At 50.6% G+C, this 115,343-nt stretch carries 104 protein-coding genes, 1 tRNA gene and 3 pseudogenes (2 of these 108 running past the window's edge); 76 read left to right on the forward strand and 32 right to left on the reverse strand.

Annotated features, from left to right (window positions below; all coding sequences use genetic code 11):
- From C8275_RS07090 to C8275_RS07125, 8 genes are all read left to right on the forward strand, one after another.
- On the forward strand, positions 1–1,798 hold the 3' portion of the coding sequence (locus C8275_RS07090) for a SusC/RagA family TonB-linked outer membrane protein (RefSeq protein WP_106484619.1). The gene continues 1,556 nt to the left of window position 1, outside the view; 1,798 of the gene's 3,354 nt are visible here — the last part of the coding sequence; the start codon falls outside the window, past its left edge; it ends in the stop codon at positions 1,796–1,798.
- A gap of 23 nt (positions 1,799–1,821) precedes the next feature.
- Entirely contained in the window at positions 1,822–3,336 is a 1,515-nt protein-coding gene (locus C8275_RS07095) for a RagB/SusD family nutrient uptake outer membrane protein (RefSeq protein WP_106484620.1), read from the forward strand.
- Positions 3,337–3,355: 19 nt separating this feature from the next.
- Positions 3,356–4,120 carry a DUF4843 domain-containing protein gene (locus C8275_RS07100; RefSeq protein ID WP_022384244.1) on the forward strand — a complete coding sequence of 255 codons (765 nt, stop codon included), beginning with the start codon at positions 3,356–3,358 and terminating at the stop codon, positions 4,118–4,120.
- Positions 4,121–4,142: 22 nt separating this feature from the next.
- Positions 4,143–5,702 (forward strand): PKD-like family lipoprotein, encoded by a 1,560-nt coding sequence (locus C8275_RS07105; protein WP_106484622.1) that lies wholly within the window; start codon positions 4,143–4,145, stop codon positions 5,700–5,702.
- 515 nt (positions 5,703–6,217) lie between these two features.
- Positions 6,218–9,568, forward strand: coding sequence for a SusC/RagA family TonB-linked outer membrane protein (locus tag C8275_RS07110; RefSeq protein ID WP_106484623.1), 3,351 nt, complete (start codon positions 6,218–6,220; stop codon positions 9,566–9,568).
- Between the two features lie 22 nt (positions 9,569–9,590).
- Positions 9,591–11,126, forward strand: a complete 1,536-nt coding sequence (locus C8275_RS07115) for a RagB/SusD family nutrient uptake outer membrane protein (protein WP_106484624.1) — start codon at positions 9,591–9,593, stop codon at positions 11,124–11,126.
- Positions 11,127–11,139: 13 nt separating this feature from the next.
- Positions 11,140–11,919 (forward strand): DUF4843 domain-containing protein, encoded by a 780-nt coding sequence (locus C8275_RS07120; protein WP_106484625.1) that lies wholly within the window; start codon positions 11,140–11,142, stop codon positions 11,917–11,919.
- Positions 11,920–11,935: 16 nt separating this feature from the next.
- Positions 11,936–13,489 carry a PKD-like family lipoprotein gene (locus tag C8275_RS07125; RefSeq protein ID WP_106484626.1) on the forward strand — a complete coding sequence of 518 codons (1,554 nt, stop codon included), beginning with the start codon at positions 11,936–11,938 and terminating at the stop codon, positions 13,487–13,489.
- Positions 13,490–13,658: 169 nt separating this feature from the next.
- Here C8275_RS07125 and rho read toward each other — a convergent pair whose 3' ends face one another.
- Positions 13,659–15,854: a transcription termination factor Rho gene (rho, locus tag C8275_RS07130; protein WP_106484627.1), complete on the reverse strand. Its 2,196-nt coding sequence runs from the start codon at positions 15,852–15,854 to the stop codon at positions 13,659–13,661.
- Between the two features lie 1,087 nt (positions 15,855–16,941).
- Here rho and C8275_RS07135 point away from each other — a divergent pair.
- The 7 genes from C8275_RS07135 (at position 16,942) to C8275_RS07175 (ending at position 24,581) form a co-directional block, all read left to right on the forward strand.
- A complete protein-coding gene (locus tag C8275_RS07135; protein WP_022384251.1) occupies positions 16,942–17,319 on the forward strand; it encodes a RidA family protein in 378 nt (125 codons plus the stop codon).
- Between the two features lie 79 nt (positions 17,320–17,398).
- Positions 17,399–18,514 carry a hypothetical protein gene (locus C8275_RS07140; RefSeq protein ID WP_369861094.1) on the forward strand — a complete coding sequence of 372 codons (1,116 nt, stop codon included), beginning with the start codon at positions 17,399–17,401 and terminating at the stop codon, positions 18,512–18,514.
- Between the two features lie 48 nt (positions 18,515–18,562).
- Positions 18,563–18,952, forward strand: a complete 390-nt coding sequence (locus tag C8275_RS07145) for a VOC family protein (RefSeq protein ID WP_022384253.1) — start codon at positions 18,563–18,565, stop codon at positions 18,950–18,952.
- Between the two features lie 13 nt (positions 18,953–18,965).
- A complete protein-coding gene (locus tag C8275_RS07150) occupies positions 18,966–19,793 on the forward strand; it encodes a DUF3805 domain-containing protein (protein WP_106484629.1) in 828 nt (275 codons plus the stop codon).
- On the forward strand, positions 19,793–21,673 hold the full coding sequence (abc-f, locus tag C8275_RS07155; protein WP_106484630.1) for a ribosomal protection-like ABC-F family protein: 1,881 nt from the start codon (positions 19,793–19,795) through the stop codon (positions 21,671–21,673). The genes C8275_RS07150 and abc-f overlap by 1 nt, the downstream gene beginning before the upstream one ends.
- A 1,185-nt stretch (positions 21,674–22,858) precedes the next feature.
- Positions 22,859–24,037: a membrane protein insertion efficiency factor YidD gene (gene yidD, locus C8275_RS07170; RefSeq protein WP_157948206.1), complete on the forward strand. Its 1,179-nt coding sequence runs from the start codon at positions 22,859–22,861 to the stop codon at positions 24,035–24,037.
- A 19-nt stretch (positions 24,038–24,056) separates the two neighbouring features.
- Positions 24,057–24,581: a hypothetical protein gene (locus C8275_RS07175; protein WP_157948208.1), complete on the forward strand. Its 525-nt coding sequence runs from the start codon at positions 24,057–24,059 to the stop codon at positions 24,579–24,581.
- Positions 24,582–24,673: 92 nt separating this feature from the next.
- Here C8275_RS07175 and yihA read toward each other — a convergent pair whose 3' ends face one another.
- Entirely contained in the window at positions 24,674–25,270 is a 597-nt protein-coding gene (yihA, locus tag C8275_RS07180; RefSeq protein ID WP_106484635.1) for a ribosome biogenesis GTP-binding protein YihA/YsxC, read from the reverse strand.
- Positions 25,261–26,727, reverse strand: a complete 1,467-nt coding sequence (locus tag C8275_RS07185) for a sodium:solute symporter (protein WP_106484636.1) — start codon at positions 26,725–26,727, stop codon at positions 25,261–25,263. Before C8275_RS07185 ends, yihA begins: the two co-directional genes overlap by 10 nt.
- Positions 26,728–26,930: 203 nt before the next feature.
- Between C8275_RS07185 and C8275_RS07190 the strand changes: the two genes are divergently transcribed.
- The 6 genes from C8275_RS07190 (at position 26,931) to C8275_RS07215 (ending at position 29,676) form a co-directional block, all read left to right on the forward strand.
- A complete protein-coding gene (locus C8275_RS07190) occupies positions 26,931–27,155 on the forward strand; it encodes a DUF3791 domain-containing protein (protein WP_106484637.1) in 225 nt (74 codons plus the stop codon).
- Complete coding sequence (locus C8275_RS07195; protein WP_106484638.1) at positions 27,152–27,625, forward strand: DUF3990 domain-containing protein; 474 nt, start codon at positions 27,152–27,154, stop codon at positions 27,623–27,625. Before C8275_RS07190 ends, C8275_RS07195 begins: the two co-directional genes overlap by 4 nt.
- Positions 27,622–27,843: a hypothetical protein gene (locus tag C8275_RS07200; protein WP_106484639.1), complete on the forward strand. Its 222-nt coding sequence runs from the start codon at positions 27,622–27,624 to the stop codon at positions 27,841–27,843. Before C8275_RS07195 ends, C8275_RS07200 begins: the two co-directional genes overlap by 4 nt.
- 205 nt (positions 27,844–28,048) lie before the next feature.
- Positions 28,049–28,666: a recombination mediator RecR gene (gene recR / locus C8275_RS07205; RefSeq protein ID WP_106625761.1), complete on the forward strand. Its 618-nt coding sequence runs from the start codon at positions 28,049–28,051 to the stop codon at positions 28,664–28,666.
- Positions 28,667–28,696: 30 nt separating this feature from the next.
- The gene (locus C8275_RS07210; protein WP_022384259.1) at positions 28,697–29,137 is read left to right on the forward strand and encodes a hypothetical protein; all 441 of its coding nucleotides are present in this window, start codon (positions 28,697–28,699) and stop codon (positions 29,135–29,137) included.
- Entirely contained in the window at positions 29,137–29,676 is a 540-nt protein-coding gene (locus tag C8275_RS07215; RefSeq protein ID WP_106484640.1) for a GNAT family N-acetyltransferase, read from the forward strand. The genes C8275_RS07210 and C8275_RS07215 overlap by 1 nt, the downstream gene beginning before the upstream one ends.
- Here the strand turns inward: C8275_RS07215 and C8275_RS07220 are convergent.
- The 3 genes from C8275_RS07220 to C8275_RS07230 form a co-directional block, all read right to left on the reverse strand.
- Entirely contained in the window at positions 29,660–29,917 is a 258-nt protein-coding gene (locus C8275_RS07220; protein WP_022384261.1) for a hypothetical protein, read from the reverse strand. The two genes, C8275_RS07215 and C8275_RS07220, sit on opposite strands and share 17 nt — an antisense overlap.
- 13 nt (positions 29,918–29,930) lie before the next feature.
- Positions 29,931–30,305, reverse strand: coding sequence for a phage holin family protein (locus C8275_RS07225; protein ID WP_022384262.1), 375 nt, complete (start codon positions 30,303–30,305; stop codon positions 29,931–29,933).
- 126 nt (positions 30,306–30,431) lie between these two features.
- Positions 30,432–30,638 (reverse strand): YtxH domain-containing protein, encoded by a 207-nt coding sequence (locus C8275_RS07230; protein ID WP_022384263.1) that lies wholly within the window; start codon positions 30,636–30,638, stop codon positions 30,432–30,434.
- 217 nt (positions 30,639–30,855) lie between these two features.
- Here C8275_RS07230 and C8275_RS07235 point away from each other — a divergent pair, with 217 nt between their 5' ends.
- The 11 genes and pseudogenes from C8275_RS07235 to C8275_RS14820 form a co-directional block, all read left to right on the forward strand.
- A complete protein-coding gene (locus tag C8275_RS07235; RefSeq protein ID WP_022384264.1) occupies positions 30,856–31,350 on the forward strand; it encodes an SPOR domain-containing protein in 495 nt (164 codons plus the stop codon).
- A gap of 208 nt (positions 31,351–31,558) precedes the next feature.
- Positions 31,559–31,975, forward strand: coding sequence for a Holliday junction resolvase RuvX (gene ruvX, locus C8275_RS07240; protein ID WP_106625762.1), 417 nt, complete (start codon positions 31,559–31,561; stop codon positions 31,973–31,975).
- Positions 31,976–31,984: 9 nt separating this feature from the next.
- On the forward strand, positions 31,985–32,539 hold the full coding sequence (gene def, locus C8275_RS07245; RefSeq protein ID WP_106484641.1) for a peptide deformylase: 555 nt from the start codon (positions 31,985–31,987) through the stop codon (positions 32,537–32,539).
- A gap of 40 nt (positions 32,540–32,579) precedes the next feature.
- Positions 32,580–34,586, forward strand: coding sequence for a tetratricopeptide repeat protein (locus C8275_RS07250; RefSeq protein WP_106484642.1), 2,007 nt, complete (start codon positions 32,580–32,582; stop codon positions 34,584–34,586).
- A gap of 83 nt (positions 34,587–34,669) precedes the next feature.
- A complete protein-coding gene (gene thrS / locus C8275_RS07255; RefSeq protein WP_106484643.1) occupies positions 34,670–36,610 on the forward strand; it encodes a threonine--tRNA ligase in 1,941 nt (646 codons plus the stop codon).
- Between the two features lie 107 nt (positions 36,611–36,717).
- Positions 36,718–37,320 (forward strand): translation initiation factor IF-3, encoded by a 603-nt coding sequence (infC, locus tag C8275_RS07260; RefSeq protein WP_106484644.1) that lies wholly within the window; start codon positions 36,718–36,720, stop codon positions 37,318–37,320.
- A 74-nt stretch (positions 37,321–37,394) separates the two neighbouring features.
- Positions 37,395–37,592, forward strand: a complete 198-nt coding sequence (rpmI, locus tag C8275_RS07265; RefSeq protein WP_022384270.1) for a 50S ribosomal protein L35 — start codon at positions 37,395–37,397, stop codon at positions 37,590–37,592.
- Between the two features lie 105 nt (positions 37,593–37,697).
- Entirely contained in the window at positions 37,698–38,048 is a 351-nt protein-coding gene (rplT, locus tag C8275_RS07270; RefSeq protein ID WP_022384271.1) for a 50S ribosomal protein L20, read from the forward strand.
- A gap of 346 nt (positions 38,049–38,394) precedes the next feature.
- On the forward strand, positions 38,395–38,832 hold the full coding sequence (locus tag C8275_RS07275) for an Hsp20/alpha crystallin family protein (protein ID WP_106484645.1): 438 nt from the start codon (positions 38,395–38,397) through the stop codon (positions 38,830–38,832).
- A gap of 211 nt (positions 38,833–39,043) precedes the next feature.
- A complete protein-coding gene (locus C8275_RS14640; RefSeq protein WP_157948210.1) occupies positions 39,044–39,508 on the forward strand; it encodes a hypothetical protein in 465 nt (154 codons plus the stop codon).
- Positions 39,509–39,547: 39 nt separating this feature from the next.
- Positions 39,548–39,655 (forward strand): annotated as a pseudogene (locus C8275_RS14820) (oxidoreductase); the annotation flags it as partial.
- Between the two features lie 73 nt (positions 39,656–39,728).
- Here the strand turns inward: C8275_RS14820 and C8275_RS07290 are convergent.
- A complete protein-coding gene (locus tag C8275_RS07290; protein ID WP_022384275.1) occupies positions 39,729–40,190 on the reverse strand; it encodes an Lrp/AsnC family transcriptional regulator in 462 nt (153 codons plus the stop codon).
- A gap of 224 nt (positions 40,191–40,414) precedes the next feature.
- Between C8275_RS07290 and C8275_RS07295 the strand changes: the two genes are divergently transcribed.
- Entirely contained in the window at positions 40,415–41,704 is a 1,290-nt protein-coding gene (locus C8275_RS07295; RefSeq protein ID WP_106484648.1) for an O-acetylhomoserine aminocarboxypropyltransferase/cysteine synthase family protein, read from the forward strand.
- A 622-nt stretch (positions 41,705–42,326) separates the two neighbouring features.
- Here the strand turns inward: C8275_RS07295 and C8275_RS07300 are convergent.
- Both C8275_RS07300 and C8275_RS07305 read right to left on the reverse strand, forming a co-directional pair.
- A complete protein-coding gene (locus C8275_RS07300) occupies positions 42,327–43,223 on the reverse strand; it encodes a LysR substrate-binding domain-containing protein (RefSeq protein ID WP_022384278.1) in 897 nt (298 codons plus the stop codon).
- 10 nt (positions 43,224–43,233) lie between these two features.
- Positions 43,234–43,821 carry a DUF6621 family protein gene (locus tag C8275_RS07305; protein WP_022384279.1) on the reverse strand — a complete coding sequence of 196 codons (588 nt, stop codon included), beginning with the start codon at positions 43,819–43,821 and terminating at the stop codon, positions 43,234–43,236.
- Between the two features lie 210 nt (positions 43,822–44,031).
- Here C8275_RS07305 and clpB point away from each other — a divergent pair, with 210 nt between their 5' ends.
- The 3 genes from clpB (at position 44,032) to C8275_RS07320 (ending at position 51,086) form a co-directional block, all read left to right on the forward strand.
- Positions 44,032–46,620 (forward strand): ATP-dependent chaperone ClpB, encoded by a 2,589-nt coding sequence (gene clpB / locus C8275_RS07310; protein ID WP_106484650.1) that lies wholly within the window; start codon positions 44,032–44,034, stop codon positions 46,618–46,620.
- Between the two features lie 496 nt (positions 46,621–47,116).
- Positions 47,117–48,523 carry a group II intron reverse transcriptase/maturase gene (ltrA, locus tag C8275_RS07315; RefSeq protein ID WP_106484651.1) on the forward strand — a complete coding sequence of 469 codons (1,407 nt, stop codon included), beginning with the start codon at positions 47,117–47,119 and terminating at the stop codon, positions 48,521–48,523.
- A gap of 172 nt (positions 48,524–48,695) precedes the next feature.
- Positions 48,696–51,086 carry a TonB-dependent receptor gene (locus C8275_RS07320; protein ID WP_106484652.1) on the forward strand — a complete coding sequence of 797 codons (2,391 nt, stop codon included), beginning with the start codon at positions 48,696–48,698 and terminating at the stop codon, positions 51,084–51,086.
- Between the two features lie 109 nt (positions 51,087–51,195).
- On the opposite strand, the gene C8275_RS07325 is transcribed toward C8275_RS07320, so the two are convergent.
- The gene (locus C8275_RS07325) at positions 51,196–51,792 is read right to left on the reverse strand and encodes a TetR/AcrR family transcriptional regulator (RefSeq protein ID WP_106484653.1); all 597 of its coding nucleotides are present in this window, start codon (positions 51,790–51,792) and stop codon (positions 51,196–51,198) included.
- A gap of 147 nt (positions 51,793–51,939) precedes the next feature.
- Between C8275_RS07325 and C8275_RS07330 the strand changes: the two genes are divergently transcribed.
- Positions 51,940–52,545, forward strand: coding sequence for a YigZ family protein (locus C8275_RS07330; RefSeq protein WP_022384283.1), 606 nt, complete (start codon positions 51,940–51,942; stop codon positions 52,543–52,545).
- A gap of 3 nt (positions 52,546–52,548) precedes the next feature.
- On the opposite strand, the gene C8275_RS07335 is transcribed toward C8275_RS07330, so the two are convergent.
- From C8275_RS07335 to C8275_RS07365, 8 genes are all read right to left on the reverse strand, one after another.
- The gene (locus C8275_RS07335; RefSeq protein WP_106484654.1) at positions 52,549–53,295 is read right to left on the reverse strand and encodes a YaaA family protein; all 747 of its coding nucleotides are present in this window, start codon (positions 53,293–53,295) and stop codon (positions 52,549–52,551) included.
- A 138-nt stretch (positions 53,296–53,433) separates the two neighbouring features.
- A complete protein-coding gene (locus C8275_RS07340) occupies positions 53,434–53,982 on the reverse strand; it encodes a 2-oxoacid:acceptor oxidoreductase family protein (RefSeq protein WP_022384285.1) in 549 nt (182 codons plus the stop codon).
- A 6-nt stretch (positions 53,983–53,988) separates the two neighbouring features.
- The gene (locus C8275_RS07345; protein ID WP_022384286.1) at positions 53,989–54,753 is read right to left on the reverse strand and encodes a thiamine pyrophosphate-dependent enzyme; all 765 of its coding nucleotides are present in this window, start codon (positions 54,751–54,753) and stop codon (positions 53,989–53,991) included.
- Between the two features lie 15 nt (positions 54,754–54,768).
- Complete coding sequence (locus C8275_RS14715) at positions 54,769–54,942, reverse strand: hypothetical protein (protein WP_022384287.1); 174 nt, start codon at positions 54,940–54,942, stop codon at positions 54,769–54,771.
- 9 nt (positions 54,943–54,951) lie between these two features.
- Positions 54,952–56,034 (reverse strand): 3-methyl-2-oxobutanoate dehydrogenase subunit VorB, encoded by a 1,083-nt coding sequence (locus C8275_RS07350; RefSeq protein ID WP_022384288.1) that lies wholly within the window; start codon positions 56,032–56,034, stop codon positions 54,952–54,954.
- Between the two features lie 11 nt (positions 56,035–56,045).
- Complete coding sequence (locus C8275_RS07355) at positions 56,046–56,270, reverse strand: ferredoxin family protein (RefSeq protein ID WP_022384289.1); 225 nt, start codon at positions 56,268–56,270, stop codon at positions 56,046–56,048.
- Between the two features lie 10 nt (positions 56,271–56,280).
- Positions 56,281–56,571 carry a tetratricopeptide repeat protein gene (locus C8275_RS07360; RefSeq protein WP_022384290.1) on the reverse strand — a complete coding sequence of 97 codons (291 nt, stop codon included), beginning with the start codon at positions 56,569–56,571 and terminating at the stop codon, positions 56,281–56,283.
- Between the two features lie 369 nt (positions 56,572–56,940).
- A complete protein-coding gene (locus C8275_RS07365) occupies positions 56,941–58,182 on the reverse strand; it encodes a DUF4468 domain-containing protein (protein ID WP_199881895.1) in 1,242 nt (413 codons plus the stop codon).
- 129 nt (positions 58,183–58,311) lie between these two features.
- Between C8275_RS07365 and C8275_RS07370 the strand changes: the two genes are divergently transcribed.
- The gene (locus C8275_RS07370) at positions 58,312–59,289 is read left to right on the forward strand and encodes a glycosyltransferase family 2 protein (protein ID WP_106484656.1); all 978 of its coding nucleotides are present in this window, start codon (positions 58,312–58,314) and stop codon (positions 59,287–59,289) included.
- A 151-nt stretch (positions 59,290–59,440) separates the two neighbouring features.
- Here C8275_RS07370 and C8275_RS07375 read toward each other — a convergent pair whose 3' ends face one another.
- The 5 genes from C8275_RS07375 to C8275_RS07395 form a co-directional block, all read right to left on the reverse strand.
- The gene (locus C8275_RS07375; protein ID WP_106484657.1) at positions 59,441–60,559 is read right to left on the reverse strand and encodes a PepSY domain-containing protein; all 1,119 of its coding nucleotides are present in this window, start codon (positions 60,557–60,559) and stop codon (positions 59,441–59,443) included.
- A 23-nt stretch (positions 60,560–60,582) separates the two neighbouring features.
- Positions 60,583–62,001 (reverse strand): DUF4374 domain-containing protein, encoded by a 1,419-nt coding sequence (locus tag C8275_RS07380; protein WP_106484658.1) that lies wholly within the window; start codon positions 61,999–62,001, stop codon positions 60,583–60,585.
- Between the two features lie 40 nt (positions 62,002–62,041).
- Entirely contained in the window at positions 62,042–64,444 is a 2,403-nt protein-coding gene (locus C8275_RS07385) for a TonB-dependent receptor (RefSeq protein ID WP_199881897.1), read from the reverse strand.
- A 150-nt stretch (positions 64,445–64,594) separates the two neighbouring features.
- The gene (locus tag C8275_RS07390) at positions 64,595–65,080 is read right to left on the reverse strand and encodes a C40 family peptidase (protein ID WP_022384296.1); all 486 of its coding nucleotides are present in this window, start codon (positions 65,078–65,080) and stop codon (positions 64,595–64,597) included.
- 526 nt (positions 65,081–65,606) lie between these two features.
- A complete protein-coding gene (locus tag C8275_RS07395; RefSeq protein WP_106484659.1) occupies positions 65,607–66,179 on the reverse strand; it encodes a YdeI family protein in 573 nt (190 codons plus the stop codon).
- A gap of 386 nt (positions 66,180–66,565) precedes the next feature.
- Here C8275_RS07395 and C8275_RS07400 point away from each other — a divergent pair, with 386 nt between their 5' ends.
- The 7 genes and pseudogenes from C8275_RS07400 to C8275_RS07430 all read left to right on the forward strand — a co-directional run bounded on the left by C8275_RS07400 (position 66,566) and on the right by C8275_RS07430 (position 71,473).
- Positions 66,566–67,342: a carboxymuconolactone decarboxylase family protein gene (locus C8275_RS07400; RefSeq protein WP_234395723.1), complete on the forward strand. Its 777-nt coding sequence runs from the start codon at positions 66,566–66,568 to the stop codon at positions 67,340–67,342.
- Positions 67,343–67,358: 16 nt separating this feature from the next.
- A complete protein-coding gene (locus C8275_RS07405) occupies positions 67,359–67,931 on the forward strand; it encodes a DapH/DapD/GlmU-related protein (protein WP_106484661.1) in 573 nt (190 codons plus the stop codon).
- Positions 67,932–68,044: 113 nt separating this feature from the next.
- Positions 68,045–69,226 carry an iron-containing alcohol dehydrogenase gene (locus tag C8275_RS07410; protein ID WP_106484662.1) on the forward strand — a complete coding sequence of 394 codons (1,182 nt, stop codon included), beginning with the start codon at positions 68,045–68,047 and terminating at the stop codon, positions 69,224–69,226.
- Positions 69,227–69,291: 65 nt separating this feature from the next.
- Positions 69,292–69,732, forward strand: a pseudogene (locus C8275_RS07415) (putative quinol monooxygenase); the annotation flags it as partial.
- A 12-nt stretch (positions 69,733–69,744) separates the two neighbouring features.
- A complete protein-coding gene (locus tag C8275_RS07420) occupies positions 69,745–70,767 on the forward strand; it encodes an amidohydrolase family protein (RefSeq protein WP_234395724.1) in 1,023 nt (340 codons plus the stop codon).
- Between the two features lie 78 nt (positions 70,768–70,845).
- Positions 70,846–71,085 carry a hypothetical protein gene (locus C8275_RS07425; RefSeq protein ID WP_106484665.1) on the forward strand — a complete coding sequence of 80 codons (240 nt, stop codon included), beginning with the start codon at positions 70,846–70,848 and terminating at the stop codon, positions 71,083–71,085.
- Entirely contained in the window at positions 71,051–71,473 is a 423-nt protein-coding gene (locus tag C8275_RS07430; protein WP_022384619.1) for a putative toxin-antitoxin system toxin component, PIN family, read from the forward strand. The genes C8275_RS07425 and C8275_RS07430 overlap by 35 nt, the downstream gene beginning before the upstream one ends.
- A 100-nt stretch (positions 71,474–71,573) precedes the next feature.
- On the opposite strand, the gene C8275_RS07435 is transcribed toward C8275_RS07430, so the two are convergent.
- Positions 71,574–72,473, reverse strand: coding sequence for an AraC family transcriptional regulator (locus C8275_RS07435; protein WP_106484666.1), 900 nt, complete (start codon positions 72,471–72,473; stop codon positions 71,574–71,576).
- A 157-nt stretch (positions 72,474–72,630) separates the two neighbouring features.
- Here C8275_RS07435 and C8275_RS07440 point away from each other — a divergent pair, with 157 nt between their 5' ends.
- The 5 genes and pseudogenes from C8275_RS07440 to ltrA (C8275_RS07465) all read left to right on the forward strand — a co-directional run bounded on the left by C8275_RS07440 (position 72,631) and on the right by ltrA (C8275_RS07465) (position 76,542).
- Entirely contained in the window at positions 72,631–72,843 is a 213-nt protein-coding gene (locus C8275_RS07440; protein ID WP_106484667.1) for a hypothetical protein, read from the forward strand.
- Between the two features lie 2 nt (positions 72,844–72,845).
- Positions 72,846–73,370, forward strand: a pseudogene (locus tag C8275_RS07445) (flavin reductase family protein); the annotation flags it as partial.
- Positions 73,371–73,408: 38 nt separating this feature from the next.
- Positions 73,409–73,567, forward strand: a complete 159-nt coding sequence (locus C8275_RS07450; protein ID WP_199881899.1) for a hypothetical protein — start codon at positions 73,409–73,411, stop codon at positions 73,565–73,567.
- A gap of 377 nt (positions 73,568–73,944) precedes the next feature.
- Positions 73,945–74,556, forward strand: coding sequence for a TetR/AcrR family transcriptional regulator (locus C8275_RS07460; protein WP_106484670.1), 612 nt, complete (start codon positions 73,945–73,947; stop codon positions 74,554–74,556).
- A gap of 579 nt (positions 74,557–75,135) precedes the next feature.
- A complete protein-coding gene (ltrA, locus tag C8275_RS07465; RefSeq protein ID WP_106484671.1) occupies positions 75,136–76,542 on the forward strand; it encodes a group II intron reverse transcriptase/maturase in 1,407 nt (468 codons plus the stop codon).
- A 105-nt stretch (positions 76,543–76,647) separates the two neighbouring features.
- Here the strand turns inward: ltrA (C8275_RS07465) and C8275_RS07470 are convergent, their stop codons facing one another.
- Positions 76,648–76,986, reverse strand: coding sequence for a hypothetical protein (locus tag C8275_RS07470; RefSeq protein WP_157948211.1), 339 nt, complete (start codon positions 76,984–76,986; stop codon positions 76,648–76,650).
- A 301-nt stretch (positions 76,987–77,287) separates the two neighbouring features.
- Between C8275_RS07470 and C8275_RS07475 the strand changes: the two genes are divergently transcribed.
- Together C8275_RS07475 and C8275_RS07480 are read left to right on the forward strand one after the other, a co-directional pair.
- Positions 77,288–78,265, forward strand: coding sequence for a dihydroorotate dehydrogenase-like protein (locus tag C8275_RS07475; RefSeq protein WP_106484673.1), 978 nt, complete (start codon positions 77,288–77,290; stop codon positions 78,263–78,265).
- A 168-nt stretch (positions 78,266–78,433) separates the two neighbouring features.
- A complete protein-coding gene (locus C8275_RS07480; protein ID WP_199881901.1) occupies positions 78,434–80,128 on the forward strand; it encodes a glycosyltransferase family 39 protein in 1,695 nt (564 codons plus the stop codon).
- Between the two features lie 95 nt (positions 80,129–80,223).
- Here C8275_RS07480 and C8275_RS07485 read toward each other — a convergent pair whose 3' ends face one another.
- From C8275_RS07485 to C8275_RS07495, 3 genes are read right to left on the reverse strand one after another with little or no spacing between them, the layout of a single operon-like run.
- Positions 80,224–80,892, reverse strand: coding sequence for an RluA family pseudouridine synthase (locus C8275_RS07485; protein ID WP_106484674.1), 669 nt, complete (start codon positions 80,890–80,892; stop codon positions 80,224–80,226).
- Between the two features lie 5 nt (positions 80,893–80,897).
- Entirely contained in the window at positions 80,898–81,644 is a 747-nt protein-coding gene (gene fabG, locus C8275_RS07490) for a 3-oxoacyl-[acyl-carrier-protein] reductase (RefSeq protein ID WP_022385997.1), read from the reverse strand.
- A 36-nt stretch (positions 81,645–81,680) separates the two neighbouring features.
- Positions 81,681–82,268, reverse strand: a complete 588-nt coding sequence (locus C8275_RS07495; RefSeq protein ID WP_022385998.1) for a TetR/AcrR family transcriptional regulator — start codon at positions 82,266–82,268, stop codon at positions 81,681–81,683.
- Between the two features lie 325 nt (positions 82,269–82,593).
- On the opposite strand from C8275_RS07495, the gene C8275_RS07500 reads away from it, so the two are divergent.
- Positions 82,594–82,666 (forward strand) — tRNA-Met (locus tag C8275_RS07500).
- A 105-nt stretch (positions 82,667–82,771) separates the two neighbouring features.
- On the opposite strand, the gene C8275_RS07505 is transcribed toward C8275_RS07500, so the two are convergent.
- Entirely contained in the window at positions 82,772–84,580 is a 1,809-nt protein-coding gene (locus C8275_RS07505) for a DNA polymerase III subunit gamma/tau (RefSeq protein ID WP_106484675.1), read from the reverse strand.
- A gap of 117 nt (positions 84,581–84,697) precedes the next feature.
- Between C8275_RS07505 and C8275_RS07510 the strand changes: the two genes are divergently transcribed.
- The 3 genes from C8275_RS07510 (at position 84,698) to C8275_RS07520 (ending at position 86,155) form a co-directional block, all read left to right on the forward strand.
- A complete protein-coding gene (locus C8275_RS07510) occupies positions 84,698–85,000 on the forward strand; it encodes a septum formation initiator family protein (RefSeq protein WP_106484676.1) in 303 nt (100 codons plus the stop codon).
- Between the two features lie 4 nt (positions 85,001–85,004).
- Complete coding sequence (locus tag C8275_RS07515) at positions 85,005–85,349, forward strand: hypothetical protein (RefSeq protein WP_106484677.1); 345 nt, start codon at positions 85,005–85,007, stop codon at positions 85,347–85,349.
- 98 nt (positions 85,350–85,447) lie between these two features.
- A complete protein-coding gene (locus C8275_RS07520) occupies positions 85,448–86,155 on the forward strand; it encodes a DUF4369 domain-containing protein (protein WP_106484678.1) in 708 nt (235 codons plus the stop codon).
- 30 nt (positions 86,156–86,185) lie between these two features.
- Here the strand turns inward: C8275_RS07520 and C8275_RS07525 are convergent, their stop codons facing one another.
- Together C8275_RS07525 and C8275_RS07530 are read right to left on the reverse strand one after the other, a co-directional pair.
- The gene (locus tag C8275_RS07525) at positions 86,186–89,545 is read right to left on the reverse strand and encodes an AAA domain-containing protein (RefSeq protein ID WP_106484679.1); all 3,360 of its coding nucleotides are present in this window, start codon (positions 89,543–89,545) and stop codon (positions 86,186–86,188) included.
- 7 nt (positions 89,546–89,552) lie between these two features.
- Entirely contained in the window at positions 89,553–90,941 is a 1,389-nt protein-coding gene (locus C8275_RS07530) for a transporter substrate-binding domain-containing protein (protein ID WP_106484680.1), read from the reverse strand.
- A gap of 147 nt (positions 90,942–91,088) precedes the next feature.
- Here C8275_RS07530 and C8275_RS07535 point away from each other — a divergent pair, with 147 nt between their 5' ends.
- The 5 genes from C8275_RS07535 (at position 91,089) to hisB (ending at position 96,229) form a co-directional block, all read left to right on the forward strand.
- A complete protein-coding gene (locus tag C8275_RS07535) occupies positions 91,089–91,562 on the forward strand; it encodes a PaaI family thioesterase (protein WP_106625764.1) in 474 nt (157 codons plus the stop codon).
- 344 nt (positions 91,563–91,906) lie between these two features.
- Complete coding sequence (gene hisG, locus C8275_RS07540; protein WP_022386006.1) at positions 91,907–92,758, forward strand: ATP phosphoribosyltransferase; 852 nt, start codon at positions 91,907–91,909, stop codon at positions 92,756–92,758.
- Positions 92,758–94,041, forward strand: coding sequence for a histidinol dehydrogenase (hisD, locus tag C8275_RS07545; RefSeq protein WP_106625765.1), 1,284 nt, complete (start codon positions 92,758–92,760; stop codon positions 94,039–94,041). The genes hisG and hisD overlap by 1 nt, the downstream gene beginning before the upstream one ends.
- Before the next feature lie 18 nt (positions 94,042–94,059).
- Positions 94,060–95,100, forward strand: a complete 1,041-nt coding sequence (gene hisC / locus C8275_RS07550; RefSeq protein ID WP_106484681.1) for a histidinol-phosphate transaminase — start codon at positions 94,060–94,062, stop codon at positions 95,098–95,100.
- Between the two features lie 10 nt (positions 95,101–95,110).
- Complete coding sequence (hisB, locus tag C8275_RS07555; RefSeq protein WP_106484682.1) at positions 95,111–96,229, forward strand: bifunctional histidinol-phosphatase/imidazoleglycerol-phosphate dehydratase HisB; 1,119 nt, start codon at positions 95,111–95,113, stop codon at positions 96,227–96,229.
- 42 nt (positions 96,230–96,271) lie between these two features.
- Here hisB and C8275_RS07560 read toward each other — a convergent pair whose 3' ends face one another.
- Positions 96,272–97,630 (reverse strand): MATE family efflux transporter, encoded by a 1,359-nt coding sequence (locus tag C8275_RS07560; RefSeq protein ID WP_106484683.1) that lies wholly within the window; start codon positions 97,628–97,630, stop codon positions 96,272–96,274.
- Positions 97,631–97,771: 141 nt separating this feature from the next.
- Between C8275_RS07560 and mnmA the strand changes: the two genes are divergently transcribed.
- From mnmA to C8275_RS07635, 15 genes are all read left to right on the forward strand, one after another.
- A complete protein-coding gene (gene mnmA / locus C8275_RS07565) occupies positions 97,772–98,896 on the forward strand; it encodes a tRNA 2-thiouridine(34) synthase MnmA (protein ID WP_255414001.1) in 1,125 nt (374 codons plus the stop codon).
- A gap of 7 nt (positions 98,897–98,903) precedes the next feature.
- A complete protein-coding gene (locus C8275_RS07570; RefSeq protein WP_106484685.1) occupies positions 98,904–100,265 on the forward strand; it encodes a S8 family serine peptidase in 1,362 nt (453 codons plus the stop codon).
- A 7-nt stretch (positions 100,266–100,272) separates the two neighbouring features.
- On the forward strand, positions 100,273–101,604 hold the full coding sequence (xseA, locus tag C8275_RS07575; RefSeq protein ID WP_106484686.1) for an exodeoxyribonuclease VII large subunit: 1,332 nt from the start codon (positions 100,273–100,275) through the stop codon (positions 101,602–101,604).
- A gap of 14 nt (positions 101,605–101,618) precedes the next feature.
- Positions 101,619–101,828 carry an exodeoxyribonuclease VII small subunit gene (xseB, locus tag C8275_RS07580; protein WP_022386014.1) on the forward strand — a complete coding sequence of 70 codons (210 nt, stop codon included), beginning with the start codon at positions 101,619–101,621 and terminating at the stop codon, positions 101,826–101,828.
- Between the two features lie 332 nt (positions 101,829–102,160).
- A complete protein-coding gene (locus C8275_RS07585; protein ID WP_022386015.1) occupies positions 102,161–102,598 on the forward strand; it encodes an HU family DNA-binding protein in 438 nt (145 codons plus the stop codon).
- Positions 102,599–102,787: 189 nt separating this feature from the next.
- The gene (locus tag C8275_RS07590; protein ID WP_106484687.1) at positions 102,788–103,807 is read left to right on the forward strand and encodes a branched-chain amino acid aminotransferase; all 1,020 of its coding nucleotides are present in this window, start codon (positions 102,788–102,790) and stop codon (positions 103,805–103,807) included.
- A gap of 122 nt (positions 103,808–103,929) precedes the next feature.
- On the forward strand, positions 103,930–104,688 hold the full coding sequence (gene trmB / locus C8275_RS07595; protein WP_106484688.1) for a tRNA (guanosine(46)-N7)-methyltransferase TrmB: 759 nt from the start codon (positions 103,930–103,932) through the stop codon (positions 104,686–104,688).
- 54 nt (positions 104,689–104,742) lie between these two features.
- Positions 104,743–105,849 (forward strand): Mrp/NBP35 family ATP-binding protein, encoded by a 1,107-nt coding sequence (locus C8275_RS07600; protein WP_106484689.1) that lies wholly within the window; start codon positions 104,743–104,745, stop codon positions 105,847–105,849.
- Between the two features lie 374 nt (positions 105,850–106,223).
- A complete protein-coding gene (locus tag C8275_RS07605) occupies positions 106,224–107,330 on the forward strand; it encodes an efflux RND transporter periplasmic adaptor subunit (protein WP_369861211.1) in 1,107 nt (368 codons plus the stop codon).
- A gap of 17 nt (positions 107,331–107,347) precedes the next feature.
- Entirely contained in the window at positions 107,348–110,779 is a 3,432-nt protein-coding gene (locus tag C8275_RS07610; RefSeq protein ID WP_106484691.1) for an efflux RND transporter permease subunit, read from the forward strand.
- Entirely contained in the window at positions 110,776–112,164 is a 1,389-nt protein-coding gene (locus C8275_RS07615) for an efflux transporter outer membrane subunit (RefSeq protein ID WP_106484692.1), read from the forward strand. Before C8275_RS07610 ends, C8275_RS07615 begins: the two co-directional genes overlap by 4 nt.
- 169 nt (positions 112,165–112,333) lie before the next feature.
- A complete protein-coding gene (lpxA, locus tag C8275_RS07620) occupies positions 112,334–113,101 on the forward strand; it encodes an acyl-ACP--UDP-N-acetylglucosamine O-acyltransferase (protein WP_022386024.1) in 768 nt (255 codons plus the stop codon).
- 182 nt (positions 113,102–113,283) lie between these two features.
- Entirely contained in the window at positions 113,284–113,862 is a 579-nt protein-coding gene (rbr, locus tag C8275_RS07625; RefSeq protein ID WP_022386025.1) for a rubrerythrin, read from the forward strand.
- Positions 113,863–114,024: 162 nt separating this feature from the next.
- Positions 114,025–114,873 (forward strand): mechanosensitive ion channel family protein, encoded by an 849-nt coding sequence (locus tag C8275_RS07630; RefSeq protein WP_106484693.1) that lies wholly within the window; start codon positions 114,025–114,027, stop codon positions 114,871–114,873.
- A 433-nt stretch (positions 114,874–115,306) separates the two neighbouring features.
- A protein-coding gene (locus C8275_RS07635) for an NUDIX domain-containing protein (RefSeq protein WP_106625766.1) crosses the window boundary here: on the forward strand, positions 115,307–115,343 show its beginning. 692 nt of this gene lie beyond the right edge of the window; 37 of the gene's 729 nt are visible here — the first part of the coding sequence; it begins with the start codon at positions 115,307–115,309; the stop codon falls past the right edge of the window.

Below are 115,343 nucleotides of genomic sequence, written 5' to 3' on the forward strand. Positions count from 1 at the left end.
GAATACCATACAGAATCCCTTGTATGATGCTACGCTGAACACGTTTAATAAAAGCCGTACGTTAGGAATTATCAATAACTTCTCCATCGAATGGAAAATATTGCCAGAGCTGATACTGCGTGGACAGTTGGGACTTTCCACAACCCGTTCGACAAGTGACATCTTTTATCCGGCAGAACATTCCATGTTTAATACCAAAGCTAATAACAGTTCGAATCTGGAAATTATTCGTAAAGGTAGATATAAGTATGGGAGTGGTGAGGGTTTCTCCTATGATGGCCGTTTGACTTTGAGCTATTCAAAGATTTTCAAAGACAAGCATCAGCTGTATACCGGTTTTGATTATTCGATCACAGAGAGCAAGAGCAAGAACTACTCTTTCGTAGCAGAAGGGTTCAGCAGTCAGGATTTGCCTTTTTTAAGCAATGCATTGTCTTATGCATCTGGTCAGGCTCCGACCGGTAGCGAGATTATCAGTCGTCGTGTAGGTTTCACCGGGAATGTGAACTATACATATGACAACCGCTATTTTGTGGATGCTTCCTACCGTTTGGATGGATCTTCTCAATTTGGTGCTGACAAACGTTTTGCTCCGTTCTGGAGTATTGGTGCCGGATGGAACATACATCATGAACGGTTTATGGAGCCACTGTCGCCCGTGGTTAATGCTTTACGCCTGAAGGCATCGTATGGTGTGACTGGAACCATGGACTTCACTTCGGCAGCAGCACGTACCATGTATCATTACAGTTCTGGAGACCGTTATGTCAGCTGGAACGCTGCTCACTTATCGGGATATGGAAATAAGAAACTGACTTGGCAAGATACCTATGAGACGAACTTGGGACTTGAGTTCTCTTTGTTTGATTACCGGATTAGCGGTGAATTCAACTATTATATAAAAGATACAGACGGGCTATTGTCTTCTATGAATATTCCCTTGGCCATGGGCTTTTCTTCCTATTCAGACAATGTGGGTAAAGTGCGCAACTCGGGTTTTGAAGCCTCTCTGAATGCATACCTGATTCGTGATACCCGGCATGACTTTAGTTGGATGGTCAATGGCCAGTTGGTTTATAATAAAAATAAAATCATTAAGTTGTCCGATGCTATCAAGGCGCAGAATGAAGAGTTTATTTCTGCTTCGTCATCTATAGCTCGTACTCAGCCAGCCCACTTGCTCTATGAGGGCCGCTCGATGTATGGACTTTATGTCGTCCGTTCACAAGGCATCGATCCTGCAAATGGTCAGGAGATGTATTTGGACAAGGATGGCAATGTAACCAAGAGATGGAATAGGCAGGACTACACGTATGCAGGTGTTGATGCGACTTATGGTTCGCCTTATCGTGGAAATGCCGGTACTATGATTCGTTGGAAAGACTTGACACTGAACGTCTCCTTTGGATATCAATGGGGAGGACAGACTTATAATAGCACATTGATCGACCGTGTAGAAGTCACGAATGGAACGATAGCTGTCCAGAATGTCGACCGGCGTGTGTTCAGTGATCGTTGGCAGAAGCCTGGAGACAGAACTTTCTTCAAGGCTTATGGAGACCAAGGAACGTATGCCACTTCCCGTTTCGTGATGGATGACAATTGGTTTGATATACAGTCCGTGAGCCTGCAATATCGTTGGAATAGTGTCTGGTTGCAGCGTACAGCCAAACTACAGAGTATACTCTTCGGGTTAAATATGACCGATTTGTGGCACTTCTCTTCCATTAAGTACGAACGAGGTACTAGCTATCCGTTTGCTCGGAATGTACAAGGTAGTGTGACGTTCTTATTCTGATAAAACAGTAAAAGATTCCTATTATGAAAAAGAAATATATTTCATTCCTTTTTGCAGCCTGTTTGCTGGGGACAATGCCGTCTTGTAGCGACTGGCTGGATGTGACTCAAAATATAGAGAAGGATGCCGATAAGATGTTCGATAATTACAGCGGTTTTAAGGGAGCTCTTACGGGGTGTTACTCTGATTTGACAAAGAGAGATTTGTATGGAACACGTATGACGATGTCGACTGTAGATGCGTTGGCTTCTTTGTGGTATTTCGACATGTCAGTGGACTATTATGACTATATCAAGGAAAACTATTACCTGCGTAATCATGACTATAGTCAAACGATGTCTCAATCGATTTTTGAGAGTATCTATAGTAATATGTATAATGCTGTGTTGGAGGTGAATCGGGTTATTCAGGCTTTCCAAGAGGGGAAAGGACTTGTGATATCCGATGCAAAATCGCGCGCAGTGGTTGAAGGTGAAGCTTATGGGTTGCGTGCCTTCCTGCATTTGGACATATTGCGTCTGTTTGGACAGGTTCCCGTGGAAGCATCCATCCAAGTAAAACTTCCTTATGCAGAGGTTACCTCCTTTGAACAATCGTTGACTTATTATACCTTTGATGAATACGTCTCGAAACTCAAGGAGGATATTGAGCGAGCTAAGTCGTTATTGAAAGAGAATGATCCGGTCGGACAATATACCTTGTTAGAATTGAATCAAGTAGGCACAAAGGACAGTGATGTAACTCTGGATGATGATTTTATGTCCTATCGTCAATACCGCATGAACTATTGGGCTGTGCGTGCTTTGGAGGCTCGTATGTACCTCTATCTGGGAGACAAGGCGAAAGCGCATGATGTTGCGTTAGAGGTAATAAATGCAAAGACAGCTTCCGGTAAGGATGTGGTCGAGCTTAGTAGTTTTCAGGATTATGGTCAGGCAACTCATAAGGTGTATTCTTCTCCATCAGAATGTCTGTTCTCTCTTCATTTTGCTAATTTGCATGACATCTCTGTACCTTTGCTTTATGGCAAGCCGGAAGTGGAAGGGGAAACTAATGCCGGGGTTGTGAGTGCACAGCGAAATCTGGTTATGTCCACGACATGGAAGGATGATTTGTTTGTAGGTTGTGACCCTAATGATGTCCGGGAGGATATATGGTCAGATACTAAAGACTCGCAGAATCATGAATACCCGACTATCAGTAAATATTATGTGGAAGAAGATTCACCGGGAATTATTCCGCTGTTGCGTTTGTCTGAAATGTATCTGATAGCGATGGAGGGTGCTACTACGCTGGAGGAGGTCAATACTCTTTATTCGAAGTATATGGTATCCAAGAATGTATCCCGTTCGGATTATTTTAAATCTTTTGATGAACTGAAAATTGAATTGCCTAAGGAATATCGTCGCGAGTTCTTTGCTGAAGGGCAGATGTTCTATTTCTATAAACGCAATAAGACCCAGCGCCTGTGGTCAAATGAAAGCATGTCGATGGATGAAGGGCTGTATATTATCCCCAATCCTGATACTGATTTTTAACTCATAAATGAAAATAGCGATGAAGAATATATACAAGTTTTTATTAGGTCTTTGCACGGTGTTCCCGGCGTTGACGTCCTGTGAGAAGGATTTACCGGTATACAATAATGAGGCATGCGGTCTGATGTTTGAGTATAAGTATGAACGTGACTCTGTATTTGGTTATTCTTTTGCCTTTGGACCTAGTGATGTGACAATTGATACCGTGTTTATGAAGGTTTCTCTGTTGGGTAATGTCACTGATTATGATCGCCCCATAGCCCTACAGCAGGTGCTTACCGGTAAGAATGATGCTCGACCGGGTGAACATTATGTACCGTTCGATGATCCTTCACTGGCTTCCAAATACATATTGCCCGCCAAGGCTACGTCTGCGACTATACCAGTGGTGTTTAAGCGGGACGCAACGTTGAAGTCTGCTGATTATATCCTGAAACTGACGTTCAAACCGAATGAGGCTTTTACTTTTGCTGCAAAAGAGCGTGCTTATCGTACGCTGACAGTTTCTGACCAATTGCTGATGCCGAATAACTGGCGTCTTTATTGCCAACACTTTTTTGGCCGTTATGGAAAGGTTAAGCATCAGTTTATGATTGATGTGACAGGTTTCCGCTGGGATAATGAGTATGTGGATAACGAGGTAAAGCGGTATTTGAGCAGCGATCAGAACGTACTGTTTGGCTTGCAATATAAATTGCGGGATGCAGTAAAGCAATATAATGCCACGCATAAGGAACCTCTACGGGAGGGAGAAGAGTATGACAACGCGCTCGTTAAGTTTTAACAATTTAAAGTGATTACGGCTTATGAAAAAGATATATTATGGTCTGTTGGCAATGGTCTCCTTCTTATTGTCCTCATGTTTTGATGACAATGGGAACTATACCTATAAGGATGTAGAGGAGATTAAGATTGAGGGATTGGCTGAAATGTACAGTAATAACTCTTACAACGGAGAGGTGCTGGAGATTGATCCGGTCATTACATCCAATTATACCGACTTGACTTATGAATGGTATATGTGGAGTCTCGATAAAGAGGGAGAAGGCTCAAGTAATTGGGACGAAAATGAGGAACCTTATAAGGCTGAGCTTATCAGTACCGATAAGAAGTTGTCATACCCGGTTGAGTGTCCGATAGGTCTGTATACACTGATGCTTAAAGTAACATCATCTTCTAATGGATATTTTGCAATGGCTACCACCCGGTTTGATGCGCAAACTGTGTTTACGCGTGGCTTCTATATATTGAAGGAAACAAAGGATGGAAATACGGAATTAGATCTTTACAGTCGTGATAGGAATGTATTGTCTGATTTGTTGACGGCTACAGGACATGGAGCTATGAAAGGGAAACCTTTGGCGTTAGGGGCCTTGCAGAGTCATTCAATGTTGGATGATAATAACGAATCTGTAGCGATACATACCGTATGTGTGACCACGCAAGATGGAGAGATTGGCCTATTTAATACAGAAAATTTAGAACAGGCGCATAATGCACATACCATTATTACGGGTGGCTTGGATAAAGGGGAGATTCCCTATTTAGCCTTTACTTACGGATATAGTAATTATTTACTGACTGGAAGAGGATGTAATGTGGCATATATTCCAAGTATGATGCCGACTTCAGGAGCCATAGGAATCCCTGCGAAGACAGGAGGTGCCAGTCGTTTTGTAATGACCGATGGTGGATATACTGTCTATTATTGGAATAACGAAGAGCAGCGTATCGATTGTGCTGATTGTATGCAGTTTGGAGGAATGTTTACCTATGATGAGAATGGATTCTCTACCAAGGGAATGGAGTGCTTGATGTGTGGGCTTTCACAGACTGATGCTAAAGGTTATTTTCTTTTGAAAGATAAGGATGGGAAACAATATATTTATGAAATGGTTGCCCCTGTGGTTGGGAAAAATACTCCGACTCCTCATACAAATAAGCGTGTGGAAATCCCGGCAGACTCTAAGTTGGCATTAGCGACAGCCTATGCAGTGAATGCCAAAACAACCAATGTGCTTTATTATGTATATAATAATAAGCTATATACGTATAATTTGCCGAATTATACAGAGAACCCAGCTCCTGTCAATTTGTCGGGACTACCTGCTGACGAGACTATTACGTATTTGTCTTATCAGTGGCAGGATTATGACAATGACGAGGATAATAATTTTGTTTACCTGGTGGTTGGTACACAAAAGGGAGATGACTATAAGATCTACATGTATGATTTGGAAGCCGGTATGCCTAAAAATCTTGTGAAGTCGTTTGGAGGTCAAGGGAAAGTGAAGATGTGTGTTTACATGTCTTCTGCAGTATATAGCGGTATTATCCGGAAACAAAATAACTCTCTACCCAATTAGCAGTCCTATATCTCAATGCAGAAAGATGTGCCTGTACATGACCCAGGCACCTTATACTTTCGGCAGATGCAAATATTCCATCACGAACTGATAAATGAGATAGACGAGGCGACAGGTCAATAAGTCGGTAGTCTGAACCGTTGCAAGGGGAACGTACCCGTGCTAGAGGTTTGCGGAAGCGAACTGACAGCCATGGTACGTTCCCCTTTTGTTGTATGCCTTTCGCTACACCCCCCCCCCATCCGGGCAACGTCCCCTTTTCCGATGAAATAAATATTCACGAATCGCAAAATTCGTTGATGAACCTCAATATTTTTCTTTTATGACAAGAGTAGATGTTATCTGATGGTTTTACAGTACTTTGCTGCTTGATTAGTCGGTCCGATAAACTAAATCTCCAAATTTTTTTTGAACTTTCTTAGAAAAAAGTCGTAAAAATGGTGCCCGATTTTTTCTTTGAAACGTACTATATATAGAGAAGAAAAATATGAACATTCACTAAATTAAGTAGCATTATGGAGAAATGTAGATTAATGAGCCTTGTGATGTTGCTTTGCAGTCTGTTGCTCACCCCTCCGGTGCAGGCACAGAATGACGACGGAAAGCGCGTCACGATGGAATTAAAAGGAGAGAATCTGTCAGCTGCATTGAAGAAGCTGGAAGGATTGTCCGGTTACAAGATTTTGTTCTCGTATGATGACGTCAGCAAGTATCAGGTAAGCGGACAAGTGAAGGATGCGACCGTTGAGGCTGCCTTGAAGATGATTTTGAAAGGGAAGCCGTTCGAGTATGTCATCGACGGACGTTTCATCAATGTGAACCTTCTGAAAAATGGGAGTCAAAAACCCGTGGGGAGGGATAAGAAAGTTTCTGGAATGGTTATTTCAAAGGAGGACGGACTCCCGGTGATCGGTGCTTCGGTCCGTGTCATGGGGACCAACCTCGGTGCGGCTACTGACGTTGAGGGACGTTTCACACTTAACAATGTGGAAGATGGAGCCAAGCTGCAGGTGTCGTACATCGGTATGAAGACACAGACTGTGGAGGCATTGCCTTCCATGGAAATCCTGTTGGAGTCGGACTCCGAGACCTTGGACGATGTCGTGGTGACCGGTATCTTCCGCAAGGCGCGTGAGAGCTATACCGGTGCGGCAACTACCATCGGTCAGGAAAAGCTGAAGATGTATAAGGGCCAGAACCTGCTGCAGACATTGCGCAACGCCGATGCATCGCTCAACATCCCGATGAACAACATGATGGGTAGTGACCCGAACTCCCTGCCGCAGATGAATATTCGTGGTACCTCTTCTCTTCCGCTGAGCATCGATGAGCTCAACGAAACCACAAAGCAGAGCGTCAATACCCCGCTCATCATCATGGATGGTTTTGAAATCAGCCTGACCAAGCTGATGGACTACAACGATGAAGAAATCGAATCTATCACCATCCTGAAGGATGCTTCTGCCACTGCCATCTACGGTTCACGTGGTGCCAACGGTGTAATCGTTGTCGAGACGAAGCAGCCCGAGCCCGGTAAACTGAAGATGACCGCTACGGCCGGTATCACGTTCGAAGTCCCCGACTTGACATCCTATGACCTGCTGAATGCCCGCGACAAGCTGGAACTGGAACGTATGGTCGGACTGTATGAGTCAGATGGCAAGCCGACGACAACGATGGAATACGAACAGCTTTACAAGTCGCGTTTGAAGGATGTTTTGTCCGGTGTCGAAACGGACTGGATGAGCAAGCCCTTGCGTACCGGTATCGGTCAGAACTACAATGTCCGTCTGGAAGGTGGTCGTGACGAGTTCCGTTGGGGAACCTCCTTGTCCTGGAAGGATACACAGGGAGCCATGAAGGGTTCTTCCCGCCGTGTGTTCAATGGCGACATCACCTTGATGTATACCTACAAGAACTTGTTGTTTAGGAATTATACGAACATTAGCAACACTTTGAGCGACGAAAGTCCTTACGGTTCGTTTAGTAATTATGTACAACAGCAGCCTTATAACAAACCTTACGATGAGAACGGGAATGTCATCCGTTATTTTGATACCACAGCCGGTTCGAGCTATCAGTCACAGAACCCCCTGTATGATGCCATGCTGAACACGTTCGACAAGAGCCGTACGTTGGGATTGATTAACAACTTCTCCATCGAATGGCGGATTCTGCCGGAGTTGATCCTGCGCGGTCAGCTGGGATTGTCCACCACCCGTGGTACAAGCGACCTGTTCTATCCTGCCGAGCACTCCATGTTCAATGATACGGAATACACCGGACTGGAGGGAATCAGCCGGAAGGGAAGCTATACGTACGGAACGAGCGACTCCTTCACTTACGACGGCCGTCTGACGCTGAGCTATTCGAAGACATTCAAGGATGTACACCAGCTGTATGCAGGTCTTGATTATTCGGTATCGGAAAGCAAGACACGTGACTATTCATTTGTAGCCGAAGGCTTCAGCAACGAAGACTTGTCATTCATCACCAACGCCTTGCAGTATCAGGACGGAAGTGCCCCGACGGGTAGCCAGATTATTGACCGCCGCATCGGCTTTACCGGCAACGTCAACTATACGTATGACAACCGTTACTTCATTGATGGTTCCTATCGTATCGACGGTAGTTCCCAGTTCGGTTCAGACAAGCGCTACGCTCCTTTCTGGAGTGTCGGTGTGGGATGGAACCTGCACCATGAAAAGTTCATGGAAGGTCTGACGCCTGCCATCAGCAACCTGCGTCTGAAAGCTTCCTACGGTGTGACGGGTGCCATGGACTTCAACCAGGCTGCCGTGGAGACCATGTACAATTACCTGTCAGCAGACCGCTATCTGAGCTGGAGTGCAGCCCACCTGCAGGGTCTTGGCAACAAGAACTTGACGTGGCAGGAGACACGTGAGTCGAACATCGGTCTGGAATTCTCCCTGTTCGACTATCGCATCACCGGTTCTTTCGACTGGTACATCAAGGATACGGAAGGATTGGTTTCCCACATGAATATGCCTCTTGCCATGGGCTTCTCCTCTTACTCAGCCAACGTCGGCAAGGTGCGCAACAGTGGTTTCGAAGCTTCTTTGAGCGCTTATATCATCCGGGACATGGAGCGTGACTTCAGCTGGATGGTCAGCGGACAGTTGATTTACAACAAGAATGAGGTCATCAAGTTGTCTGATGCCATCAAGGCACAGAACGATGAGTATGTCTCCACCGGTGACTTGTCCAACACCTCTCCAGCCAATCTGCTGTATGAGGGACGTCCCCAATACGGTATCTATGTCGTTCGTTCCTTGGGCATCGACCCGGCTACCGGTAAGGAAATCTACCTGGACAAGAATGGCAACCCGACTACCGTATGGAACACGGCAGACCGCGTTTATGCAGGTGTAGACGCCACTTATGGCTCTCCTTATCGTGGAAATGCCAGCACCATGATCCGCTGGAAAGATTTCACGCTGAACGTATCGTTCGGATACCAGTGGGGTGGTCAGACATACAACAGTACGTTGATAGACCGCGTGGAAGTGACGAACCTCACCATCGGCCGTCAGAATGTAGACCAGCGCGTGTTCAGCGACCGTTGGCAGAAACCGGGCGACAAGACCTTCTTCAAGGGCTATAGCAACGAGGCGACTTATGCCACTTCACGTTTCGTGATGGATGACAACTGGTTTGACATTCAGTCCGTCAGCCTGCAGTACCGTTATTCGACGGCCAGACTGCAGCAGGCAACCGGCTTGCAGAGCATTCTGTTCGGTGTGAACATGTCTGACTTGTGGCACTTCTCTTCCATCAAGTATGAAAGAGGTACCAGCTATCCGTTTGCACGCAACATTCAAGGTAGCGTAACCTTCTTATTCTAACTCTTAAAATGAATTCTCGATTATGAAGAAGAAATATATCTCAATGGCAATCGCAGCATTGCTGGCATGTGGGTTCGCATCCTGCAACGATTGGTTGGATGTGCAGCAGAACACGGAGAAAAAGGCTGACCACATGTTTGACAATTATGACGGTTTCAAGGGAGCTTTGGCTGGCTGTTATTCTGACCTGCTCAAATCGGACCTGTATGGAACCCGTCTGACCATGACTGACATCGAAGGGCTGGCATGCTTGTGGAGCCTGGACGTCGGTAACAGCAACTACACCGACGGTATGTTGACCAGTGCCTATTTCCGTGAGCACAACTATTCGCATAACTTGACCGAGACCGCCATCCGCAGCATCTATGGGGCGTTCTATAACACCATTCTTGAAGCCAACATGGTGATCAAGGCGTGTCCGGAGCACGGGCAGAACATCCCGGAAGAAGACTCCCGCGCAGTCGTGGAGGGCGAGGCGTATGCCATCCGTGCGTTGTGTCACTTTGATTTGCTCCGTCTGTTCGGACAGCTGCCGGTGAATGCCACGACGCAGGTGGAGTTGCCCTATTCCGAGGTGACGAGCATCGAGGACCCGCTGGTTTACTATTCGTTCGATGAGTTTGTGGCAAAGCTGGAAAGCGACCTGAACAAGGCGGAATCCCTGATGAAGGACAACGACCCGGTGTTCCAGTACACGATGGACCAGCTGAACAACATCGGTGCAGAAGGATATGAGGACGTGTCGGTGGAGGATGATTTTATGTACTCCCGCCAGTATCGTATGAACTATTGGGCGGTGAAGGCGCTCCAGGCCCGTATGTACATGTATCTCGGCCAGGCACAAAAGGCGCACGACATTGCGATGGAAGTCATCAATGCGACGACCGCCTCCGGCGACAAGGTGGTGGAGCTGAGCTCTGCGACTGACTACGGACGTCCGGATACAGAGGTGACTGACGATAATCCGCGTCTGTTTGCTTCTCCCTCTGAATGTCTCTTCTCGTTGTATGTCCCCGATTTGTACGGACTGGCAAGAAGCCTGTTGAACGGCAATAAGTCCAGTCAGGCACAAGGCGACAGAACCTACCTGTTGCCCCAGAGCATGCTGAACGACCTGTTGCAGGGACTTGATGCGGCAACCGATGTCCGTGCGCAATACCTGTGGGCGATCATCAACGACGGACAACAGCACTACTACGGCACCACCCAGAAATACTATGCGAGCGAAGACAGCCCGTCAGGCTGCATCCCCATGCTGAGACTGTCGGAGATGTATCTGATTGCCGTTGAAGGAGCTTCGACGTTGGACGAGGCGAATGACTTGTATGCGACTTACATGAAGTCGAAAGGTTCCTCACCGAAGGCATTTACTACCACCGAAGAGATGCGGACGGAACTGGAAAAGGAATACCGTCGTGAGTTCTTCGCCGAAGGACAGATGTTCTACTACTATAAGCGGAACAACGTGAAACATTTGTGGTCGAAGGAGGACGTTGACATGAGAGAAGCCGACTACATCCTTCCTGTGCCCAACACAGAATATAATACGAACCGGTAAATAGGAAATAGCTATGAAAAGAATATATGATACCTTGCTGGCAGGGATGCTTTTGGCAGCTCCCTTGTTCGTCAGCTGTGAAAAGGACCTGTCCATCAATCCAAACCCGGAGAGCCGCATGGCTTTCGTCTATAAGAATACAGAGGATTCGCTCGTGTCCAATTCGTTCGCTTATTATGAAGACGATGTGGTGATTGATACCGTGTGGTTGGATGTCATGCTTTATGGAACACTAGAAGATTACGACCGTCCGATTGCGCTGGAGCAGGTGACGACCGGGGAAAACGATGCCGTGCCAGGAAAGCACTATGTGGCGTTCGATGATGCCCAGCTGGCGGCATATTACAAGCTCCCTGCCAATCAGCTGGAAACCAAGTTGCCGATTGTGCTGTTGCGCGACGCTTCGTTGAAGGAGGAGAATTACACCCTGAAGATAACCTTCAAGCCCAACGAGTATTTCGGGCAGAGTGTCAAGGAAAGAGCTTCGCGGAGCGTCCTGATTGCCGACCAGCTCGTACGGCCGAATAACTGGGACGGGACCATGGAGTGGTTCTTCGGCGAATATGGAACAGAGAAACACTTCTTCCTGATTCAGACCTTCGGCGGCAACTGGGACGATGCATACATTGAAGAAGAAATCCTGGCGTATTACTATACGGACCAGATGGTGCTCATGGGTATGGCGCGCAGAGCCGGAGAAGCCTTGAGCGAGCTGAATGCCGAACGTGAAGCCAATGGGCTGGGTCTGCTGAAGGAAGCTGACGGAACCGTTGTAGAAATTCCGATATTCTAATTAAAATGTGATTGTTATGAAAACAAGATTATCTATAGTCTTATTGTCATTGTTGACATTCAGTCTGACGTCGTGCTTTGACGACGATGGCAATTATACGTACCACGATGTGGATGAAATCACCATCAGTGGCATCCAGGAGTCTTATGCGAACATTTCCTATAGCGGCGAAGTGCTGGAGATAGACCCTGTGGTTGAGAGCAACTATACCGACCTGAAGTATGAATGGTCCATCTGGGAACCTTCGAAAGAGTTTGGTACCAATGGAAACATGACCGATGATACGTATGCATCCGAGGTCATCGGGACCGAGAAGAAGCTGACCTATCCGGTCGAGTGCCCCATCGGCAGATACACCATCAAGCTGAAAGTCTATTCCGAGTCGACGGGCTATTTCGCTACGGCTTCGACCCGTTTTGACGTCGGTTCCGAGTTTACCCGCGGTTTCTACATCCTGAAGGAGACGGCTGACGGCAATACCGACTTCGACCTGTATGTGAACGAGGATACTCCCATCAAGGAGAACATACTGACCCTGACCGGGCAAGAGACGTTGAAGGGCAAACCGCTTTTCATCAGCAATGTGGCAAGCCATGGCTATCTGGATGAAGCAGGCGATTACCAGGGTGCCCATACCATTTGTGTGACGACTGAGGAGGGAGACCTGGGCTTCTATGACACCAATTCGATGCTGAAGATTCATGACCGGAGCGATGTGCTGAACGGAGGTATGGCGGCGGATGAGAAGCCGTACACCGCCTTCTCTTTTGGAGCCTCTAACTTCTTCCTCTCCAGCAAGGGTACGTACATGAGCTACGTGTATGCCATGATGCCGACATCGGGCACGTTCCAGATGCACGGCACGGGAACGAACGGAGGCAGCCAGTTTGTCTGCAGCGATGGCAGCACCAATGTCTTCTTCTGGGATGAGCAGAATCAGTGTGTCAATGTCTCCGAGAATCTCCAGTTCGGACAGATTTTCGGTACATACGACAACAATGGTTTCTCGACTGAAGGCTTGACCTGCCTGTCCTGTGGTTCCAACCTGGCAGTGAACAATGCGTACTTCATACTGGAAGGTGCGGACGGGAAGAGATACCTGCACGAAGTTTCCATGTCAGGAACGGACGGATACTTCAAGGCAACCCGCCACATGGAGCTGGAACCGGGTTCCAAGTTGGCAAATGCCACCGAGTTTGCCGTGAACGAGCTGACAGCATCTTACATGTACTTCGTCTACAACAATCAGGTCTATGTGTATAACCTGACGAACTATACGGAGGAAGACACGCCGCTGACACTGGAGGGAATCCCGTCGGATGAGACCATCACCTACCTGTCCTACCAATGGCAGAACTTCAATGGTGATGCCGATTACAATTTCACCCATCTCGTTGTCGGCACACAGAAGGGAGATGCCTACCGGTTGTATATGTATGACCTGGAAATCGGACGTCCCAGCAAGCTGGTTCGGAAGATTGAAGGAAACGGAAACATGAAGATGTGTACCTACACCACGTCTGTAGATTTCAACTACAACCGGGGAGACCAAAGCTCGTTGCCCAATTAAACCCAAATAGGTCATTAGACCGCTTTGGGTTAAGCGTGACGGCTGGGCGGCATGAAAGAATGATTGCACCCTACATTTCTCTCTCATAAACAACCCTCAATGCAGAAAGCCCGGATGGCTCACACAATGTGAAACATCCGGGCTTGTTTATTGTGGTGGGGAGTTCCGGTTATGAGTTCATGCTCATGAGGAACTCGTCGTTGTCTTTCGTACGTTCCAGGTGGTCCTTGACGAACGTCATTGCCTCGATGGGGTTCATGTCCGAGAGGTATTTGCGGAGAATCCACATGCGGTCGAGCGTCTGCTTGTCGAGCAGGAGGTCGTCGCGGCGTGTGCTCGATGCCACGATGTTCACGGCCGGGAAGATACGCTTGTTCGAGAGGTTGCGGTCGAGCTGAAGCTCCATGTTACCCGTACCCTTGAATTCCTCGAAAATCACTTCGTCCATCTTCGAACCCGTATCAATCAGTGCCGTGGCAATGATGGTGAGCGAACCACCGTTCTCGATGTTACGTGCCGCACCGAAGAAACGTTTGGGCTTGTGCAGCGCGTTGGCATCGACACCACCTGAGAGCACCTTGCCCGATGCCGGGGAAACGGTGTTGTAGGCGCGGGCAAGACGGGTGATGGAGTCGAGGAAGATGACCACGTCGTGACCACATTCCACCATGCGCTTGGCCTTTTCCAGCACGATGCCGGCAATCTTCACGTGGCGTTCGGCAGGCTCGTCGAAGGTCGACGCGATGACTTCCGCGTTGACGCTGCGTGCCATGTCGGTCACCTCCTCCGGACGTTCGTCGATGAGGAGCATGATCATGTAGACATCGGGATGGTTGGCGGCGATGGCGTTGGCAATGTCCTTCATCAGGATGGTCTTACCGGTCTTCGGTTGTGCCACGATGAGGGCGCGTTGTCCTTTGCCGATGGGAGCGAAGAGGTCCACCACGCGTGCCGAGAGGTTGTCGTTGTATCCTTTGCAGAGGTTGAACTTCTCATCCGGGAAGAGCGGGGTGAGGTGGTCGAAGGGTACACGGTCGCGCACCACTGCCGGGTCTTTGCCGTTGATTTTGTTCACCTTCACCAGCGGGAAGTATTTCTCACCTTCCTTCGGCGGACGGATGGTGCCTTCCACCACGTCGCCCGTCTTCAGTCCGAACAGCTTGATTTGCGATTGGGATACGTAGATGTCGTCGGGTGAAGACAGGTAGTTGTAGTCCGACGAACGGAGGAAGCCGTAGCCGTCTTGCATGATTTCCAGCACACCGATGCCCGCGAGGATGTCCTCGAAGTCATATTCCTGCATGCGGCGGTTGTTCTGGTAGCCACGTTCGGACTGGAAGTTGTCACCCCCGTAATTGTTGTTGTAGTTGTTCTGATAGTAGGGGCGTTGCTGGTTGTTGTTATTGTTGTTGTAGAAACGTTGCTGGTTATTGTTGTTGTTGCGGCGTGCCCGTTGGTTGTTGGGGTTCTGGTTGGGATTGTTGTTCGGTTGCTGGGGCGCTGCCGGCTGTTCCATCTTGGTCGCTTCAAACTTGGTGAACAGCTCGCTGGGGATTTCCGCGTTTTCAGAAGGGAGGTCTTCGATGGGGATGAATTCGTCGCCGGTCGAAGTAGCTTCGCCGGTCGTTTCCTGCTGAGGCTTGTCCGTGGATAGTTCGTCCTCGTTGTCGTTGTCCGACTGGTCCTCCAGCTCTTCGAGCAGAGGCACCTCTTTGGCAGGTTTAGCAGCGGCAGCCGGTTTGGCGGCAATCTTCGGTTGGGCTGTAGCCTCAGGCTTGGCGGTCTCCTTGGCGGCAGGTTCCTGTGCGGGAGCCTCCTTCTTTGCCGGGAGTGCTGCCGGGACTGTTGCCTCCTTTGCCGGAGCGACATCAGTCTTGACCTCCTGGTTGGCAGCAGCCGGAGCCGTTTCCGGTTCGGCCTTTGCCTCTTTCTCTTTTGCCGGTGTCACCTTGTTCTTGCTTCCCGGTTTGCGTCCCCGTTTCTTCGGAGCGTCGGTAGCAGCTGTCGTGTCGGTGTCGGCGGCAGCCTTGGTGTCTTTCTTTTCAGCCGCAGGTTCAGCGGACGGTTTAGGTGTAGCTGTTTTCTTAGGTTCTTCCACTTTCTCTGCCTTGTTCTGGTTGGCGGTGTAGACTTTCACCTTTTCACTTTTCTCTTTGCCGGCGATGCGTGAGCGCTTGCGGGTGTCTTTCTTCTTGTCCGCGTCAGCAGCTGCTTTCTTGGAAGCACCGGCGATGGCCTGCTCGTCCAGGATTTTGTAGACGAGTTCTTCTTTCCTGAAGGAATGGATGCGGGTGATTCCCATTTCTTGGGCAATAGTTTGCAGTTCCGACAAGGATTTGTCGTTCAATTGAATGATATTATACATATAAGTAAATGATCTTTTGTCCTCCTTTTGTTTTACGGATTCAGTTCCTGCATTGTAGGAAATAAACGCAGTTATCCCACTTTTAGAGTGTCCCACATGACACGTTCCGACAGGATACAGGAAATGGGGGAGGAGACAGTGTTTTTGATTTTATTTAAATTCGTTTGATTGGTTCGGCTTCGGAGTGAAACCTTGGTTTGTTATTGTAGCCGCAAAAGTAGTGATAATATTGAAACCGCGTATCATTTGGCGGCAAAAATTTCACAAAAAGTCAAATCTTCCTCCCCCGCAGCTTCATTTTGTGGCACCGGAACCTGCCGGTATTCCGTTTTGCAGATGCGGATGCGGAACCTGTGCACAGCGGAAGACTGTCGTTGACATTTTGTCAAACGAAGGCCTCCACAGTGCCTTTCCTCGCATCCAAATACAGTTTCGTGGATTTCGTGGCATTCTGGAGCGATTCGCAAAATACACCTTGTCACCCGTTCGCCTTGGAAGATGTTCTTCCGGAAAGTCTGTTGGGTCGTAATCCCTTCCGCCTGACACCGGACGCAGGTTGTACCGTGCAGAGTGAAACCTTCCGATTTGTTGACACCACTCACCTTCCAGCGAACGAAACCTGCACTTTTTGCATTTCCTTTTCCGAAGATTTGACTTTCACGGACGAAACAATATTGTTTGGGGAGGTGAAACTATATTGTTTGACGAGTCAAACACTTGTGTTTCGCAGGTCAAACAACATTGTTTGAGCGTTAAAACGTAAATATTCCAGAAATCAGATGTATAGTTTTCTAAAATCAAGGTCGTTTTCGGGGCTTTTCATTTACATACGTTCACGTTCGCGTGCTGGTTTGCCCGATTTTTGAAAAGTACGCGTCAGCCGAAAACACTGAAATCCGCAAATCATGTCAGCAAAAAGAGGATAAAGGGTTGCAAACCGTCAAAAGGCGGTTCCCCGGTAACCCCGCGTCCGAATGATGTTAAGGATTGCAAAAGGTTGGAGAAACTTGCTGCATGATGCCGTGTCATACGCATAAATGGTGTAATTTAGCGTTACAAATTGGTTTAACTAAAAAGATACAGCACTATGAAGAAAGTTATCGCAACAGAGAAGGCTCCTGCAGCCATCGGTCCTTACAGCCAAGCCATCGAGGTGAACGGTATGGTGTTCCTTTCCGGACAGATTCCCGTCAATCCTGCAACCGGTGAAGTTGTCGAAGGCGGAATTACCGAACAGACCACCCAGGTGTTCGAGAACATTAAGAGCGTGTTGGCTGAAGCCGGGCTGACTACTGCCAATGTTGTGAAGACCACTGTGTTCATGGCTGACATGTCCTATTTCGCTGACATGAATGCCGTGTACGCCAAGTATTTCGAAGGCGCATTCCCTGCCCGTTCGGCTGTTGCCGTCAAGGGGCTTCCGAAAGGCGTTCTGGTCGAGGTGGAAAGCATCGCTGTGAGATAAAGTCATGATGCTCTCCCAACGTCCTCGCACAGGAAGGTTGATGATTTTGGTCGGGGCGTCCCTGGCCGTCATTTGCGGCATGCTTTACGTATGCCGCAATTTGTTTTGGGACCGCGGCTTTGAGATTACCGATGAGCTGGGTGGCAACATCTTCCCGTCCGCCATTCTCTCGACAGCTGCCACCGATGCCGAAATCATGGTGCCTGCCGACAGCAACTACGTCGGCAAGCCTCTGTCAGGCATTGCCCTGCGTGTGACTTCCGGGCGTGCCAATACCCGTGTGAGGGTCACCTTGAAGGAGTCGCCTTTCTTCTCCGAATCCATTTCGGAGTTTGTCTTGCCGAAGGCAGGAACGGAATATACCGTCTATCCGGAAATCGTGTGGAACTACGAAGCGCTGAAGAACAATGTGCAGTCCACTCCCCTGACCTTTACCGTCCGGATGGAGATGGACGGCAAGGAGTTGCCCGTACGCACCAAGACCCTGTCGGTGCGCAGCGTGAACGAGTGCCTGCTGGGCTATCTGGACTCCCGCAACAAGTATCACGACACCGGCATCTTCTTTGCCGCCTATGTCAACGAGGAGAATCCGTTGATAGACAAAGTGCTCCGGGAGGCTCTCAATGCGCGCATCGTGAAGCGTTTCTGGGGCTACCAGGGGACGGCAGAGCAGGTTGACCGGCAGGTGTATGCCTTGTGGTATGTGTTGCAGAAGCGCAATTTCAAGTACAGCTCCATCTCGAACACCAGCCTGTCGTCGAATGTGGTCTTTGCTCAGCGCGTGCGTACGTTTGACGACGCTCTGGCTGCCGCGCAGATCAACTGTGTGGACGGCAGTGTGCTGTTCGCTTCCCTGCTGAAGGCAATCAACATCAATCCCATCCTGGTGCGTCTCCCCGGACACATGTTCGTGGGGTATTACACCGACAAGACGCACAAGCACGTGAACTTCCTGGAGACGACGCTCATCGGCGAAGTCAATCTCGACGACTTCTTCCCCGAAGAGGCCTTGGACTCCACCGTGGTGGGAAAGTCGCAGGCTGAGGTGTCGCGGCTGACGTTCGAGAAGTCGAAGCAGTATGCCACGCGCAAGTATGAAGAAAGCAAGGACAAAATCGAGGCAGGCGAGCGCAACTACATGTTCCTGGAGATTTCCCGAGAGACGCGCAGCCGGGTTCAGCCCATCGGCAAGTGACGTTCGCTTCTCATTCCCTGTTTGTCACACCTAAATACACAGATAACTATGGAAATAAAAGCAAGATTTGACCATTTCAATATCAATGTGCTCGACCTGGAGCGCAGCATCGAGTTCTATCACAAGGCACTGGGCCTGCATGAGCACCACCGCAAGGAGGCAGCCGACGGCTCGTTCATTCTGGTTTACCTGACGGACGACACCGGGCATTTCCTGTTGGAGCTGACCTGGCTGCGCGACCACACGGAGCCTTATGAGCTGGGTGAGAACGAGAGCCACCTGTGCGTCCGTGTGCCCGGAGACTATGACGAGGTGCGCCGTTTCCACAAGGAGATGGGGTGCGTCTGCTTCGAAAACGAGGCGATGGGGCTGTACTTCATCAACGACCCCGACGACTATTGGATTGAAGTGCTTCCGCTGAAAGAGGCGGGCATCTAACGACAGAGTGCCTATGGATAAAAAGAGATACATTGCTCCCGGCGGATGGTTTGCCCTCTACTATCCGGAACGGTGGAGCGAGTTTGAAGACGAAGAGGGCAGCTTCCTGTTTTATGACCCCGAGAAATGGAACGGCAACTTCCGCATATCCGCCTACAAGGACCGTTCCTCCTCTTATGCCCGGGAGTCTGTTGCCGACGAACTGCGTCAGAATGACCAGGCACGTCTGAAGACCGTGGGGAGCTGGGAGTGTGCCTACAGCTGCGAGACCTTCATGGAGGGCAACGAGGCCTACACCACCCACTTCTGGCTGACGGGAGTGGGCAACGTGTCGGTGGAGTGCAGCTTCACCGTGGCGAAAGGTTCGTCCGTCGAACCGGCGGAAGACATCATCGCGTCGCTGGAGATACGTTCCGACAACCGGCGCTATCCCAAGGAGTACATCCCCGTCCGTGTGCTGGAAATCAACGAAATCAATCAGGCGTATGACTGGGCGTCCTCCTACATCAAGAAGGCACTGAAGAAGGACTTCACTGCTACCGGGCGCGACCTGGACCACATGCAGAAGGTCATCGACGGAGGCAAGCTCAATCCGCGTCAGACGGAGGCTTGGCAGGCATTGGGGCTGACGTTCGGTACCATCCTGGTCAATGAGATGGACGGCATGGACTGGGTGACGGTGATTGACGGCAGTGAGGAGTACCCTGCCTTGCGTTTTGCCGATACCGACCTGGTGGTTGCCCCGCTGAACCTGTTTGCCGACAAGGTGCGCCGGGGAGAGCCGTGCGACGTGAAGAAAGAGTTTGAACGGATTAAGAACGAAGTGGAGCGGAGACTGTAATGGCAAATCCTTATTTACAAGTAGAAGGGCTGACGAAGAGCTTTGGCGACCTGCTGCTGTTCCAGCATATCTCGTTCGGCATTGCCGAGGGAGAACGCATCGGTCTGATAGCCAAGAACGGCAGTGGAAAGACTACCTTACTTAATATCCTAGCAGGCAAGGAGGGGTATGACGAGGGCAGCATCGTGTTCCGTCGTGACCTGCGGGTGGGATACCTGGAACAGTCGCCTGCCTATCCCGAAGAGCTGACGGTGCTGGAGGCCTGCTTCTATCACGGCAATGAGACGGTAGACCTCATCCGTGAATACGAACGCTGCATGGAGACCCCGGGCAATCCCGGACTGGACGACCTGCTGATGCGCATGGACCATGCCAATGCCTGGGATTACGAGCGGAAGGCCAAGCAGATTCTGTCGCAGCTGAAGATTGACCGCTTCGATCAGCGCGTCGGTCAGCTCTCCGGCGGTCAGCTGAAACGCGTGGCACTGGCGAACGTCCTCATCAACGAGCCGGACCTGCTCATCCTCGACGAGCCGACCAACCACCTCGACCTGGACATGACGGAGTGGCTGGAGGAGTATCTGAAGCGCGGCACGTTGAGCCTGCTCATGGTGACACACGACCGTTATTTCCTCGACCGCGTCTGCTCGGAAATCATCGAGATAGACAACCGTCAGATTTATTCCTACAAGGGAAACTACAGCTATTACCTGGAGAAACGGCAGGAACGCATTGATGCCACCAATGCGGAGATTGCCCGTGCGAACAACCTTTACCGGACGGAACTGGAATGGATGCGCCGCATGCCGCAGGCACGCGGTCACAAGGCACGTTACCGCGAAGAGGCGTTCTATGAGCTGGAGAAGGTGGCGAAACAGCGCATCCGGGAGAAGGATGTGAAGCTGGATGTGAAGGCATCCTACATCGGCTCGAAGATTTTTGAGGCAGACCATCTGTACAAGAGCTTCGGCGACCTCAAGATACTCGAAGACTTCTCCTACATCTTTGCCCGCTATGAGAAGATGGGCATCGTGGGCAATAACGGGACGGGCAAGTCGACCTTCATCAAGATTCTGATGGGGCTGGAACAGCCGGACAGTGGTACGCTGGACATCGGAGAGACCGTGCGCTTCGGCTATTATTCGCAGGAAGGCTTGCAGTTCGACGAGCAGATGAAAGTCATCGATGTGGTGCAGGACATTGCCGAAGTCATCGAGCTGGGTAATGGCAAACGGCTGACAGCATCGCAGTTCCTGCAACATTTCCTGTTCACTCCCGAGACACAGCACAGCTATGTCTACAAGCTCAGCGGAGGCGAACGCCGCCGGTTGTACCTGTGTACGGTGCTGATGCGCAATCCGAACTTCCTGGTGCTCGACGAGCCTACCAATGACCTCGACATCGTGACGCTGCAGGTGCTTGAAGAATATTTGCAGAACTTCAAGGGATGTGTCATTGTGGTGAGTCACGACCGCTACTTCATGGACAAGGTGGTCGACCACCTGCTGGTCTTTAACGGTCAGGCTGACATCCGCGACTTCCCCGGCAACTACTCCGATTACCGCGCCTGGAAGGAAGCACGTCAGCAACAGGAGCGGGAAAAGGCAGCTGCCTCTTCCGAGGAGAAGACGGAGAAGACCGCCCGTGTGCGCCTGAACGACAAACGCCGGATGAGTTTCAAGGAACGTCGGGAGTTTGAACAGCTGGAGAAGGACATCGAAGCGCTGGAGGCGGAGAAGGCACAACTGGAAGCCGACTTGTGCAGCGGAACGCTTTCCGTTGACGAGCTGACCGAGAAGTCAAAGCGTCTCCCCCTGTTGAATGAGGAGTTGGATGAGAGGACACTCCGCTGGCTGGAACTGAGCGAGCTGGAGGGATAACAGAACACGGGAAGGTGCGTCTGCAGAAGCTTCATGCCTGTTTCTGCGGACGCACCTTCCCGTATTGTACATTGATTTATTCGTTCAGGCTTTTGTTGATGCTGTCGATGTAGTCGAGCACTTCTGTTTTTATTGAATCCCGAGTTGATTTTATGGAATACATAATATACACATTCATACTTTTTTCTTAAATTTGCAACGCTGGTGGATGGAGTTTCATTCATTAGTATATAGGTTTATTAATTGAGGAAAGTGTTCCCATCCTATATTGCTTATTAAGATATTGAGCTTTGGCTCTTATTCTCTGATCTGAAAACCGCCAATTTGAAGACATGTGAGAATAAGTAGAAAAGAGTTCACGTCCATATAGGGCGTGAACCATTTGTGCTTATTTACATGTCAGGCTACTTGGCGGTGCCTCAGATCAAAATAAGTAACGGATGGTTCCGCCTTTTTTTATTATCAGAATAGATATGGTACACATTGGTCAGGTTATTCAAGAGGAGATTCGAAAACAAGGGCGTACTGTTAGCTGGTTTGCTCAGCAATTATTTTGCGATAGGAGCAATGTGTATAAAATCTTCAAAAAAGAAAGTATAGATTCTGCTCTACTTGTACGGATTTCAATCATCCTGAAAAGGGATTTCTTTCAGTTGTATAGTGAAGATATATATAGAAAGTAGGCTTTCGTATGGCCTTTTGTTGTGGACAAAGTGTCCATAGAAATGTGGTGATTGTGGAAGTATGTTTGAGGGCTCGTCCTCATGTATGTTGCTTACATTTGCAAAAAATGAAATATGCGAATGTTCCGTTACATATCAATGGTTGCCTTATTATTCTGTTCATGTAGGGTGTACAGTGAAGATTTCCAGATAACTCAGATAAAGTCTTCAAATGTGCTGTACCGTTATTGGGCAACCAGACATCTTCATAAGAAAGGCAATAATATTATTACTATATCTTTTGAAGATTCATTGGCCTATGTGTCTTATAAAGGTGAAAATAGGAGAGTGTTGTTCTTCCAGTCACCCCACGGACGTTATACATATTATAAGAACAAGTATGGGCTGACCGCTTATCTTCGTTTGGATAGTACTTTACGGAACGCCAACTTCACAATTGTTAGAAAAAGCAGTCAATCGCTTAATATAAATTTGGTTAAGGTTAGGGAGAATGAAGAATGATATGAAGATTATATATGTATTAAGTGTTTGTTTCGTTTTTGTAACAAACTATGTGTTTCCACAATCAACTCATAATAGATTGAAGGTAAATGCAAATTTGGCAGCAAGTGACTATATTGGTTTTTATCAGAAAAACATTAGCCAACAAAAGAACAGCAGATGTGCAATGTATCCATCTTGTTCCAATTATGGGATGCAAGTTTTTAAGGAAAGGCCTTTTTGGGAAGCCGTCATATTGACGGCAGACAGATTATGCCGATGTAGTCATGACACTCGTTTCTATGATGTGACTTATGAAGCGGGTTATAAAAGTTACATTGATTATCCGTATTATGAGAAAGTGCCGTTTTCTGTCATCGCAAACAGATCACGGATATACAATGTTCCGTCTGTAAAGTGTAGGCAAGACAGGGATTCTACCATTGTTTTTATTCATCAACAAATAAACAAAGGACATTATGATGTGGCTTTGCTTAAAATAGAAGAGGGCCTCTTCGAACAAAAATTGCCGACTGACTCCTTATACTATTTGAAATTGGTATGTTACAGAGGGTTGGACCTTCTGGAGGAAGGTGTTTTTGACTATGAAACGAATATAGACGAATCATTAAAGAAAGACGGGAATATAGGCTTGCAGATAGCCTTAATGTATAAAGATTTGGGTAACGTCGAGGGGGCTGCTAATGTGTTGCGGCGCAATGTTGCAGTTTTGAATGATAGCAACTTGTTGTATAGAACCTGTTTATTGCAGGCTGTTTTGGATGCACAGCAAGAAAAATGGGATTCTTCAAGGAAGAATTTTGTGCAAGCCTGTCGATATAACCCTGAAATGGAAAGCATGTTGGATAGAAACCTGTTGGCATTGGAGAAACTCAAGAGTAGGAAACGAAAGAGTCCGATATGGGCAGGTATCTTTTCTATACTTCCGGGAGGAGGCTATCTTTATACCGGACACAAAGGGAGCGCATTGACCTCATTTGCCATTAATTCGTTATTGGCCTATGCAACATATACCAGTATAAAGACGAAAAATTATGGTTGGGCCGGAGTTTGTGGATTCTTGTCTTTATCTTTTTATATTGGTAATATCAATGGTGCTTCACGTAGTGCCGTGAGATATAACCAACGGGAACAAAAAAGGATTCTGGGTGAAATAGAGAATATCAATCATATTTATTAATTTTCTAATTTAAATTGTTATGTATAACAAAATCATTAATTCATTCTGTTTTAAGCCTGTGGCTTTACTTTTGATGTGTGCCGTTCTGTTCATGTCTTTTACGTTGCCGAACGAAACAGTAATTTTAAAATCAGGAACTGTGATTCCTTTGGAGTTAATGTCTACGTTGACAAGTAAAACTGCACGTACAGGACAAACTGTGGATTTTAGGGTTACTAGTGATGTAAAGGTGAATGGCAAGGTTGTGGTGGCGGCCGGTTCTGTTGCCCAAGGACAGGTTGTCCGTGCTAAAAAGAATGGTTTGCTGGGTTCGGAAGGTGAACTGGAGATTACGGTGAAAACGATTAAAGCTGTCGATGGAAGTGTTATTTATTGTACAGCCAATAATTTGATGGACGAAGGTGGTAACAAATTGGCAATTTCTATTGTCTTTACCGTTTTATGTTTGTTTGGATTCTTGATTAAAGGAGGAACGGCTGAGATTCCTGCAGGAGCACAGATTCAGGCTATTGTTAATTCAGATACAGAAATTCAGCTGAATTGATAGATGAAATTGAAAGTTTGAGGCTTATTTTTTATAGACAGAGTCATTTGGTGAAGAATATACTTGCTGAATGACTCTGTCTTTTTATGTTTTTAAAGCGACTTGTTGATGCTGTCGATGTAGTCGAGCACTTCGTTCCGTCCGGTCTGCTTCTCGGCGGACGTGAGGAAGTAGGGGGGAAGCTCTTCCCATTGCTCCTCCAGCTTGTGGAGGTAGTTGGCGATGTTCTCGCGTTGTTGGGTGATGTTCAGCTTGTCGGCTTTGGTGAAGATGATGGCAAACGGCACCCCGTTTTCCCCCAGCCATTCGATAAACTCCAAATCAATCTTCTGTGGTTCGTGGCGGCTGTCGACGAGCACAAACAGGCAGGTGAGCGCCTCACGGTCCAGGACATAGTCTTCGATGATTTGCTGTATCTTTTCCTGTTGCTTCTTTCCCCGCTTGGCATATCCGTAGCCCGGGAGGTCTACCAGGTACCACTGCTTGTTGATGAGGAAGTGGTTGATGAGGAGGGTCTTGCCCGGAGTGGAAGAAGTCATGGCAAGTTTCGGCTTGCGGGTGAGCATATTGATAAGGCTCGATTTTCCCACATTGGAGCGTCCGATGAACGCATACTCAGGCAGTCCGTCCTGCGGACATTTGTCAATCCGGGTGTTACTGATTTTGAATTCTGCGCTGGTTATTTCCATGATAAGTTCGTGTTTTTAGTATAAATAGACGACAATGCCAGTCCGGCAAAAGTCAGCAGCCCGTTGACCATCAGTAACTCATAGCCGAAACTGTAATTCGTGTACAAAGATACAACGAGGTCGGTTAAGTAGCAAATGACGGGGGAGGCAATGGCAATGAAAGGGACCATCCGGTCGCGCGGACGCAGCCGGGTGAACAGTCCGAAGGCGAACAATCCCAGCAACGGACCGTAGGTGTAGGAAGTCAGCGTGTAGAGCGTGTCAATGATGCTGGGACTGTCCACCGCCTTGAATACCAGGATGCAACCCACAAAGATGATGGAGAGCAGCAAATGCACTTGTTTGCGGCGCCGTTCAGCCTTCGCCGTTTCCATCCGCTCGATGTCGAGCAGGTCGATGCAGACGCTGGTGGTCAGTGCCGTCAGTGCCGAGTCTGCACTGGAGAAGGCGGCAGCCAGGATGCCTATGGTGAAACAGACAAGTACCCCGTATCCCAGGTAGCCCCCGGCAGCAAACATCGGGAGCAGGTCGTCGCCCCGTGCAGGGACAGGCAGGTGGAGCTGTGTGGCGGCAAGGAGCAACAGGATGCCCAGGGAGAGAAAGAGGAAATTCACCGGAAGGAACGAAAGTCCGTAGCAGTACATGTTCTTCTGCGCTTCTTTCAGGTTGCGGCACGTCAGGTTTTTCTGCATCATGTCCTGGTCCAGTCCTGTCATGACGATGGTGACGAATACCCCGCTGAAGAACTGTTTGAAGAAGTTCTGCTTGGACACCCAGTCGTCGAACACGAATATGCGGCTGTGTTCATCGGTGATCACTGCCCTCCAGAGGTCCCCCAGGTCCATCTGTAAGAGTGAAGCTACCGAGAAGAGCATCAGGATGAGCGTCAGGAGCAGGCAGAGGGTCTGGAAGGTATCAGTCCAGACGATGGTGCGTATGCCGCACCGGTGGGTATACAGCCAGATGAGCACGACCGTCCCGGCAGCGGTGACGACGAACGGAATGCCGTAAGCGTCGAAGATGAAATGCTGGAGGATGAGGCATACGAGGTAGAGCCGCAGGGAGGCTCCCAGCAGTTTCGACAAGAGGAAAAAGGAGGCTCCCGTGCGGTAGGAATGACGTCCGAGCCGTTTTCCCAGATAGGTGTAGATGGAAGTCAGGTTAAGCCGATAGTAGAGAGGCAGCAGCAGGTGTGCGATGACCAGGTAACCGAAAAAGAACCCCATGCACATTTGCAGGTAAGTCATGTCGATGCGGGTGACCATGCCCGGCACGGAGACAAAGGTCACACCGGAGAGGCTTGCCCCGATCATGCCGAAGGCAACCAGTTGCCATGGCGATTGCCGATTGCCGCGGAAGAAGGTATCATTGTCGGTCCGTCGTGAGGTCATCCGTGCCACGAGCAGCAGCAGACCGAAGTATGCCAGCAGGATGAGGAGGATATAAAGTCCGTTCATGTAAACAGGTTTATGGTTAGACGGCTGCAAAGATAGTGCAAAAACGTAGAAGTACGTACGTTACCTGTAAAGCTGGAAGTGTGTTGTAAGCCGGATTTTGGAGAGAGTGTCTGATGGTTGGAATTATTTCGGCTTTGTTTGGCTTATCTGTCGTGTGAAATCTTTATTTTTGCCATGACATAACGTATTTTAGTTGGAAGGATATGGAATATGAGATGAAGGATAAAATGGAGTGGACTGTAATTCTGATATTGGAATTCGGACGTAAGTATGGACTGACCATGAAACAGGCTTTTAATTATTTGAGCCGTTTTAAGGGAATAGATTTCATAGACCGCTATTATGGATATGTGCATACACAGTCATTCGCATCAATGGTTGATGATATAGCTGCGTATTGTCGTCGTTATGGAGGAGCCTTGAAATGAAACTGTATCATGGAACTAATGAGGATTTTGATAAAATAAATTTGTTGAAATCAAGGCCCAATAAAGATTTTGGGCGTGGCTTTTATCTGTCGGCTGACTTTGAACAGGCTTTAGCTATGGCAGAAGTGAAGGTGGAACAACTAGGCTATGGAACACCGGTTGTTCAGGCTTATGAAATAGAGGACGATGCGTGGAACTTTTTACATGTGCTTCGTTTTGATTCCTATTCGGAGGATTGGGCGAAATTTATTTTGCAGAACCGAAATAATCCGGAGGAGACTTCGACACATGATTATGATGTAGTCATTGGGCCTATTGCAAATGATAGGGTGGGGTTGCAGCTGTGGAAATATGAAAGTAACATGATTGATTTACCTATGTTGGTTCACAATTTGCAATATATGAAAGGCATAACGATTCAATATTTTTTTGGCGCAGAACGTTCTCTGGAATATTTGAAAAGAATATGATGGAAAAGATAAGTATGAAAGCCGATATGGTAAAAAATCTGGCATTGCTGTTGTTGGAAAAACATGCCGATTGGACTATGGAACAAGCTCTTTCTGCTGTGTTCAACTCAGATACCTATCAAAAAGTGATGAATGAACAGACTCATTTATACTATCAGAGTCCACGATATGTGTTTTCTTTTCTGGAGGAGGAGTTGAGAACAGGAAAATTCTCGTGAATTTGGTTTCCAAGAGACCGGGATCTTCTTTATCCTACAGATGTGGACAAGATGTCCAAAGAACTTGTTTTTGGAACAAAACAGGACTTTGAACGGCCCGATGATTGATTGGTATGAAATAAACGAAGCCTGTTGAATTCAATAAATTCCCCTGTATTCCGTATCTTTGCGCATCAAAGAACGAGATGATTGTTTCAGACTTATGATAAACCAACAATACCCTTCCGCCCTTTTGGAGAAGGCGGTCAATGAATTTGCCAAGCTGCCGGGCATCGGACGGAAGACAGCGATGAGGCTGGTGCTCTATCTGTTGAGGCAGGACACTGCCATGGTGGAGTCGTTCGGCAACGCTCTGATAACACTTAAGCATGAAGTGAAATACTGCAAGGTGTGTCACAACATATCCGATACGGAGGTCTGCCGGCTGTGTGGCAATCCGCAGCGCGATGCGTCTACCATCTGCGTCGTAGAGAACATTCAGGATGTCATGGCGGTGGAGAATACGCAACAGTTCAAGGGACTTTACCATGTTTTGGGAGGAGTCATTTCCCCGATGGACGGCATCGGACCTTCGGACTTGGAGATTGACAGCCTCGTCAAACGTGTGGAGGCTGGCGGCATCAGGGAAGTAATCCTGGCACTCAGCTCCACGATGGAAGGCGATACGACCAATTTTTACATCTTCCGTAAACTTTCCAGGTTTGATGTGAAACTGAGCATCATTGCCCGGGGTATCTCCATCGGCGATGAATTGGAATACACCGACGAAGTGACGTTGGGGCGTTCCATCGTGAACCGGACTTTGTTTACCGGAACCAACTGAAAAACGTTGCATAACGAATCAAGATACATTATGGAAGAAATACAGAAATGGACACGCCGACTCCTGGTCGAATACTGCATGTTCTGGCTGATAGCCCTGCTGCTCGTGGCTGCTTTTGAATGTGGCTGGTTGGAGGAGGGAGGGCTGGTCGGTCAGGACCGTTGGGAGTTTGCCTTGGAGACAGCCTCTATTCTGTTGACACTGGCTCTCATTCCCGGAGCGTTGAGGCTGTTCAGCAGGAAAGTGTTGACATGGCGTGCCTTGCCCTTGCTGGAAGCTTTGAAGGCTTACCACCGTTGGAACCTGATACGGCTGATTATGCTGGCGGTGATTGCTTGGGGAAACCTGGTGCTCTATTACCTGACGCTGAATAACATCGGTGGATTGTGTGCCCTGCTGGCATGTCTGGCCGCCCTGTTTTGTGTTCCCGGTAAACGGAAGCTGATGAACGAATTGGAAATTACGGAATAATGAAAAGACAACTGCTTTCCACAGAACGAATCGTGTTGCGTGCTCCCGAGCCGGAAGACCTGGAGGTGATGTACCGCATGGAGAATCTGCCCGAGATGTGGGCGGTCAGCAACGCTACGGTCCCATACTCGCGTTATGTGCTGCGCCGGTACATAGAGAACTGCCGGAATGATATTTATGCCGATCGTGAGTTGCGTCTCATGATTCAGACCGTTGAAGGGCACAGGGTCGTCGGGACGGTCGATCTGGTGGAGTTCACTCCCTTGCACGGGCGTGCGGAAGCGGGCATTGCCATTCTGGAAGAATATAGGAGGAAAGGATATGCGCGTGAAGCCTTGGAGCTGATGTGTCATTATGCCTTCCGCCAACTCGGTCTGAACCAGCTTTATGCCTATGTGGCAGTGGACAACGAAGCCTCGTTGGCTCTTTTCGAGTCGTGTGGCTTTACACGGAAGGTGGAGTTGAGAGACTGGCTGTGCTATGAACGTGCATACAAGAATGTCTATCTCTTGCAGTGTTTTGCTACTTCTTACGTCTGAACAACCCTCTGACACGGCGCATGATGCGCAGGCCGGTCATTACGCCGTCGAACACAGCGATGCCGGAGTTTACGGAGTTCATCAGCATCTCGACCTTGGTCGTGGCTTTGACCGGTGAGAACAGTTCGGTAGCCGTCTGCTGGATGCGGTCTCTTTGCTCTCTGATTTGCAGACGTACGGCTTTCTTTTGTCTCGTGATTTCTTCGAGTGTAATCTGGGGTTTGCTGATTCCGGTATTCATGAGCGGATGATTTTTAGGCGTTTTCGTTGTTGTCGTCGTTGTTCATAAACAGGTTTGCGATGAACTTCACCAGGGGACGCACGATGAGTTGTTTGCGGAAGCCGTAGATGAGCGCCAGCAGGATGAGCAGGGCCGCTGTGATAATGGCAAAGCTGACGGTCAGTCCGCCCACGTGGGGAGCCATGATGTAGGCAAGGCTGAAAGACAGGTAGAACAGTGCCATCATGCCCAGGATGATAGCGATGGTTGTCAGGATGATGGCGGAAGCCAGGATGGTGAGTTTCTCCACAAGTTCCAGACGCAGGTAGTCCTTTTGGAGCAGGATGTAGTTCTTGCATTCCACAAAAAGCTGTTCCAGACTCTCGATGCTCTTATCGTTCGCAAACATAGGCGCAGGGATTTAAAATAGGGGGGGTACTGGGGTTTAAAAGTATCATATCAGATTCCACAATGACAGCCGGAGCATGTCGGGCAGAATCTGATATGATAAGAAGTCAAGGGGAAGAATGTAGGATTATTCTCCATCGCCCTTCACTTCAGATGCGATTTCGTCAACCAGATCGTTGAGTTGTTTACGATCGAGTTTGATGCCTCTTTTGCGGAGGGCTTCACTTATTTTCAAACGAGTGTCTTCTCCCTTTTCCGGAGCAAACAAAATACCGCATGCAGCACCCACAACGGCTCCGCCAAGGAATGCAGCTAAAATACTTAAACTTCTCATAAGCTCTGTTGTTTAAAGTTGAGTTCAAAGGCAAATATAACGATAATATGTTCAGAGTATGCATATTTTCAAGGTTTTTAGAGAAAAAAGTGAAGGATGGAAGCAATCGGGCACTTTTTTCGTCCAAAATACACCGACTCTTAGGAAATAGTGTTATTTTTGCTCGATAAAAGTCTGAGTGTATATTAGTATAGACAAACAATATATGATTAAGAAGATGAAACGTTATTGGATTTTAGGGGCAGGCTTGTGCCTGGCCGTGATGTTCGGTTCTTGTAAATCGAGCGAAAGTGCTTATAAAAAGGCATACGAGAAAGCAAAGCAGCAAGAACTTGCCCAACCGCAAGTGAGCGAGCCTGTCGAAGTAGCTCCCGTTGTCAGTGCACCGGTGACTACGACCACCACGACTCCGACCAATGTCTCCGTCCGTGAGGAAAAGGTGACGATGGTAAGCGGTAATGGCCTGAAGACTTACAGCGTTGTGTGTGGAAGCTTCGGCGTACAAGCCAATGCCGAGTCTCTGAAAGAGTGGTTGGACAAGGAAGGCTACAATGCCATCATTGTGAAGAATGAAGAACGCAACATGTATCGTGTAGTGGTTGAGTCGTTTGACGACAAGACACAAGCTGCTCAGGCTCGGGATGCCTTCAAGGCCAAGTATCCCAACCGTTCGGATTTCCAGGGCTCCTGGTTGCTCTATCGTGTCTATTGAGATGAATTGAAACCATTTTTCTTTCATAGTTTGAAAAGAGTTGCTTTTGTGTCGTGCAAGGGCAACTCTTTTTTTCTGCCTCTTTCCTGAACGGTAGTGGATGCTGTCTGAAGCGACACGGCTGAAGGAAAACTGCAAACACATTTTACAGCTTTTTTGCCTTTTGTTGGAGCTACCTACGGCTTTATTGCTTAATTTTGCAACAATTATGAGCAGAATTGTAGCAATTGATTATGGAAAAAAACGCACGGGGATAGCCGTGACCGACCCCTTGCAGCTTATAGCGAACGGACTGACAACCGTGGCGACATCCGAATTGTTTGATTTCGTGATGGATTATGTTCGCCGGGAACCGGTGGAACGCATCCTGGTCGGTCTGCCCAAACAGATGAATAATCAGCCTTCGGAAAATATGAAAAACATCACTCCCTTTGTCAATCGTCTGCGCAAGGCTTTGCCCGATATGCCTGTGGAGTTTGTGGATGAGCGCTTCACGTCGGTGCTGGCTCATCAGGCGATGCTTGATGGAGGACTGAGGAAGAAGGACCGTCAGAATAAGGCGTTGGTCGATGAAATCAGTGCTACCATTATCCTGCAATCTTATCTGGAATCAAAAAGAATGTAATATACCAAGATGATTTTACCAATTTACACACTGGGACAGCCTGTCTTGAGAAAAGTGGCTGAGGAGATTACTCCTGAATATCCGAATCTGAAAGAACTGATAGAAAATATGTACGAAACGATGGAGAAGGCCGATGGCGTGGGTCTGGCTGCTCCGCAGGTAGGGCTTCCCATCCGTATGTTTGTCATTGACCTTGACTGCCTGAGCGATGAGATGCCCGAGTACAAGGATTTCCGGAAAACGTTTATCAATCCGGAGATACTGGAAGTCGGTGGCGAGGAAGAGTCCTATGAAGAAGGGTGCCTGAGCTTGCCCGGTATTCATGAAACGGTAAAGCGGATGAACAAGGTTCACATGCGTTACCAGGATGCTGACTTTGTGGAGCACGATGAATGGATTGACGGCTACCAGGCACGCGTAGTCCAGCACGAGTATGACCACTTGGACGGGAAGGTGTTCATTGACCACATTTCCACCCTTCGCCGCCAGCTTATCAAAGGAAAGGTGAATGCGTTGCTGAAAGGCAAGGCGCACTGCTCCTATAAAGTGAAAACAGTTCGATAACGGAATCAACCAACTAAACTGCCGTACGGAGAATTAAACGATGATGCGTAGACTTCTGATAGCATTCCTTTGCTGCCTGCCCGGATGGGTAGGGGCACAGATTAACACCGACAGGGTGATGGCCATTGCACGAAATGCGTTGTTCTTTGAAGACTACGTGTTATCCATCCAGTATTTTAACCAGGTGATCAGTGCAAAGCCCTATCTGTATGAACCGTACTTCTATCGGGGAATTGCGAAAATCAATCTGGAGGATTTTCAAGGTGCGGAAGCCGATTGTACGAAAGCCATCGAGCGTAACCCGTTTGTCCCCGGATGTTACCAGATACGTGGATATGCCCGTATTCGTCAGCATAAGGTGGACGGCGCCATTGAGGACTACAAGAAGGCTCTGGAGTATGACCCGGAGAACAGCGGACTGTGGAACAATCTGGCACTCTGCCGCATTGAAAACAAGGATTATGAAGGTGCCAAGAAGGATATCGATCGGCTGATAGCCCTGGCTCCCCGTGAATCGAACGCTTTCCTGATGCGGGCAGACGTCGCTATGCGGCAGAAGGATACACTGGCTGCAGAGAAAGACATCGATAAGGCGATTGAAGTGGATGCGTACAATTCCACTGTGTGGACAGCCCGTGCCGTACTCCGCTTGCAACAGGCAAAATACAAGGAAGCGGAAGGCGACCTGGACCAGGCGATTCACCTGGCAGTGAAGAATGCCGATAACTACATCAACCGTGCTCTGGCACGTTATCACCAGAACAACCTCCGGGGAGCCATGGACGACTATGATGTGGCACTCCAGATTGACCCGAACAACTTTATCGGACACTACAACCGTGGTCTGTTGCGGGCATACGTTGGCGATGATAACCGTGCCATTGAAGACTTCAATTTTGTCATCGAGCAGGAGCCGGACAACATGATGGCGATATTCAACCGGGGTCTGTTGCTTGACAAGACCGGAGACTTGAGAGGAGCCATCAAGGATTATTCGACGGTTATTGATGAGTATCCGAACTTCCTGACCGGCTATTATTATCGGGCTGCGGCACGACGCAAGATTGGTGACAGGAGAGGAGCGGAGGCCGACGAACTGGTCCTGTTGCGTAATCAGCTGGACCGTTACAACGGAGTGAAGCAGCAGACTGCCGCCGATCATAAAACCCGCAAGAAGTCAGATCGGAACATGGAGAACTACGGCAAGATTGTGGTGGCAGACAGCGACGAAGATGCACCGCATTACAAGAACGAGTACCGCGGACGTGTGCAGGACAAGAATGTACGTATCGCTTATCAGCCCATGTATGCACTGACTTACTATGAGAAGCCCGGCAATGTACGCCGTACTATCCATTACTACAGGTATATTGACGAATTGAACCGTGACACCTTGTTTGCCAAACCGCTCCTGATTACGAACAATGAGGCTCCGTTGACCGAGCAACAGGTCAATGAGCACTTCAAGTGGATTGATGACCACACGGCAAGTACGGCGTCCGACAACAAGACGGATGCGAAGTTACGTTTCTTGCGGGGACTGGATTTCTATCTGGTGCAGGATTTCGAGAATGCCATTTCCGATTATACGGCAGCCATCGTAGCCGACGATTCGTTCATGCCTGCCTATTTTGACCGTGCCCTTGCCCGTTACAAGCAGCTGGAATATCAGAAGGCTGAGTCACAGATGGACAAGAATGCCGGAAACGTACTCCCCTCAGGCGCTCCGGTAGTAGTGAAGAATGCAGACTATGAGTTGGTGAAGAATGACCTCGATCAGGTCATTAAGCTGGCACCCGATTTCGCATACGCCTATTACAACCGTGCCAACCTGTTTGCCATGCTGGGAGATTATCATGCAGCGATTGTTGATTATAATAAGGTGCTGGAGCTGGATGCCGATTTTGCGGATGCCTACTATAACCGGGGTCTTACCTATATATATTTAGGCAATAACCAGCAAGGCATCGCCGACCTGAGCAAGGCCGGTGAGCTGGGACTTTTCTCCGCCTACAATGTAATCAAGCGTTTTACGGTACACGAGTAATAACATTTTTAAGAAAAAGAAGACTGTGTCGCAAAGAAATTGTTAATTTTGCGCATCGTAAATCAGAAATAATTCATGGAACTATGATAAAAATAACTTTTCCTGATGGTTCCGTTCGTGAGTATAACGAAGGGGTAACCGGCCTGCAAATAGCAGAAAGTATAAGTGCGCGGTTGGCACAGGATGTGTTGGCTTGCGGAGTGAATGGCGAAACTTACGACCTGTCTCGTCCGATTCAGCACGATGCTTCTATCGTGCTCTACAAATGGGACGATGAGGAAGGTAAGCATGCTTTCTGGCATACAAGCGCCCACTTGCTTGCCGAAGCGTTGCAGGAACTCTATCCGGGCATCCAATTCGGTATTGGACCGGCAATTGAAAATGGTTTCTACTATGATGTAGATCCGGGCGAAGCCGTCATCAAGGAGTCTGACCTTCCTGCCATTGAAGCGAAGATGGCGGAACTGGCAGCCAAGAAGGAGACATTGGTCCGTCGGGACATTGCCAAGGCTGATGCATTGAAGATGTTTGGTGAAAGAGGCGAGACCTACAAATGTGAGTTGATTTCCGAGCTGGAAGATGGTCATATCACGACTTATACCCAAGGTGCATTCACCGACCTTTGCCGGGGTCCTCACTTGATGTCCACAGCTCCTATCAAGGCTATCAAGTTGCTGTCTGTTGCCGGTGCCTATTGGCGTGGTCATGAAGACCGCAAGCAGTTGACCCGTATTTACGGTATCACGTTCCCGAAGAAGAAGATGCTCGATGAATACCTCGTCATGCTGGAAGAGGCCAAGAAGCGCGACCACCGTAAAATCGGTAAGGAGATGGATTTGTTCATGTTCTCCGACACGGTTGGTAAGGGACTTCCGATGTGGTTGCCGAAAGGTACGGCACTGCGTCTGCGTCTGCAGGAATTCCTGCGCCGTATCCAGTCACGCTATGACTATCAGGAAGTGATGTGTCCGCCTATCGGTAACAAACTCCTGTATGTGACTTCAGGACATTATGCCAAGTATGGAAAGGATGCGTTCCAGCCGATTCATACGCCGGAAGAAGGGGAAGAATATTTCCTGAAGCCGATGAACTGCCCGCATCACTGCATGATTTATAAGAACTCACCCCGTTCGTACAAGGACCTGCCTTTGCGTATTGCCGAGTTCGGAACCGTTTGCCGTTACGAGCAGAGTGGTGAGCTTCACGGACTGACCCGCGTCCGCAGCTTTACGCAGGATGATGCACACATCTTCTGCCGTCCCGATCAGGTGAAGGAAGAGTTCCTGCGTGTGATGGACATCATTTCCATCGTATTTAAATCCATGAATTTCGAGAACTTTGAAGCACAAATCTCCTTGCGTGACAAAGTAAATCGTGATAAATACATCGGTAGCGATGAGAACTGGGAAAAGGCGGAACAAGCCATTGTGGAAGCCTGTCGCGAGAAAGGATTGCCCGCCAAGGTTGAATATGGAGAAGCCGCTTTCTACGGTCCGAAGCTCGACTTCATGGTGAAGGATGCCATTGGTCGCCGTTGGCAGTTGGGTACCATCCAGGTGGACTACAACTTGCCCGAACGCTTCCAGTTGGAATACATGGGCTCTGACAACCAGAAGCATCGTCCGGTGATGATCCACCGTGCTCCCTTCGGCTCCATGGAACGCTTTGTGGCTGTGCTGATTGAGCATACGGCTGGAAAGTTCCCCTTGTGGCTGACTCCTGATCAGGTAGCCATCCTGCCTATTTCGGAGAAATACAATGAATACGCCGAGCAGGTGAAGGCATATTTGAAAGCTCACGAGGTACGCGCCCTGGTGGATGACCGCAATGAAAAGATTGGCCGTAAGATCCGTGACAATGAGATGAAACGTATCCCTTACATGTTGATTGTGGGCGAGAAGGAAATGGAGAATGGCGAAGTTTCCGTCCGCAAACAAGGCGAAGGTGACAAGGGAACGATGAAATACGAAGATTTCGCTAAAATTTTGAACGAAGAAGTTCAGAATATGATAAATAAGTACTAAATTTGCAGCCGTTTGTCAGAAGTCCCCTGTAGGGAGGCTTGGGCAAACGGCTGAATTTGAATAATCATTAACCAACAAAACAAACAGGTAGAAAGACAATTTTTTGAATGAAGAATGACAATTTGAAAGGGCAACATCGAATCAATGAACAGATTCGTGCCAAAGAAGTCCGCATCGTGGGCGATAATGTAGAGTCAGCAGTGTATCCTATAGCACAAGCTTTGCGAATGGCTGAGGAGCATGAATGTGACCTGGTCGAAATCTCACCCAATGCTGTTCCGCCTGTTTGCCGTCTGATCGATTATTCCAAATTTCTTTATCAGTTAAAGAAACGTCAGAAGGAACAAAAAGCCAAGCAGGTGAAGGTCAACGTGAAGGAAATCCGTTTCGGACCTCAGACCGATGACCACGACTACAACTTCAAGCTGAAACATGCCATCGGCTTCCTGCAGGATGGTGACAAGGTGAAGGCTTACGTGTTCTTTAAGGGACGTTCCATTCTGTTCAAGGAACAAGGTGAAGTGTTGCTCCTGCGTTTTGCCAATGACCTGGAAGAATATGCCAAGGTGGAGCAGATGCCGTTGCTGGAAGGCAAGCGGATGACCATCTCACTGGCTCCTAAAAAGCCTGCTTCTCCGAAAAAGGCTGCCGCTGCCCCGGCACAGCAACCGAAACAGGCTCCCAAGGCAGAAGAGGCTGCTGAGAAATGAAAAACGAAAGAAGCGTGTAACGCCGAGGTATAGTGCGTTGCCGCGAATCAATTAATAATTTAAAATTTAGTAAGATGCCAAAGATTAAGACTAACTCCGGTTCTAAAAAAAGATTCACTCTTACCGGATCAGGAAAGATCAAAAGAAAACATGCTTATCACAGTCACATTCTGACGAAGAAGACTAAAAAGCAGAAGAGAAACTTGGTTCACGCAGGTTTGGTTGACAAGGCCAACTTGGATTCCGTGAAGTCACTTTTAGCAATGAAGTAATTTCTTCGACAAGCAAACACTATTTTATTAACCGAATGCTTTAGCTTGAAGTTCGCCAATCCTGAGACAGGGATGCGACGCTAACATTCAAAAACGATTAAAACTATGCCAAGATCAGTAAATCACGTTGCTTCAAGAGCAAAAAGAAAGAAAATTTTAGGTCTTACCAGAGGTTACTTTGGTGCAAGAAAGAACGTTTGGACCGTTGCCAAGAATACTTGGGAAAAGGGTTTGACCTATGCTTATCGTGACCGTAAGAACAAGAAACGTAACTTCCGTGCATTGTGGATTCAGCGTATCAACGCTGCTGCCCGTCTGGAAGGTATGTCTTATTCGAAGTTGATGGGTGGTCTGCACAAAGCCGGTATTGAAATCAACCGTAAGGTTTTGGCTGACCTTGCCATGAATCATCCCGAAGCATTCAAGGCTGTTGTTGAAAAGGCCAAGAACGCTTGATAGACAGGTTTGAGCATATACTGCAAGTATATAAGAAGGATGTATCGCAGAGATGCATCCTTTTTTTGTGCCCCTATGTTTGAACAGGAGGCATTCTTCGTCGACTTCGTCAGCCTTTCCGCCATCTTGTCAGCCTTTGATGGTAAATAATGTTTGCATTCAGTTAAAGCGGACCGCTGTTTGTTTAAATAATTTTCCAAAGGATTAAAAGCCGGGGCGGGTGACTGACAAGATTTCCTACAGGCATATAGTTTGCAATTTCCTAAGTGAACCGCGAGGCCGGAAGGCGGAGGGGTTCAGTGAAACAAACAATAAAATAATAATTAAAATATAGGAGATTACAACTATGATGCCGAGTAGAAAGTACAACAATCAGAACTGGTTACCGAGTATTTTCAATGATTTCTTTGATAACGACTGGATGGTCAGAACCAATGCGACTGCCCCTGCTATCAATGTCATCGAAAATGATAAGGAATACAAAGTGGAAGTCGCAGCCCCGGGCATGACCAAGGAAGACTTCAACATCCATTTGAGTGAGGACAATGAACTGGTCATCACCATGGAGAAGAAGAACGAAACCAAGGAGGGCGATGAAAAGAATAAGAAATACTTACGTCGCGAGTTCTCTTACACGAAGTTCCAGCAGGCACTGGTACTCCCCGATGATGTGGAGAAAGACAGAATCAGTGCCAACGTGGCTGACGGTGTGTTGACCATCGAGTTGCCGAAACGTACGCCGGAAGAGAAAGCCAAAGTCAATCGTGTGATTGAAGTGCGCTGACGTCCGTCGGTGAAACACCGGAACAAGTGGGCGCGGATGATGCAGATGAATCAGAACAGCTGTGTCATCCGCGCCTTTTTTGTGTACGTATGGCTGCTTCCGGTATACTGGCATGAAAAGGGAGAGGAAAGGACAAAGACTTTGGATGAGATAGGGGATATTCCAAACAAAATCCATACTTTTACAAGTGAATCAAAAAACAAGCTTGAGTATGAGAATTATTCATCAGATGGGAAATTGGAGGCTGCTGGCTGCTCGCAAGACGGCTTTCCTCTGCTCGCGGCAAGTGCCGGGTGAGGCGGAAAGGCGGATTGGCGAATGGCTGGGAGCCTTGTCAGAGAATGACGGTTGTGTGATATGCGGCAACTTGTTGCCGTTGGAACAATGGATGTTGTCCCGCCTGCTGGAACGACGGATTCCGACTGTGCTGGTCCTGGCAGAAGCCTTGCCTTTGCAATGGTCGGCAGAGGTGGAACAGGCGTTGCAGGAACAGCGCTTGCTCGTGGTGACGCATTGCGACGCGAACATCCATCGTGTGACCCGTTCATCGGCGCAAGACCGGAATGAGTTGATGATTGAGCTGGCGGACGAAGTGGTTGTCGGCTATGCCCTGGAAGGAGGACATGTCGAGAAGCTGGTAGCCAACCTGCCGAAGGTACGCCGGCTGTATCCTTAATGAATGTCTGACACGCCTTTTTATAAATTCACATGGATTATGGCTGATAATTATATCGAACGTCAATACGAACAATACGAAGCACGGAAGGCTGCTTGGGAGAAAGCCCGCAAGCTGGGCAAGAAAAAGCTGAAGACGACACGTCCCAAGACGAAGAAGGACTGACGTGAAAGCTCCCTGATTGCCATTCACACGACATCCACGTCCGGGCGGGATGCGCTCAGATGTGGATGCCGTAGTCGTGCTTTATCTCGTCCATCACAAATGTGCTCTCCAGCGAGCCCAGGCTGTCGATGGTCCCCAACACATTGAGAATGAACTCCTGATAGTATTTCATGTCCGGTGCATGAATCTTGAGCAGGTAGTCATAGCTGCCCGAGATGTTGTAGCATTCCGTCACTTGCGGAATGTCGCGGATGATGCGCGTGAATTCGTCGGCTATCTCCTTGTTGAGCCGGCGGAGCTTCACGCGGCAGAACACCACGAAGCCCCGGTGGAGCTTGTCAGCATCGAGCACCGCGATGTATTTTCTGATGTAACCGTTACTCTCCAGTCGTTTGAGGCGTTCAAAGACTGGAGTTGAAGAGAGATGCACGCAGGCTGCCAGCTCCTTGATGGTGAGCCGGGCATTCTCCTGCAAGGCACGCAGGATGGCGAGGTCGGTCTGGTCGAGTGTATCCATGAGAGAAAGAATATTATTCTGTTTGGGGAGTGTATTTTGTTCCGAAACAGAACGTGTGTTCTGTTCCTTCCTGCAAATATAGGATTGTTTTCCATAGATTTCCGGTTTCTTGTGAGATATTTCTGCCTGCTCTAACTTTGCATGCAGTAGACAGAGGGGCGGTCCTGTTGGTCTCGTGCCCTTCCGTCGGCTAATCTGACAACGTAATGAAAGGAGAATGAACGATGGAAAGAAAGAATTGGCATTTTGAGACTTTGCAACTTCATGTGGGGCAGGAGCAGCCCGATCCGGCAACCGGCGCACGGGCCGTCCCCATCTATCAGACCACCTCGTATGTATTCCGTGATTCCGCCCATGCGGCAGCCCGCTTCGGGTTGCAGGATGCCGGCAACATCTACGGACGGTTGACCAACTCCACCCAGGAGGTGTTCGAACAGCGGATGGCAGCCCTGGAAGGAGGAGTAGCAGCTTTGGCTGTCTCGTCCGGTGCGGCCGCCATCGCATACGCCCTGCAGGGGCTGACGTCTGCCGGCGACCATCTGGTGGCGGCGCAGACCATCTACGGAGGAACGTACAACCTGCTGGCACACACCTTCCCGACGTATGGCGTGACGACAACCTTTGTTGACCCTTCTTCCGCAGCCAACTTTGAGGCAGCCATCCGTCCCGAGACCAAAGCCCTCTTTGTGGAGAGCCTGGGCAATCCGAATTCCAACCTGATTGACCTGGAGGCTGTGGCGGAAGTTGCTCACCGGCACGGCATCCCCCTCGTGGTCGACAACACCTTTGGTACCCCTTACCTGATACGTCCGTTGGAGCATGGGGCGGACATTGTGGTACACTCGGCAACCAAGTTCATCGGCGGTCATGGCACTTCGCTCGGCGGAGTCATCATCGATGGCGGACGTTTTGACTGGGTGGCATCCGGACGTTTCCCCCAACTGACGGGACCCGACCCCAGTTATCACGGTGTATGTTTTGCCGATGTGGCAGGCGCGGCAGCCTATGTCACCCGCATCCGTGCCGTCCTGTTGCGTGACACCGGCGCCTGCATCAGTCCCTTTAATGCATTTCTGTTGTTGCAGGGACTGGAGACTCTCTCTCTGCGTGTGGAACGTCACGTGGAGAACGCGCTCCGTGTCGTGCGCTTCCTGTCGTCCCATCCGCGTGTGAGACGGGTAAACCATCCGTCGCTTCCCGACCATCCCGACCACGCCTTATACGAGAGGTATTTCCCACACGGGGCAGGCTCCATCTTCACCTTCGATATCGACGGAGGAGAGACCGAGGCACACCGCTTTATCGACCATTTGCAACTCTTTTCCCTGTTGGCGAATGTGGCGGACGTGAAGTCGCTGGTCATCCATCCTGCCAGCACTACCCATTCACAACTGTCACCCGACGAGTGTGCCGCACAAGGCATTCATCCCGGGACCATCCGTCTCTCCATCGGCACCGAACACATCGACGACCTGCTGGAAGACCTTCGTCAGGCTTTTGAAACTTTGGGTTGACCGACGGACGGGCATGAGGATGTCTGCCTTCCTTGTTCCGGTCTGCTTCCCGGAGAGGCAGGGTGAAAGCAGAAACCTCTGTTTGCCTGACGGAATGCATCGAAACGACCTTTTCTGCTAACTCGTACTTTTCAAAAATACGATGAACGAGAGAAGAAACGTGAATGATTGCAAACGAAACGCCCGGAAAAAGCCTTTGATTTTAGAAAACTATACATTTCGTTTTCGAAAAATAGACAAAACGTGCCCGGAACAATATTGTTTCGCGAGCCAAACAATATAGTTTGCCGCGTCAAACAATATAGTTTCATCCCCCAAACACGATTGTTTCGCGCCCGGAAGTCAAATCTTTAGAAAATGAAACGCAAAAATACCGGGTTTCACTCTCTGGAAGGACCTGCGTGTCAATAAATCGGATGGTAATAAAAGAATGTGCAATCCGCTACTATTTCTGGCCGTATGTTTTCAATGGAGATAAAAAGGTATCAAAAAGAGAGAATTCATGCAGATAGGGTATCTATCTGTATTTTGCGAATCGCTCCAGAATGCCCGTTCTGCTCACCGACTCGTCTTTTGGTGCGAAGAATGGGACTGTGGAGCGATTCGTTTGACATTTTGTCACTCACAGGTTCTTCCGTTCGTGCAGCGCAAAGTTCATGAAGATGGACGGGAGTCCCCCGTCTTGCCCCTGCAGGCGTGCGAAGCAGAATTCGCGGTTCATGGTGAGGTCCTTGATTTCGATGACACGGAGTTTCCCTGTCGCCAGTTCGTTGGAGATGGAGCGGATGGAGACGATGCCCAGACAGTCGGTACATTCCAGGAAATGCTTGATGCTTTCCGTGCCGCCCAGGTAGAGCAGGACGTTGAGGGCGGAAAGGCGGATGTTGTGGGCTGCAAGGGCTTTTTCTATCACGTCGAGTGTTCCCGAGCCGATTTCGCGTAGCACGAGTGGCAGCCGTTGTAGTTCGTCGAGGCTGATTTCCTCGGCGACAGCCAACCGGCTTTTGGTGCGCATCACCATCACCAGTTCGTCGTCGAGGAAGTGGGCATACTTCAGGCTTGGCAGCCGGGAGGAACCTTCGAGCAAGGCAAGGTCGATGCGGTGTTCCTGCAAGGCAACTTCCACTTCGCGCGAGTTCCCGTTGAACATGGAAACGGTGATGTGTGGAAATTTTTCAATGAATTGTGCAAGGAGGGGAGGTAAGACGTATTGGGCGATGGTCGTGCTTGCTCCCAGGCGTAGCTCTCCGCTGTATTCGTTGCGCAGCAGGTTCATTTCAAATTCCAGCCGGTTATAAGCTTCGAGAATGGCTTCGCAATGGTCCAGCAGCAGACGTCCGGCATGGGTCAGTTCGATACGGCTGCCCAGACGCTCGAAGAGACGGGTCTGATAGTGGTTTTCCAGTTCCTTGACATGCTTCGTCACGGCAGGCTGGCTGATGAACAGTTCCTGCGCGGCCTTCGTATAACTCAGGTTGCGAGCTACACAACAGAATACTTTCAGGCGGAAGTCCGACATGGCATGTATGTTATTCCAACTCTTCGGGACGTACACCCAGGGCATGCAGCAGGGAGTATCCCAGGTTGCAATGCCGGAAGGGGAAACGGGCAGCCTCGTTCGGGTCGATAGAGAAATGGCAGACTTCACGGTCCTTGGCTTCCTGCAGGGCTTTCACGGTCTCGTCGCCATATAACGCCATGTCTCCCACCAGGATAACCTGGCGTGTGCCCTGCGACACGGAGAGAGCCTGCGCAAAGTCGGCGACCATGGAATCGCTGCTCGTCAGGGCTTCCGTTGAAAAAGAGCTGAATGAAAATTCGCCCAGGTTACTGCGGAAAGCCACGCTGTGCAGCTCCTCGTTGAGGTCCGAGGGTTCACAGAAGGTGAGCTTCTGCAGGAGGTTCGGGTGGATGAATATCACTTGGATGTGGTTGTCGCCGGGACGGATGCCGGCATCCAGGGCAAGACCTTCAATCAGGGCAGGCAGGTCTGCCTTGGGCAGTTTCCGCTTGACGATGTGACTGAAGAAGTCCCTCATGGTGTGTCCTATTTTCTCCAGGTAGCTGGCATCAATCAGAATGACAATTTCGTCAGTTTTCAAATCTTCTTTCTTCATAACCTTAAATTATGGAATAAAGGTAGGAAATTCGGGCTTTTCAGACAAGTTTTCAACACCGAAATCTTTTGAGATGCCGTCTTCGGGGTGTCAAACTTGCAGTATAAAGTGCTGAAAATACGACATTTTGTCATTATTTTTCACTTGGCAAGGCGTTTGAAGTAAGACTAGCGTATTTGAAAAAGCAAAATAAAGAAAGGAGAACAAGATATGAACTTTAACAACTTTACCATCAAATCGCAAGAAGCGGTGCAGCAGGCTGTCAACATGGTGCAGAGCCTCGGACAGCAGGCCATCGAGCCTGAGCATTTGCTGGCAGGCGTGCTGAAGGTCGGTGAGAATGTGACGAACTTTCTCTTCCAGAAACTCGGCGTGAATGACCGGCAGATAACGACGGTGCTCGACAAGCAGATCGCTTCCTTGCCGAAGGTTTCAGGTGGGGAACCTTACCTGAGCCGTGAAGCGAACGAGGTCCTGCAGAAAGCTGTAGAACTGTCGAAGGAACTGGGCGATGAGTATGTTTCGCTGGAAGCCATCATCCTGGCTATCCTTCAGGTGAAATGTACGGCGTCGACCATCCTGAAAGATGCCGGAGTGACTGAAAAGGAGTTGCGTGCCGCCATCAACGAACTGCGTCAGGGACAGAAAGTGACTTCGCAGTCGAGTGAAGACACCTACCAGTCGCTGAACAAGTATGCCATCAACCTGATTGAGGCTGCCCGTACCGGGAAGCTTGACCCGGTGATTGGCCGTGACGAGGAAATCCGTCGGGTACTGCAAATCCTGAGCCGCCGTACGAAGAACAACCCGATCCTGATAGGTGAACCGGGTACCGGTAAGACCGCCATCGTTGAGGGACTTGCCCAACGTATCCTCCGTGGCGATGTCCCCGAGAACCTGAAGAACAAGCAGCTCTATTCACTGGATATGGGTGCGCTCGTGGCAGGTGCCAAATATAAAGGTGAATTTGAGGAACGTCTGAAGTCGGTCATCAATGAGGTGAAGCAGTCGGAGGGGAACATCATCCTCTTCATCGATGAAATCCACACATTGGTGGGGGCCGGAAAAGGCGAAGGCGCCATGGATGCCGCCAACATCCTGAAGCCGGCATTGGCACGTGGCGAGTTGCGCAGCATCGGTGCCACGACCCTCGACGAATACCAGAAGTATTTCGAGAAGGACAAGGCACTGGAACGCCGGTTCCAAACTGTCATGGTCGATGAACCGGACATTGCCAGCTCCATTTCCATCCTGCGTGGCTTGAAGGAACGCTATGAGAACCACCATCAGGTGCGTATCAAGGATGAGGCCATCATTGCCGCCGTGGAGTTGAGCAACCGTTACATCACCGAACGTTTCCTGCCTGACAAGGCGATTGACCTGATGGATGAGGCTGCCGCCAAACTCCGGATGGAGCGTGACTCGTTGCCGGAAGAGCTGGATGAAATCGAACGTCGGTTGAAACAGCTGGAAATCGAACGGGAAGCCATCAAGCGGGAAAAGGATGAAGACAAACTGGCCCAGCTCAACAAGCAGATTGCCGAGCTGAAGGAGCAGGACACTTCCTTCCGTGCCAAATGGCAGAGCGAAAAGGAACTGGTGAACCGGATTCAGCAGAACAAGAAGGAAATCGAACAGCTCAAGTTCGAGGCTGACCGTGCCGAACGTGAAGGCGACTACGGCAAGGTGGCAGAGATACGTTATGGCAAGTTGCAGGCTTTGGAGAATGAAATCAAATCCATTCAGGAAGACCTGAAACACAAGCAGGGCGACAATGCCATGATTAAGGAAGAGGTGACCGCCGAGGATATTGCCGACGTCGTATCACGCTGGACGGGAATCCCCGTGAGCAAGATGTTGCAGAGTGAACGCGAGAAGTTGCTCCACCTGGAAGACGAACTTCACAAGCGTGTCGTCGGTCAGGACGAGGCCATCCAGGCTGTGGCAGATGCCGTGCGGCGGAGCCGTGCCGGACTGCAAGACCCGAAACGACCCATCGGCTCGTTCATCTTCCTGGGTACGACGGGTGTCGGTAAGACCGAGTTGGCAAAGGCGTTGGCTGAATACCTTTTCGACGACGACTCGATGATGACCCGTATCGACATGAGTGAGTATCAGGAGAAGCATTCCGTTTCCCGACTGATAGGAGCGCCTCCCGGATACGTCGGCTATGATGAAGGCGGACAGCTCACCGAGGCTGTGCGGCGTAAGCCTTACTCGGTGGTCCTCTTCGACGAGATAGAGAAGGCACATCCCGATGTGTTCAACATCCTCCTGCAGGTGTTGGATGACGGACGTCTGACCGACAACAAGGGACGTACGGTGAACTTCAAGAACACCATCATCATCATGACGTCGAACCTTGGCAGTGCCTATATCCAGAGCCAGTTTGAGAAGATGACCGATGCCAATCGCGAACAGCTCGTGGAGGAGACCAAGAACGAAGTGATGAGCATGCTGAAGAAGACCATCCGTCCCGAGTTCCTGAACCGTATCGACGAGACCATCATGTTCCTGCCGCTGAACAAGGCACAGATCGAGCAGATTGTAGCCTTGCAAATCAAGGGCATCCAGAAGATGCTGGCAGAGAACGGAGTGACCTTGCAGATGAACGATGCTGCCATCCGCTTCCTGGCAAGTGCCGGCTACGACCCCGAGTTCGGTGCCCGTCCTGTGAAACGTGCCATCCAACGTTACTTGTTGAACGACCTCTCCAAGAAACTCCTGGCACAGGAGGTTGACCGCAGCAAACCCATCGTGGTGGATGCCGCCAACGACGGTCTGGTGTTCCGCAACTGACAGTTAGACTTATTGTGATAACCCCCAAATCCCCTTGTCTGTCATCCGAAAGGAGCAGGCAAGGGGATTCTTTTGTACGCTCGGCATGAGTATTAGCTAACGGGTGCAAGTCCCTAATGAGCCCTAATAGCGGGAATCATACAGCCAATAGCAAGGGTGTCCATCGTGAGGTGGAATCTGAAGGAAGCTTGCGGCAAACATCTGGTCTGACGAACAGAAACTTCATACAAGGCATATGACCGTGGGTAAGGCTGCAAAACAAGTCAAAGCCCTATAGCTATTCGGAACGGTTGGTGTAAATGAAGCGGACATAAGATGGAAAGTTAATACCCTTATCCGAGGAGGTCTCACGGACGCATGAGAATAGTGAAAAAAAATCGAAATCAGCGGAGTAAAGCTTGCCGTGAGAAGTCAGCAGATGTCATAGTAACAAACGTGTCGATAAGTTTGTGAAGGACAGAACTTTATTTAAGCGATAATAACTGAAAACTACCGTATGTGGGAACGAATGCACAAAACTGGAACTGAAGTTGTAGGCTGCCCTCAGAGAGCTAGGACGGAATCTGAATGGTATGGGGGAGCGCAGACCTGCATATGGATGGTTGAAGACAATGTCGTGGAAGTACCATTTGACAGAGAGCATCTGTTAGAATCAATTCTGACACCCGAGAACCTGAACAAGGCTTATAAGGCAGTAATCAGCAACAAGGGCTGTGGCGGTATCGACAAGATGTCATGTGATGAACTTCTCCCATGGCTTCTCGCTAATAAGAAAAATCTGATATGCTCTTTGCTTGACGGTAGCTACCGTCCTAACCCCGTCCTTAGAGTGGAAATCCCGAAGGAGAACGGCAAGATGCGACAGTTGGGAATACCGACCGTTGTCGACCGACTGATACAGCAAGCCATCAACCAAGTACTAACCCCCATCTACGAAGCTCAGTTTAGCCGAAACAGTTTCGGTTTCCGTCCGAGACGTGGCTGCCATGATGCATTACGCAGAGCGAAAGACATCGTCAACTCAGGTTACAAATATGTAGTAGACCTTGACCTCGAGCGATTCTTCGATACAGTATGCCACAGTCGTCTGATAGAAATACTGAGCCGTACAATAAAGGATGGAAGAGTGGTGAGTCTTATACACAAATATCTCCGCAGCGGAATCCTGAATCATGGTAAGTTTGATGCGAGCAACGAAGGCACTCCTCAAGGTGGTCCATTAAGTCCCCTGTTAAGTAATATCATGCTTAATGAACTCGACAAGGAACTAACCCGAAGAGGTCATCTTTTTGTTCGGTATGCTGATGATTCAATGATATTCTGCCGAAGTAAAAGTGCGGCGAAACAGACCAAGGAATCCATTACCCGATTCATAGAGGGTAAACTTCATCTTAGAGTAAACAAGGAAAAGACAACAGTCTCATATGTCAAAGGTGTCAAATACTTAGGTTATTCCTTTTATAACTCCAAAGGTAAATTTGAATTATACGTCCATCCCAAATCCAAAGCGAGGATGAAGTCCCGTTTGAAAGAACTGACAGGTCGTAGCAACGGAATGGGTTATGAACGTAGGAAACAAAAACTCAAGGAGTACATAAGAGGGTGGATAGGATATTACCACCTTGCCAACATGAAACGTCTTCTCCTTGAAACAGACGAATGGTTACGACGTCGCATACGAATGTGTATATGGAAATCTTGGAAAAACCCAAAGACGAGAATATCAAATCTGATTCGATGTGGAATCCCTAAGAGGAAAGCTTATGAATGGGGTTATACTCGACTGGGGTACTGGCGTATTGCTGACAGTTGGATAACACACAGTTCTATGACTAACGAACGACTAAAAATTGCCGGGTATCCAACCCTTTATGAGGAGTATCTCAAATGGTATCCTAAATAAAGAACCGCCACGTGCGGAACCGCATGCGTGGTGGTGGGAGAGGTCGGAAAACGAAAGTAGGAAGAAAATCACTTCGTTTTCCTCCTACTCGATTTTGTGAAAATCCTAATAAATGAGGATTGTCCGTCCGCGCTGCATGCACTTATTTTGCAGCATCAATAAACAAGTAAAGATGAATAGAAGAATACTGTTTTCAAGTTGTGTGTGTCTGGCTGTGGCAGGAGTGCAAGCTGCACCTGCCGACCGCGATACGACCAAGGTAGTCAATGTGGAAGAGATTGTCGTTGTGGCATCGCCCAAGGAGAACACGACCTTCCGCCGTCAGGCATTGTCGTCGACCATCCTTTCGCGCGAGCAGCTGGAGGCCGACCAGGTGACATCCATCAAGCACCTCACGGGGCTGGTACCTAACTTCTATATGCCCGATTACGGTTCCAGACTGACCTCTGCCATTTACATCCGCGGCATCGGTTCACGCATCAATACGCCCGCTGTCGGGCTGTATGTGGACAACGTGCCCTATCTCGATAAGTCAGCCTTTGACTTCAATACCTATGATATTGAGCGCATCGACGTGTTGCGTGGTCCGCAGTCAACCCTTTACGGACGCAATGCCATGGGCGGACTGATCCGTGTCTATACCCGTAACCCCTTCCGCTATCAAGGCACCCAGCTTTCGTTGGGTGGAGCCACCGCCAACAATTCCTATCGTGCTTCACTGACGCACTATCACCGCATCAGCGACCGCTTTGCTTTCTCGGCAGGTGGCTTCTATGAGGGCGCACGCGGCTTCTTCAAGAACGCTTACCTGGACCGTTATGCCGACCCGTTGCAAAGCGGAGGCGGACGTATGCGTGCCATCTGGTTGCCTACGGAGAACTGGAAGCTCGACTTCACTGCCAACTATGAGTACAGTGATGAAGGAGGCTATGTCTACGGCCTCTATCATGAAGATACGGGCGTGACTGACCCCGTCAGCTCAAACGAGGAAGGCAAGTACCGTCGCGGCCTGTTCAATGCCGGACTCTCGGCAACCTATCAGGGCAACAACTATATCTTCAACTCGGTGACCAGCTACCAACGGCTGGATGACCGCATGTACATCGACCAGGACTTCACTTCGAAGGAGATTTATACCCTTGAACAGAAACAGCGGCTGAACGCCCTGACGGAAGAGCTTTCGCTGAAGAGCCTGCCCGGCAAACGCTGGCAGTGGGTGACCGGTGCATTTGTTTCCTATCAGAATATGCGTACGAACAGTCCCGTGTTCTTCCATCGCGACGGTATCTCCATGCTGGAAGGGATGCTTAACGGAGTCTTCTCGAACATCCACGGTGCTCCTCCCATGAGTATCGACATCACGAGTGAAGGCATGCCGGTCTATTCCAACTTCCGTACGCCGGTGACTGACCTGGCTCTCTTCCATCGGTCTACCTTCAACAACCTGTTGGTTGACGGACTTTCGCTGACCGTAGGTCTGCGTGTCGACCACGAACGCCTCTCGATGGACTACGATGCCAGTGCGGCAGCCAGCTATGCTTTTAGCATTGCGATGGGGCGGAATCCATTGGCACTTACTTTCGACAACAGTTCGTATGCGATGGGAGGAAAGTTGAAGAATCACTACACCCAGCTGTTGCCCAGCTTCTCGCTGAAGTATGATTTCAATGCGGACAACAACATCTATGCGACTGTCAGCCGTGGTTACCGTTCGGGCGGATACAACATCCAAGGCTTCTCCGAACTGATACAGACAGGACTGAGCGGTAGATGGATGACGGAAGTGAAAGAAGGATGCATCGCCATGGTAGACCAGATGGACAAAATTCCGGATGCTATGAAGGAGAAAATCAAGAATACCATTGCAGGCAGTATGCCTCCGGCTGTAGAGCCAGATGTGGCAGCTTCCTACTATAAACCCGAATACACTTGGAGTTACGAGGTCGGTACCCACCTGACCCTGTGGAACGGCAAGCTGCATGCCGACCTGGCTGCCTTCTGCATGGATACGCGTGACCAGCAGATTGCTCGCATGACACGTTCCGGACTGGGACGCTTGACCGTCAACGCCGGACGCAGTCGCAGTGTGGGTGCGGAAGCCGCTTTGGCTGCACGTTTTGACCGCCACTGGAGCATGAACGCCTCTTACGGCTATACACGCGCCACGTTCACCGACTATAAGTCTACATTGGATTCCGACGACAAGCAGTTCATCGACTATTCAGACAACACGGTACCTTTCGTACCCCGCCATACACTCAATGTGGGAGCTTCCTATTCTATGTTCCTGAAGAGCGATGCATTGCGGCAGATCACCTTTCATGCCGGTTATACGGGTGTGGGTGAGACCACTTGGAATGAAGCCAACACGATGGGACAGGGATTCTACGGGACTTGCAATGCCAACATCCAGTTGCGTACCAAGGTGTGTGACATAGACCTGTGGGGACGTAACCTGACGGACCGCTCTTATCACACGTTTGGCATTGAGAGCATGAGCCAGTGGTTCATGCAGCCCGGCAAGCCGCGTCAGTTCGGAATTGACCTGCGCTTCTCCATCTGATAGAGCATTGTTACAGAGAAGTTGATTTGATTTTATACACTTAACCACAAAGATGCCCAAGGTCCTCATCGGAAGGAATACCCCTTCCTGATGGAGGACCTTGGTGTTTTTACAGGCTATGGCTGTGGGTTGCCTGCCAGCTCTCTCCGGTGAGACATTCCCGGAGGATGGACTCATAGTCTTTCGGTTGTATCTTCTGCCGGATAATCTCCTCGAACAAGGCAAACATCCATGCAGTATGAAGCCGGTTGTAGAATCCGGAGATGGTATCCTTGCCGTCAGTCCCTGCGGGTGATTGTGGCAGGAGGGTGCTGTATTGCCGGGAGACCCTCTCCTTGTAGTCGTCCAGAGAGGAGCCTTGTGCGCAGAAGAACAACAGCTTCAGTTGGGTGCGGTGCTTGCTGAGCAGGGCCGTGCAGTCCCTGATGATTTGTTCCGGGTCATTTGCTACCAGTGTCTGTGAGTCGCCGGGTTCCGTCGTGTCGGGATGCAGCCGGAGCATCTGTTCGAGAGTGGTGATGGCAGGGCGTACGATGGTACAGAACAGGGCATCCTTGCTGGGGAAATAGTTGTAGATGTTACTCAGGCAGATGCCCGATGCACGGGCAATGTCGCGCATGGATGCCTTCTGGAAGCCTTTCCGGAGGAAGATGGCTCGCGAGGCGGTGAGCAGTCGCTTTTCAACAGAATGTTTCAATGTCTGCATGACGTGTTCTTTTAACGGTCGGATGCAAAAGTAGGAGCTTGACCGATGCGTGTCAATACCTAAAAATGGTGATATTGCCGCCCGCCAATTGTGTATTGGCGATTGGAATTGTAATTTTGCAGACAGAATCCCGATGTGAAGATAATCATGGAAGCAGACGAATACAGAACCATTGCCGCTCCCTCGGAGGCCATCTATACGGAGAAAAGAAGCAAGTTCATCGCCATCGCCCTGCCGGTGCGTACGGTGGAGGAGGTGAAGATGCGCCTGGAAGAATATCAGAAGAAATATTACGACGCACGCCACGTGTGCTATGCCTACATGCTGGGGCATGAGCGGAAGGACTTCCGTGCAAACGACAACGGAGAGCCTTCGGGTACGGCAGGCAAGCCCATCCTCGGGCAAATCAATTCCAATGAACTGACCGATGTGCTCGTCATCGTGGTGCGCTATTTCGGTGGCATCAAGTTGGGGACGAGCGGACTCATCGTGGCCTATCGTACGGCAGCTGCTGAGGCGTTGGCTGCTGCTGCATTTGTCGAACGGACGGTGGACGATGAGGTGGAAGTCCTTTTTGAATATCCCTTTATGAACGACGTGATGCGAGTGGTGAAGGAGGAGGAACCCACCATCGTCTCGCAGACCTACGACATGGACTGCATGATGCGTCTACGCATCCGTCGGTTGTCCATGCCACGCCTGCGTGCCCGGCTGGAGAAGGTGGAGACCCTCCGTTTTGTTGACGGGGAGTAGGCGTCAGAGGGTAAACATCCCGGCATCGTCGTCCCAGCGGAAGCCTTCCCAGGTAAAAGCCTTCAGAGCCTCCGGATCGGTGATGCGCCCTTTGAGCAGGTAGCGTGTCATCTCTCCGCGGCACATCTTGGTGTAGACCACGATGCTCCGCAGCTTGTTCCCTTTCCATACGCGGAACTCCGGTGTGATGACCTTCACCTCGCGGCAGACACGTTTCCAGTCGAACAGTCGTTTCATCTCCTCACTGGCAAGATTGACCAGTATGCCATCGTCGGCCTTGACGCGCTCCAGCAGGAGACCGGTCAGCCGGGACTGCCAGTAGGCGAACATGCTTTGTCCGCCGTTGTCGGGCAGCACGGCGTCGCCTTCCAACCGGTAGTTGTGGATGAGGTCCAGTGGACGCAGGAGTCCGTAAAGGAAAGAGGTGATGTTCAGGTGTGCCTGCGCATAGCGGAAGTCGTCGGCACTGAAGTCATCAGGAGCAATGCGCTTGAACACGATGCCCGTATAGGCAAGCAGTGCCGGAAGTTGCGGATTGTCTGCATCGTGGAAATGGCGGTAACGCAGCTGGTTCTCCGACGCAATCTGTCGGTTGACGCGCAACAGTTGTTCCACCTCCTCGGTGCTGAGTGAGGCAAGTTGCAGAGCCAGTAGCGACGCTTCTGTTTCAAACGGGGGAAGGGTAGTGAGGGGGACGGCAGTCCCGGTGCTGTCTGCCATGGTCTTGGCACAGGATAGTAGTATTTGCATGACGATTGGGGCTAAAGAGACATCTCTCGTGAGCGAATAAAAAAACACCGACGACGCGGATTGCACAAGGAAACAGGTTGCTGTGTAGTCCGCGTCGTCTGCGTCTATTGGAGTCGGGACAAGTGTCCGTCGGGTTGCTTATTCATGTTCCCGGATGATTTCCATCCCCTTGCGGATGGCTTCCTCGTTCATCGGGATGAGGTGATGGTGGCGTTCGGGCAGTGTCTTGCGCAGTCCTTTCAGTACCGATTCGATGGACACCATCGGACGGAGTTTCAGGAGTCCGCCCAGCACAATCATGTTGAAGGCTTTCATGTTGTTCATCTCGGCAGCTGCATCCATGGCGTCGATACGGTATACCTTGATGTCCTTACGCGTCGGCGGCTGGCTGATGCCGTATCCGTCGTAGATAATGGTTCCACCCGGCTTGACCTTGCTTTCAAACTTAGCCATGGAGGGCTGGTTGAGGATGATAGCCGTGTCATAGGTGCTCAGGATGGGCGACGAGATGCGTTCATCGCTGATGATGACCGTCACGTTGGCAGTACCGCCACGTTGCTCCGGACCGTATGCCGGCATCCAGGTCACTTCCTTTCCTTCCATCAGGGCCGAGTAGGCGAGTATCTTACCCATCGACAGCACACCTTGTCCGCCGAAGCCCGATATGATGATTTCTTCTGTTTTCATAGTGTTTTACTCCTTATCTTTTAAGTCACCCAACGGGTAATAGGGGAACATGTTCTCTTCCATCCATTTGTTGGCAGCCACAGGCGACATCTTCCAGCCCGAGTTGCAGGTTGCCACAATCTCGACGAGGTTGGAGCCTTTGCCGTTCATGGAGTTTTCGAATGCCTTTCGAATGGCTTTCTTGGCTTTGCGGATGGCGGCTACCGTCTGAACGGACTGACGGGTCACGTAGGCGGTGCCTTCCAGCGTAGCGGCAATTTCTGTCATGTGGAGGGGATAGCCGTGGATTTTCGCGTCGCGGCCATAGGGACAGGTAGCGGTCTTCATGCCCATCAGGGTGGTCGGTGCCATTTGTCCGCCCGTCATGCCATAGATGGCATTGTTGATGAAGATGATGGTGATGTTCTCGCCACGGTTGAGCGCATGGATGGTCTCTGCCGTACCAATGCAAGCCAGGTCGCCGTCACCCTGATAGGTGAACACCAGGCGGTCGGGCCAGAGACGCTTGATGGCAGTTGCCAGGGCAGGTGCACGTCCGTGTGCAGCCTCTTGGCAGTCGATGTCAAGGTACTTGTACATGAACACGGCACAACCTACGGGCGATACGCCGACGGCTTTGTCTGCCAGGCCCATCTCTTCGATTACTTCGGCAATCAGTTTGTGCACCACGCCATGGCTGCAACCCGGGCAGTAGTGCATCGTGTTATCGTTAAGGAGAGTCGGTTTCTTGTAAACCAGATTCTCGGGTTTGATGATGTCTTCTCTTGTCATAAGTCTTGCGTTTTTTTACTTGAAACGTATCATGCGCATCACTACTTCCGTCATCTTGATGGCGAGTGACACACCACACGCATAGTAGAACGGTTGCGGGCTGTCTACGGCAAAGTAGAGGATGATGGTAACAACCGTTCCTATAATAAATAAGAGGTTGAGCAGGTTACGGATTTGCTGTTTGTCCATAAGCGCAGGTTACTTCATTAATTTCTCTTTGAGAGCGGTGACCACTTCGTCGGGAGCAGGCACGATGCCGCCCATGCGTCCGAAGTATTCCACCTTCACGCCGTTGTTGACAGAGAGGCGCACGTCTTCAACCATCTGTCCGGCATTCAGCTCGACGGTGAGGATGCCCTTCATGTGGTGTGACAGACGTTCGATTTCTTTTGACGGGAACGGCCACAGGGTGATGGGGCGCAGGATACCGACCTTGATGCCCTCTTCACGTGCCAGCTCAATGGCTTTCTGGGCGATGCGGGCGCAAGAACCGAAGGCGACGATGAGGTATTCGGCATCCTCGCAGGCGATTTCCTCGAAACGTACTTCCTTCTCGCTGATTTCCTTGTACTTGGCCTGCAAGTGGATGTTGCGTTGCTCCATGATGGCGGAGTCGAGTTCGAGCGAGGTGATGATGTTCGGTTCGCGGGTCTTGGGCTTTCCGTTGGCAGCCCAGGGGCAACGGGCGATGACTTCCTCGTCGGTGAGTCGTTTACGCTGTTCGGGGAGGACGACTTTCTCCATCATCTGACCGATGACGCCGTCAGAGAGAATCAGTGCCGGATTGCGGTATTTGAATGCCAATTCGAAGGCGAGGTCGACAAAGTCAGCCATTTCCTGAACCGACGAGGGAGCAAGGACGATGAGGCGGTAGTCGCCGTGTCCGCCACCCTTGGTGCTCTGGAAATAGTCAGCCTGGCTGGGTTGGATGGTTCCCAGACCGGGACCTCCGCGCATCACGTTGACGATGACTGCCGGGAGTTCGGCTCCGGCAATGTAGGAGATGCCTTCCTGTTTCAGGCTGACACCGGGGCTGGAGGAAGAGGTCATTACTTTCTTCCCGGTGGCTGCTCCACCATAAACCATATTGATTGCAGCAACTTCACTTTCTGCCTGAAGCACGACCATGCCCGAGGTTTCCCAGGGCTTCAATTCTGCAAGTGTTTCGAGGACTTCCGACTGTGGAGTGATGGGGTAACCGAAATAAGCGTCTACACCGGTACGGACTGCGGCGTGTGCAATGGCTTCGTTACCTTTCATGAGTACAACATCTTCTGCCATATAGTTAAAATTTAGATTTTTGTTTTATATACAGAAATACACCCGTCCGGGCAGACAATGGCGCACGAAGCGCAACCTATACACTTGTCCTCCAATTGCATCGAGAACGGGTATCCTCTCTTGTTGACCTCTTTTTGGGAGAGACCTAAAATTTTCACCGGGCACGCCACCACGCACAGGCCGCATCCTTTGCAGCGTTCGGTGTCGACGACTATCGCCCCTTTAACTGTTGCCATAAAAATTACTTTATTGGTTGTACATATCCTTGTTATAGAACTCTAAGATATCCATCGCCATGGCGCGTGCCTGGACGGCAGGACTTTCGGGATTGAGTGCAATGGCCTCCAGGTAGTTGTTCAGGGCCATTTGCCAGTCTCCCAGTTTGCGGTAAGCATTGCCACGCAGGTAGTAAAGTTCGTCGGCTGCTTCCGGGGAGGGGACAGCCAGCTGTTCGTCGAGGTGGTGGATGGCTTCGTCCACTTTTCCGGCATCCAGCAACGCTTTCGCAATATTCACATTTTCGTTTGTTTTGTGCATATCAAACCTGTTTTGCTGTCACAAAGATAGTTTTTAATTTGAGAATACCTACTTTTTAGAGGTTATAAATTGTACATTCTGTTAATAATCTCAAATGGAAAGAGCTTAATATACGGCTTAATACACAACATGACAGTGTTTTAACCAGGAAGGTCAGAATGGTTGTAAATGAAACTATTATTTGTCTTTTTGTTGTTTCCTCCTGGCTCTGAAAGGTTGCTGTCGTGCCGGGAACGGCATACAAAAAGCACGAAGACACCGTGTGCAGTTTCAGGCAACAGGCTGTCCTGTTTCTCGCTGTGTCTTCGTGCTTCTCTTCCCGGTGCCGTGGCTGAGACGGTACGCGGATGTTGGAGAGTCCGGAGGGGGTTATTTCATCCAGACACCGATGATTTCACCCACGAACATTTCCGTCTGTTTGTTGGGGTATTGGGCTTTCACGGCTGCGTCGGTGACGGACGACGGGGTCAGCAGCTGGGTGGCAATCTTCTTGCACTCGATGATGAGCCATGCCTCGGCAAAAGCCTTGCTGCCCGAAGGAGTCGTGATGGGGGTCAGCTTGCTGCCGGCTACCTTGTTCCCGTCGCGTCCGGAATGGGTACCTACATATTGGATGGCATCCTGATAGGCAGGTGTATAGAATGACAGCGTGTAGGTGTCGTTCTTCTGCATGATGCCGTAGGTGTAGCGGGAGGGGTCGATGAAGCAGTAGGCGACGGGTCGGTTGAACAGGTTGCCCAGTCCGCCCCATCCGCCTGCCATGGGGTTGAAGAGTTCGTCGTTGCCGGCAGTGATGATGAAGGCATCGCTGATGAGTTTCACGGCATTGCCGGGAATCTGGTCGGGGTTGACCTTGCGGAATCCTTCCATGCCCTGAGCAGCGGAAGCAGCCTGTGCGGGTTGTGCATTGTTGACGACAGTCGTGACGACGGGGGTAGCAGGTGCGGTCGTGGGGACATTGACGGTCACAACCTTGTCATTGGTGGTCACACCGGAAGTGGCAGGAGTCTGTTGGGCTTTTGTCACGGCGGGAGCAGCCTGTACGGCGTTCTTGCCGATAGCATTTTCGATGTCCTTGAACAGCTGGTCCTTGAAGTCGATGGTCTTTTCACGGAACTTGCCGACGACGCGTGCCAGCTTGGTCTTCTTCTTGTTCAGTCCGAACTCGTCGGTGATGAGTTCCTCGGCACGGTAGCGCACACCTCCGTCGCGTGCCTCGTCATACCAATAGCGGATGCGGCTCAGCTCCACGGTACATTCACCCGCGGCGCACTCCACGCGGCACTGGTAGTAGATGCGTGTACGGTCCAGCGACAGCAGGCTGGAGGAAAACACCAGATATTCTTCTCCGATGGCTCCCAATTCACCGTTGGCCTCGTTTTGGGTGATGAGCTTGTTTTGGGGGAACTGGTCCGTGGGCTGGAACTTGCCGTTTGCCCACATCAGAAGAGCCTGGTAAAGTTCTTTCTGGGAGAGGGAGGGGGCTTTGAAAGTTTGACGGAAGGTCACATAGCCGTCTTCCACGGGGACAGCTCCTGCCAAATATTTGGCATCATCCTGCGCCCAAAGCAGTGAAGGGAGCAGACATAAGAGAAATAGAATCTTTTTCATAGTGTCATACATTTAAATCAGTAGCGCAAACTTATGCTTTTTTCGCTATAATTCGTCCCCCGGTATTGAATTTTTAAGAATATAGCTTACTTTTGTGCTATCGGAAACATACCTTATATAATATACACCATGCATGAATCAAAATTGATTATAGTGGTCCCTTGCTACAACGAGCAGGAGATGCTGGACTACACGACCGATGAACTGCTGAAAGTCATAGACCGCCTGCAGCAGGACGGGAAAATCGGGACCGGAAAGATTCTGTACGTCGATGACGGCAGCAAGGATGCCACCTGGAGCATCATCGAGCGTCTGACCCGTCGGCATGAGGCTGTCTGCGGACTGAAGCTGGCTCACAACGTGGGGCATCAGAATGCGCTGTGGGCAGGACTGGAATGGGCGTCGCTTAATGGTGACGTGTCGATTTCCATCGACGCCGACCTGCAGGATGACACGCGTGCCATCGACGAAATGGTGGATCGGTACAATCAGGGGACGGACATCGTCTACGGGGTGCGCAAGGACCGGCAGACCGACTCCGTCTTCAAGCGGCAGACCGCACTGATGTTCTACCGGCTGGTACGTAACCTGGGCGAGGAAATCATCTACAACCATGCGGACTTCCGTCTGATGAGCCGACGGGCGTTGAAGGCACTCATGACCTATCCCGAGCGCAACATTTTCCTGCGTGGCATGGTACCCCGCATCGGACTCTCGACGGCGTGTGTCTACTATGACCGCAAGGAGCGCATGGCAGGCGAGTCGAAATATCCCTTCTCGAAAATGTTTGCCCTGGCGATGGACGGCATCACGTCGTTCTCGGTCCGTCCGTTGCAGTGGATTTACATTGCCGGGTTCATCATGGTCTTTCTTGCCTTGGTCGCCATCATCTATTGTTTGGGGGTCTATCAGTTCAGCGAGGTCGTATGGGGGTGGACGTCCATCCTGATATCCATCTGGTTCATCGGTGGCGCCACGTTGGTCTCCATAGGCATTATCGGTGAGTATGTCGGCAAAATCTATCGGGAGGTGAAGCGCCGTCCCCGCTACTTTGTCGAGAAGATTGTCGACGGGGAGGAAGAACAGCAGATGGGGCGCGACTTTTGAGAAACAAGGATTCGTATCCGGAAATACAAAATGCAGGAGGGTGTATCGCGATGAACGATGCACCCTCCTGCATATAATAAAGGTATGCTTCTTGACACACCTTCTTCCATACATTTGCGTTTGGCAAATCAATTACTTGTGTCCCCTTCCGTCAGGCATGATGCACCTTCTTCGGGAAGACGCGGCGGAACCACAGGTAGTAGCCGGTGATGGGCAGTGCGGAGGCGAACAGGGCTGCCAGGCAATAGAGGATGCGCGTCAGCCAGCCACCCCAGGTGCCGGTATGCACGGCATAGATTTGCCCCCTGATTTTTGCGGAGGCAGGCAGGTCGGCGTATGGCGTGAAGGTCGTCAGCTTGCCCGTGGAGGGGTCGAACTCATAGCGGTCGCCGCCCATCGTGTTGCCGAACCGGTTGAGAACGACGGTGGTTGTACGGTTGGCATTGATGCTGATTTGCCGGTTCTCCGGATTCCGGGCTGCCAGTTCCTCATAGACCGTCTGCCAGGCAGCGTAGGTCTCTGCCCGGTCCCGTCCTTTCTGCTTTCCAGCGGAAGCCGACGGTCCGTGTCCGCTGCCTTGCGGACTACTTGCACCGAAGAGGGCATGGAAGCCGTCGCGATACCAGTCGAACGACCAGGTCAGTCCGGTGAGTGTCATGCAGAGCAGCAGCAGGCAGGTGTAGACTCCCACGGCGACATGGAAGCTGTAGCAGAACCGGCGCAACCCGTGTGCCCGGGTCACCTTCAGGCTGTTGCGCAATGCCTTCTTCGTGCGGGGCCACCACATGAGGATACCCGAAAGGATGACGAAGACGAAAGCCAGCGTAGCGGTTCCCACAATGACCTTCCCCCAGTAGATGCCGCCATTGTCGGGACGAATGCCCAGCAGCCAGCGGTGCAACTTGAACATGGTGAAGAAGAAGGGGATGCGCTTGTAGGCTCCCTTCATCTCGCCGGTGTAGGGGTCGACGAAGACCGACGCATGATGAGGCTTGGACAAGTTCACCTGGTAGGTGCGGGCAGGGTCGGGATAGACGGTGATGCCCGTCACCTTGACCTCATCGGGGAGGGTAGAGGCTATCTTCGCCGCGATGTCGCCGACCGGCATCCGGTGGTCACCCACGGCTTTCACCCGGTAGAGGTCGGCATACATCCATTGGGTGAATTCCTTTTCGAAGGCAAGGACTGCCCCCGAGAAGCAAACCAGCGTCAGGATGATGCCGAAGGGGAGGGCGAGCCACAGATGGAGTTTCTTTGCAACTTTTTTCATGAGGAATGGGATTCAGAGGTTCGTCAGTCGCCCAGCTTGCCCACACCGTCGAGTGAGGTCGCTTCCACGACGAGACCCTTGGTGGCCTTGGCGGATGCCGGGGTAATCTTGTAGATGGCGAGGTGGCTGCTTGCCGTGGTCACGCCGATGTAGGCATTGCCGTTCTCCATGTAGGGGATGCTGCTGAAGCCGGTGATGTCCTCGGGCAGACCATCGACGTATGCCAGATTGCCGTTGGAGACGTTGAACACGGCGAGCCGGTTGCCTACAGGCTTGGATTCGGTCAACGGACGGTCGTACATCAGCATGAGGAAGTAGTTGCCGCCGATGTACCATGTGCGGAGGAAGGAGAGACCGCCGGTCTTCTCTTCGATGTTGTAGTAGTAGTTCCGGTCAAACTCTTCCGCTTTCGTGTCGATGCGCACCACGCCTGCCGGCAGGGTGGTCTGCTGACGCTTGTCTGTCATGGCCTTGGCATAGCTCGGCGAGAACACATAGACGTAGCCGTCATCGGCAGCCCATGTCATCTGGTAGTACTGCGACTTGAATCGTCCCGCAGCATAGCTGATTTTGTCGGTCTTGATGTTCTTGTGTTGGGTCAGTGTCTCGTCGGTGAAGATGGACACCCAGCATTCGTTGGGGTATTGTGTCCATTGCAGCTCGTCCTTCTTGTAGGAGCTGCTGCCCTGTCCGCCGGCTTCCTTCTTGATGAGGTCTTCGTTGCCGGGGAGCACCCACTTGTAGCTGCCGTCCGCGTTCTTCTGCATGCAGCCGTACTGGCTCAGTCCCATCGGGACGGCTGCCGCATAGAGCTTCTTGCCCACCTGTTGCAGACCGGCGAGTGTGACGAACTCACCGTTGCCCAGGAAGTTCTCGGCGAGGAACGGGGTGGAGGCATTCACCTTGTTCGACGTGTAAGTCTGTTTCTCCACATCGAGGTAGGAGATGAGGAACGATTTGGGCAGATAGCCGTTGGCATCAGCCAGCTCCTTCGGGCCGTTGCCGCTGGAGGTCGTCATGATGTAGCCGTCATAGAATCCGTAGGTGGTGAAGCGGTTGACGTTGTACTCTTGGGTACGCTTGGTGATGTTGTGGTCGCCATCCATTACGAACGACTGGGTTGTCCCGGCGTTGCCCTGGTGGTAGTTGAGCGCATAGAGGTATTTGTTCCCGTGGAACAGCCAGTAGGTGGCGCCCTCGTTCACCAGTCCGTTGCCGACGGGGGAGACCGTGCCGCTTTCCAGCGATTCGACGGGCAGCAACAGGTGCGCTTCCGTTCCGGCGGAAGGTTTCACGGTCGCAGCAATCACATAGGAACCCTTTTGGTTCTTGTCCGGAGTCTTGCTGTCGTCGATGGGATTATCGTCCGAGCAGGCAGTCAGTGTCATACCACCGGCAACCAAGGTTGCAAGGATGCCGGTCAACAAATAGTTCTTATTCATAATTAAGGGATATTTTAGGGGTTATGAGAATCAAGTTCGTTTATCCGCCGAAGCTGACGCGTATCTTGCCGTAGAAGGCGCGTCCCGCCTTTTGCAGGCTGAAGTTGTCATAGAGCTTCTCGTCGGTCAGGTTGCGGCACTCGAACGAGAAGTTGTAACGTCCGCCTTTCAGGCTGTAGCTCACCAGCAGGTTGTGGGCAAACTGGTTGGGGACATAGAAGTCGTTGGTACTGCCGAATATCTCCGGATAGTAGGAGAAGCGGTGCGTGTACTGGCTGTCGTAGGTCAGTGTCAGCAGGTTGTCCTTGCCGCCCAGCTTGTGCCAGTAGAAGGTCACGTCGTAGTCGGCGAACCGGTAGGGCACGTTGGAGATACGCGCCTTGTAGCCCAGGTTCTCCACGGCGTGTCCCGTGCTTCCGATTTGGTATTTCTCGTTGTCGCGGACGTCCATCTGCGTGAAGTTGCCCCCGACGCTCAGCAGGTGCTTGAAGGCATAGCGCACCGAGAGGTTGTAGCCCTTGGTCAGCACTCGGCCGTAGTTGGTGTAGGTGGCATTCTCGCGTCCGCCGCTCAGGTCCTGCACGTTGCGTTGGATGTAGTCTCTAGTGTCGCGGTAGATCAGGCTGCCTTCCGCGTAGACCGAGTGGTCGTCCAGCTTGGCGGAATAGCTGAGGTTCAGGTTGAGGTTGTTGCTGTTCTCCGGACGGATGCCGATGTCTCCGCTCTCCAGGTCCTCGTCGCCGAACATCTCTTCAATGGTCGGCAGGCGGTAGGCTTTCTCGTAGGAGAGCTTCACCTGCAACTCCGGCAGGATGAAGTAGGTGCCGGCAGCTCCGTATCCCCAGGAGTCGACCTTGCGGCTGGTCCGTTCATAGTTGCTCCCGGTGCTGGTGGTCGCCATCGGTCCGGCGACGTACTGGCGGTAGTACTTGCCGAACGCCGACACGTTCCAGTGCTCTGAGGGCATCAGGCGGTAGGAGAGTCCGGTGATGTTCTTCCGTGTCTCTTTGGCGATGGCGTCGGTCTGCTCTTTGGCAGCGAGGAGCGAGGTGTTCTCCCGACGGAAGGCATTGAACACGTGGTTGAAGGTGAAGGCATGTGCCTGCCCGATGTGGTAGTTGGCGGTGAGCGTACCGTTCCAGTTGTCGTTGTCCGAGCGGGTCCGTTGGTACGACTGTTCACCCGGTGAGTTCAGTTCCTGCCGTTCGCCCAGCCAGTTGTACTGGTAGCGTGCGGTGTCTACGTTGGTGGTCGCGTTGCGGTTGTAGTTCGCGGTCAGCACCACGTTGAGCCCTTTGGTCAGGAGGTTGCGCTTGCTGTATTCGAGAGACGGCATCAGGGAGTGTCCGTGGCGGTGCTTCTCCCCGAAGACGGTCTTCTGACGGACGCCCGTCTGTATCTCCTTGTACATGTGTGAATAGGTGAAGCCTACCATCAGCCGGTCTGCCCACGGCTTGCCGGTGATGCCTGCCTTAGCCACGACAGCCTCGTTGTGGTAGTTGTCGTGGAAGCGGCGGACACGCACCTTCTCCGTATCGTTGAAGCTGCCCGTCTCAAAGTTCTTGATGGGCGCATCCACGTGGTAGTCGTTGTCCGAATAGTTCTGGAAGGCATTGACCTCGTAGGTGAAGCCGTTCTTCAGGGCTTGACCGAAGTGGACGAACGACTTGTGCGTGTTGAAGGAACCGTAGGAGTAGGAAGCGTCGAGGAACCAGCGTCGCGGCTGTTTCTCCGTCACGATGTTGATGACGCCGCCCAGTGCGTCCGTTCCAAAGCCGACGGGGACGACACCCTTGTAGATTTCAATGCGTTTGGCGAAGCTGACGGGGATGTTGTTCAGTCCGAATGAGCTGCCTACCCCCTCCTGGGGCACGCCGTCGATGAACACCTTGACATGCTTCCCGCTGAAGCCGTCGAGCATCAGTTGCATGTCCGAGCCTACGCCTCCGCTCTCGCGCAGTTTCACGCCGGGTGCAGTGGCGAGCGCATCGCTCAGGTTCTTGGTCGTGTTCTGCATGTCGCGCGTATCGATGGCGATGGCGTTGTAGGCGGAACGTTGTACCCGGCTGACGCCTGTGGCGGTCACGGTGACGGCATTCAGCTCTTTCGTGTCGGGGCGGAGGGTGAAGTCGAGCGTACGCCGTTCGTGGCGATTGAGCGTTATTTTCCGCTGCACACCTTTATATCCCATGGCGGTGACGACGAGGGTATATTCGCCCTCCGGAGCCGAGAACCGGTAACGGCCCTTCTCGTCCGTCTGGGCACCGAAGGAAGTTCCTTTCAGGTGGATGGTGGCAAAGTCGATGATTTCATTATCGGAAGAGACGACCCGTCCGCTGATGAGGATGCGTCCGTGATGGTCGCCATGGCGCTGTGCATGCGCCGGGGAGATGCCGGTGAGGCATATCAGTAAAGAGACTAGTGCAAGGTATAACTTCATCATGATCTGTGTAGTGTGGTTTTTGTGCTGCGAAGGTACGCACAGTGCTCTTATGCATACAATCGCAAGAAATAGGTAAATTCCCATTTCTTAAACACAGACCAGTCCGTACAGTCAATACCTACTAATCGTGATTTCTTGGAAAAATGTGGGTTAGCTCAGTACCCGGCAAGCGCCGACGTAGCGCTTCAGGTAGTAGGGTTCGCTGGAGGAGGAGATACGTACGCCGGTGCGGCTGGCGTGGATGAAGGAGAAGTCGCCCGTCTCGTGGTTCACCTGTGTCACGATGCCCACATGACCGATGTTGCTGCCCACGCGCGAGCCGCAGAAGAACACCAGGTCCCCCTTGCGCAACTCCCGGCAGTCGTCGATTTGTGTCCCTTCCAGGAACTGGGAACGGGAGGAGCGGGTCAGTGAGATGTTTTCTTTCTGGAATACATAGGTGGTGAAACCGGAACAGTCGAACCCTATTTTGGGATTCATGCGCCCGCTGCGGTAGGGGACGCCGATATACTTCATGGCGCGGTTGACAATGTCTTTGCCCGTCACCGTGGTGGAGTCAGTCGGGAGGACTTGCGCCGAAGTCGTGTGCACAAGAATAATCAATACGAGGGTCAGTAGGTTCCGAAAAAGTTTCATAAGGCTGCTTACCAGAGTGTGATTAAGGTTATGATTTCGATTTACGAGGACCGAAGTTAAGTAAAATAGTTTTTCACTCCGTTTCCCGTTTGTTTCTTTTTCGAAAGGACGGCGGATTTTAAGGTTTGTTCGTAAAAAAGAGAGGGGGAAGCATGGTCAGATAAGTATCAAGTGCCCGACGGGAAGCTGGATACGACGTTTTCTGCATCAAATAGTTCGAAAAGGAGCTGGATACGACGTTTCCTGCATCAAATAGTTCGAAAAGGAGCTGGATACGACGTTTCTTGCATCAAATAGTTCGAAAGGAAGCTGGATACGACGTTTCCTGCGGCAAATAGTTCGAAAGGAAGCTGGATACGACGTTTCCTGCGGCAAATAGTTCGAAAGGGAGCTGGATACGACGTTTCCTGCATCAAATAGTTCGAAAGGAAGCTGGATATGACGTTTCTTATGCCTCGTTTTCGCTATTTTCAAGTGCTTATTTTACTTTGATTATTCCAATTACGGCAATATATCCGTAAAACCGTTACAATCTTCCATTATCATTCCATTCACCATACATCACGCCGAGACGGGTGTTGTCGATGAACTTTTTCAGACGGCTTTCAAAGAGAGGACGTTGTTTTTTCTTGATTTGTATCGTATCAATGCGTACGCGTTGGTATAAAGGGGGAAAGTTCTGGAAGTTCCGCCACACGATGGGGTCTTGCCGGAGGGCTGACAGGATTTCCTCGTCGATGGTGAAACCTCCGGGCGACATGTCGGGCAGCACGGCGCGTCCCATGTCTGTCATGCGTCCCAACCGCTCCATACGGCGGCATCGTTCCTTGTTCAGTTCCGACCACAGGCTACCTTTCGTGCGTGGCACAAACCGTTGGTATGCCTCGCCGTCCAGCCGTTTCAAGGTGCTGTCAATCCAGCCGAAACACATCGCTTCTTCCACTGCGTCGATGTACCAGAATGTTCCGTCGTCCACAGGACGTCCGCGTTTGACTTTCACCCAGCACTCCCTTGCAATGGCATGATGCGTCATGAGCCATTGGCGAAATTCGTCGCGGCTTTGTATGGACAATATATTTTGCGGTTTACTGATGCTCATTTTTTTTACCGGTTGTTTCGTCTGCAAAGATAGGAAAATCGGTTGCGGGAAAAGGATTTGGACTGATATTTCTGTAAAATTGGTACAAACGCAGAGGATATGTTTATCCTGCCATAGCTTGAATTGCTGTATTTTAGCAACAGGAAACAAGATAGAACAATTTATATAAATGTATGATAATATGGAAACAGTAAGATTGCACAACGGTGTGGAAACACCATTCGCAAAAGCGGCATCTCCCGCGAGGTATTGGACGGAGGCAAGAGCCTTTTCTTCTCACATTATTGATACTGTAAACTTTTTACTCACATTCAAAACAAATTGACTATATGAAAAAGATTCTGTTTTTATTACTAGCAATATCAATGACAAATATTCAAGGAATTATGGCACAAGAAAAGATTACACAGACTGCCGGACGCATGCAGTTGGGAGATTTTGCTCCAAAATTCGCCGAACTTAACGATGATGTTCTTTTCGGAGAAGCGGTCTGGAACGATTCCACGCTTTCGCTCCACGACCACAGCATGGTGACTATCTCTATCCTTCTCGGCAAGGGGATGGTTGACTCCTCTTTCCGCTCGCACCTTGAAATGGGCAAGAAGCATGGCATCACCCGCAAGGAAATAGCGGCGTTGCTGACACAGGCCGCTTTCTATGCCGGATGGCCAAACGCATGGGCCGGATTCCGTGTGGCAAAGGAGGTCTGGGTGGATGACGATGCAGCTACTGAGAAGGAACGCTTCCAACAGCAGATGATTTTCCCCATCGGCGAACCGAATACCGCATACGCCAAATATTTCATCGGCAACAGCTATCTGGCTCCGATATCCAAGGAGCAGGTACCGTTCAACAATGTCACTTTCGAGCCGGGCTGCCGCAACAACTGGCACATTCACCATGCGACCAAAGGAGGCGGACAGATGCTGGTCTGTGTGGCAGGCAGGGGCTGGTATCAGGAAGAAGGCAAGCCTGCCGTACAGATGCTTCCGGGCGATGTCATCCATATCCCGGCGAATGTGAAGCACTGGCATGGTGCGGCAGCAGACAGTTGGTTTGCGCATCTTGCCTTTGAGATTCCGGGAGAAAATGCATCCAACGAATGGCTGGAGCCCGTGACAGACGAAGAATATGGCAAACTGTTTCAGACTTCGGTTGATTGAAAGCTGACAAGATAGTATGACAATCAATGAATTCAAAGACCATGTCAAGACCGGCCGTGGTCTTGACACCGAAGAGATACATCGCTTTATGGATGAGATGAGCGATGCCGCACGCCAGATTACTTTCCGACTGAATGCAGCTTATCACGCCCCGGAGGAAGTGCGTGCGCTTCTTTCGGAACTGTTCGGTTACGAGGTACCTTCATCGTTGCGTGTCTTTCCACCATTCTACACGGATTTCGGTAAGAACATCACTATCGGGGAGAATGTCTTTATCAATGCCTGCTGCCATTTTCAGGATCATGGCGGCGTTGTCATTGGAGACGGATGTCAGATAGGGCACAATGTCGTGTTCGCCACGCTGAACCACGGCTTGTCACCGGAAGACCGGAAGCACACTTATCCGGCTCCGATCGTATTGGGCAAGAATGTGTGGGTCGGCTCGAACTCGACGATCCTGCAAGGCGTTACCATCGGCGACAATGCAGTCGTGGCAGCCGGTGCGGTTGTGACTAAAGATGTACCGGCTAATGTGGTGGTCGGTGGTGTCCCGGCAAAGATTATCAAGAGAATAACAGTGGAGGAATGAATGGCAACGTTCCATTTTCAGTGATACGGGTACACACCTCCGAGTTATCGTTACGGGCATTTCATCCGTCCTGTACTACCTTTGCGTCAGAATCAAAAGATATAAAAAGAACAATGCAAACGAATCTTACTTACGACATGTACGTTCCTACCCGCGTGATGTTCGGGGCAGGGATGCTGAACAAGCTGAGTGAACAACCGATGCCGGGCAAACGAGCCCTTATTGTCATCTCCAACGGAAAATCGACCCGTGCCAATGGCTACTTGACCCGCACGGAAGAACAACTGCACAAGGCGGGTGTAGAAACTTTCCTATTTGACGGTGTAATGCCCAATCCTACCGTAGGCAATGTGAATGCCGGGGCAAAAGTTGCCCGTGAGAACGGCTGCGACTTCCTTGTAGCGTTGGGTGGCGGAAGCGTGATGGACTGCACGAAAGCCATTGCGGTAATGGCTACCAATGACGGTGAGCTGTGGAACTACGTGCCCATCGGCTCAGGTAAGGGACAACCGATTGCCGTGAAGCCGCTACCTATTATCGCCATTACCACCACAGCTGGAACGGGTTCAGAAACGGACAATTCGGGTGTCATCACCAAAGAAGACACTTTCGAAAAGGCATTTGTGGGCGATGCTTCCCTGTTCCCCGTCCTTTCCATCGTAGACCCGGAACTGATGGCAAGCGTGCCGCCGACATTCACCGCCTACCAAGGCTTCGATGCCCTGTTCCACAGCACGGAAGGCTATATCGCCCGTGGTGCAAATCTGATGAGCGACATGTATGCCCTGACTGCCATTGAGAATCTGGCGAAGTACTTGCCTCGTGCCGTGAAAGACGGCAAGGATATGGAAGCCCGTACTCATGTGGCTTTCGGCAATACTCTGTCCGGCGTAGTGATGTGCCTCACGCTCATTACCAGCGAACACGCTTTGGAGCACGCGCTTTCCGCCTACCACCCGGCACTGCCCCACGGCGCAGGCTTGATTATGGTCAGCCGGGCATACTACAAATACTTCATCGAGCACCATGCTTGCGATGAGCGTTTCATCCGCATGGCTCAGGCGATGGGAATGCCTGAAGCCACGAAGTCCGAAGACTTCCTCACCGCCCTCACCCGCTTGCAGGAGGCTTGTGGCGTGGCAGACCTGAAGATGTCCGACTACGGCATCACGCCCGACGAGTTCGAGACGCTGATGCGCAACACCCGCGAAGTGATGGGCGTGATGTTCACCAGCGACCGTGTACAGATGACGGACGAGGACATCGTGAATGTCTATAAGGAATCCTATAAATAACTTCCGGGGCGCAAGACAGAATAGGTGATACAGAATATTGAAAGTCAATAAGTAGGACGATAGAAGAGTTCAATATGATACGATATCTATTAACTGCATTGCTTCTGTTCGGATTGCTGTCATGCGGTGGGGTAGATAAGGAGGAAACACAACCGGGCATGTGCGCCAAGCAACAGATGGCTGCCGACGGCATCGTGCGCCTGTCGAAAATCGAAGTCTATCCGGAGTACCTCGATGAATACATAAAATATGTGACAGAGGTGGGCGAAATTTCCCTGCGTACTGAACCGGGCGTGCTGACGATGTATGCCGTCAGCGAAAAGGAAAATCCCTGCCAAATAACTATTCTTGAAACATACGCGAACCGGGAGGCATACGACAAGCACATAGCCTCCGCGCATTTCCAGAAATACAAGCAAGGGACGCTGCACATGGTCAAGTCGTTGGTATTGTCAGACCAGACACCGCTCAATCCTGCCAACCGGATTAATAACTTTATGGAGTAATATTCTCGACACATGAAAAAGATACTGTCTTGGTTATTCGTGGCAACTATGACTGACATGGGAGGAATTATGGCACAGGAAAAGATTGTGCAGGCGGTAGATGTCCACACCCACATCATCATCCCCGAATATGTGGAGGTGCTGAAAGCGCACGGGGCGGAACTGGAAGAAACCTTCCCATTGCCCGAATGGGATGCCGGGCGGCACATCGCCTTTATGGACAGCGCAGGCATCCGTACCGCCGTGCTGACCATGCCTGCTCCGCAACCTTTCTATGACGATGCGAAGGAAAGTGCCCAGTGCATCCGCCGGGTAAACGAGGTTTCGGCAAAGGTGAAACAGCAATATCCCGGCAGGTTCAGGTTCTGCGCCGCCCTGCCTCTGCCCGACGTGAATGCCGCCATCCGCGAAGCCATTTATGCGCTTGACACCTTGGGAGCGGACGGCGTGAAACTGGCGACCAACAGCCGTGGTCAATACTTGGGCGACGAGGAACTCGACCCGCTGATGGAGGTGCTGAACGAGCGTCACGCCGTCATCATCATCCATCCGCACCGCCCCACGCCTTATCCGGAAAAAATCATTGCCACCACACCGCTGGCGATGTACGAATATCCGGCGGAGACCACCCGCGCCGTGGTGAATATGCTGTCGAGAAACGTGCTGGTGCGCTACCCGAACCTGAAAGTAGTCGTGCCCCATTGCGGCTCGTTCCTGCCGTTGGCGCTGCCGAGAATGAAGTCTATTCTCCCGGCAATGGTCGAACAGGGCTATATGCAACCGATAAACTGGGAAGGCAATCTGTCGCGCCTTTACTTCGACCTGGCGGGCAATCCGACTATCGAAGTCTTACGCTCGCTGCTCACCCTCACCACGCCTGACCATATCCTTTACGGCTCGGATTATCCTTATTTGCCAGATGTCGTGCTGAAAGCCAACCTGCAACGGCTGCGGCAGACGCTGGCTTCGGATGAGGAACTTGCCGAATATGCGGACAGGTTTTTGTGGGGGAATGCGGGGCGATTGTTTGAGTAGAGTGGAGAATTAGGGAGATTCCTTTGCCTCATTTCCTGATTTTTTTTCTATATTCGCAAAGATAAAAGATGTAACGTTATGGATGCCGTATTAAACTTAAATTACAACCAGATACTGAGTCTGGTCAAGCAATTGCCGACACGTATGCAGTTGCGTTTGGGGCGTATTTTGACCAAAGATGCCACTGAAGCTGAGTTAGAATATTTTTTAGAGACGTTTAAGACGGATGAATTGAGTGAAGAGGATATTCTCGCGGAAGTGAAACAAGTAAGAAAGGAACGGTATGCGCGGCGCAAGAAAGAAGCGGGTCATTGTTGACACGAATTGCTGGATTAGCTTTCTGATTGGTCGAAAACTGTCTTCTCTTGTTTCTTTGTTAAGTGACGATCGTATTGACTTGGTGTTGTGTGATGAATTGTTGGAAGAAATCAGAGAAGTGACACAACGTCCCAAGTTCGCAAGATACTTTCCTTTGGAGGAAGTAGAATCTCTTTTATCATTCTTACGTCTAAAAGGAATTCTGTTTGAGCCATCTCAAGATATACATATTTGCCGTGACGAAGAAGATGATTATCTGCTTGCGCTGGCAGTGGAAGCTAAAGCTCATTATCTCGTGACAGGTGATAAAGATTTATTGGTTATCAAGAAGATTACCTCTTGCCGGATTGTTGATGTGAAGACATTTGAAGAGGAAATGAAAATCTGAATTATAACCGGAACAATATTTCAAAATAATACGGGGCGAGCTTTGAAACATCTCGACCCGATGAAATATCGGTGTGGCATTGGGATGATTGGTTTGTACATCAGCCCCTCAACCTCTGGCAGTACTCCGACGGCGTAACGCCCTCCTGCTTCTTGAACATCCGGCTGAAATGCTGGGGATATTCGAAGCCGAGGCTATCTGATATCTGAGAAACGGTCTCACCGGAAGCCAGTCCGTTCTTGGCAAGCTGGATGACAAACTGACGGATGTGGTTGCTTGCGGTGTCTCCGGTGGTCTTCTTGATAACATCGCCGAAGTAGTTGGCGGACATGCACAGCTTGTCGGCGCAATACTGTACGGTGGGCAGGCCGAGGGTCAGCTGGAGCTTGTCCTCGAAATAGTCGCGGAGCAGGCGGTCGAAGCGGACGAGGATGTCGGAGTTCTCAACCTTTCGGGTGACGAACTGGCGGTTGTAGAAACGTTGGCAGAAGTTGAGCGTAAGTTCTATGTAGCCCACGAGAATGGCGTTCTGAAGTTCGTCCGGCTTCTTACTGAGTTCCTCGCGCAGCTGGCGCATCAGGGAAACAAGGATGTCGTGTTCCTCGTCGGTCATGTGCAGGGCTTCGTTCACGCGGTAGTCGAAGAAGGAATACTCCTTGATATGTTTTTCTAAGGGGAAACCATGTAGCAAGTCGGGGTGGAACAGGAGTGCCCAGCCTGCAATCGCCACCCGTTCACCATTATCTTCCTTGCCGCCGATTTGTCCGGGAGCCACACAGAGTAGCGTACCCTTGTTATAATCATATTTGCCGCAGCCATAATCTAAGTCTACATTGGCATCGTCCCGCAAGAACAGCCCGTACACACTGTAATTATTCAGACTGTGGCGTATGGGTGACACTTCGGCATAATCGATAACGCTGACTAACGGGTGCTGCTCTTTGGATCCGAGGTAGCGGCCATAATCATTGACATTTCGTACTTTCAATATCTTGCTCATCTTGTTTCCTGTTAAACCGATACAAAGATAAAGTATTTCATGACCAAAAGTTTACCTGGATTGCACTTTCAGTAAAAATGGTATACTTCCCCCATTTATGGTTACAATCTTCCTTCTTGTTCCGGCGTAAATTTGCATCAGATAAACGATAAGCAGAATGGAACAGAAAGTGGAACTACCTGAAGAATTATGTACGGACGAGGCGGTGTGCTTCATTGCAGACCGCCACCACGTCACACCGCAACAGCTTTTGCATTATTTCCTTGATGGGGAGGCATCCATATCCTTGGAGGCTAACGAAATAGAAATACTGAAAGGATTGTCCGAGCTGATTAAAGATGATAAGACTATAAACATAAAAACAAGATAACAATGAAGAAGAACATCGGAAATGTATTGGCATTGTATCCCACGCCCGCAGTGGTAGTGGGTACGGAAGTGAACGGAAAAGTGAACTGGCTGCTGGTTGCCCACGTGGGTATCATCGGACATGACCAAATCATGTTGAGCATGTTCAAGAAACATTACACCAACGAAGGTGTGAAGCAGACGGGCAAGGTGTCCGTCAATATGGTGAACGAGGCGATGCTCGTGCGTGCCGACTATGTGGGCTGTACAAGCGGAGCGAAAGCGGACAAGTCGGATGTGTTCGTGTATCACTTGGGCGAAGCCGGAACGCCCGTAATCGACGAAAGTCCGTTGGTAATGGAGTGCGAGGTGATGGACAATTACGAGACGGACACTTTCGACAACTTCATTTGCAAGATAACGAACACTTATATAGACGAGGGTTGCCTGAACGAAAAGGGTAAGCCCGATTATGACAAGCTGAAACCCGTACTCTTCGAGATGCCGAACTACACCTATCTGCGCACAGGTGAGACCATCGGCAAATGCACCAGCTTCGGGAAGGCATACAGAAAGGAGGAAAAGCAATGAAAACAAGATTCTTAGGAAAAGACAAACTGAAAGTATCCGCCATCGGCTTAGGCTGCATGGGCTTCACGCAAAGCTATCCCCCGTATCCCGACCGCAAGGATGCGATAAATACCATCCGCAAGGCGGTGGACTTGTTCATAGACGAATTCCTATAAACGGGCTGTCCGCACAGGCGCAACGACGTTTTTCAGGCAACTTCCAGTGCTTCCACCCGCCTCTTCCGCAAATTCCTCACACCACACGGTTTGCTCTTCCAATTCATTTCTATCTTTGGGGTGGCGGGATTAGAACAAGCAGAATGGCAATGAAAGCAATAGGACTGATAAAATTCTTCTTCGATGCGATGTATTATCAATTCTTCATATTCAACCGGTATAAATTCCATCTCTTATCCCCCTTTGGGTCATATTGCTCTATTGTATGCTCAGATACATGGTTGGCTGCATTTCATCTAATCGTTTGCGCCAAACACTTGCTATAACCACCGATCTTCCCTATCTTCGCCCACCGAAACATAAAACTCATTACGCACATGATAACCAACCGGGAAGAAGTATTGGAGAACGCCTTGCGGGTGTTCGCCAAGATGAACTACGAGAAAGCCAGCCTCGTGACCATCGCCAAGGCTTGCGGGCTGTCCAAGTGGGGGCTGATATACTACTACCCCTTCAAGCAAGACCTGTTCAACGCCGTGGTGGAGAAGTACATCTTAGCCATGCAGGATCCGGAACAGAAGTTCAGCTTCGTGGGCGGCACGCTGCTGGAGTTCATCGACCACCACGTGGATGGCGTGGAGCGCACCATGCGCCGCATCGTTGGCTTGCTGGACGACGGCAACAACCCGCAGGGGTGCAGCTACAGCTTCTACTACTTCCACCTGCTGATGCAAGTGCGGCAGTACTACCCCGACGCCCGGGCGAAGTTCGCCGAACTGTTCGGGAAAGACCGCAAGCTGTGGCGCGACAACATCGAGCAGGCGAAAGCGGCTGGCGAAATCCGTGCGGATGTGGACACTGAGGAAACGGTCGCCATGTTCCGCGAGGTGTTCTACGGCCTGTCCTACGAGCAGGCGTTCCTCTCCGGGCTGGACACGGGCGAACTCCGCCGCAAGCTCCGGTTCATCTATTCACTGATTAAAGCCTGACCCGTTCAGGCTTTTTTTTGTACGCTCGGCATGAGTATTAGCTAACGGGTGCAAGTCCCTAATGAGCCCTAATAGCGGGAATCATACAGCCAATAGCAAGGGTGTCCATCGTGAGGTGGAATCTGAAGGAAGCTTGCGGCAAACATCTGGTCNTTTTGTACGCTCGGCATGAGTATTAGCTAACGGGTGCAAGTCCCTAATGAGCCCTAATAGCGGGAATCATACAGCCAATAGCAAGGGTGTCCATCGTGAGGTGGAATCTGAAGGAAGCTTGCGGCAAACATCTGGTCTGACGAACAGAAACTTCATACAAGGCATATGACCGTGGGTAAGGCTGCAAAACAAGTCAAAGCCCTATAGCTATTCGGAACGGTTGGTGTAAATGAAGCGGACATAAGATGGAAAGTTAATACCCTTATCCGAGGAGGTCTCACGGACGCATGAGAATAGTGAAAAAAAATCGAAATCAGCGGAGTAAAGCTTGCCGTGAGAAGTCAGCAGATGTCATAGTAACAAACGTGTCGATAAGTTTGTGAAGGACAGAACTTTATTTAAGCGATAATAACTGAAAACTACCGTATGTGGGAACGAATGCACAAAACTGGAACTGAAGTTGTAGGCTGCCCTCAGAGAGCTAGGACGGAATCTGCATGGTATGGGGGAGCGCAGACCTGCATATGGATGGTTGAAGACAATGTCGTGGAAGTACCATTTGACAGAGAGCATCTGTTAGAATCAATTCTGACACCCGAGAACCTGAACAAGGCTTATAAGGCAGTAATCAGCAACAAGGGCTGTGGCGGTATCGACAAGATGTCATGTGATGAACTTCTCCCATGGCTTCTCGCTAATAAGAAAAATCTGATATGCTCTTTGCTTGACGGTAGCTACCGTCCTAACCCCGTCCTTAGAGTGGAAATCCCGAAGGAGAACGGCAAGATGCGACAGTTGGGAATACCGACCGTTGTCGACCGACTGATACAGCAAGCCATCAACCAAGTACTAACCCCCATCTACGAAGCTCAGTTTAGCCGAAACAGTTTCGGTTTCCGTCCGAGACGTGGCTGCCATGATGCATTACGCAGAGCGAAAGACATCGTCAACTCAGGTTACAAATATGTAGTAGACCTTGACCTCGAGCGATTCTTCGATACAGTATGCCACAGTCGTCTGATAGAAATACTGAGCCGTACAATAAAGGATGGAAGAGTGGTGAGTCTTATACACAAATATCTCCGCAGCGGAATCCTGAATCATGGTATGTTTGAGGCGAGCAATGAGGGTACTCCTCAAGGTGGTCCTCTAAGTCCTCTGTTAAGCAACATCATGCTTAATGAACTTGACAAGGAGCTGACCCGAAGAGGTCATCCCTTTGTCCGCTATGCCGATGATTCAATGATATTCTGCCGAAGTAAAAGTGCAGCGGAACAAACCAAGGAGTCCATTATCCGATTTATAGAAGGCCAACTTCATCTGAGAGTGAACAAAGAAAAGACGACAGCCTCATATGTCAAAGGGGTAAAATACCTAGGCTACTCCTTCTATAACTCCAAAGGTAAATTTGAATTGTGCGTACATCCCAAATCCAAAGCCAAGATGAAATCCCGTCTAAAAGAACTGACAGGTCGTAGCAACGGAATGGGTTATGAGCGTAGAAAACAAAGACTTAACGAGTATATAAGAGGTTGGATAGGTTACTATCGCCTTGCGAATATGAAACGTCTTCTCCTTGAAACGGACGAATGGTTACGACGTCGCATACGAATGTGCATATGGAAATCTTGGAAGAACCCTAAGACGAGAATATCAAATCTGATTCGATGTGGAATCCCTAAACGGAAAGCCCATGAATGGGGTTATACTCGGCTGGGGTACTGGCGTATTGCAGACAGTTGGTTAACACACAGTTCTATGACCAACGAACGACTAAAAATTGCCGGTTATCCAACCCTCTATGACGAGTATCTCAAATGGTATCCTAAATAAAGAACCGCCACGTGCGGAACCGCATGCGTGGTGGTGGGAGAGGTCGGAAAACGAAAGTAGGAAGAAAACTACTTCGTTTTCCTCCTACTCGATTAATAGGTGTATTCACTGATTAAGACCAGGATAGTATATAGGGTTATAATAAATACGGATGATAACCTTCATATTTGCTTCTGCTACAAAAGATACAGCTCCAGCATGCGCCCCTCCTCTTGGAGTATTTACATCACTGCTTATTACATCTATGTATTCGACGGTTGCTTCCGGACGGTATCTTCCGTCAATGCGGATGGTTGATTGGTCAACAACTACGACTACAGAAGCCCCCTTCTCTATTTTGAAACTTCCTGTAGCTCCATTGAATTGATAGCTCTTGGCATGGGTCTCATCAGTCACTTTTACCAAAGCCTCGTAGTTGACCAAAGTTCCCAAATTAGGATTCATGTTCCGTTCGAAAGAGACATCCACTGTCACAAATTCTTGCTTGACAAACCGAGCTATGATTGTGCTTCCGGCATGGACGAAATACGTACCAACCTGGGACAGGGAGTGTTCACCCCGAATTTTGAAGATGAATGGAGACGGCTGGAGTTAGTCTTGCAAAAAGATGCTTCCGAGAGGGTGTAAAAATCCATCGGCTGCGTACGCATTCTTTATTATTGTTGTACCTTTGCAGCATAGCGCGGTGGGCGGTTGACCCGTAAGCCCGCTCACAGAAAGACTTAAGAACTAAAAAGCTCAAATAATGGAAAGACTGAAAACCACCTTTGCCGGACTGGACTTGAAGAATCCGTTCATTGTCAGCAGTTCGGGATTGACCGATAGTGCCGAGAAGAACCGTCAGCTGGAGCAGGCGGGGGCAGGCGCCATCGTCCTTAAATCGCTTTTCGAAGAACAGATCATGTGGCAGGCCGCCCATCATGCAGCCGAGACGGACTACCCCGAGGCGGGTGACTACTTGCAGGGCTACCTTCGTGCCCACTACCTGGATGAATATACCCGTCTGGTGAAAGAGACCAAGAAGGTATGCACGATTCCTGTGATCGCCAGCATCAACTGCTACACGGACCGCGAATGGGAAGAGTATGCCAAGGTGATCGAACAGGCCGGAGCGGATGCTATCGAGCTGAACCTGATGGCGCTCCAGGCATCCGTGGATTATCAATACGGTTCCTTTGAACAGCGTCACATTGATATCCTGAAACACGTGAGGGAGCAGGTGCATGTGCCGGTCATCGTCAAGCTCGGAAGCAACCTGACGAATCCCGTGAAGCTCATCGCACAGCTTCAAGCCAACGGGGCAGCAGCCGTGGTGTTGTTCAACCGCTTCTATCATACGGATATTGACATCGACAAGCTGGAATATACTGCCGGCCACGTGCTCAGTCACGAGAGTGAGCTTGCCAACTCCCTGCGTTGGATAGGCATTGCCTCCGGAGCAGTGGGACGCATAGACTATGCGGCATCCGGAGGTGTGACTTCCGGACGGGACATCGTCAAGAGTATCCTGGTGGGTGCTTCAGCTGTGGAAGTATGCAGCGCACTGTATAAGGAGGGTGCAAAAGCCATTTATCCCATGCTGGAAGCCATGCGCGACTGGATGGCACTGCACGGTTATGAGACCGTCGGCCAGTTCAAGGGCATGATGGCTGCCAAGGACCCCGAGCAGGTGAATGCCTTTGAGCGCACGCAGTTCATGAAATATTTCGGTGAAAAGAAATAAATGTACTTACTCTTTTTTACGCAGACGACGCGGATGACGCAGGTTGTGCAGTCCCTGAAACAATCTCGGGAGATGAACCTTGCATCATCCGCGTTGTCGGTATCTGAGAGGGACGGCATGCGATGTGTCCCCGTGTACAGACAGTGTCTAACTCAATCTATCGTGTAAATGAAAAATAAAACATTCTTATTGATTCTTCTCTGCGTCTGCATCGTTACGGTGTTCCCCTTCCTGGGGGAAACCTTGTTCCAAAGCAAGGGGGAGCCGCGTGAAGCCATTGTGGCAGTGTCGATGCTCCAGACGGACAACTGGATTCTCCCCATCAACAATGGTGGAGATATCGCCTACAAACCCCCGTTCTTCCATTGGTGTATCGCAGCCTTCTCAACCCTTGCCGGACAGGTGACGGAATATACCTCGCGGTTGCCGTCAGCGCTTGCCATGATTCTGATGGTCGTCTGTGTCTACTTGTTTTATTCCCGCCGGCGAGGAACGGAAGTGGCATTGGTGACAGCTCTGGTCACCCTTACAGCTTTTGAGGTGCATCGTGGCGGATGGGCCTGTCGCGTGGATATGGTGTTGACACTCTTCATCGTGCTTGCCTTGCTGCAGCTCTTCCGTTGGCAGGAGAGGGGCGGACGCGGTTTCCCCTATTGGGCGGTGCTGTGGATGAGCTGTGCGACGTTGACCAAAGGTCCGGTAGGCATCATCCTGCCTTGTCTGGTGACAGGAGTATTCATGCTTCTCAGAGGACGCCGCTTCTGGTATGCGGTCGGTAAGATGGCTGTGATTGCCGTGGCGTCCTGTGTGTTGCCGGCGGTGTGGTATATTGCGGCCTACCAACAGGGAGGGGAGGAATTCTTCAATCTGGTGATGGAAGAGAATTTCGGGCGTTTCATGGGCAAGATGAGCTATGAGTCGCACGTGCATGGCATGCACTATAATTTCATCACGGTCCTGTCGGGGTATGTGCCATACACCTTGTTGCTTGTCATGGCATTGCCGTGGGCGATCCGTCGGTTGCGTGCCTGGCAACGTCCGAAGCATTGGTGGCAGTCGTTCAAGACTTATATCCGGGAAATGGATGAGGCGCGGCTTTTCTCCCTGTTGAGCATTGTTCTTATCTTCGTGTTCTACTGCATTCCCAAGAGCAAGCGCAGCACCTACCTTCTTCCCATTTATCCCTTCCTCGCTTATTTCCTGGCAGAGTTCCTGCTTGGGTTGTCGGGCAGACGGTCGCCGTTGTTGCGTGCCTATGGCGTCATACTGTCTGTTGTCGCTTTTCTGCCGATGCTTGCCTTTTTCCTCATTAAAGGCGGTGTGGTGTCCAAGTTCATCCCGGCTGATAAGGCAGAGTCAAGCTTTGGGCTGATTGTCCATATTATGGAGACTACGCCGATTGACTGGATACATTGGGTCTACATCGTACTTCCCGTCGTGGCAATCTTTATTTTCGTGAAGTATGTAAGGGAGAAGCGCGCCTTGCTTTATCCCGTGTTGGGACTTGTCTTCACCATCTATATCTCGCTCGATTCGGTCTACCAGCCGGAGGTGATGAATGCCAAGTCGGACAAGCCCATTGCGGAAGACATCCGTGCGCAAGTGCCAGAAGGTAATTTATACAGTTACATTTCCATTGATATGATGCGTTACTTCACGGTGAATTTCTATCTGGACAACCGGGTACTCCAGTTTGAGAACGAGCAGCCGCGTGAAGGCTACCTGCTGATTGGTCCGAATGACTATGAATCATTTGTCAAACGTCATACGAACTATGAGTTTGAAGAGGTATACCGCAGTGTGAAGAAGAGCTGTGATACGAAGCAACCGATTGTGATGTATCGTTTCCGGATGAAGCATTAGCCCCAATCGGTCTAATGACCGATTGGGAATTAAGGGAGAATATATGATGATACTAAAAAAGGTAATGTGACGTCCATTCACATTACCTTTTTTATTTAGGATTGAAAACCTTTCCACAGATTGCCTTCCGGCAAGGGGGCCTCCAGCTCAATCAGCTCCTTGGAGACAGGATGTATGAAGCTCACCCGACGTGCATGCAGGCAGATGCTTCCATCGGGGTTGGAACGGGGAAATCCGTATTTCAAATCTCCCTTGATGGGACATCCGATCTTTGCCAGTTGGCAACGTATCTGGTGATGGCGCCCTGTCTTCAAATCAACTTCCAGCAAGAAGTAATTATCCGAATGGCCAATGAGCTTATAGTGCAGGATGGCTTTCTTCGCTCCGGGCTTCTCACGGTCGTATGCATACGATTTGTTCTGTTTCTCGTTACGCACCAGGTAATGCTCCAGAGTTGCTTCGGTCTCTTGTGGGCAATTCTTCACAATCGCCCAATACGTCTTGTGTACATCACCATTCTTGAACATCTCGTTCAAGCGTGCCAGTGCCTTGCTGGTCTTGGCAAACACCACAAGTCCGCTTACCGGACGGTCAAGGCGGTGGGTTACACCGATGAACACATTCCCGGGTTTATTGTATTTCTCCTTCAGGTAATGTTTCACCAGTTCTGATAGCGGTGTATCCCCCGTTTTGTCTCCCTGGACAATTTCAGAAGCCGTTTTGCTGACGACAATGATGTGGTTGTCTTCGTAGATGACTTTCATGCAGCTTACATGTTCATGCCGCCATCCACCTGGATTACCTGTCCGCTGACATAGGAAGACATGTCGGAAGCCAGGAAGGTAGCAATGTTTGCTACATCTTCAGGGGTACCTCCACGACGGAGAGGAATCTTCTTGCACCATTCGGCCTTTACTTCCTCAGACAGCTTGGCCGTCATATCGGTAATGATGAATCCCGGAGCGATGGCGTTGGCGCGGATGCCACGTGAACCCAACTCTTGTGCGATGGATTTTGCCAAGCCGATCATTCCAGCTTTGGAAGCTGAGTAGTTGCACTGTCCGGCATTGCCATGTACACCGACAACTGAGGCCATGTTGATGATGCTTCCTGATTTCTGACGCATCATGATGGGTGTGCACGCATGAATGAAGTTGAAGGCAGATTTCAAGTTCACGGCGATTACCGCATCCCATTGAGCCTCGCTCATACGCATCATCAGACCATCTTTGGTAATACCTGCATTGTTCACCAGGATATCCACCGAACCAAAATCCTCTTTGATTTGGTTGACAACTTTCTCGGTCTCTTCAAAGTTGGCAGCGTTGGATGCATAACCCTTCACTTTCACGCCAAAAGCGGCAATTTCTTTTTCTGTATTTTGCCCGTTTTCGTCAATCACCAAGTCAGTAAAAGCAATGTTTGCACCTTCAGCTGCAAACTTCAGTGCAATCGCCTTGCCAATGCCGCGTGCAGCACCGGTCACGATTGCAGTCTTTCCAGTTAGTAAACCCATAGTTTTTCGTATTTATTAGTGATAAGTAATTCTTGTTCATTCCATTTTTCCCAAAGCTCCGAAGACCAGCTTCTCAACGCATCTTTTACTCTCTTCGTCAGGGACTCCGTCTCCAATCAGTCCACGGATGTATGGGATTTCAATGCCTTTGATGGAATAGTGCAGGATATCTGCCACCAGGTTGACATTCTCTATATGAAATACCCCTTTTTCATTTCCTTCTGTCAGGATGTCCCTGTATAGCTGGATTTCCTGTTTGTCGAATTCTTTCCGGCATGTTTCCACAGTCCAGATATCGCGGAAGAAGGATGCTTTGAGTGTTCCGTTGCGGTAAACCACTTCCTTCACAATACTCAAGCGGGTATAAATGAGCTCCAGGATCTTTTCGTCGGGTGGGATGTTCTTGACAACTACCGTTTTCATTTCTTCAGAAAGTCGGTTCAGTTCTGATTCTATGACGGCCCAGTAAATGTCTTCCTTGCTTTTGAAATAAGTATATAAGGTACGTCTTCCCTTTTTGGAAGCCAAAGCAATGTCATTCATCGTGGTGTCATCTACTCCTTTCCTGGCAAACAACTGTCTTGCCACCTCGACTAAAAGATTCCTTGTTTTAGATATCGCCATAGAGAATTCCCTTCCGTATACTTATTATTAATGTAAATCATTGGCGAAAATAGTACATTTCTTTTTATTTACAAAAGGATTGTGGATATTCTTCTCGCTTTCTTCAGAATGGAAGTTATAGTCCGATTACGCTTCTTCAGTGAGGCTCTGGTGGAAAAACAGACAAAAAAATCTCATGAATATTCAACTGCTAATTTGTTGTTTATTAGTGTTCTATCGATGTTGTATTTAAAAAGCTGCAAAAAAAGTGCTGCAAATGTTTGCTAGTAACAAAAAAAGCCGTACCTTTGCATCGCAATTGAGAAACAAAGCAATTGATAAACATCGCGGAGTGGAGCAGTTGGTAGCTCGTTGGGCTCATAACCCAAAGGTCGTCTGTTCGAGTCAGGCCTCCGCAACTAAAATGAGGATAGATTGTTAGAAATGACAATTTATCCTTTTTTTGTTTTGGTCTTGTCTGATGAGCCGGGAGCGGGGCGGCTCAGTGGCTCAGGGATAGCGTATCAGGAGAACTCCAGTCCGAATGCTTCGCGCAAAAGTTGCAAATTAGGATTTTTCTGGTTCATCATTTGGAACTGTTCCACGCGGTTGTATGCCTTGGTGAGTTCCTGAGGCGTACTGATACGCACCGTCATGGTGATTTTTGAGTTATGAAGCTGTTTGCGCAAATGTGCTTGTATTTGCGGTATCATATCCTTCATGTATTTTTCAACAATTTCATTGTCAACCATTACCTCGAACGTTGTGTCATTCAGCAGGTGAGGAGTCATGGCTTTCATGCGTCCGGCATTGGCCGCTTCTTCTACCGGCAGGAGATTGGCGTATTCAAACCAATAAAAACGGAGGTCTTTCTCATTAAAGATGTAATCCTCCTGAACGGTAGCCGGGGTAGTCGTAGTTGCAGGCTGCTGTTTTTCGGCTGTAGACGCCGGGTGTGGACTTTTAATAGAGACTCCTAAATTACCAAATTTCACCTTCGGAATCTTGTTCTCGGCTTTTGACTCAGGGGTAGGAGCCTGGTGTTGGGACGATTGTGCTTGTTGAGGCTGTGTGGCAGCCGATGCCGGACCAGACTGTGAAACATGTGCAGGTTTGGTCGGCGCAGTCTGTTGAACCGATGAGGTGGCTGCCGGCGCTGAGGGTTGCGTGGCAGCCTGTTTAGTGAATATGGGTTTTAATGCTCGTGTAGGGCATTGCCCCACACCAGGCGCTTCGTCGTCACTGGTGAGTTGTGCCAACTGTATGAGCGTCAGTTCTACAAGGAGGCGCTTGTTCTTACTGATACGGTAGTTCAAGTCACAGTCGTTACAAAGCTTCATGGCCCGGTAGAGGAACTTGGGGGCACAGCGCAAGGCTTGTTCCTGATATCGTTGACGGACACTGTCGCTTACTTCCAGCAGAGGCAGGGTCACCTGATCACGACTGACCAGCAGGTCGCGGAAGTGTGCTCCCAGTCCGGTGATGAAATGGCTTCCGTCGAATCCTTTGCTGAGAATTGTGTTGAAGAGCATCATGGCATCGGACACTTTATTCCCAAGAATCAGATCGGTCATCTGGAAGTAATATTCGTAATCCAGTACGTTCAAGTTGGCGATGACACTCTTGTAAGTAACATTGCCTTGTGTGAAACTGACAACCTGATCAAAGATGGAGAGTGCGTCACGCATGCCACCATCTGCTTTTTGTGCAATTACGTTCAAAGCTTCAGGCTCTACCTGTATGTTCTCCTTTTGTGCCACATAGAGCAGGTGTTCGACCGTATCGTTGACACTGATGCGGTTGAAATCGTAAATCTGGCATCGGGAGAGGATAGTCGGGAGAATCTTGTGCTTTTCTGTGGTAGCAAGGATGAAGATGGCATGATGGGGAGGCTCTTCCAATGTTTTCAGAAAAGCATTGAATGCAGCTTGTGACAGCATGTGCACCTCGTCAATGATATAGACCTTATAGTTGCCTATTTGAGGCGGAATGCGTACCTGTTCGATGAGCGAACGTATATCTTCTACCGAGTTGTTTGAGGCGGCATCCAGCTCATGGATGTTGAAGGAGCGTTGTTCGTTGAAGGCACGGCACGATTCGCATTCGTTGCAGGCTTCGCCCTCCGGTGTCAGGTGCAGGCAGTTGATCGTCTTGGCAAAGATGCGGGCACACGTGGTTTTCCCGACGCCGCGAGGACCACAGAAAAGATAGGCATGCGCCAGTTTCTGCGTGAGGATTGCATTCTTGAGCGTGGTGGTCAGCGCTTTCTGCCCGACAACGGAGTCAAACGTTGCAGGACGATATTTTCGGGCTGATACAATATAGTTTTCCATCCAAATGGCAATTTTAGTCTAAGTTGGTTGCAAATGTACATTAAATAAATTGTTTTTATAGCTTCTTCCTCTCGAAAACTTTCTATCTTTGCAAGGATTTAAAATGGCAAATCTGTTATGAATAAATTAGTTAGGGGATGGAACTTCATCCGCCGACATAAATACCTGATTACTACTGTTGCTTTCGTTATTGTGATTGGTTTCATTGACGAAAACAACCTGATACGCCGTGCCAAATATCAATATGAGATCATTACGCTCCGTAAGGAAATCAACCATTATCGGGAAATGTTTGAACGGGATACGGAGCGGTTGGATGAACTGCAATCCAGCCCTGACGGAATTGAGAAGGTGGCACGTGAACGCTATCTGATGAAGTCGCCCGATGAGGATATTTACATTTTTGAAAAGACTGAATGAACGTATGAATAAAAAGCTTCTTGGTTACATGGCTGCGGTGGGAGCCGTGTTGATTTTAATTGGTGCCGGGTCATATATTACCGGCTGGTTGCTTTCTCCCTATCTGTATACGGTGGGTGCCGTGTTGTTTGCCATCGCACAGTTAATGTCACGTTACGAAGGAAACAACCTGGTGATTCGTCGGTTGCGACGTCAGCAGATATTTGGTGCACTGTTGCTTTTGGTTACTTCGGTCTGCATGTTTACCCTGCATCGTAATGAATGGATTGTCTGTTTGACCATAGCCGCTATTTTAGAACTTTATACAGCCTTTCGCATACCTGCTGAGATGGAGAAGGAAAAATTTTAATTAGACCTAAATGTGTAGGGATTATTTTAATTAATAATAAAAACTTTCTGCCTCTATTCGAATGGTTGTACTTTTGTCGCTCCAAATGAATTGTATTTATGGAACATGGAGTTATGAATAAATATCTGTTACTTTCGTTGGTGCTTTTGCTATTGACCTCATGCAATAAATATAAGATTGAAGGTTCTGCTTCGGATGCCGGCCTGGATGGAAGGATGCTTTATGTGAAGGTCCTGAATGCCGACAAAGTGTGGCATAGCATAGATTCTTGCGAGGTCATTCATGGGGAGTTCTCCATGAAAGGAGAGGCTGACTCGACGATGATGGCTACTTTATTCATGGACAACATGGCAATTCTGCCACTGGTCGTTGAGAAGGGTACGATGAAAGTGACCATGAGCGGCACTGAAACCAAGGTGGATGGTACACCGCTGAATGAGAAGCTTTATGATTTTCTCCATAAACAAAGTGAATTGGAAAACAAGGTACAGGAACTCTTTCATAAGGAGAGCCAGATGATTCTGAACGGTGAGAACCCGGACGAGGCTCATGAAATGGTAAACCGTGAAGGCAAGAAATTGTCCGATGAAATGAGTAAACTGGTTGTTGACTTCATTACGGGCAATTTTGACAACGTATTGAGTGTCGGAGTGTTTGCCTTGATTGCCAGTAATATGCCCTATCCGGTGGTGACTCCTGAAATTCAACAAATCATGGATAAGGCACCCGCTTCGTTCAAAGAGCACTTCTTGGTGAAGGAGTTTATGTCTGTCGCTCAGGAAAACATGGAGCGTATGAACGAATAATTTTCCTGTCTATTATCTTTTTTTATCTGGTTAGGGCACAATACCTTCATAGGGCGTCAGTGTGCTCAGGAAATCCCGGTAGATGTCATTCTGTATCAATAAATCATAGTTTCCGGTTAGAAAGAATTGCTTTTTGGCTCGCGTAATGGCGACGTTCAGTTTGCGATCAATCCATAGCTCGCCATCACGGACGGGTACGCTGAGTATGTCCAGCTGATAGCGTTGGCTGATGGTCGTAGAGTAAATAATGATGTCGCGTTGGCTTCCTTGATAACGTTCCACGGTATCAATGGTGATTTCGTCGGCTTCCGGAATATCCATTTTGCGCAATTCGTGGCGGATAAGAGCTATCTGGTTGCGGAAGGGCACAATGATGCCGATACGTTCCTTCGCATGGAAGGGAAGCAGATTGGTCCGGCATAACGCGTGGATGCTTTGCACCAGAGAGGCGGTGATGTGGGCTTCTTCCCGATTGATTTTATTGGAGTCGGCTGCCGGAGGTGTATGGGATGCCATGAATCCCGTGCGGGTATGAGCTACGAAATACTGCAAGGGATGCGTTTCGGCTGTGGGGCATAGACCGAATTCCAGTTCTGCTGTCTGGTGAGGAACAGGGACAATCCCCAGTCTGCCTCCATAGAAATGACGGTTTGCAAAGTCGCTGATGGCAGGGTGCATGCGTCCTTGCCGGTTGAGCATTGCCACAATGCCTTCCATCGGATGTATCTGTTGTAGATGATAGAGCCGTTCAAAGAAGGAGTTGCGTCGGTCGGTCAGCCCAATGGCATGCAGGGCGGGGTCATGGACCTTGGAATCTTTCTCTGATTGAAGTACGACGGCAGGCAGCTGTTTGTGGTCCCCGACCAGGATAAACTTATTGATGGCACATTGCCCGGTTCCGTTGTGGGCACAGAGGATGCCCAGCAGCTGCGGTTCCAGAATCTGGGAGGCTTCGTCGATGATGGCAACCTGAAACTGTTTGAGCTTGAACAGGTCCGCTTTACCCATGACGGACGCTGTCGTTCCGACAAAGATATGGATGTTCTCAATGGCTTGGCGTATCATTCCACGGTTCGGGCACGATGCAATGACGTTCTGCAGCAGGCGGGGATGGAAACGCTGTTCGCAGGAAAGGCTGCTACCGATGCGCACATAGTCGGGTGTATCGGCGATACTTTCCAGCATCTCGCAGATTTCATCGACGGCACGGTTGGTGTAGGAGAGGAGCAGGATGTTATAACCGGGTTCGGAACAGAACTCCTCTACCATGCTTTTCAAGGCAACCGAGGTTTTGCCTGTACCGGGAGGACCGATAAGGAGGAAATAGTCCTCTGCTTGCTTGGCTTGCAGAACAATCTGGTCGATTTGTTCATTCTTGTAATGTCCGTTGAGGGTACGCTGGCAGCATATTCCCGGCTTCCGCAGTCCCAAAATGAGCTGACGACGCGATTCAGGGGCGGTGAGGAATGTGTACAGTCCCTGATACAGGTTATTAAAGGAGCTGTCCATGAAGTCGTGCTCCAAGGCATACAGGCTGCCTGACGAAAATACTTGGGTGTTCCGTTGTTTGTGGCGTAGTCGCAGACATACCTCATGATCGTTGATGGACTCGATGTTGCCTCGGAATACCTGACGGTTGGTGGCGTTATCGGTATCGGCATTCCGTTCGTAGAGCAGGACGATATCTCCCTGACGGAAGTTGGGCAGAAAACTTTCGTCGTAGTCCGGTACGGATAGGGCAATCAGTTCGATGCCTTCGTTGTCTTCCATGCGGATGATGCGCAAGTCGGTCAGGATGTTTCCTCCGGCTTGTTTGGTGGACAGACTGGCATTCCACAGGTCGGAGAATCCTCGGGAAGAATCCGGCTGCGAGTCTCCGGTCTTTGACAGGAATTGTTCCTTGGCAATGAAGGTGAGGAAGTGGTTGAAGTAGGCTGCCACTGTCCCTTGCATGGCTTCGAGGGGTGCCAGTTGCCGGGCAAGCTTGGGGCGTTGCCACTGTACCCAGAGTTTGGAGGTGTCTCCATTCTCATTGAGGTTCTCCGGAGTCAGCTGGGACAGCACTTTGTCAGGATGGCCGTTTTTAATCAGCAGTTCGTTACCGACGATGCGGTTACGCAGGTCGATGGCACGCTGTATTTGTGCTTTAGAACTTCGTTCAAGGAACAGTTTCGGGTAGACCGAGTAGAAGAGGAACGAGTGTACTTCTTCCCGCGGAATGTCCAGGTTGTAATAAAGTACCTCCTTGTACAGGGCCATTTGCAGGGCATGGCTTTCCTTGGAGCGTTGTTCGCCGCCCCATTCCTCCGCTTTCCCGGATTTCAGTTCGATGAGGTTTCTTCCATCGCTTTGCAGCAGGTCCATGCGCCCCTGAAGTCCCAGGCTCTCGCACAAAAAGGAAGGTTCCAGGACTGCTCGGTTCTTGTCGATGCGGCATTCGCGGGTGATGAATGACTGGGCAACTGTCCGGTGGATATGGTTGAACTGCATGTGGGCACGTGTGAAATAGTCCTGCTGGATATCCGGACAAGTACAGTATTCCATGACATTGGCACGGAATGCCTTCTGGATGGAACTCTCAAAAGTAGCGGGAGACTCGGGACGTTCGTTCACACAGTCGTCTAGGAACTGATTGGCTGCATTACCTAATAAGGTATAAAAGGAAGTCTCCCGTGGAATGAGTTTATTGACCAGGTATTGCAACGGACTGCTTCCGTAGTTGGTGTAGCAGGCAGCCAGCGCGCTGATGTCTATCAGGTAGTCCGGTTCAAAGACAATGATTTCCGGAGACAGGACACCTGCTTCGTCGGTGTGTACTGCCAGCAGGTTGAGCTGGGCACCCTCGAACAGTTGAGTGCGGAGGGATTCGAAGGCTTCCGGGCAGATAACGGGAAACGGTTCGTCGGACGGGAAGGCTTCGTCGTAGGCATAGATGAAGTCCTGGTCCCAACGGACGACGACCACGCGCATCCGCTTGCGCTCTTCACTCTGATAGGTGGAGGTCGGCAGGGGTCTCCATTGCCGGGGCAGGTCGTGCAGCAGGCTTCCCGGAATCGCTTCGGAAGAGAGACGGCTGACCAGTTCGCAAAGGGCTTTCAGGTCGTAAAGATAGTCTTCTTCCGTAAGGGGGAAGGAGCGGGGGGACAGGCGTGTCTGTTGGGCCTGTTTCCCATGGATACGGAACACTTCGATAGCTTTGGAGGGAATCTCCCGCTGTTCGCAGAGATAGTGGAGTCGTGAGAACAAGTTGGAGAAATCGGCGGCGCTGTCAGCAGTGAGCTGCTTGCAGAGGCGGTCGAGCAAGGCATAGAGCCGGATATATTTTTCGCGTAGGGTTAAGTCGGAGCAATGGTAAAAGAGAATTTCTTCGAAGAGTTCGTTTCCTGTCATCGGTGAGTCAATGTTTAATCTTGTCTTTATAGAGTCTGTGTCGTTGGAGGATGTCTTTCACGAAGCGGCAGGTCTCTTCGCCGCGGAAGTATCCGTTCTTGCATACTTCGTCGTTGAAGTACCGTTCGTGACTTTTCAGCTTCAGGTATTTTTCTACGTTGTTTTTCCAGCATGTCGGGTCGGCACCATATTTTTTAGCAAGTGCCATGGCATCTTTGATGTGCCCTTCCCCTGCGTTGTAGGAGGCAAGGATGAACTTGATGCGTTCTTCCTTGTCACCAACAGAAGCAAAGCTCTTGTCCAGGCGTCCGATATAGACGACGGCTGCCTTGATGCTTTCTTCCGGGTCATCCTCCTTACCGGGAGGGACTCCCAGTATTCTTGCCGTTCGGGGCATCAGCTGCATCAGCCCCCTTGCTCCTGCCCATGAAACGACCGTCGGGTCAAAGTTCGATTCAGCGTAAGCCAGTGAGGCCAGTAACCGCCAGTCCCAGTCGATTCGCCTGGCATAGTGCCTGAACAGCGAGTCAAAACGTGAAATCTGTCCTTTCTTTACCGACAGGATGGAGCCGTGAGCAATGCGTTTGCTCTGTTCGAAGTAACGCTTGGCACTGCTCTGGTAGGCATTGGATGTCTTGTTGCGTTTGAACCATTCGTTGGCTGCTTGTGCCAGGAGCGGCTCATCTTTCCGGACGGCCCAGGAAGAACGTTGCACGAAGCTGACATTCAGACGGATGTCCAGGTTGGAATAGTAGGTCCGGTTGACCTTTGCCACTTCATTGTCGCAGATGGTGTAGTCTATCTGTCCCAATGCTACCTGTTCGATGAGGTCTTCTTCCGAGATACTGTCTTCGGTCACCGGATGGATGAGGATACCTCCTCCCAGTTCGTTGTTGAGATTCTCCAGCCGTTGCTGGTAGCGTCCCGGTTTGACATGGATGGTTTTGCCGGGCATCTCGGTCACGTCTTTCAGTGCATTCCGTCCGGCACGTTGAACCAGGACCTGATGGCTCAGGTTTTCTTCTCCGCAGAAGAGGATGCTGTCTTTCCGTTCATTGGTGACATTCAGGTTATAGGCAATGAGATCTCCTTCCCCTTGTTGCAGTTTGCGGATGAGTTCTTCCGGACTGTTGGCAACTTTCACCTTGAGCGTCACTCCCAGTGAGTCGGCGAACTGTCTGCACAGTTCATACTGGAATCCCATCGGCTCCCCGCGATAATTGAAGTAGGAGGTAGAGCTGTACAATGTGAGAGCGACCAGCTCACCCCTTTGTCGGATGGCCGGCAGGTCGGTGGTAGCTTCCGCATGGTCAGCCGTCTGTTGTCGGTTGGCACAGCCGGAGAGGAGCAGGAATAGCACACCGAGGAGTCCCGCAAAGAGCTTTTCTTTACACATGATTTGACCTTGTTTGCGTGCAAATATACCCCATTTGTTTCTATAACTGAGAATTTACGCTTAATTTTGTTTGCAAGAAATTTGGCAACAAGGCGGGCGTACGGACGGTTCGTTCGCTGAATTCTAACACTAGAGACTGTTATTATGATGAAGAAAATCCAGAATCCGTGGCTACATAAAGAGGGCTACAATTGTTTTGGCTGTGCGCCGGGTAATGCCTCCGGCCTGAAGATGGAGTTCTATGAAGACGGCGACGAGGTGGTGAGCGTATGGCATCCGGAGCCGCAATACCAAGGGTGGATTGACACGTTGCACGGCGGCATACAGGCGGTCTTGCTGGACGAGATTTGTGCCTGGGTGATTGTGCGTAAGTTGCAGACTACCGGCGTTACGTCCAAGATGGAGACCCGTTATCTGAAACCCGTATCGACGAATGACTGCCACCTGACCTTACGGGCACATATCAAGGAGGTACGCCGTAACCTGGTGACGTTGGAAGCCGGGTTGTACAATGAAGCCGGCGTGTTGTGCACCCAGGCTGTCTGCACCTACTTCACCTTTTCGAAGGAGAAGGCGGCAGAGATGGGCTTCCAGTCGTGCAAACTGGAAGAGGAGGAGTAAAGGAAGTTTCTTCCGCTTTCTGTACGGAGAAGCCGTGCATGGAGGCTTTCGGAAGCGGTTCCCGGACTATAAAATGACAGTCCGTATGGCTCGGATTTGATAATTTGAAAATAAAATCACTCTAAATGTTTGCATTTTCAAACGGAATGTCCTACTTTCGCCATCGAAACAATTGAGAAACGTATGAGAACAAACACTACATTCCATCATCATTGCCCTAACGAAGATTCTCGGTAGGCTGTGTTGTCGTATGTAGTCGTATGATAAAAAGATTTGAGAGGCTTACCCAACGGTAAGCCTTTTTTGTATCCATGCAATGATGTTAAACTAAATAGAAAAGAACTATGTTACGTATTGCCATTCAGTCCAAGGGCCGTTTGTTTGAAGACACCATGGCCTTGTTGCAAGAGGCAGGAATCAAATTGAGTACATCTAAACGAACCCTTCTGGTACAGGCTGCCAACTTCCCGTTGGAAGTACTGTTCCTGCGCGATGATGATATTCCGCAGACTGTTGCCGGAGGAGTTGCCGATCTGGGCATTGTGGGAGAGAATGAATTTGTAGAGCGGCAGGAAGATGCCGAGGTGGTGCGCCGCCTGGGGTTCAGTAAGTGCCGCCTGTCCCTGGCGATTCCCAAAGAGGAGGAGTACACGGATGTGTCGTGGTTTGAAGGGAAACGCATCGCCACGTCTTACCCTTGTATCTTGAAAGACTATATGAGTTCCAAAGGGGTTCATGCCGATATCCATGTGATTACAGGCTCTGTTGAGATAGCTCCGGGCATCGGACTGGCAAACGCGATTTTTGATATCGTCAGCTCGGGTTCGACGCTGATTAGCAATAACCTGAAGGAGGTGGAAGTCGTGATGCAGTCGGAGGCTGTACTGATAGCCAACCGTCAGCTGACGCCGGAAAAGAGGGACGTTCTGAAAGAGCTTCTGTTCCGCATCGAGGCTGTGAAAAGTGCGGAGGACAAACGGTACGTACTGATGAACGCCCCCAATGAACGGCTGAAGGAAATTATTGCAGTCCTGCCCGGCATGAAGAGCCCCACGGTGATGCCGTTGGCACAGGAGGGATGGAGCTCGGTACATACGGTGCTGGACGAGAAATGTTTTTGGGAGATTATTGGTAAACTGAAGTCGCTGGGTGCAGAGGGCATTCTGGTACTTCCGATTGAAAAGATGATATTATGATGAAAGTTATTCGTTATCCGGAACGCGCGGAGTGGACTTCCTTGCTGGAACGTCCGCACATTGATATGACAGCCTTATACGCTACGGTTAACACGGTACTGACGGATGTACGGACACGGGGTGACCGGGCAGTCTTGGATTATGAAGAGAAGTTCGACCGGGTGAGTCTGTCCTCTCTTCAGGTGACTGAAGCTGAGATGGAGGCAGCGGAGCAGCTGGTTCCCGAGGAACTGAAGGATGCCTTGCGACAGGCTGAGCGGAACATAGCGACCTTTCATGAGGCGCAGCGCTTTCAGGGAAAAAAGATTGAGACGGCTCCCGGTGTGGTGTGCTGGCAGAAGGCAGTCCCCATCGAGAAAGTCGGGTTGTACATACCGGGCGGAACGGCTCCGCTGTTTTCCACGGTCCTGATGTTGGCGGTGCCTGCCCGTCTTGCCGGATGCCGGGAGATTGTGCTCTGTACCCCGCCCGACAGGGAGGGAAGGGTCAATCCTGCCATTCTCTATGCCGCCCGCCTTGCCGGAGTACATCGTATCTTCAAGGCTGGAGGAGTTCAGGCAATCGGAGCCATGGCGTACGGGACGGAGACTGTCCCGAAGGTTTATAAGATATTCGGTCCCGGCAATCAGTATGTCATGGCGGCGAAGCAACAAGTGTCGCTTCATGAGGTAGCTATCGACATGCCTGCCGGTCCTTCGGAGGTGCTGGTTGTCGCCGATGAAAAAGCAAACCCGGTTTTTGTGGCAGCCGACCTGCTTTCACAGGCAGAGCACGGGGCAGACAGTCAGGTTCTCCTGGTGACGACGTCGGACCGGATGTTGGAACGCGTCCGGGAGGAAGTGCAGGTCCAGCTGGAGAAGTTGCCTCGTCGGGAACTGGCGGTCCGTTCGCTGGAGCACAGCAAGCTGATCCTGGTGTACAGCATGGAGGAGGCTATGGAACTGGCGAATGCCTACGCTCCCGAACACCTTATCCTGGAGGTGGAAGACTACACATCCCTGGCTGAGAAAGTAGTTAATGCCGGTTCTGTGTTCATGGGAGCTTATACGCCGGAGAGTGCGGGAGATTATGCTTCCGGCACCAACCATACATTGCCTACCAGCGGGTATGCCCGGGCTTACAGTGGCGTCAATCTGGACAGCTTCGTGCGTAAAATCACGTTTCAGGATTTGTCGCCCGAGGGTATACGCAACATTGGACCGGCGATTGAGAAGCTGGCGTCCGGTGAGCAGCTTGATGCACATAAGAATGCCGTGACCTTGCGGCTCTTGTCTTTACAATGAATTTAAACGACCAGTGACATGAGAACTTTAGACGAACTGACGCGGCCGAACATCCGAAGGCTGAAACCTTATTCTTCGGCACGCGATGAATATAAGGGGAAGACGGCGTCGGTCTTTCTGGATGCAAACGAAAACCCTTACAACCAGCCGTACAACCGCTATCCCGACCCTCTGCAGGGAGAGGTGAAGCAAGCCCTTTCAGCCGTGAAGGGGGTTGACCCTGACTCTATCTTCCTGGGTAACGGAAGTGATGAAGCGATAGACCTGCTGTTCCGGGCGTTCTGTGAACCGGCGTGTGACAACGTGGTAGCCATTGACCCGACATACGGCATGTATGAGGTTTGTGCGGCTATAAATAATGTAGAATACCGCAAGGTCCCGCTGGACGATGCTTTCCGCTTCCGTGTCGATGACATGCTCCGGAAGGCAGACGCGCAGACCAAGCTGATGTTCCTCTGTTCCCCGAACAATCCGACCGGCAACAGCCTGGACCGTGCGGAGATGGAACGCCTGCTCGATGCTTTCGACGGGTTGGTGGTGGTCGATGAGGCCTACATCGACTTTTCTTCCGGACCTTCCCTGCTGGGGCAACTGAAGGAGCGTCCGAATCTGGTTATCCTTCAGACCTTCTCCAAGGCATGGGGTTGTGCGGGAATCCGTCTGGGCATCGCCTGTGCACATCCGGAAGTGATAGCCATCCTGAACAAAATCAAGTATCCCTATAATGTCAACCTGCTGACCCAGCGCGAAGCACTTCACATGCTGCAGCAGCCGTTGCAGGTGCAGCAGTGGGTCGATGTGTTGCTGAAAGAGCGGGAACGGCTGATGGAAGCATTCGCCGGGCTGCCCTGTTGCCTGCAGGTGTACCCGACCGATGCCAACTTCTTTCTGGCGAAGGTGACCGATGCCAACGGTATTTATGCCCGCCTTGTGGAGCAGGGCATCATCGTGCGGAACCGTTCGCACATCACCCTTTGCGACAACTGTCTGCGCATCACGGTCGGCACGTCCGAGGAGAATGATGCCTTGCTGGAAGCCTTGTCCCATGAAGCCGTTTGAAGATAAGCCTATGAAAAAGAAAGTACTGTTTATTGACCGTGACGGGACGTTGGTCCTGGAACCTCCTGTCGATTACCAGCTGGATGCATATGAGAAGCTGCAGTTCTATCCGGGTGTCATCCGCAACCTGGCGTTCATCCGCCGGAAGCTGGACTTTGAGTTTGCCCTGGTCACCAACCAGGATGGACTGGGAACTCCTTCCTTCCCGGAAGAGACCTTCTGGGGAGTACATCGTCTGGTGATGCAGACGTTGGCAGGCGAGGGTATTGATTTTGACCGGGAGTTCATTGACCGTACGTTCCCGGAGGAGCACGCCCCGACGCGCAAGCCGGGGACAGCCATGCTGACGCGTTACTTTTCGGATGAATACGATTTGCCGGGCAGCTATGTCATCGGCGACCGCCTGACCGACGTGGAGCTGGCGAAGAATCTCGGGTGTCGTGCCATCTGGCTGCACGAGGGAGAGGAAGGACTCCCGGACGACCTGAAGGAGGTCTGTGTGCTGGCTACTCCCGACTGGGACCGTGTCGCAGAGTTCCTGTTCGCTGGTGAGCGGACGGCGACTGTTCACCGGGTGACGAAGGAGACGGATGTCTATGTACAGCTTGGGGTGGATGGAAGCGGACAGTGCGAGGTGTCGACCGGATTGGGATTCTTTGACCACATGCTGGAGCAGATAGCCCGGCATGGCAACATGGACCTGACCATCCGTGTCAAAGGAGACCTGCAGGTCGATGAGCACCACACCATTGAAGACACGGCACTGGCATTGGGTGAGTGTCTGCTGAAGGCGTTGGGTGACAAGCGGGGCATGGAACGTTACGGCTATTGCCTGCCGATGGACGACTGCCTGTGCCGGGTCGTACTGGACTTCGGGGGACGTCCGTGGCTGGTCTGGGAGGCGGAGTTCCGTCGCGAACGGATCGGGGAAATGCCGACGGAGATGTTTCTCCATTTCTTCAAGTCGCTCAGTGATGCCGCCCGGATGAATCTGAATGTCCATGCCGAGGGAACGAACGAACACCATAAGATTGAAGGAATCTTCAAGGCATTTGCCCGTGCATTGCGCATGGCTGTGCGACGCGACATCTACAACTACACGCTACCCTCTACAAAAGGTTGTCTATAAAGAGAGAAAGGGAAGAATGCAGTCGGGTGAGGTAACGGTGCCTCATGCCGCCTGCATTTTTTTGAATTTCTTGAGCTGGATCCACAGCAGCCATGCCGTCACAATGGAAGCCAGCAAGTCGGATGCCGGCATGCTGAACCAGACGCCGTTCACACCCAGCCAGGGAGGCAGGAAGAGCAGGCAGGGCAGGAGGAAGAGCAGCTGGCGCGTCAGGGAGAGGAAGATGGACTTCTTCGCCATGCCCAGGCTTTGGAAGAAGTTGGTGGTCACCATCTGGAACCCGATGATGGGATAGAAGAGGACCATGATGCGCATGGCTTTGGCTGCCAGGTCAATCATTTGTTCGTCGGTCGTAAATGCCGAGGCAACCAGGTGGGGGCAGAGCTCACCGATCAGGAAGCCTGCCGTCGTGACACAGGTGGCGCTGTAGATGGTGAGCTTCAGGACGCGGATGACGCGGTCAAACAGCTGCGCCCCGAAGTTGTAGCCGGCGATGGGCTGCATGCCTTGGTTCAGTCCCATGACAATCATGACAAAGAAGAAACCGACCCGGTTGACAATGCCGTATGCGCCGATATGGTAGTCGCCTCCATAATCCTTCAGACCTTTGTTGATGAGGATGACGATGAAGCAGGCCGCCAGGTTCATCAGGAAGGGAGACATGCCGATGGCAATGATGTTGGTGACAATCGAACGGTTGAACCGGTAGATGCCCCGCTGGAGATGAATCAGTTCATTCTTGTTGCTGAGGATGTGTATCTGCCGTAGCAGGGAGATGGCTTGTGACAGGACGGTCGCCAAGGCGGCTCCCTCGATGCCCCACTTGAATCCATAGATAAAGATGGGAGCCAGGATGGCATTGAACACCACCGTGTTGATGGTCGCAATCATGGCTTGCTTGGGGTGTCCCGACGCACGCAACACACCGTTCAGTCCGAGATACATGTGGGTGATGACATTGCCCAGCAGGATGACCCGCATGAAGTCGCGGGCATAACCGATGGTGGAATCGCTGGCACCGAAGAAATAAAGGATGGGGTCGAGGAATATCAGGGATATGAACCCGAAGGCAAGTCCGATAATGACGTTCAGCAGGACGACGTTGCCCAGGATGCTTTGGGCGGTGTCATAATCTTTCTGCCCCAGTCGGACTGAAATCAGCGTGGCGGCACCCACTCCCACCAGGGAGCCGAAGGCGGCAGCCAGGTTCATGAACGGGAAGGTCAGAGCCAGGCCGGAAATGGCCATCGCACCTACGCCCTGTCCGATGTAGATGCTGTCAATCATGTTATATAAGGAGGCCGCAGTCATGGCAATGATGCCGGGAATGGAGTACTGTGTCAACAGTTTTCTGATGGGCAGTGTGCCAAGCTCGGTTGCTGTTCCTGTGTGTGTCGTCATGTGGTATGGTTGTTAAGAAGTGGTGCAAAGGTAGCCCTTTTGCGTTGTATAATTTCTTTTCCTCTCTTCGTCTTTGCTGAAAAATAGAATAGTTTAACAGTACAAACAAAGTGAAAATAATATCTTTGCCGTTCGCAATACATAAACAGAAAGACGATGAATGACAAGAAAGTTTTAGTGGGAATGAGTGGCGGTATTGACAGTACAGCCACTTGTATGATGCTGCAGGAGCGAGGTTATGAGGTGGTCGGAGTGACCATGCGTACGTGGGATTCTCCCTCGAAGTTCTCGTCCCCGGACCAGGAACTGCCTGACTATATACTGGAAGCTCAAAGCCTGGCAGAGCGTTTGGGCATCGAACACCATGTGGCGGACGTGCGTGAAGAGTTCCGCAAGGTGATTGTACAGAATTTCATTGACGAATACATGAGCGGTCGCACGCCCAATCCGTGTGCCATGTGCAACCCGCTGTTCAAGTTCCGTATGCTGACCGACTGGGCGGACCGCCTGGACTGCCGGTACATCGCGACCGGGCACTATTCGCGCCTGGAGGAGGTGGACGGCCATGTCTATATTGTGGCGGGGGATGACCCCAGGAAGGACCAGTCCTACTTCCTGTGGCGGGTGGACGAACAGGTGTTCCGCCGGTGTATCTTTCCCCTGGGGACTTATACCAAGGTCTCGGTGCGTGAATATTTGCGCGAGAAGGGGCTCGTAGCCAAATCGGAGAGCGCGGAGAGCATGGAGGTATGTTTTGTCGACGGAGACTACCGTGACTTCCTGCGTCAGCAAGTGCCCGACCTGGATGAGCGTATCGGGGCCGGTAAGTTCGTCGATGCAGCCGGCGTGACGCTGGGAACGCATAAAGGTTTTGCCTATTACACCATCGGACAGCGCAAGGGACTGGACATCGCCTTGGGAAAGCCGGCTTACGTCTTGAAGCTGAACCCGGAGAAGAACACGGTGATGCTGGGCGACGCGGAACAGCTGAGAACGGAGTACATGCTGGTGGAGCAACCCAAGATGGTCGATGCGGAGCGGTTCTTCCGGGAAGAAGGACTGAGTGTACGCATCCGCTACCGGAGTACGCCCATCCCTTGTGACGTGAAGGTGCTCGATGACGGACGTTGGCTCGTCCACTTCCAGGCGGAGGCTTCCTCCATCACTCCGGGGCAGTCCGCCGTCTTCTATGTGGGCAAGCGGGTCGTCGGAGGAGCCTTGATAGCTTCCCAACGCGGAATAGGAATGTATATTGAACAACCATAACGTAATCATGAAGAAGACTTGTTGTATCTTATTTGTTAGTATGTTGTTTGCCGGCAACCTGTTTGCCGGCAATCCTTTGTATCGCTATCGCGTGATGCTTGCCGACAAGAAGGCGACCACGTACAGTCTGTCGAAGCCGCAGGAGTTCTTGTCACAGAAGGCGCTGGAGCGTCGGGAGCGGCAAGGACTTGCCGTCGATTCCACCGACCTGCCTGTGCCGTCGGCTTATCTGAACCGCCTGGAAACGGAGGGCGTGAAGGTCGTCGGTACCAGCCGGTGGAACAATACGGCACTGGTCGAGACGGCAGACACGGCGCGTATGGAGCGTGTGGAAGCCCTGCCTTTCGTCACGGGTGTTCTGAAAGTCTGGACGTCTCCGGACAGCATTCCTCCCCGGGATGCCAACCGGAAGAAGCAGGTGAATCCCTTCCGGCAGGAGTTCAAGGACTATTACGGTCCCGCCCAGAATCAGGTCGAGATGATTGAAGCAGACAAGCTCCATCAGGCAGGATTCCGTGGACAGGGGATGACCGTGGCAGTCATTGACGGCGGTTTCCTGAATGCCGATGCCATCCCCCTGTTGCAGAATGTGAAGATTGAAGGCACCCGGAACTTTGTCCATCCGGGTTGGGATGTCTATGCCGAGTTGGACCACGGGATGAGTGTGCTCTCCTGCATGGCGGCCAATCATCCTTATACCCTGGTCGGTACGGCGCCGGAGGCATCCTATTGGCTGTTCTGTTCGGAAGACCCGGACTGCGAATGTCTCGCGGAAGAGGACTACTGGGCACAGGCGGTGGAGTATGCCGACAGCGTGGGGGTGGACGTCGTCAATACGTCGCTGGGATATTATGCCTTTGACGACCGGTCCAGGAACTACCGTTATCGTGACCTGGACGGACGCACCTCGCTGATGACTCGTTCGGCATCCATGGCAGCGGACAAGGGGATGATTGTCGTGTGCAGTGCCGGGAACTCGGGAGACAAGCAGTGGAAGAAGATTACGCCTCCTGCTGATGCCGACCATGTGCTGACCGTGGGCGCCGTGGACGCACGGGGCATGAACACCACGTTCTCGTCCGTCGGTTATACGGCTGACGGACGGGTGAAGCCCGATGTGATGGCACGTGGCGGACACACCGCCCTGATTCGCCCCAACGGACGGGTCAGCGCCGCCAACGGTACTTCGTTTTCCGCCCCGGTGCTGTGTGGGGGCGTTGCCTGCTTGTGGCAGGCCTGTCCGCAGCTGACGGCGAAAGAAATCATGGAGCTGGTGCGACGTTCGGGCGACCGGTTCGAGTGTCCGGACAACATCTTCGGCTATGGCATCCCGAGCCTGTGGAAAGCCTACCTGAACGCAAACCGCTGACTGTCTCATGGAAGCACTGTCACTCTATGAACTGAACAACCTGGTACGCAGCCGGCTGGAACTGGCTTTCCCGGACGAATATTGGGTGCAGGCTGAGCTGAGCGACGTCCGCAGCAATGCGTCCGGACACTGCTACCTGGAACTGATAGAGAAGGATGCCCGTGGAAACAACCTGATAGCCAAGGCGCGCGGCATGATATGGAGTCCGGTCTACAGACTGCTGAAGCCTTACTTCGAGCAGGAGACGGGACAGGCATTCGTGTCCGGCATCAAGGTGCTGGTGAAGGTCACCGTCAGCTTCCACGAACTCTACGGCTACTCCCTCAACATCGTGGATATCGACCCTTCCTATACGTTGGGCGACATGGCGCGTCGGCGTCGGGAGATACTGGCACAGCTGGAGGAGGAGGGCGTGCTGACCCTGAACAAGGAGCTGGAGATGCCCTTGCTCCCCCAACGGGTGGCAGTCATCTCTTCTGCCACGGCGGCAGGGTACGGTGACTTCTGCAACCAGCTGGAAAATAACCCTTACGGCTATGTCTTCTATCCCCGCCTTTTCCCTGCCATGATGCAGGGAGAGCGGGTGGAGGCGAGCGTCATCGCTGCCTTGGACCGCATCTATGCTCGTGCCGAGGCGTGGGATGCCGTGGTCATCATCCGGGGTGGCGGAGCGACCTCCGACCTGTCCAGCTTCGACTCCTACCTGCTGGCAGCCAATTGCGCCCAGTTCCCCCTGCCCATCATTACGGGCATCGGCCATGAACGCGACGATACGGTGGTGGATGCCGTGGCGCATACCCGGGTCAAGACACCGACGGCAGCTGCCGAGTACCTCATCGCACGGGTGCATGAGTCCGCCCGTCTGGTGGAAAGCAGCGGCGAACGCCTCCGTCGGGGAGCCCTGTCGCTGCTGGAACGGGAGAAACAGCGCATGGCACAGTGCTCGTCCCGGTTGCCTGCACTCTTTGCCAACTACAAGTTGCGGGAGGAGCGTCGGCTGGACCGCTGCTCCCACCGCCTGCGCGCGGCGGTGAAGTCCGGATTGCTGGAGGAGCGCTACCGACTGGAGAAATGGGCGCAGCGCATTCCCTGGCTGACGGCTTCCCGGATAGACCGGGAGCGGCACCGGCTGCAACTGCTGGAACAGCGGACGCAGGCATTGTCGCCCGAGCGTCTGCTGGCACGGGGATACAGCATTACGCTGCTGGACGGACGTGCCGTGACGGACCCCTCCCAGGTGGCAGCAGGCGTCCGTCTGGTGACCCGCGTGGCAAAAGGAGAAATAACGAGTGTCGTGGAACAGCCCTCGGGTGGCACTCAAACGGAAACCCAAGTTTAACGAACAACAACGATATGGCGACAAAAACAATGACTTATGAGAAGGCGGTGAAACGGTTGGAAGAAATCGTTTCCCAGGTGGAAAACAGCGAGCTTAATATCGACCAGTTGAGCGCGTCGCTCAAGGAGGCGCAGGAGCTGCTCACCTTCTGCAAGGAAAAGCTGTACAAGGCGGACGCCGAAATCAGCAAGATGCTCGACGGCTTCCAGCAGGAAGAGTCCTGAGTGGATTAACACTGACGCATCAGACCCCCATCCGCGCACAAAAACGTTCCGACCAAAGATTAAGGCTGTTCCTGCATGGGATAGTCATCGATTATGCGTACCTTTGAAGGACCAAAGTATTATACTTTGGCAGGCTAAGTATAATACTTAGGGTGCCTAAGTATAATACTTTGGTCTGTCTAAGCCGGGGTTTAATCTCGTCTGTCCCGTACCCGTATGTCCTTTAACCGCCGTATGGATGCAGCTGGTCCTGGGAGGAGGGTCGGGGAGGGTGGCTCAGACAGCAGTCAGGGAGGCTTCGAATGGCATTTGAACACTATTAAATAAAGATTATGGCATTTTTCAAGAAAGTAAAAAAGGCGATCAATGGGAAGTGGTATCCACAGGGAGTCGCTTTAGGAGGACCCGTCGGGACACGTGAAATTGCCGACAGACTGTCGGAGATGTCCACACTGACTCCCGGGGACGTGTATGCGGTATTGGCCAATCTGGGTCAGGTGATGAGCGACTACATGGCGGTAGGCAATACCGTGAAGCTGGATGGCGTAGGCACCTTCTTCTATACCCCGCGCATGAAGGGGCAGGGAGTGGACACGCGCGAGGAAGTCAGTGCCGAGCAGATCACCGGAGTCAGTGTCCGTTTTATTCCGGAGACACGCCGCAGTGCCGGTAACAATGTGGTAGGACGACCGCTGGTTGCCGATAAGGTGGAATGGGTGGACATGGACAAACTGGGAGGAAGGAAAAGGTCGCGGAGTGACAGAATGTAACCTTACGTTGCGGCAGGTTTGCAGCTGGCGTGAAATTCTTTCCTCGTTTTCTTTGCTTTATGCAATCTTTTCCTATACATTTGCTGCATGTAAATTCTTTTATATGAGCATCGGCCGGGCGATAGCTTCGCACACGGGAAGAGTGATAGCCTGACGCGGTGTTCATAGACCCTTAAAATTTTAGATACAATGAAAGAAATAGATTGGGCGAATTTGTCGTTCGGCTATATGCGGACCGACTACAACGTGCGCTGTTACTATCGCGACGGAAAATGGGGAGAAGTAGAAGTTTCTTCCGAGGAGACCATCAACCTGCACATGGCTGCTACCTCGTTGCACTACGGTCAGGAGGCTTTTGAAGGCTTGAAAGCCTACCGTTGCAAGGATGGCAAGATCCGCATCTTCCGCATGGAAGCCAATGCGGAACGTCTGCAGAGCACCTGCCGGGGCATCCTGATGCCGGAACTTCCGACTGAACGCTTCTGTGAGATGGTGAAGAAGGTGGTGAAGCTGAACGAACGTTTCATCCCGCCTTATGAGAGTGGCGCTTCGCTGTATATCCGCCCGTTGCTGATTGGTACAAGTGCCCAGGTGGGCGTGCATCCAGCCAGCGAATATCTGTTTGTCATCTTCGTAACACCGGTAGGACCCTACTTCAAGGGCGGGTTCGCAACCAATCCCTATGTCATCATCCGCGAGTTCGACCGTGCGGCTCCGCTCGGAACAGGAACCTTCAAGGTGGGTGGCAACTATGCAGCCAGCTTGCGTGCGAACAAGATGGCACACGATCTGGGTTATTCCTGCGAGTTCTACCTCGACGCAAAAGAGAAGAAGTACATCGATGAGTGTGGCGCCGCCAACTTCTTCGGTATCAAGAACAATACCTATATCACTCCGCTGTCAACGTCCATCCTTCCGTCCATCACCAACCGCAGCCTGATGCAGTTGGCAGAGGATATGGGGCTGAAGGTAGAACGTCGTCCGGTGCCTGAAGAAGAGCTGGCTACCTTTGAAGAGGCAGGAGCTTGTGGTACGGCAGCGGTCATCAGCCCGATCGAACGTATCGATGACCTGGAGAACAAGCGGTCATACGTGATTGCCAAAGATGGCAAGCCGGGTCCGATTTCTACCCGACTCTACCAGCAGTTGCGTGCCATCCAGTATGGCGATGTGCCCGATCCTTACGGATGGGTAACCGTGCTTGACTAAGCGGAACCGCTCGATTATAGATGCTTGACGCAGGTTGCACAGACCGACATTTGTGCAACCTGCGTTTTTGTATGCTCCATTTTCTTCGTAATTTTGCGGCGTTAACAACTAAAGTGAAGCAGATGGGCAAGAACAAACTGGAGAAATTTGCAGACATGCGGAGCTATCCGCACGTGTTCGAGTATCCGTACTCAGTGATAGATAATGTACCTTTTGAGATGAAAGGCAGATGGAAGGCGGACTTTTTCAAGAACGACCATCCGATCGTGCTGGAGCTGGGATGCGGACGTGGCGAATACACCGTCGGACTGGCACGCAAGTATCCTGACAAGAATTTCATCGGGGTGGACATCAAGGGGGCACGCATGTGGACCGGAGCGACGGAAGCCTTGCAGGAAGGTTTGCAGAACGTGGCTTTCCTGCGTACGAATATCGAAATAATCGACCGCTTCTTTGCTCCGGACGAAGTCAGTGAAATCTGGCTGACCTTCTCCGACCCGCAGATGAAGAAGGCTACGAAACGTCTGACGTCCACCTATTTCATGGAACGCTATCGCCGTTTCCTGTGCGATGGCGGACTGATACATGTCAAGACCGACAGCAACTTCATGTTCACCTATACGCGCTACATGCTTGAGACGAACCGGTTGCCGGTGGAGTTCATGACCGATGACTTGTACCATTCCGGTCTGGTGGACGACATCCTGGGCATCCGGACTTACTACGAGCAGCAATGGCTGGACCGGGGACTGACCATCAAGTATGTGAAGTTCCGTTTGCCGAAGGACGGAGCCTTGCAGGAACCGGACGTGGAAATCGAGCTGGATGACTACAGAAGCTATAACCGCAGCAAACGCAGCGGTCTGCAAACCAGCAAGTAGTCTGCTGACCTTTGAACACTTTATGAATGAACATAATCTTAAGACCTAGTTGATATGGCAATTTATCCGAAACTTATATTAGATGCCTTGTCTACGGTCCGTTATCCCGGGACAGGCAAGAATATCGTGGAGGCGGGTATGGTGGACGACAATATCCGCATTGATGGGAACAAAGTGTCGTTCTCGTTGATTTTTGAAAAGCCGACCGACCCCTTCATGAAGTCGGTTGTCAAGGCGGCGGAAACAGCAATCCTGACGTATGTGGGTGAAGATGTCGAGATTGCCGGCAACATTTCGGTGACAACCGTACAGCAGGCACGTCCCGAAGTCGGGAAGCTGCTGCCCCAGGTGAAGAACATCATCGCCATTTCTTCCGGTAAGGGAGGAGTGGGGAAGTCCACGGTCGCAGCCAATCTGGCGGTGGCACTGGCGAAGTTGGGCTATAAGGTCGGCTTGCTCGATGCCGATATCTTCGGTCCTTCCATGCCGAAGATGTTCCAGGTGGAGGATGCCCGCCCCTATGCCGAGATGATTGACGGACGGGAGCTGATTGTCCCCATTGAGAAATACGGTGTGAAACTGTTGTCCATCGGCTTCTTTGTCAACTCGGACCAGGCTACCTTGTGGCGTGGCGGAATGGCAAGCAACGCGTTGAAGCAGCTTATCGGTGATGCTGCCTGGGGAGATTTGGACTATTTCCTGATTGACCTGCCTCCCGGAACCAGCGACATACACCTCACCGTCGTGCAGACGTTGGCAGTGACCGGTGCCGTAGTGGTAAGTACACCGCAGCAGGTAGCGTTGGCCGATGCCCGCAAAGGTATTAATATGTTTACAAATGAGAAGGTCAATGTCCCCATCCTGGGCTTGGTCGAGAACATGGCCTGGTTTACCCCGGCTGAACTTCCGCAGAACCGTTATTACATTTTCGGGAAGGAAGGAGCCAAGAAGCTGGCAGCTGAAATGAAGGTTCCCTTGATCGGTCAGATTCCTATCGTACAAAGCATCTGTGAAGGAGGCGATGACGGTAAACCGGTTGCCCTCAACGAAGATACCGTTACGGGACAGGCATTCATCCAACTGGCAGAAGAACTTGTCCGTCAGACGGAAAAACGGAACGCCGAGCAGGCTCCTACACGGATTGTTGAAGTCCACAAGTAGGGAACTGCCACCTCTCTGAATTGAAAACTTACCCCTGTCTTTCTCGTGCCGAAGATACCTTCCGTGAGAGAGACAGGGGTAAGTTTTTGTATGGCTGTGCCGTGACTGTTAATCATCCTATAGGGGAGTTTGCCTTTTAGTTAAAGTTCGCCAAACTTCTACGTGTGCGTATGATACAAAGCGAACAAATATATACTTTTGCGCACGAGAAACTTTTTCGTAGTTTTTAGTTTTTAAAGAACAGGGTATAAAGAAAACAATTTATAATAGATAATATGGATATGAAGTCAAAACAAAAGTTCACTTATTCAAGTGCAGGTGTCCTTTGTGCAGGGGCACTCTTATTGTTTAATGCCTGCGGCGGCAGCCAAGGTATGAAGATGGGTGACAATGAATTCACCGTAGAGACGGTGTCTTCCACCTCAAGCCAGCAGACTACCCAGTATCCCGCAACAATCAAAGGTATGCAGGATATCGAGATTCGTCCGCAAGTTTCAGGATTCATTGTCAAATTGTGCGTGGATGAAGGTGCCACTGTCCGTAAGGGACAGGCTTTGTTCCAGATTGATCCGACTCAATATGCAGCAGCAGCCAATCAGGCAAAAGCGAATGTTGCATCGGCAGAAGCCAACTTGCACACGATGGAGCTGACGGCTCAGAACAAGAAGACTTTGTATGATAAGAAGGTCATTAGCCAGTTTGACTATCAGACGGCGTTGAACAACCTGGAGACTGCCAAAGCTACCTTGGCACAAGCCAAAGCCAGCTTGGTTGCCGCTCAGCAGAATCTGGGCTTTTGTACAGTGACCAGCCCCTCGGACGGTGTAGTCGGAACTTTCCCCTACCGTGTCGGTAGTCTGGTCAGCGCTTCGATTGCAGAGCCGTTGACTACGGTTTCGGAAATCGGCGATATGTATGTTTACTTCTCGATGACCGAAAAGCAATTGTTGAACATGACAAAAGCCGGTGGAACCCTGAAGGAACAGCTGGAAAAGATGCCGGCAGTGAAGCTGCAGCTCTCCGATGGTACGATGTATGATGCCGAAGGTAAGATTGATGCCGTGAGTGGAGTCATCGACCAGACCACCGGTTCGGTAAGTATGCGTGCGGTCTTCCCCAACAAGGGAAATGTGTTGCGTAGCGGTGGCTCGGGTAATATCATCTTCCCTTATGCGTTGGAGAACGTCTGTGTCATTCCGCAAAGTGCGACACAGGAAATTCAGGACAAGAAGTTCGTTTATGTAATGCAGCCGGACAGTACCTTGAAGCATACGGAAATCAAGGTGTATAACCTGAATGACGGAAAGACTTTTGTTGTGACAGAGGGCTTGAAGAACGGTGATAAGATTGTGACCGAAGGCGTTCAGACTCTGAAGAACGGACAGAAGATTGTGCCGATCACTCCGCAACAGAAAGAGGCCAAATACCAGCAGGCTCTGAAAGACCAGCGTGAAGGTAATTTGGAAACAGCATTTAATTAAAAAGTGATGATTCAACTATGAGGCTAGATAAGTTTATTAATCGTCCGGTATTATCAACCGTAATCTCAATCTTGTTGGTAATCTTGGGTTTCATAGGCTTGGCAACCTTGCCTATCACCCAGTATCCGGACATTGCGCCGCCGACGATCTCTGTGAGCGCAAACTATACGGGTGCCAACGCCCAGACGGTGCTGAACTCTGTAATCTCTCCGTTGGAAGACCAGATCAACGGTGTGGAGAACATGATGTACATGCAGTCTACCGCTACAAACAACGGCTCGGCACGTATTACAGTATATTTCAAGCAGGGAACAGACCCTGATATGGCACAGGTCAACGTGCAGAACCGTGTGACCCAGGCTCAGGGACTCCTGCCTTCCGAGGTAACTCAGGTGGGTGTGACGACAATGAAGCGCCAGACATCCATGTTGATGATCTTCTCTCTTTATGACAAGGAGGACAAATACAACATCGAGTTCCTGGAGAACTATGCCAGTATCAACCTGATTCCGGAAATCAAACGTGTGAACGGTGTCGGTGATGCCAATGCGATGAGTGCCGACTACTCCATGCGTATTTGGTTGAAACCGGATGTGATGGCTCAGTATAAGCTGCTGCCCAGCGATATCACTTCGGCATTGTCCGAGCAGAACGTGGAGGCAGCACCGGGTCAGTTCGGTGAACGCGGTAACCAGTCGTTCCAGTACACCATCCGTTATAAGGGACGTTTGTCCAGTGCGGCAGAGTTTGAGGATATTGTCATCAAGGCACTTCCCGATGGACAGATTCTCCGTCTGGGTGATGTTGCCGACCTGGAGCTGGGACGTTTGAACTACAGTTTCAACAACATGGTAAATGGACACAAGGCTGTGACCTGTATCATTTATCAGATGGCTGGTACCAACGCAACAGAAACCATCCAGAACCTGGAGAAGGTGCTTGCAGACTATGAGAAGAACCTCCCCGACGGCATCGGACTCAGTATTGCACAGAGTGCCAATGACTTCTTGTTCGCTTCTATTCATGAGGTTGTCAAGACGTTGATCGAGGCATTTATTCTGGTGTTCATCGTCGTGTATATCTTCCTGCAGGATATGCGTTCTACGTTGATCCCGGCAATTGCCATTCCGGTGGCTTTGATTGCGACCTTCTTCGCCATGAAGCTGATCGGCTTCAGTTTGAACTTGCTGACGTTGTCGGCTATGGTGCTTGCCATTGCGATCGTCGTCGACGATGCGATAGTCGTCGTCGAGGGCGTCCATGCGAAGTTGGACCAAGGCTACAAGTCTTCGCGTTTGGCTTCCATCGACGCCATGAGTGAGTTGGGTGGTGCTATCGTTTCCATTACATTGGTCATGATGTCCGTGTTTATTCCTGTCAGCTTCATTGGTGGTACAGCCGGTACGTTCTACCAGCAGTTCGGTATTACCATGGCGTTGGCTATCGGTTTCTCGGCTATCAACGCATTGACCTTGTCTCCTGCCTTGTGTGCCCTGTTCCTGAAGCCTCACAATTCGAACACGACGCTGAAGGAGCGTATGGATACGGCTTACAAGGAGTCACGTCGGATTATGGTCAGCAAGTACACCGACGCTATCGGTAAGCGGTTGAATCCGAAGATTGTCATCCTCTTTGTGATTATTGCCATCTTGGGTATGATTTTCGGAATGTTCAACTTTGACCAGCATCCGGTGCTCTGTATATTGTTCATCATCATCAGTATTCTGGCTTTTGCCGGCATGACGACTGACAAGTTCAAGGCTTCGTTCAACAAGTCCTATAACTCACTCTTGAACAAGTACCGCAAGTATGTCGTGTTCTTCATCCACCGGAAAGGATTGTCCTTCGGTCTTCTGGGAGCATTGATTGCCCTGTTGGTATTCTTCATGAACATTACACCGACCGGTATGGTGCCGAATGAAGATACCGGTACCATCATGGGTGCCGTAACCTTGCCGCCGGGTACTTCTCAGGAGCGTGCTCAGGAAGTGCTCAACAAGGTTGACAGCCTGATTGCCGCAGAGCCTGCCGTACAGTCCCGTACCGTGATTTCCGGTTTCAGCTTTATCGGTAGTGGCCAGGGACCTTCCTACGGTTCAATCATTATCAAGTTGAAAGACTGGGAAGAACGTTCCATGCAGCAGAGTTCGGATATTGTGGTTGCTTCGCTGTTCATGCGTTCTCAGAAGCTGTTTAAGGATGCACAGGTATTGTTCTTTGCTCCGCCTATGATTCCGGGATACTCCATTTCAACCGATATCGAGTTGAACATGCAGGATAAGACCGGAGGTTCGCTGGACCACTTCTTTGAGGTTGTCAACTCTTACATGGCTGCCTTGGAAGAACGTCCGGAAATCAGCTCGGCTTCCACGAACTTTAACCCGAGCTTCCCCCAATATCAGATGGATATCGATGTTGCAGCCTGCAAGCGTGCCGGAATCAGCCCGAGCACCATCTTGTCGACCATGCAAGGATACTTTGGAGGTATCTATGCGTCGAACTTCAACAGTTTCGGTAAGATGTACCGTGTCATGATTCAGGCAGAGCCGGATGCAACCAAGAACATGGAATCACTGAACAGCATCAAGGTGCGTGGCAGTGACGGCGAGATGGCTCCGATTACCCAGTTCGTGACCATGAAGAGAATCTATGGTCCGGATGTGATCAGCCGTTTCAACTTGTACACCTCTATTCAAGTAATGGTATCGCCGGCTGCCGGCTACACTTCCGGTCAGGCATTGCAGGCCATTTCGGAAGTTGCCAGTCAGAACCTGCCCACAGGTTTCGGCTATGAGTTGGGAGGTATGGCACGTGAGGAGGCTCAGACAACCAACACGACCGGATTGATTTTTGTGCTCTGTCTCGTCTTCGTTTACTTGCTGTTGAGTGCCCAGTATGAAAGCTATGTGTTGCCGTTGGCCGTGTTGCTCTCCATCCCCTGCGGTCTGTTGGGAAGCTTCCTGTTTGTGAACGGATTTGCGGCGTTGGGCAGCATCCCGGCATTGAAGATGGTGCTGGGTACCATGTCAAACGATATCTATATGCAGATTGCCTTGATTATGTTGATGGGTCTGTTGGCGAAGAACGCCATTCTGATTGTTGAGTTCGCTCTTGACCGTCGTAAACAGGGTATGAGTATCTCGTGGGCTGCCGTGCTCGGAGCTTCCGCCCGTCTGCGTCCTATCTTGATGACTTCACTCGCCATGATTATCGGTTTGCTTCCGTTGATGTTCGCATTTGGCGTCGGTGCTCATGGTAACCGTACGTTGGGAGCCTCTGCCATTGGCGGTATGTTGATTGGTATGATATGCCAGATCTTCATCGTGCCGACTTTGTTCGTAGTCTTCCAATGGCTGCAAGAGAAGTTCAAACCGATCGAATGGACCGATATGGACGGCAGTGAGGTTGAACCGGATATTGAACAATATTCAAACAAAGACGAAAAATGAAGAAACAACAGATAATATTACTGATGGGCGCAGCTGCTTTGTTCAGCAGCTGCGGCATCTACAATTCCTATAAGCGCCCGAGTGATATTTCCGTTGAAGGGATATATCGGGATACGGTATCCGTCAACGATACGCTGGTCAGCGATACGACCAACATGGGCAATATCTCCTGGCGTGAGATGTTCCGTGACCCGAAGTTGCAGGCGCTCATCGAGCAAGGCTTGACCAACAATACCGACTTGCAGACCGCCATCCTGCAAGTAGAGCAGGCAAAAGCCTCTCTGACAAGTGCGCGTTTGTCCTTCTTGCCCGCATTTACCCTTTCTCCGCAAGGCGGTATCACCAAGATGGAGAATACCTCTTCGTACCGTACGTGGCAGGCTCCGCTGAGTGCCAGCTGGGAGGTTGACCTCTTCGGTAACTTGCTGAACTCTTCACGGAGTGCGCGCGCTACTTTGCTGCAAAGCGAGGCATACGAACAGGCGGTGCGGTCGCAGGTGATTTCCAATATCGCCAGTCTCTATTACACGTTGCTGATGCTTGACCGTCAGTTGGAGATTAGTGAAGAGACACATGTGAAGTGGTCGCAGACCCTCTCCATGATGCAGGACATGATGGAGGCAGGCATGTCCAACAAGGCTGGAGTTGCCCAGACGGAAGCCAGTTGCTATGCCGTGGCTGCCAGCATTGCCGAGATTCGTCAGACCATCCGTGAGACCGAGAACTCACTTTCCACCTTGCTGGGTATGGCACCCCAACACATTGAACGTGGACGTTTGGAAGACCAGCAGATGCCCGAGGATATCAATGCTGGCATTCCTTTGCAATTGTTGTCGAACCGTCCGGATGTACGTGCTGCAGAGATGTCGCTTGCCAATGCGTTCTACCTGACCAATAAGGCCCGTTCGGCATTCTATCCGAAAATTTCCTTGACCGGAACCTTGGGGTGGACGAACGGAACTACGGGCAACTTGAACCCGGCACAAATCATGAAGAACGCCATCGCTTCGTTGACCCAGCCCATTTTCAATCGGGGCGCTCTGATTGCTAACCTGAAGATTTCAAAGGCACAGCAGGAGCAGGCAAAACTCGCTTTCCAACAGACCGTGTTGGATGCCGGTGCTGAGGTGAGCAACGCTCTGTTTGCTTACCAGACCGTCGGTGAGAAGAGCCAGCAACGTGACAAGCAGGTGAAAGCTTTGGAAGAGGCCGTGGATGCAACCATCGGGCTGATGGATGTGGGACAGACCACCTACCTGGATGTTATCACAGCCCAGCAATCACTTCTCAGTGCCCAGCTTACACAGGTACAAGACAATTATGACTACTTGCAGTCAGTCATCAGTCTCTACCAGGCGTTGGGTGGTGGAAGGACCGGTGAATAAAGGTGAGCTTACAATGAAATGTTGATATATAAGAGGTCCGTTATTGAGCTTCAATAACGGACTTTTTCACACATTCACAGTGAAAAAGGCTTGTAAATATGTAACCTTTTTTATAGCTTTGTCACACTTAGTTACCTTATTGAAATATTAACCTTCTAAATATACGATTATGATTAGTCCGTTAGCTTATGTCGATCCGTCGGCACAGATTGGCAAGAATGTCACAATCCATCCATTTGCTTACATTGACAAGAATGTCGTGATCGGTGACAACTGTGTCGTGATGCCATACGCAAGCATAATGAGTGGTGCACGTCTTGGAAGTGGAAATGTGATTTATCAGGGAGCAGTTATCGGAACACCTCCCCAAGATTTCAAACATAAGGGCGAAGATACCATCGTCCGTATTGGTGACAACAATGTCATCCGTGAGAATGCCGTCATCATACGCGCTTCAGCTCCCGAACATGAGACGGTTATCGGTGACGGTAACTTCATCATGCAGGCAGTTCGTATTTCGCACGATGCCACCATCGGCAATCATTGTATTATCGGCAATGGTTCGCAAGTGGCAGGACGCTCAACGGTCGGCAATTATTCCATTCTCGCTTCGTCGGTTATCATGACCGGTCATATCCGGGTGGGCGACTGGTCGGTTATTCAGGGAGGATGCCGCTTCTCGAATGATGTTCCGCCTTACGTAGTAGTGGCACATGAACCCGCTGCGTTCTACAGCATCAACACAAAGGTACTGCAACATAACGGCTTCTCTGAAACCATTATCAAGCACATTGCCCATGCTTATCGCATCATCTACCATGCCAATACATCCGTAGACGATGCCATCTATCGTGTGGAGCAGCAGGTGCCGCGTGGAGAGGAAATCAACAACATCATCAAGTTTATCACAGAGTCAAAAGTAGGCATCATCAAGTGATGCTGCCTTGACCCTTTACCTTATAATATATAGGCAGCCCAAGACACCGGTCAAGAGTCTTCGGGCTGCCTTTTACTTTTTTAACTTTCTGGACCGTAATATTGCTTTGTAATAATTACAATCTTAGAAATAATTTTATACCTTTGCATCAAAGAAAACTAACTAACTAAAAGCAATAATTTATGGAAAAGTCATTGAAAGGTACACGTACCGAAAAGAATCTGATGATTTCTTTCGCTGGTGAGTCACAAGCAAGAATGCGCTACACTTACTTTGCAAGTGCAGCCAAGAAGGAAGGCTATGAGCAGATTGCTGCCATCTTCACAGAAACAGCTGATCAGGAGAAAGAGCATGCAAAGCGTATGTTCAAGTGGTTGGAAGGCGGAATGGTTGAGATTACAGCCAGCTATCCTGCCGGTGTTATTGGTACAACTGCTGAGAACCTGAAGGCAGCTGCTGCAGGCGAGCATGAAGAGTGGTCGCTTGATTATCCGAAGTTTGCTGATATTGCCGATGAGGAAGGATTCCCTGCCATCGCTATCATGTATCGCAACATTGCTGTGGCTGAGAAGGGACACGAGGAGAGATATCGTGCTCTGCTTGCCAACGTTGAAAACGGCGAAGTGTTCAAGAAAAAGGAAAATGTGATCTGGCAATGTCGCAACTGCGGTTTCATTTTCGAAGGTCCCGAGGCACCTGCCGTATGTCCGGCATGTCTCCATCCGCAAGCTTACTTCCAGGTGAAGCCGACTAATTATTGAGAATCTGACAGCGTCATCGCTGATTAATGACCAAGGGTCGGGAAGAACATGACACATATCTGTTCTTCCTGACCTTTTTCATTCCAGATTGTGTGTATTGACCGGCTGTTTGTATCTTTGTGGTCGATTTTATGTGAACTATTAATTCTAACTATTATTTTTATGTTGTTTACTTTATTAAATGCTACTTCCTTGGTCAATGTCGAGCAGGTGGTCGATAAGCTGATTACTTGGGGCGTAGAGACCGGTAAGGACATCTTGGGAGCAATTTTGATCTATGTCATCGGACGTTTCATCATCCGTCAGATCATGCGTCTGGTTGCTAATATTCTGGAACGTCGTAAGTTTGAAAGCAGTGTACAGACCTTCTTGAAGAGTTTGCTCAGTATCCTCCTCAATCTGGTACTGGCATTCGCCATCATCAGTAAGCTGGGCGTAGAAACAACCAGTCTGGCAGCCTTGTTGGCATCGGCCGGTGTTGCTATTGGTATGGCACTGTCAGGCAATCTTTCAAACTTTGCCGGAGGACTTGTCATCCTGGTATTCAAACCATTTAAAGTGGGTGATTTTATCGATGGCCCCGATGGGGTAAGTGGTACGGTGAAGGAAATACAGATTTTTCATACCATTCTGGCCATGCTGGATGACCGTATCATCTATGTACCCAATGGCGTGCTCAGCAGCAATGCCATTACGAATTACAGCCGTCAGCAGATGCGTCGTGCCGAGTGGACATTCGGAGTGGAGTATGGAGAAGACTACGAACGTGTGAAAGCGGTTTTGGAAAGAATCATTGCGGCTGATGACCGCATTTTGAAGACTCCGGAGCCTTTTATTGCACTCTCCTCACTCTCGGCAAGCAGCGTGGACATCAAGGTGCGTGCTTGGGCGAAAGTCTCAGATTATTGGGATGTCTACTTTGACATGAACCGGGTGGTTTATGAAACATTCAATAAGGAAGGCATCGGATTCCCCTTCCCGCAACTTACCGTTCATCAGGCAAAAGACTGAAATTGCGAGTTTGAAGACGGTTTGAAAACCGTTTGAATGGTAAAAAGAAATGTCTTTATTGGAACTCTTCCTTGGCTGGACCGGCTGAAGGAAAGGGAGCTGATAAGGACATTTCTTTTTATTTGCTCCGATATTACTGATTGGCGTCGGCTTTTTTACAATCTTTCTTTCTATAGAATCTTATCGGATTACAGGTATTTTGCAAGGCTGTAAATGTTGGAATAAGGCCTTTTTAGGGTCAGAACAGGAGTCAATGATTTCTAGTTGTATCGAAGAAGATAAGCCTTATACGCTTATCGTACGATTGACGATATTTACAACTTTGGAAAATAATGTTTTAAAACATAGAAAAAAGAAGTTGATATATTTGTTTATATGGAAGAACTACTCTACTTTTGTCACGCAAAAATGAAGGAAACCAATGAAAACACAGATGAGTGAAGAAAACCATCAAGTAAGCCCTAATATCT

It is taken from the genome of Bacteroides sp. Marseille-P3684 (assembly GCF_900291465.1).
Lineage (GTDB): Bacteria > Bacteroidota > Bacteroidia > Bacteroidales > Bacteroidaceae > Phocaeicola_A.

Excerpts from the sequence above, each read along its gene's own strand:
- C8275_RS07120 (WP_106484625.1), top strand. The coding sequence starts at position 11,140 with ATGAAAAGAATATATGATACCTTGCTGGCAGGGATGCTTTTGGCAGCT.
- C8275_RS07325 (WP_106484653.1), bottom strand. The coding sequence starts at position 51,792 with ATGCAGACATTGAAACATTCTGTTGAAAAGCGACTGCTCACCGCCTCG.
- rbr (WP_022386025.1), top strand. The coding sequence starts at position 113,284 with ATGGAAAAGTCATTGAAAGGTACACGTACCGAAAAGAATCTGATGATT.
- lpxA (WP_022386024.1), top strand. The coding sequence starts at position 112,334 with ATGATTAGTCCGTTAGCTTATGTCGATCCGTCGGCACAGATTGGCAAG.
- C8275_RS07145 (WP_022384253.1), top strand. The coding sequence starts at position 18,563 with ATGGAAATAAAAGCAAGATTTGACCATTTCAATATCAATGTGCTCGAC.
- C8275_RS07305 (WP_022384279.1), bottom strand. The coding sequence starts at position 43,821 with ATGAAGAAAGAAGATTTGAAAACTGACGAAATTGTCATTCTGATTGAT.
- fabG (WP_022385997.1), bottom strand. The coding sequence starts at position 81,644 with ATGGGTTTACTAACTGGAAAGACTGCAATCGTGACCGGTGCTGCACGC.
- yihA (WP_106484635.1), bottom strand. The coding sequence starts at position 25,270 with ATGGAAATAACCAGCGCAGAATTCAAAATCAGTAACACCCGGATTGAC.
- C8275_RS07345 (WP_022384286.1), bottom strand. The coding sequence starts at position 54,753 with ATGACAAGAGAAGACATCATCAAACCCGAGAATCTGGTTTACAAGAAA.
- C8275_RS07125 (WP_106484626.1), top strand. The coding sequence starts at position 11,936 with ATGAAAACAAGATTATCTATAGTCTTATTGTCATTGTTGACATTCAGT.
- C8275_RS07210 (WP_022384259.1), top strand. The coding sequence starts at position 28,697 with ATGGAAGAAATACAGAAATGGACACGCCGACTCCTGGTCGAATACTGC.
- C8275_RS07365 (WP_199881895.1), bottom strand. The coding sequence starts at position 58,182 with ATGAAAAAGATTCTATTTCTCTTATGTCTGCTCCCTTCACTGCTTTGG.
- C8275_RS07330 (WP_022384283.1), top strand. The coding sequence starts at position 51,940 with ATGGAAGCAGACGAATACAGAACCATTGCCGCTCCCTCGGAGGCCATC.
- C8275_RS07520 (WP_106484678.1), top strand. The coding sequence starts at position 85,448 with ATGGAACATGGAGTTATGAATAAATATCTGTTACTTTCGTTGGTGCTT.
- C8275_RS07135 (WP_022384251.1), top strand. The coding sequence starts at position 16,942 with ATGAAGAAAGTTATCGCAACAGAGAAGGCTCCTGCAGCCATCGGTCCT.
- C8275_RS07530 (WP_106484680.1), bottom strand. The coding sequence starts at position 90,941 with ATGTGTAAAGAAAAGCTCTTTGCGGGACTCCTCGGTGTGCTATTCCTG.
- infC (WP_106484644.1), top strand. The coding sequence starts at position 36,718 with ATGAAGAATGACAATTTGAAAGGGCAACATCGAATCAATGAACAGATT.
- C8275_RS07110 (WP_106484623.1), top strand. The coding sequence starts at position 6,218 with ATGGAGAAATGTAGATTAATGAGCCTTGTGATGTTGCTTTGCAGTCTG.
- C8275_RS07605 (WP_369861211.1), top strand. The coding sequence starts at position 106,224 with ATGAAGATGGGTGACAATGAATTCACCGTAGAGACGGTGTCTTCCACC.
- C8275_RS07215 (WP_106484640.1), top strand. The coding sequence starts at position 29,137 with ATGAAAAGACAACTGCTTTCCACAGAACGAATCGTGTTGCGTGCTCCC.
- hisG (WP_022386006.1), top strand. The coding sequence starts at position 91,907 with ATGTTACGTATTGCCATTCAGTCCAAGGGCCGTTTGTTTGAAGACACC.
- C8275_RS07450 (WP_199881899.1), top strand. The coding sequence starts at position 73,409 with ATGAAAACAAGATTCTTAGGAAAAGACAAACTGAAAGTATCCGCCATC.
- C8275_RS07610 (WP_106484691.1), top strand. The coding sequence starts at position 107,348 with ATGAGGCTAGATAAGTTTATTAATCGTCCGGTATTATCAACCGTAATC.
- C8275_RS07140 (WP_369861094.1), top strand. The coding sequence starts at position 17,399 with ATGCTTTACGTATGCCGCAATTTGTTTTGGGACCGCGGCTTTGAGATT.
- hisB (WP_106484682.1), top strand. The coding sequence starts at position 95,111 with ATGAAAAAGAAAGTACTGTTTATTGACCGTGACGGGACGTTGGTCCTG.
- C8275_RS07485 (WP_106484674.1), bottom strand. The coding sequence starts at position 80,892 with ATGAAAGTCATCTACGAAGACAACCACATCATTGTCGTCAGCAAAACG.
- C8275_RS07425 (WP_106484665.1), top strand. The coding sequence starts at position 70,846 with ATGGATGCCGTATTAAACTTAAATTACAACCAGATACTGAGTCTGGTC.
- C8275_RS07600 (WP_106484689.1), top strand. The coding sequence starts at position 104,743 with ATGGCAATTTATCCGAAACTTATATTAGATGCCTTGTCTACGGTCCGT.
- C8275_RS07350 (WP_022384288.1), bottom strand. The coding sequence starts at position 56,034 with ATGGCAGAAGATGTTGTACTCATGAAAGGTAACGAAGCCATTGCACAC.
- rplT (WP_022384271.1), top strand. The coding sequence starts at position 37,698 with ATGCCAAGATCAGTAAATCACGTTGCTTCAAGAGCAAAAAGAAAGAAA.
- C8275_RS07300 (WP_022384278.1), bottom strand. The coding sequence starts at position 43,223 with ATGTCGGACTTCCGCCTGAAAGTATTCTGTTGTGTAGCTCGCAACCTG.
- C8275_RS07495 (WP_022385998.1), bottom strand. The coding sequence starts at position 82,268 with ATGGCGATATCTAAAACAAGGAATCTTTTAGTCGAGGTGGCAAGACAG.
- C8275_RS07630 (WP_106484693.1), top strand. The coding sequence starts at position 114,025 with ATGTTGTTTACTTTATTAAATGCTACTTCCTTGGTCAATGTCGAGCAG.
- C8275_RS07295 (WP_106484648.1), top strand. The coding sequence starts at position 40,415 with ATGGAAAGAAAGAATTGGCATTTTGAGACTTTGCAACTTCATGTGGGG.
- ltrA (WP_106484651.1), top strand. The coding sequence starts at position 47,117 with ATGTGGGAACGAATGCACAAAACTGGAACTGAAGTTGTAGGCTGCCCT.
- C8275_RS07475 (WP_106484673.1), top strand. The coding sequence starts at position 77,288 with ATGGAAAGACTGAAAACCACCTTTGCCGGACTGGACTTGAAGAATCCG.
- C8275_RS07360 (WP_022384290.1), bottom strand. The coding sequence starts at position 56,571 with ATGCACAAAACAAACGAAAATGTGAATATTGCGAAAGCGTTGCTGGAT.
- C8275_RS07515 (WP_106484677.1), top strand. The coding sequence starts at position 85,005 with ATGAATAAAAAGCTTCTTGGTTACATGGCTGCGGTGGGAGCCGTGTTG.
- C8275_RS07570 (WP_106484685.1), top strand. The coding sequence starts at position 98,904 with ATGAAGAAGACTTGTTGTATCTTATTTGTTAGTATGTTGTTTGCCGGC.
- def (WP_106484641.1), top strand. The coding sequence starts at position 31,985 with ATGATTTTACCAATTTACACACTGGGACAGCCTGTCTTGAGAAAAGTG.
- C8275_RS07275 (WP_106484645.1), top strand. The coding sequence starts at position 38,395 with ATGATGCCGAGTAGAAAGTACAACAATCAGAACTGGTTACCGAGTATT.
- C8275_RS07375 (WP_106484657.1), bottom strand. The coding sequence starts at position 60,559 with ATGAAAAAAGTTGCAAAGAAACTCCATCTGTGGCTCGCCCTCCCCTTC.
- C8275_RS07430 (WP_022384619.1), top strand. The coding sequence starts at position 71,051 with ATGCGCGGCGCAAGAAAGAAGCGGGTCATTGTTGACACGAATTGCTGG.
- C8275_RS07590 (WP_106484687.1), top strand. The coding sequence starts at position 102,788 with ATGAAAGAAATAGATTGGGCGAATTTGTCGTTCGGCTATATGCGGACC.
- C8275_RS07185 (WP_106484636.1), bottom strand. The coding sequence starts at position 26,727 with ATGAACGGACTTTATATCCTCCTCATCCTGCTGGCATACTTCGGTCTG.
- C8275_RS07220 (WP_022384261.1), bottom strand. The coding sequence starts at position 29,917 with ATGAATACCGGAATCAGCAAACCCCAGATTACACTCGAAGAAATCACG.
- C8275_RS07435 (WP_106484666.1), bottom strand. The coding sequence starts at position 72,473 with ATGAGCAAGATATTGAAAGTACGAAATGTCAATGATTATGGCCGCTAC.
- C8275_RS14715 (WP_022384287.1), bottom strand. The coding sequence starts at position 54,942 with ATGGACAAACAGCAAATCCGTAACCTGCTCAACCTCTTATTTATTATA.
- C8275_RS07525 (WP_106484679.1), bottom strand. The coding sequence starts at position 89,545 with ATGACAGGAAACGAACTCTTCGAAGAAATTCTCTTTTACCATTGCTCC.
- C8275_RS07370 (WP_106484656.1), top strand. The coding sequence starts at position 58,312 with ATGCATGAATCAAAATTGATTATAGTGGTCCCTTGCTACAACGAGCAG.
- C8275_RS07335 (WP_106484654.1), bottom strand. The coding sequence starts at position 53,295 with ATGCAAATACTACTATCCTGTGCCAAGACCATGGCAGACAGCACCGGG.
- C8275_RS07420 (WP_234395724.1), top strand. The coding sequence starts at position 69,745 with ATGAAAAAGATACTGTCTTGGTTATTCGTGGCAACTATGACTGACATG.
- C8275_RS07150 (WP_106484629.1), top strand. The coding sequence starts at position 18,966 with ATGGATAAAAAGAGATACATTGCTCCCGGCGGATGGTTTGCCCTCTAC.
- yidD (WP_157948206.1), top strand. The coding sequence starts at position 22,859 with ATGAAGATTATATATGTATTAAGTGTTTGTTTCGTTTTTGTAACAAAC.
- C8275_RS07395 (WP_106484659.1), bottom strand. The coding sequence starts at position 66,179 with ATGAGCATCAGTAAACCGCAAAATATATTGTCCATACAAAGCCGCGAC.
- C8275_RS07535 (WP_106625764.1), top strand. The coding sequence starts at position 91,089 with ATGAAGAAAATCCAGAATCCGTGGCTACATAAAGAGGGCTACAATTGT.
- C8275_RS07195 (WP_106484638.1), top strand. The coding sequence starts at position 27,152 with ATGAAACTGTATCATGGAACTAATGAGGATTTTGATAAAATAAATTTG.
- rpmI (WP_022384270.1), top strand. The coding sequence starts at position 37,395 with ATGCCAAAGATTAAGACTAACTCCGGTTCTAAAAAAAGATTCACTCTT.
- C8275_RS07460 (WP_106484670.1), top strand. The coding sequence starts at position 73,945 with ATGATAACCAACCGGGAAGAAGTATTGGAGAACGCCTTGCGGGTGTTC.
- C8275_RS07100 (WP_022384244.1), top strand. The coding sequence starts at position 3,356 with ATGAAGAATATATACAAGTTTTTATTAGGTCTTTGCACGGTGTTCCCG.
- C8275_RS07615 (WP_106484692.1), top strand. The coding sequence starts at position 110,776 with ATGAAGAAACAACAGATAATATTACTGATGGGCGCAGCTGCTTTGTTC.
- C8275_RS07105 (WP_106484622.1), top strand. The coding sequence starts at position 4,143 with ATGAAAAAGATATATTATGGTCTGTTGGCAATGGTCTCCTTCTTATTG.
- C8275_RS07340 (WP_022384285.1), bottom strand. The coding sequence starts at position 53,982 with ATGAAAACAGAAGAAATCATCATATCGGGCTTCGGCGGACAAGGTGTG.
- C8275_RS07190 (WP_106484637.1), top strand. The coding sequence starts at position 26,931 with ATGGAATATGAGATGAAGGATAAAATGGAGTGGACTGTAATTCTGATA.
- clpB (WP_106484650.1), top strand. The coding sequence starts at position 44,032 with ATGAACTTTAACAACTTTACCATCAAATCGCAAGAAGCGGTGCAGCAG.
- hisC (WP_106484681.1), top strand. The coding sequence starts at position 94,060 with ATGAGAACTTTAGACGAACTGACGCGGCCGAACATCCGAAGGCTGAAA.
- rho (WP_106484627.1), bottom strand. The coding sequence starts at position 15,854 with ATGTATAATATCATTCAATTGAACGACAAATCCTTGTCGGAACTGCAA.
- trmB (WP_106484688.1), top strand. The coding sequence starts at position 103,930 with ATGGGCAAGAACAAACTGGAGAAATTTGCAGACATGCGGAGCTATCCG.
- C8275_RS07095 (WP_106484620.1), top strand. The coding sequence starts at position 1,822 with ATGAAAAAGAAATATATTTCATTCCTTTTTGCAGCCTGTTTGCTGGGG.
- C8275_RS07175 (WP_157948208.1), top strand. The coding sequence starts at position 24,057 with ATGTATAACAAAATCATTAATTCATTCTGTTTTAAGCCTGTGGCTTTA.
- C8275_RS07410 (WP_106484662.1), top strand. The coding sequence starts at position 68,045 with ATGCAAACGAATCTTACTTACGACATGTACGTTCCTACCCGCGTGATG.
- C8275_RS07385 (WP_199881897.1), bottom strand. The coding sequence starts at position 64,444 with ATGATGAAGTTATACCTTGCACTAGTCTCTTTACTGATATGCCTCACC.
- C8275_RS07235 (WP_022384264.1), top strand. The coding sequence starts at position 30,856 with ATGAAACGTTATTGGATTTTAGGGGCAGGCTTGTGCCTGGCCGTGATG.
- C8275_RS07560 (WP_106484683.1), bottom strand. The coding sequence starts at position 97,630 with ATGACGACACACACAGGAACAGCAACCGAGCTTGGCACACTGCCCATC.
- C8275_RS07480 (WP_199881901.1), top strand. The coding sequence starts at position 78,434 with ATGAAAAATAAAACATTCTTATTGATTCTTCTCTGCGTCTGCATCGTT.
- C8275_RS07405 (WP_106484661.1), top strand. The coding sequence starts at position 67,359 with ATGACAATCAATGAATTCAAAGACCATGTCAAGACCGGCCGTGGTCTT.
- C8275_RS14640 (WP_157948210.1), top strand. The coding sequence starts at position 39,044 with ATGAGAATTATTCATCAGATGGGAAATTGGAGGCTGCTGGCTGCTCGC.
- C8275_RS07400 (WP_234395723.1), top strand. The coding sequence starts at position 66,566 with ATGGCACAAGAAAAGATTACACAGACTGCCGGACGCATGCAGTTGGGA.
- C8275_RS07585 (WP_022386015.1), top strand. The coding sequence starts at position 102,161 with ATGGCATTTTTCAAGAAAGTAAAAAAGGCGATCAATGGGAAGTGGTAT.
- abc-f (WP_106484630.1), top strand. The coding sequence starts at position 19,793 with ATGGCAAATCCTTATTTACAAGTAGAAGGGCTGACGAAGAGCTTTGGC.
- xseB (WP_022386014.1), top strand. The coding sequence starts at position 101,619 with ATGGCGACAAAAACAATGACTTATGAGAAGGCGGTGAAACGGTTGGAA.
- hisD (WP_106625765.1), top strand. The coding sequence starts at position 92,758 with ATGAAAGTTATTCGTTATCCGGAACGCGCGGAGTGGACTTCCTTGCTG.
- C8275_RS07200 (WP_106484639.1), top strand. The coding sequence starts at position 27,622 with ATGATGGAAAAGATAAGTATGAAAGCCGATATGGTAAAAAATCTGGCA.
- C8275_RS07440 (WP_106484667.1), top strand. The coding sequence starts at position 72,631 with ATGGAACAGAAAGTGGAACTACCTGAAGAATTATGTACGGACGAGGCG.
- C8275_RS07355 (WP_022384289.1), bottom strand. The coding sequence starts at position 56,270 with ATGGCAACAGTTAAAGGGGCGATAGTCGTCGACACCGAACGCTGCAAA.
- ltrA (WP_106484671.1), top strand. The coding sequence starts at position 75,136 with ATGTGGGAACGAATGCACAAAACTGGAACTGAAGTTGTAGGCTGCCCT.
- C8275_RS07250 (WP_106484642.1), top strand. The coding sequence starts at position 32,580 with ATGATGCGTAGACTTCTGATAGCATTCCTTTGCTGCCTGCCCGGATGG.
- C8275_RS07115 (WP_106484624.1), top strand. The coding sequence starts at position 9,591 with ATGAAGAAGAAATATATCTCAATGGCAATCGCAGCATTGCTGGCATGT.
- C8275_RS07390 (WP_022384296.1), bottom strand. The coding sequence starts at position 65,080 with ATGAAACTTTTTCGGAACCTACTGACCCTCGTATTGATTATTCTTGTG.
- C8275_RS07470 (WP_157948211.1), bottom strand. The coding sequence starts at position 76,986 with ATGAATCCTAATTTGGGAACTTTGGTCAACTACGAGGCTTTGGTAAAA.
- C8275_RS07505 (WP_106484675.1), bottom strand. The coding sequence starts at position 84,580 with ATGGAAAACTATATTGTATCAGCCCGAAAATATCGTCCTGCAACGTTT.
- C8275_RS07230 (WP_022384263.1), bottom strand. The coding sequence starts at position 30,638 with ATGAGAAGTTTAAGTATTTTAGCTGCATTCCTTGGCGGAGCCGTTGTG.
- thrS (WP_106484643.1), top strand. The coding sequence starts at position 34,670 with ATGATAAAAATAACTTTTCCTGATGGTTCCGTTCGTGAGTATAACGAA.
- ruvX (WP_106625762.1), top strand. The coding sequence starts at position 31,559 with ATGAGCAGAATTGTAGCAATTGATTATGGAAAAAAACGCACGGGGATA.
- C8275_RS07225 (WP_022384262.1), bottom strand. The coding sequence starts at position 30,305 with ATGTTTGCGAACGATAAGAGCATCGAGAGTCTGGAACAGCTTTTTGTG.
- C8275_RS07380 (WP_106484658.1), bottom strand. The coding sequence starts at position 62,001 with ATGAATAAGAACTATTTGTTGACCGGCATCCTTGCAACCTTGGTTGCC.
- C8275_RS07290 (WP_022384275.1), bottom strand. The coding sequence starts at position 40,190 with ATGGATACACTCGACCAGACCGACCTCGCCATCCTGCGTGCCTTGCAG.
- C8275_RS07510 (WP_106484676.1), top strand. The coding sequence starts at position 84,698 with ATGAATAAATTAGTTAGGGGATGGAACTTCATCCGCCGACATAAATAC.
- C8275_RS07320 (WP_106484652.1), top strand. The coding sequence starts at position 48,696 with ATGAATAGAAGAATACTGTTTTCAAGTTGTGTGTGTCTGGCTGTGGCA.
- xseA (WP_106484686.1), top strand. The coding sequence starts at position 100,273 with ATGGAAGCACTGTCACTCTATGAACTGAACAACCTGGTACGCAGCCGG.